This window comes from Burkholderia sp. SR8 (assembly GCF_052851275.1).
The window spans coordinates 1-115343 of sequence record NZ_JAULUC010000019.1; the positions used below are offsets into that span (position 1 = coordinate 1).

General features: G+C 66.6%; 87 protein-coding genes and 3 pseudogenes (1 of these 90 running past the window's edge). 59 read left to right on the forward strand and 31 right to left on the reverse strand.

Annotation, left to right across the window (positions count from 1 at the left end; all coding sequences use genetic code 11):
• Positions 1 to 334 precede the first annotated feature (334 nt).
• The 4 genes from Q3A80_RS22275 to Q3A80_RS22290 all read right to left on the reverse strand — a co-directional run bounded on the left by Q3A80_RS22275 (position 335) and on the right by Q3A80_RS22290 (position 5702).
• Positions 335 to 2245 (reverse strand): sigma-70 family RNA polymerase sigma factor, encoded by a 1911-nt coding sequence (locus Q3A80_RS22275; RefSeq protein ID WP_446331033.1) that lies wholly within the window; start codon positions 2243 to 2245, stop codon positions 335 to 337.
• Positions 2229 to 2546, reverse strand: coding sequence for a high-potential iron-sulfur protein (locus Q3A80_RS22280; protein WP_446331034.1), 318 nt, complete (start codon positions 2544 to 2546; stop codon positions 2229 to 2231). The genes Q3A80_RS22275 and Q3A80_RS22280 overlap by 17 nt, the downstream gene beginning before the upstream one ends.
• A 76-nt stretch (positions 2547 to 2622) precedes the next feature.
• Positions 2623 to 3891 (reverse strand): c-type cytochrome, encoded by a 1269-nt coding sequence (locus Q3A80_RS22285; protein WP_446331035.1) that lies wholly within the window; start codon positions 3889 to 3891, stop codon positions 2623 to 2625.
• Positions 3892 to 3974: 83 nt separating this feature from the next.
• Complete coding sequence (locus tag Q3A80_RS22290) at positions 3975 to 5702, reverse strand: methanol/ethanol family PQQ-dependent dehydrogenase (protein ID WP_446331036.1); 1728 nt, start codon at positions 5700 to 5702, stop codon at positions 3975 to 3977.
• Positions 5703 to 6562: 860 nt separating this feature from the next.
• On the opposite strand from Q3A80_RS22290, the pseudogene Q3A80_RS22295 reads away from it, so the two are divergent.
• Positions 6563 to 6880: pseudogene (locus tag Q3A80_RS22295) on the forward strand (TonB-dependent receptor); the annotation flags it as partial.
• Here the strand turns inward: Q3A80_RS22295 and Q3A80_RS22300 are convergent.
• Positions 6865 to 7857, reverse strand: coding sequence for an alpha/beta fold hydrolase (locus tag Q3A80_RS22300; protein ID WP_446331037.1), 993 nt, complete (start codon positions 7855 to 7857; stop codon positions 6865 to 6867). The pseudogene Q3A80_RS22295 and the gene Q3A80_RS22300 overlap by 16 nt on opposite strands.
• Before the next feature lie 332 nt (positions 7858 to 8189).
• Between Q3A80_RS22300 and Q3A80_RS22305 the strand changes: the two genes are divergently transcribed.
• The 20 genes from Q3A80_RS22305 (at position 8190) to Q3A80_RS22400 (ending at position 30121) form a co-directional block, all read left to right on the forward strand.
• On the forward strand, positions 8190 to 10226 hold the full coding sequence (locus Q3A80_RS22305) for a sigma-54-dependent Fis family transcriptional regulator (RefSeq protein ID WP_446331038.1): 2037 nt from the start codon (positions 8190 to 8192) through the stop codon (positions 10224 to 10226).
• A 292-nt stretch (positions 10227 to 10518) separates the two neighbouring features.
• Positions 10519 to 10593, forward strand: coding sequence for a pyrroloquinoline quinone precursor peptide PqqA (gene pqqA, locus Q3A80_RS22310; RefSeq protein ID WP_006410019.1), 75 nt, complete (start codon positions 10519 to 10521; stop codon positions 10591 to 10593).
• A gap of 64 nt (positions 10594 to 10657) precedes the next feature.
• Entirely contained in the window at positions 10658 to 11581 is a 924-nt protein-coding gene (gene pqqB / locus Q3A80_RS22315; protein WP_446331039.1) for a pyrroloquinoline quinone biosynthesis protein PqqB, read from the forward strand.
• Between the two features lie 3 nt (positions 11582 to 11584).
• Positions 11585 to 12304: a pyrroloquinoline-quinone synthase PqqC gene (gene pqqC, locus Q3A80_RS22320; RefSeq protein ID WP_446331040.1), complete on the forward strand. Its 720-nt coding sequence runs from the start codon at positions 11585 to 11587 to the stop codon at positions 12302 to 12304.
• Positions 12301 to 12582 (forward strand): pyrroloquinoline quinone biosynthesis peptide chaperone PqqD, encoded by a 282-nt coding sequence (pqqD, locus tag Q3A80_RS22325; RefSeq protein WP_446331041.1) that lies wholly within the window; start codon positions 12301 to 12303, stop codon positions 12580 to 12582. Before pqqC ends, pqqD begins: the two co-directional genes overlap by 4 nt.
• A 7-nt stretch (positions 12583 to 12589) precedes the next feature.
• Complete coding sequence (pqqE, locus tag Q3A80_RS22330) at positions 12590 to 13708, forward strand: pyrroloquinoline quinone biosynthesis protein PqqE (protein WP_446331042.1); 1119 nt, start codon at positions 12590 to 12592, stop codon at positions 13706 to 13708.
• Positions 13709 to 14885: 1177 nt separating this feature from the next.
• Positions 14886 to 15857 (forward strand): helix-turn-helix domain-containing protein, encoded by a 972-nt coding sequence (locus Q3A80_RS22335; RefSeq protein ID WP_446331132.1) that lies wholly within the window; start codon positions 14886 to 14888, stop codon positions 15855 to 15857.
• Between the two features lie 772 nt (positions 15858 to 16629).
• The gene (locus Q3A80_RS22340) at positions 16630 to 17691 is read left to right on the forward strand and encodes a sugar transferase (RefSeq protein ID WP_446331043.1); all 1062 of its coding nucleotides are present in this window, start codon (positions 16630 to 16632) and stop codon (positions 17689 to 17691) included.
• 184 nt (positions 17692 to 17875) lie between these two features.
• Positions 17876 to 19051, forward strand: coding sequence for a polysaccharide biosynthesis/export family protein (locus Q3A80_RS22345; RefSeq protein ID WP_446331044.1), 1176 nt, complete (start codon positions 17876 to 17878; stop codon positions 19049 to 19051).
• Positions 19048 to 19482: a low molecular weight protein-tyrosine-phosphatase gene (locus Q3A80_RS22350; RefSeq protein ID WP_446331045.1), complete on the forward strand. Its 435-nt coding sequence runs from the start codon at positions 19048 to 19050 to the stop codon at positions 19480 to 19482. Before Q3A80_RS22345 ends, Q3A80_RS22350 begins: the two co-directional genes overlap by 4 nt.
• A 53-nt stretch (positions 19483 to 19535) precedes the next feature.
• On the forward strand, positions 19536 to 21773 hold the full coding sequence (locus Q3A80_RS22355) for a polysaccharide biosynthesis tyrosine autokinase (protein WP_446331046.1): 2238 nt from the start codon (positions 19536 to 19538) through the stop codon (positions 21771 to 21773).
• Between the two features lie 66 nt (positions 21774 to 21839).
• Positions 21840 to 23072, forward strand: a complete 1233-nt coding sequence (locus Q3A80_RS22360) for a lipopolysaccharide biosynthesis protein (protein WP_446331047.1) — start codon at positions 21840 to 21842, stop codon at positions 23070 to 23072.
• A 28-nt stretch (positions 23073 to 23100) separates the two neighbouring features.
• A complete protein-coding gene (locus Q3A80_RS22365) occupies positions 23101 to 24300 on the forward strand; it encodes a capsular polysaccharide export protein, LipB/KpsS family (protein WP_446331048.1) in 1200 nt (399 codons plus the stop codon).
• Position 24301: 1 nt separating this feature from the next.
• A complete protein-coding gene (locus tag Q3A80_RS22370; RefSeq protein ID WP_446331049.1) occupies positions 24302 to 24832 on the forward strand; it encodes a serine O-acetyltransferase in 531 nt (176 codons plus the stop codon).
• A complete protein-coding gene (locus Q3A80_RS22375) occupies positions 24829 to 25788 on the forward strand; it encodes a glycosyltransferase (protein WP_446331050.1) in 960 nt (319 codons plus the stop codon). The genes Q3A80_RS22370 and Q3A80_RS22375 overlap by 4 nt, the downstream gene beginning before the upstream one ends.
• A gap of 54 nt (positions 25789 to 25842) precedes the next feature.
• Positions 25843 to 26925, forward strand: a complete 1083-nt coding sequence (locus tag Q3A80_RS22380) for a glycosyltransferase (protein ID WP_446331051.1) — start codon at positions 25843 to 25845, stop codon at positions 26923 to 26925.
• Between the two features lie 93 nt (positions 26926 to 27018).
• Positions 27019 to 27864 carry a 3-deoxy-8-phosphooctulonate synthase gene (gene kdsA, locus Q3A80_RS22385; RefSeq protein ID WP_446331052.1) on the forward strand — a complete coding sequence of 282 codons (846 nt, stop codon included), beginning with the start codon at positions 27019 to 27021 and terminating at the stop codon, positions 27862 to 27864.
• Positions 27861 to 28412, forward strand: a complete 552-nt coding sequence (locus Q3A80_RS22390) for a KdsC family phosphatase (RefSeq protein WP_446331053.1) — start codon at positions 27861 to 27863, stop codon at positions 28410 to 28412. The genes kdsA and Q3A80_RS22390 overlap by 4 nt, the downstream gene beginning before the upstream one ends.
• Positions 28396 to 29208 (forward strand): 3-deoxy-manno-octulosonate cytidylyltransferase, encoded by an 813-nt coding sequence (gene kdsB, locus Q3A80_RS22395; protein ID WP_446331054.1) that lies wholly within the window; start codon positions 28396 to 28398, stop codon positions 29206 to 29208. Before Q3A80_RS22390 ends, kdsB begins: the two co-directional genes overlap by 17 nt.
• Positions 29186 to 30121, forward strand: a complete 936-nt coding sequence (locus Q3A80_RS22400; protein WP_446331055.1) for a KpsF/GutQ family sugar-phosphate isomerase — start codon at positions 29186 to 29188, stop codon at positions 30119 to 30121. Before kdsB ends, Q3A80_RS22400 begins: the two co-directional genes overlap by 23 nt.
• Positions 30122 to 30182: 61 nt before the next feature.
• On the opposite strand, the gene Q3A80_RS22405 is transcribed toward Q3A80_RS22400, so the two are convergent.
• From Q3A80_RS22405 to galU, 4 genes are all read right to left on the reverse strand, one after another.
• Positions 30183 to 31385 (reverse strand): sialidase family protein, encoded by a 1203-nt coding sequence (locus Q3A80_RS22405; protein ID WP_446331056.1) that lies wholly within the window; start codon positions 31383 to 31385, stop codon positions 30183 to 30185.
• Positions 31382 to 32575, reverse strand: a complete 1194-nt coding sequence (locus Q3A80_RS22410; protein ID WP_446331057.1) for a hypothetical protein — start codon at positions 32573 to 32575, stop codon at positions 31382 to 31384. The genes Q3A80_RS22405 and Q3A80_RS22410 overlap by 4 nt, the downstream gene beginning before the upstream one ends.
• Positions 32576 to 32896: 321 nt before the next feature.
• The gene (locus Q3A80_RS22415) at positions 32897 to 33484 is read right to left on the reverse strand and encodes a phosphatase PAP2 family protein (RefSeq protein ID WP_446331058.1); all 588 of its coding nucleotides are present in this window, start codon (positions 33482 to 33484) and stop codon (positions 32897 to 32899) included.
• A 25-nt stretch (positions 33485 to 33509) separates the two neighbouring features.
• Positions 33510 to 34394: a UTP--glucose-1-phosphate uridylyltransferase GalU gene (galU, locus tag Q3A80_RS22420; protein WP_446331059.1), complete on the reverse strand. Its 885-nt coding sequence runs from the start codon at positions 34392 to 34394 to the stop codon at positions 33510 to 33512.
• 367 nt (positions 34395 to 34761) lie between these two features.
• Here galU and Q3A80_RS22425 point away from each other — a divergent pair, with 367 nt between their 5' ends.
• Positions 34762 to 34995, forward strand: a complete 234-nt coding sequence (locus Q3A80_RS22425; RefSeq protein ID WP_446331060.1) for a flagellar transcriptional regulator FlhD — start codon at positions 34762 to 34764, stop codon at positions 34993 to 34995.
• Between the two features lie 117 nt (positions 34996 to 35112).
• Positions 35113 to 35421: an H-NS histone family protein gene (locus tag Q3A80_RS22430; protein WP_446331061.1), complete on the forward strand. Its 309-nt coding sequence runs from the start codon at positions 35113 to 35115 to the stop codon at positions 35419 to 35421.
• A gap of 111 nt (positions 35422 to 35532) precedes the next feature.
• Here Q3A80_RS22430 and Q3A80_RS22435 read toward each other — a convergent pair whose 3' ends face one another.
• Positions 35533 to 36597 (reverse strand): DNA topoisomerase IB, encoded by a 1065-nt coding sequence (locus Q3A80_RS22435; RefSeq protein ID WP_446331062.1) that lies wholly within the window; start codon positions 36595 to 36597, stop codon positions 35533 to 35535.
• Between the two features lie 498 nt (positions 36598 to 37095).
• On the opposite strand from Q3A80_RS22435, the gene Q3A80_RS22440 reads away from it, so the two are divergent.
• The 4 genes from Q3A80_RS22440 (at position 37096) to yjfF (ending at position 41786) form a co-directional block, all read left to right on the forward strand.
• Entirely contained in the window at positions 37096 to 38058 is a 963-nt protein-coding gene (locus tag Q3A80_RS22440) for an ABC transporter substrate-binding protein (protein WP_446331063.1), read from the forward strand.
• A gap of 70 nt (positions 38059 to 38128) precedes the next feature.
• A complete protein-coding gene (locus Q3A80_RS22445; RefSeq protein ID WP_446331064.1) occupies positions 38129 to 39643 on the forward strand; it encodes a sugar ABC transporter ATP-binding protein in 1515 nt (504 codons plus the stop codon).
• Positions 39640 to 40680, forward strand: coding sequence for an ABC transporter permease (locus Q3A80_RS22450; RefSeq protein WP_446331065.1), 1041 nt, complete (start codon positions 39640 to 39642; stop codon positions 40678 to 40680). Before Q3A80_RS22445 ends, Q3A80_RS22450 begins: the two co-directional genes overlap by 4 nt.
• Positions 40677 to 41786 carry a galactofuranose ABC transporter, permease protein YjfF gene (yjfF, locus tag Q3A80_RS22455; RefSeq protein ID WP_446331066.1) on the forward strand — a complete coding sequence of 370 codons (1110 nt, stop codon included), beginning with the start codon at positions 40677 to 40679 and terminating at the stop codon, positions 41784 to 41786. The genes Q3A80_RS22450 and yjfF overlap by 4 nt, the downstream gene beginning before the upstream one ends.
• A gap of 224 nt (positions 41787 to 42010) precedes the next feature.
• Here the strand turns inward: yjfF and Q3A80_RS22460 are convergent, their stop codons facing one another.
• Positions 42011 to 44353 (reverse strand): sensor histidine kinase, encoded by a 2343-nt coding sequence (locus Q3A80_RS22460; RefSeq protein WP_446331067.1) that lies wholly within the window; start codon positions 44351 to 44353, stop codon positions 42011 to 42013.
• The gene (locus tag Q3A80_RS22465; RefSeq protein WP_446331068.1) at positions 44346 to 45179 is read right to left on the reverse strand and encodes a response regulator transcription factor; all 834 of its coding nucleotides are present in this window, start codon (positions 45177 to 45179) and stop codon (positions 44346 to 44348) included. The genes Q3A80_RS22460 and Q3A80_RS22465 overlap by 8 nt, the downstream gene beginning before the upstream one ends.
• A gap of 1461 nt (positions 45180 to 46640) precedes the next feature.
• Between Q3A80_RS22465 and Q3A80_RS22470 the strand changes: the two genes are divergently transcribed.
• The 6 genes from Q3A80_RS22470 to uvrA all read left to right on the forward strand — a co-directional run bounded on the left by Q3A80_RS22470 (position 46641) and on the right by uvrA (position 61886).
• Positions 46641 to 50864 (forward strand): YadA-like family protein, encoded by a 4224-nt coding sequence (locus Q3A80_RS22470; protein ID WP_446331069.1) that lies wholly within the window; start codon positions 46641 to 46643, stop codon positions 50862 to 50864.
• Between the two features lie 123 nt (positions 50865 to 50987).
• On the forward strand, positions 50988 to 51650 hold the full coding sequence (locus tag Q3A80_RS22475) for an OmpA family protein (RefSeq protein WP_446331070.1): 663 nt from the start codon (positions 50988 to 50990) through the stop codon (positions 51648 to 51650).
• Between the two features lie 303 nt (positions 51651 to 51953).
• Positions 51954 to 52868 (forward strand): LysR substrate-binding domain-containing protein, encoded by a 915-nt coding sequence (locus Q3A80_RS22480; protein WP_446331071.1) that lies wholly within the window; start codon positions 51954 to 51956, stop codon positions 52866 to 52868.
• Positions 52869 to 53050: 182 nt separating this feature from the next.
• On the forward strand, positions 53051 to 54325 hold the full coding sequence (locus tag Q3A80_RS22485) for a dicarboxylate/amino acid:cation symporter (protein WP_446331072.1): 1275 nt from the start codon (positions 53051 to 53053) through the stop codon (positions 54323 to 54325).
• A complete protein-coding gene (locus Q3A80_RS22490; RefSeq protein ID WP_446331073.1) occupies positions 54322 to 55788 on the forward strand; it encodes an aspartate/glutamate racemase family protein in 1467 nt (488 codons plus the stop codon). Before Q3A80_RS22485 ends, Q3A80_RS22490 begins: the two co-directional genes overlap by 4 nt.
• A gap of 203 nt (positions 55789 to 55991) precedes the next feature.
• Positions 55992 to 61886 (forward strand): excinuclease ABC subunit UvrA, encoded by a 5895-nt coding sequence (gene uvrA / locus Q3A80_RS22495; RefSeq protein WP_446331074.1) that lies wholly within the window; start codon positions 55992 to 55994, stop codon positions 61884 to 61886.
• Positions 61887 to 61966: 80 nt separating this feature from the next.
• Here uvrA and Q3A80_RS22500 read toward each other — a convergent pair whose 3' ends face one another.
• The 3 genes from Q3A80_RS22500 to Q3A80_RS22510 form a co-directional block, all read right to left on the reverse strand.
• Positions 61967 to 62908: an amino acid ABC transporter substrate-binding protein gene (locus Q3A80_RS22500; RefSeq protein ID WP_446331075.1), complete on the reverse strand. Its 942-nt coding sequence runs from the start codon at positions 62906 to 62908 to the stop codon at positions 61967 to 61969.
• Positions 62909 to 62921: 13 nt separating this feature from the next.
• A complete protein-coding gene (locus Q3A80_RS22505) occupies positions 62922 to 64229 on the reverse strand; it encodes a dicarboxylate/amino acid:cation symporter (RefSeq protein ID WP_446331076.1) in 1308 nt (435 codons plus the stop codon).
• Between the two features lie 305 nt (positions 64230 to 64534).
• Positions 64535 to 65452, reverse strand: coding sequence for a LysR family transcriptional regulator (locus Q3A80_RS22510; RefSeq protein WP_446331077.1), 918 nt, complete (start codon positions 65450 to 65452; stop codon positions 64535 to 64537).
• 175 nt (positions 65453 to 65627) lie between these two features.
• Here Q3A80_RS22510 and gltP point away from each other — a divergent pair, with 175 nt between their 5' ends.
• The 5 genes from gltP to Q3A80_RS22535 all read left to right on the forward strand — a co-directional run bounded on the left by gltP (position 65628) and on the right by Q3A80_RS22535 (position 71065).
• Entirely contained in the window at positions 65628 to 66956 is a 1329-nt protein-coding gene (gene gltP / locus Q3A80_RS22515; RefSeq protein ID WP_446331078.1) for a glutamate/aspartate:proton symporter GltP, read from the forward strand.
• A gap of 53 nt (positions 66957 to 67009) precedes the next feature.
• Positions 67010 to 68269 carry an aminotransferase class V-fold PLP-dependent enzyme gene (locus tag Q3A80_RS22520; RefSeq protein ID WP_446331079.1) on the forward strand — a complete coding sequence of 420 codons (1260 nt, stop codon included), beginning with the start codon at positions 67010 to 67012 and terminating at the stop codon, positions 68267 to 68269.
• A 187-nt stretch (positions 68270 to 68456) separates the two neighbouring features.
• Positions 68457 to 69206, forward strand: a complete 750-nt coding sequence (locus Q3A80_RS22525; RefSeq protein WP_175670069.1) for an electron transfer flavoprotein subunit beta/FixA family protein — start codon at positions 68457 to 68459, stop codon at positions 69204 to 69206.
• 16 nt (positions 69207 to 69222) lie between these two features.
• Positions 69223 to 70194 carry an electron transfer flavoprotein subunit alpha/FixB family protein gene (locus tag Q3A80_RS22530; RefSeq protein ID WP_446331080.1) on the forward strand — a complete coding sequence of 324 codons (972 nt, stop codon included), beginning with the start codon at positions 69223 to 69225 and terminating at the stop codon, positions 70192 to 70194.
• Positions 70184 to 71065: an HpcH/HpaI aldolase/citrate lyase family protein gene (locus Q3A80_RS22535; RefSeq protein ID WP_446331081.1), complete on the forward strand. Its 882-nt coding sequence runs from the start codon at positions 70184 to 70186 to the stop codon at positions 71063 to 71065. The genes Q3A80_RS22530 and Q3A80_RS22535 overlap by 11 nt, the downstream gene beginning before the upstream one ends.
• Positions 71066 to 71146: 81 nt before the next feature.
• Here the strand turns inward: Q3A80_RS22535 and Q3A80_RS22540 are convergent, their stop codons facing one another.
• The 5 genes and pseudogenes from Q3A80_RS22540 to Q3A80_RS22560 all read right to left on the reverse strand — a co-directional run.
• Positions 71147 to 71965 (reverse strand): OmpA family protein, encoded by an 819-nt coding sequence (locus Q3A80_RS22540; protein ID WP_446331082.1) that lies wholly within the window; start codon positions 71963 to 71965, stop codon positions 71147 to 71149.
• Between the two features lie 16 nt (positions 71966 to 71981).
• Positions 71982 to 76991 carry a YadA-like family protein gene (locus Q3A80_RS22545; RefSeq protein ID WP_446331083.1) on the reverse strand — a complete coding sequence of 1670 codons (5010 nt, stop codon included), beginning with the start codon at positions 76989 to 76991 and terminating at the stop codon, positions 71982 to 71984.
• A gap of 604 nt (positions 76992 to 77595) precedes the next feature.
• Positions 77596 to 79953 (reverse strand): CHASE2 domain-containing protein, encoded by a 2358-nt coding sequence (locus Q3A80_RS22550; protein ID WP_446331084.1) that lies wholly within the window; start codon positions 79951 to 79953, stop codon positions 77596 to 77598.
• A gap of 42 nt (positions 79954 to 79995) precedes the next feature.
• Positions 79996 to 80781, reverse strand: coding sequence for a response regulator transcription factor (locus Q3A80_RS22555; RefSeq protein WP_446331085.1), 786 nt, complete (start codon positions 80779 to 80781; stop codon positions 79996 to 79998).
• A 776-nt stretch (positions 80782 to 81557) separates the two neighbouring features.
• A pseudogene (locus Q3A80_RS22560) lies at positions 81558 to 82010 on the reverse strand (LysR substrate-binding domain-containing protein); the annotation flags it as partial.
• A gap of 522 nt (positions 82011 to 82532) precedes the next feature.
• Between Q3A80_RS22560 and Q3A80_RS22565 the strand changes: the two are divergent.
• The 7 genes from Q3A80_RS22565 to Q3A80_RS22595 all read left to right on the forward strand — a co-directional run bounded on the left by Q3A80_RS22565 (position 82533) and on the right by Q3A80_RS22595 (position 88777).
• Positions 82533 to 84890: a hypothetical protein gene (locus Q3A80_RS22565; protein ID WP_446331086.1), complete on the forward strand. Its 2358-nt coding sequence runs from the start codon at positions 82533 to 82535 to the stop codon at positions 84888 to 84890.
• Positions 84887 to 86104: a hypothetical protein gene (locus Q3A80_RS22570; RefSeq protein ID WP_446331087.1), complete on the forward strand. Its 1218-nt coding sequence runs from the start codon at positions 84887 to 84889 to the stop codon at positions 86102 to 86104. The genes Q3A80_RS22565 and Q3A80_RS22570 overlap by 4 nt, the downstream gene beginning before the upstream one ends.
• A gap of 43 nt (positions 86105 to 86147) precedes the next feature.
• On the forward strand, positions 86148 to 86810 hold the full coding sequence (locus Q3A80_RS22575) for a DUF1266 domain-containing protein (protein ID WP_446331088.1): 663 nt from the start codon (positions 86148 to 86150) through the stop codon (positions 86808 to 86810).
• A 7-nt stretch (positions 86811 to 86817) separates the two neighbouring features.
• Complete coding sequence (locus tag Q3A80_RS22580; RefSeq protein ID WP_446331089.1) at positions 86818 to 87345, forward strand: DUF6795 domain-containing protein; 528 nt, start codon at positions 86818 to 86820, stop codon at positions 87343 to 87345.
• A 173-nt stretch (positions 87346 to 87518) separates the two neighbouring features.
• Positions 87519 to 88028, forward strand: coding sequence for a hypothetical protein (locus Q3A80_RS22585; protein ID WP_446331090.1), 510 nt, complete (start codon positions 87519 to 87521; stop codon positions 88026 to 88028).
• A gap of 162 nt (positions 88029 to 88190) precedes the next feature.
• Positions 88191 to 88502 carry a hypothetical protein gene (locus tag Q3A80_RS22590; RefSeq protein ID WP_446331091.1) on the forward strand — a complete coding sequence of 104 codons (312 nt, stop codon included), beginning with the start codon at positions 88191 to 88193 and terminating at the stop codon, positions 88500 to 88502.
• Positions 88496 to 88777, forward strand: coding sequence for a hypothetical protein (locus tag Q3A80_RS22595; RefSeq protein ID WP_446331092.1), 282 nt, complete (start codon positions 88496 to 88498; stop codon positions 88775 to 88777). Before Q3A80_RS22590 ends, Q3A80_RS22595 begins: the two co-directional genes overlap by 7 nt.
• A 296-nt stretch (positions 88778 to 89073) precedes the next feature.
• On the opposite strand, the gene Q3A80_RS22600 is transcribed toward Q3A80_RS22595, so the two are convergent.
• Positions 89074 to 89784 (reverse strand): IclR family transcriptional regulator, encoded by a 711-nt coding sequence (locus Q3A80_RS22600; RefSeq protein WP_446331133.1) that lies wholly within the window; start codon positions 89782 to 89784, stop codon positions 89074 to 89076.
• A gap of 165 nt (positions 89785 to 89949) precedes the next feature.
• Here Q3A80_RS22600 and Q3A80_RS22605 point away from each other — a divergent pair, with 165 nt between their 5' ends.
• From Q3A80_RS22605 to Q3A80_RS22650, 10 genes are all read left to right on the forward strand, one after another.
• Complete coding sequence (locus Q3A80_RS22605; RefSeq protein ID WP_446331093.1) at positions 89950 to 90648, forward strand: RraA family protein; 699 nt, start codon at positions 89950 to 89952, stop codon at positions 90646 to 90648.
• Complete coding sequence (locus Q3A80_RS22610) at positions 90648 to 91595, forward strand: NAD(P)-dependent oxidoreductase (RefSeq protein ID WP_446331094.1); 948 nt, start codon at positions 90648 to 90650, stop codon at positions 91593 to 91595. The genes Q3A80_RS22605 and Q3A80_RS22610 overlap by 1 nt, the downstream gene beginning before the upstream one ends.
• A 21-nt stretch (positions 91596 to 91616) precedes the next feature.
• Positions 91617 to 92546, forward strand: coding sequence for an SMP-30/gluconolactonase/LRE family protein (locus tag Q3A80_RS22615; protein ID WP_446331095.1), 930 nt, complete (start codon positions 91617 to 91619; stop codon positions 92544 to 92546).
• A gap of 92 nt (positions 92547 to 92638) precedes the next feature.
• Complete coding sequence (locus tag Q3A80_RS22620; protein WP_446331096.1) at positions 92639 to 94018, forward strand: MFS transporter; 1380 nt, start codon at positions 92639 to 92641, stop codon at positions 94016 to 94018.
• 45 nt (positions 94019 to 94063) lie between these two features.
• On the forward strand, positions 94064 to 95215 hold the full coding sequence (locus tag Q3A80_RS22625) for a porin (RefSeq protein ID WP_446331097.1): 1152 nt from the start codon (positions 94064 to 94066) through the stop codon (positions 95213 to 95215).
• Positions 95216 to 95226: 11 nt separating this feature from the next.
• Complete coding sequence (locus Q3A80_RS22630) at positions 95227 to 96273, forward strand: amidohydrolase family protein (protein WP_446331098.1); 1047 nt, start codon at positions 95227 to 95229, stop codon at positions 96271 to 96273.
• Entirely contained in the window at positions 96270 to 97550 is a 1281-nt protein-coding gene (locus tag Q3A80_RS22635; protein ID WP_446331099.1) for an MFS transporter, read from the forward strand. Before Q3A80_RS22630 ends, Q3A80_RS22635 begins: the two co-directional genes overlap by 4 nt.
• Positions 97547 to 98785, forward strand: a complete 1239-nt coding sequence (locus Q3A80_RS22640) for an MFS transporter (RefSeq protein ID WP_446331100.1) — start codon at positions 97547 to 97549, stop codon at positions 98783 to 98785. Before Q3A80_RS22635 ends, Q3A80_RS22640 begins: the two co-directional genes overlap by 4 nt.
• Positions 98786 to 98796: 11 nt before the next feature.
• Complete coding sequence (locus Q3A80_RS22645) at positions 98797 to 100119, forward strand: MFS transporter (protein WP_446331101.1); 1323 nt, start codon at positions 98797 to 98799, stop codon at positions 100117 to 100119.
• 2 nt (positions 100120 to 100121) lie between these two features.
• Positions 100122 to 101054 (forward strand): amidohydrolase family protein, encoded by a 933-nt coding sequence (locus Q3A80_RS22650; protein WP_446331102.1) that lies wholly within the window; start codon positions 100122 to 100124, stop codon positions 101052 to 101054.
• Positions 101055 to 101123: 69 nt separating this feature from the next.
• Here the strand turns inward: Q3A80_RS22650 and Q3A80_RS22655 are convergent.
• Positions 101124 to 102039, reverse strand: a pseudogene (locus Q3A80_RS22655) (LysR family transcriptional regulator).
• A 117-nt stretch (positions 102040 to 102156) separates the two neighbouring features.
• Between Q3A80_RS22655 and Q3A80_RS22660 the strand changes: the two are divergent.
• Positions 102157 to 102747, forward strand: coding sequence for an NAD(P)H-dependent oxidoreductase (locus Q3A80_RS22660; protein WP_446331103.1), 591 nt, complete (start codon positions 102157 to 102159; stop codon positions 102745 to 102747).
• A 72-nt stretch (positions 102748 to 102819) separates the two neighbouring features.
• On the forward strand, positions 102820 to 103884 hold the full coding sequence (locus Q3A80_RS22665) for an aldo/keto reductase (RefSeq protein ID WP_446331104.1): 1065 nt from the start codon (positions 102820 to 102822) through the stop codon (positions 103882 to 103884).
• Positions 103885 to 103931: 47 nt separating this feature from the next.
• Here Q3A80_RS22665 and Q3A80_RS22670 read toward each other — a convergent pair whose 3' ends face one another.
• The 8 genes from Q3A80_RS22670 to dapA all read right to left on the reverse strand — a co-directional run bounded on the left by Q3A80_RS22670 (position 103932) and on the right by dapA (position 112687).
• Positions 103932 to 104636: an SDR family NAD(P)-dependent oxidoreductase gene (locus Q3A80_RS22670; RefSeq protein ID WP_446331105.1), complete on the reverse strand. Its 705-nt coding sequence runs from the start codon at positions 104634 to 104636 to the stop codon at positions 103932 to 103934.
• Between the two features lie 11 nt (positions 104637 to 104647).
• On the reverse strand, positions 104648 to 105454 hold the full coding sequence (locus Q3A80_RS22675) for a DeoR/GlpR family DNA-binding transcription regulator (protein ID WP_446331106.1): 807 nt from the start codon (positions 105452 to 105454) through the stop codon (positions 104648 to 104650).
• Between the two features lie 104 nt (positions 105455 to 105558).
• Positions 105559 to 106746 (reverse strand): sialidase family protein, encoded by a 1188-nt coding sequence (locus tag Q3A80_RS22680; RefSeq protein ID WP_446331107.1) that lies wholly within the window; start codon positions 106744 to 106746, stop codon positions 105559 to 105561.
• Between the two features lie 23 nt (positions 106747 to 106769).
• Positions 106770 to 108188, reverse strand: coding sequence for a sodium:solute symporter family protein (locus Q3A80_RS22685; RefSeq protein WP_446331108.1), 1419 nt, complete (start codon positions 108186 to 108188; stop codon positions 106770 to 106772).
• Positions 108189 to 108299: 111 nt separating this feature from the next.
• The gene (pdxA, locus tag Q3A80_RS22690; RefSeq protein ID WP_446331109.1) at positions 108300 to 109325 is read right to left on the reverse strand and encodes a 4-hydroxythreonine-4-phosphate dehydrogenase PdxA; all 1026 of its coding nucleotides are present in this window, start codon (positions 109323 to 109325) and stop codon (positions 108300 to 108302) included.
• An 11-nt stretch (positions 109326 to 109336) separates the two neighbouring features.
• Complete coding sequence (locus Q3A80_RS22695; protein ID WP_446331110.1) at positions 109337 to 110614, reverse strand: four-carbon acid sugar kinase family protein; 1278 nt, start codon at positions 110612 to 110614, stop codon at positions 109337 to 109339.
• A complete protein-coding gene (locus Q3A80_RS22700) occupies positions 110611 to 111777 on the reverse strand; it encodes an iron-containing alcohol dehydrogenase (RefSeq protein ID WP_212111349.1) in 1167 nt (388 codons plus the stop codon). Before Q3A80_RS22700 ends, Q3A80_RS22695 begins: the two co-directional genes overlap by 4 nt.
• Before the next feature lie 13 nt (positions 111778 to 111790).
• On the reverse strand, positions 111791 to 112687 hold the full coding sequence (gene dapA / locus Q3A80_RS22705) for a 4-hydroxy-tetrahydrodipicolinate synthase (RefSeq protein WP_446331111.1): 897 nt from the start codon (positions 112685 to 112687) through the stop codon (positions 111791 to 111793).
• 819 nt (positions 112688 to 113506) lie between these two features.
• On the opposite strand from dapA, the gene Q3A80_RS22710 reads away from it, so the two are divergent.
• Together Q3A80_RS22710 and Q3A80_RS22715 are read left to right on the forward strand one after the other, a co-directional pair.
• A complete protein-coding gene (locus Q3A80_RS22710; protein WP_446331112.1) occupies positions 113507 to 114910 on the forward strand; it encodes an L-lactate MFS transporter in 1404 nt (467 codons plus the stop codon).
• An 18-nt stretch (positions 114911 to 114928) separates the two neighbouring features.
• Positions 114929 to 115060: an MFS transporter small subunit gene (locus Q3A80_RS22715; protein WP_446331113.1), complete on the forward strand. Its 132-nt coding sequence runs from the start codon at positions 114929 to 114931 to the stop codon at positions 115058 to 115060.
• A 116-nt stretch (positions 115061 to 115176) separates the two neighbouring features.
• Here Q3A80_RS22715 and Q3A80_RS22720 read toward each other — a convergent pair whose 3' ends face one another.
• Positions 115177 to 115343 carry the 3' end of a Rossmann-like and DUF2520 domain-containing protein gene (locus Q3A80_RS22720; protein ID WP_446331114.1) on the reverse strand. Its footprint extends 664 nt past the window's final position, so only the last 167 of its 831 coding nucleotides appear in the window; the start codon falls outside the window, past its right edge; its stop codon occupies positions 115177 to 115179.

Genomic DNA, 115343 nt, shown 5'->3' on the forward strand with positions numbered 1-115343 from the left:
GGGTCGCGCGCTCGCGCGTGTCGGCCGTCGGTTCGAAGATTCGGCGTTCCTGAAGGATCGATACGAGGGCAGTCAAGGTGTTCTCCATGGAAATCGTGGGGTGTGGCCTGACTGTCGAAACGCAACTTGCATGCCAATCGGGTCCGGATTCGGCAGGAATCTGATGCGGCCGTGTTGTCAAGAGGTTACGCGCCTTCGATACGTACTGCAAAGGATGCAGAAACATCGCGGTTGAGGTTCTGGCGGACCTGCGCGTTGCGCCGAAATGCAGCAGCGGGTGTTGCAGCCGTCAACACGGCGAACGACGGCCGGTGTGCGCGCGTCGTATGCCGTGTTACGCGATGAACGACCGGAGCACGCCGAGCGCATCGGATGCGCGCAGGCGCGCGAGTGCCGATGCCTCGATCTGCCGCACGCGTTCCGCGGACAGGTTCAACTGGCGGCCGACGTCGCGCAGCGAGCAGCCTTCGTCCGTATGCAACCCGTAGCGAAGGCGGAGGACCGTCGCTTCGCGCGACGGCAGCCGGTCGAGCGCGGCCGCGATCGTTCTGCGCAATTGCGTGGCGCCGGCCGCCTCTTCCGGCGACGGCGACGACAGGTCCGGCGCGACGTCGGCGAACGTCATGTCGCCTTCCGGCGAGACCGGTACATCGGCCGACACCGGCTCCTTCACGATCGCCATCAGGTCGCGCACCTTGTCGACCGGTTCGCCCATGTGCGCGGCCAGTTGCGCGGGTGTCGCAGCCGCCCCCGCGCGCTGCCGATGTTCGCGTGCGACCCGTGCAAGCTTGTTGAGTGCGTCGACCGTGTGCGTCGGCACGCGGATCGTGCGGCCGAGATCGGCGAGCGCATGCGTGATCGCCTGCCGGATCCACCACGTTGCGTACGTCGAGAACCGGAAGCCGCGGCGGTAATCGTAGCGCTCGATGGCCTTCAACAGCCCGATGTTGCCTTCCTGGATCAGGTCCGCGAACGGCAGCCCGCGATCGGGATAGCGCTTCGCGATCGACACGACGAGCCGCAGGTTCGCATCGAACAGCCCCGTGCGGGCCGGTTGCATCGCGCGGTCGATCGCAGCGAGGCGCGCATCGAGCGTGGCGGTCGCGTCGGGCGGAAGCGCCGACGCGCGGGCGTCGCGCACGATCGTGTCGCGCGCGTCGACGAATTCGGCGGCACGCCGCGTCAGCATCGGCCCGCAGGCCGGATGCGCGGCGATGCATGACACGAGCCAGCGGGCGTGATCGTCGTCGGCCGCCTGAGCGAACGGCGACGGGATGCCCGCGTCGGCCAGCATGCGCGCGAGCCGGACCCGCAGCATGCGATGCCGGCGTGCGCGGGAGCGCAGCGGTTCGCTCATCCGCTCGAGCGCGCGCGCGGACAGGTGCAGCGTGCCGAGCAACGTCGCGGCGTCGCGGACGAGCGCGCGGTAGGCGGCCGACGCCGTGCCGCCGCACGCGAGCGCCGCCCGCATGCCCGCGGCGAGCGCGTCGAGACGGGCGAGCCGCGCCACGACCGCGTCGCGCCACGTGGAATCGTCTTGCCGTGTGTCCGCGTCGCTGTCACTGTCGTCGTCGCAGGCGGGTTCGGCGATGGCTGCCGGCGAAGCCTTTGTGTCTGCCTCTGCGTTGTCAGACCGCCGATCATCGCCAGCTTCATCGGCGAGAAAGATCACATACGTCGCCGCGGCGGTCCGGCACTCGGCGATCTCCGTGCGGATCGCAATCAGCGCATCGAGTGCATCGGGGTCGCCGCACAGCACCGCGACCGAAGCCGCGCGGCCACGCTCGATCCGCCGCGCATACGCGAATTCCTGCTCGCGCGTGAGGAGCGGCGTCATGCCCATTTCGCGCAGATACAGCCGGACCGGATCGGTGGTGCGCGGCGCGAGCAGGTCGGCCGCGGCGAGCGCGCCGGCGCCGTCGACCCACGCGCGCGCCGGCGGCGCCGGCCGGAAGTAGCGATCGAGCGACCAGCCGCTCGCGGTATCGGCACGGTCGCACACGGCGATGCCCAATTCGCCGAGCACCTCGCCAGCCGCATCGATGCCACTTTCGTTCGCGTCGTCGTCGGGCAGCGCGTCGATGATGTCGCCGCGCGTGACGAAACCGCGCGACAGGCCCGTCGCGATCAGCGCATGCAGATGCGCGACGGCGTGCGGTAGCGCGCCGTCGTCGCCGCCTGCCGTGGGGGCCGGTGCCGAACGCGCCGGCGCCCGGCCGAGCGCCGCGTCACGCGCGCTTCGCATACACGTTGCACCAGCCGTCCGCCGCGACCGACTTGCCGCCGAACATCGGACACGTACCGCTCGCATCCGCCGCTTCGCCCTTGTAGAAGCGGCAGTTCGAGCAGCGCTGGCCGGCCTGGTATTTCGGGAACTGCGCGGCGTCGACGCTCGACGCGCGAGCGCGGTAGCCGAGCGTCTTCGCGGCGGCGTCGTTCTCGTCGACGAGCGGCGGCGCGGCGAATGCGGTACGCGCCGCAGCGAGCGTCGCGCACAGGCCGATGGACTGGATGAGGAAGGTTCTGCGGGAGGTCGGGTGCGTCACGGTCGTTTCCTGGTGAAGATGAAATCGTGGGGAAGGGCGCGGCCCGCGTCGTATCGCGAAGCCGCTTGGCCCGGTGTTACTGGCTCGCGTCCTTGTGTCCGGCCGGGCCGACGACGAGCGGTGCCGTCGACGCGCGCGCGGCATCGGCCGTCAGCTTCGTCTTGCTCGCGACATAGCCGTTCGACGCGAGCAGGAACGCCATCAGGTCCGCGTATTCGTCGTCCTTGAGCTTGCCGGGCTGGTCCGCCGGCATGTTGGTCGCCATGTAGCCGAACACGCCGCCGATCGTCAGGTGCGAATGCGACAGCGGCGCGAACGACGGGCCGCTCAACGCGGGCGCGGTGTTGCCTTCGAGGTCGGCGCCGTGGCATTTCGCGCACGCGGAGCCGTAGATCTGCTTGCCATGCGCGGCTTGTGCGGCATCGAATGCGGGCGCAGCTTCGCCGGCGCCCGCGGCGACCCGGATGAAGCCGCCGCCGGCAGGCAGGTTGCGCGCGTGCAGCAGGCCGCCTGTCGTGCGGCTTCCGGCCGCCATCGCACCGTCGAGGAAGCGTGCCGGCATGCGCGATCCGTGCGACTCGCGCGCTTCGAGCGCGCTGCCGGGCAGCGCCCACTTGCGAGTCAGCGCGGCGAGCCGGCCGTCGTTCTTCATTTGCGTGAGCGCTGCGTCGATACGCTGCTGCAACGCGGCCGAGCGTGGCGCGAACGCGAACGTGAGCTGCCAGTCCGCATACGGCGACGACGTCGCGCCGATGCGGAACGCCTGCTTCGGATGCGCGGCCTGGTACGCGACGACGGCCGGATACCAGACGATCGCGCGATGCGCGCGGCCGCGGGCGACCGCGTCGACCGTTTGCGCGGACGTGTTCTCGAGATCGAAGCGCGCATCCTTCTGCTGGACCGCGATCAGTTGCGCGGGGCTCGCGTAGGTGGCCGCGACGATTTCGCGGCCGGTCGCCGGCGTGCCGGCATCGCGACGCGTGACGCTCACGTAGCCCGAGCGCAGGTAGCCTTGCGAGAACAGCAGCTTCGTATCGGACGCGTCGGCGATGGCCGAGCGCGGAAAGCCGGCGAGCACGTCGCAGTCGCGGTCGAGGATGCCGGCGAGTTCGTGTGCGGACACGCCGTCGTCGTCGCTGCCGCCGGCGTCATGCGCGGAAAAGGTTGCGGCGATGCCGGCCGTGCGGAACACGTCGCGGGCGACGGCCTTGTCGAGCGCGGCCGTCGGCGTACCGGGCAGCGAGCAGACGCGCACCGGCGTCGCGGCCGTGGACAGCGCCGGGGTCAGCGCCGTGCCTGCCGCGAGCGCACAGGCCGCTGCGACGCGGGAATATCGAATGTTCATGATCGGACGCTCGGTTGAAAAAATAATCAGAGGAGGGCGCCCGCGCGGGCGGCGCGGGCGTCGTGCGGCTGGACGGAGAACGATCAGCCGCGGTTGAGGGCGAACACGTACAGCGTGCCGCCGCGCGGCACGTCGTCCGCCGCCTTCGCCATCGGGCCGCCCCAGATCGGGTTCGCACCGCCGTAGCCGGCCAGCACCGCTACGTACTCCTTGCCGTCGACTTCAAACACGGACGGCTGCGCGATGATCCCGCTCGCGAGCTTCGGGCTTTCCCACAGCACCTTGCCGGTCGACACGTCGAACGCGTACAGGTGGCCGTCGAGCGAGCCGCTGAACGCGAGGCCGCTCGCGGTCGTCGCGACGCCGCCGTTCCACGGCAGCTTGCTCCAGTGGCTCCACACCTTCTTGCCGGTGTTCACGTCGATCGCCTGCAGTTCGCCGTAGCCTTCGCTGCCCGGCTCCGGCTTGATCTCGAAGCCTTCGCCGAGATACGGCAGCCCTTCCATGTAGTTGACCGACTTGCCCGACAGGCTCATGCACGCATGCAGCGACGGCACGATCGCGAGATGGCGCTCGGGGTCGTACGACACCGACCACCAGTTCTTGCCGCCGAGGAAGCTCGGGCACGTGTCGATCGTCGTGCCGACCTTCGGATACTTCGCGGGATCCTGGATCGGCGCGCCGTCTTCCGTGTAGCCGGTGACCGACGTCGCCTTCACGAACGGCTCCGCGTAGATCAGCTTGCCGGTGTCGCGGTCGATCGCGTGGAAGTAACCGTTGCGGTCCGCGTGGATGATCGCGTCGTGCTCCTTGCCCTTGTACTTGATCGTCGCGAGCACCGGCGTGTTGACGCCGTCATAGTCCCAGGTGTCGTGCTTCGTGTACTGGTAGTGCCACTTCAGCTCGCCGTTCTTCGGGTCCAGCGCGAGCAGCGAATCGGAGTACAGGTTGTCGCCCGGGCGCAGATCCGCGAGCCACGGCCCCGGGTTGCCGACGCCCCAGTACAGCGTGCGGGTTGCCGCGTCGTAGGTGCCGGTGAGCCACGCCGGTGCGCCGCCGTGCGCCTGCATGCCGTCCGGCCACGTATCGGCGTGCTTCTCGCCCTGGCCGGGGATCGTGAAGCGCTTCCACAGAACCGAGCCGTCATTCGGGCTGAGGGCCGCGATGAAGCCGCGTGCACCGTATTCGCCGCCCGAGCTGCCGACCACGATCGCGCCGTCGATCGCGAGCGGCGCGAGCGAGAACGCGTAGCCGAGCCCCGGCTCGAACATCTGTTTCTTCCACACGAGTGCGCCGGTCTGCGCGTCGAGCGCGGCCACTTCGCCGCTCAGCATCGCGACGTAGACGTTCTTGCCGTACAGCGCGACGCCGCGGTTCACGACGTCGCAGCAGGCCGTCTTGAACGATTCAGCGCCGAGCTTCGGCTCGTACTTCCACAGCTGCGCGCCGGTGGCCGCGTCGAACGCGTACACGTTGTCCTTCGGCGTGGTCACGAACAGGTAGCGGCCGTTGACGATCGGCGTCGCTTCGAAGCCCTGCTTCAGCTCGGCCGGAAACTTGTAGCTCCACGCCTGCGTGAGCTGCTTCACGTTCGACGGGTCGATCTGCTTGAGCGGCGAATGTGCCTGGCCGTTGTACGTGCGGTAGTAGGTGAGCCAGCCCGGATCGCGCTGCGCATCGGTGAGACGCTGGTACGTGACGGCCGGGTAATCCGCGGCAGCATCCACGAGGCCGGGATTCAAGACGACCGCAGCTGCCGCCGCGATGCCGATCATTGCCAGTCGGCTCGTCGAAGCCGAGAGTTTTTTCATGGTTGTCTCCTGAGTCATTGTGGTCGCACCGCGGCCAACATCCGGCCAGGCCGGCTGGGTGGGGTTCCGGGTTCAGTGCGCAGCCAGTTACGCAAATCGCATGCCATTGCGCGGCGAGCGTTGCCGCACAAGGCCGAGCGGCCGATCGAGCGCGTTGCGGCGACGCGCGTGGTACAGCGCCGCTGATCCGCGTGTGTTGCGTTCGGGGACAGCCGTTGCCCGAGTGTTGCGAAACATGACAGTGCGTCGCTGGCGGTGCCGGCGGCGGCGCGTTCGTTTCGGTGTTGTCGGCGCCGGTGCGGGGGGGCTTGTCGGAGCGCGGGTGATTGCCGGCGGCCGGTCGACCGCATTTCGAGCCCTGTGCGCCCGATGTCGCGCCGCGCCGATGTGTGCGTCATCGGTGGCCGGTGTCGCACCGCGACGGCGTGAACACCGCGGCACTGATCCAAATTGACACAGGTGCAACAGCGTTGGCACGAACCGCAACAACGTCGCGTGGTGCTGCGCTGAACTGAGCGGTAGCGGCAGTCAACCTCCGCCGGGCCGGTCGCAGATCGGCATGCTTCTTGCCGATGTCGACGCACGGCGCGACAACACGGTGGACGTTCCGCCGACATCCGATGTTGTCCGCCGACCGAACCGGGTCGATCGATGCAGCAGCGCTTCCGTCGCTGCATCGTTATGGACAACGACATAAATGGAAGGCTGGAGGAGACACGGAGATGATTGGATCCGACGCGCCGAAGCGCTGCTTCGCCGCGCGGCGCGCGGGCGTCACGCTGTGCTTCGGCGGCTTGCTGGGCGGCTGGCTGATGCCGGCGTCGGCGCAGGCGGAGCCAGTCGACGACAGCACGGCGCGGAACGTCGGTACCCACGTCACGTATCGCGGCGGCGTGTTCGCGCGTGGCGACGAGAACAACCGGGACGCGAACGGCAAGGTGCCCGGCTATTCTCTGCTCGCTCTCGACACGACGTGGCAGGCGACGAAGCACCTGCAACTGTTCGCGTCGGTCACGAACCTGCTCGACACGCGCTATGCGAGCTTAGGGATGCTCGGCCGGAACGTGTTCAACGGTCCGCATCATTCATTCGACGGACTCCATCCGGCCGACGAACAGTTCGTCGGCCCCGGCGCGCCGCGCGGCGCGTGGGTCGGCGCGCGCTATGGGTGGGACTGAGCGGGCGACTCGGTGTGCGGCGCAGCGTCGGCTGCCGTGGCGGCGAACAGATTGCGCACTGCCCGCGCGACGCCGCGCGCGAGCGCATTGGCGCTCGCGAGATGCCCGGCCGGCACGCGTTCGACGATCGCGGCCGGCACCGCGCGCGCGAGCCGAGCGACGTTGTCGACCGGGCATACGCGATCGCGCGTGCCGTGCACCGCATGGATCGGCACGCCGGCTTGTGCGGCCTGTCGTGCGAGCGCGAGCAGCCTGCGCTCGCCGAGCCAGCAGTGGTGCTGCAGGTAGTGCGCCTGAATCCGGTATTTGTCGATCAGGCGATCGATCGCAGGTTGCGTCGGCCGCGCACCGCGTGCGGGCCGCCCGGTGAGGATCGCATCTTCATACGCATTCCACGCGAGCGCGATCGCGCGTTGCCGCGCTGCGCCGGCGCCGGGCTGGAGACGCCGCGCGCAACTCGCGATCAGGCGCTGGCCACTCGCCGTGCCGGCGGCAGCGGTCAGGTGCCGCCATTCGCGCGGCGCCCGCGCACGCGCGCCGACGAACAGGCCGCGCACTTCGCGCGACGACGTGAGGAACAAGCCGCGCAGCACGACGCCGGTCACGCGCGACGGATGCTGGCCCGCATACGCGAGCGCGAGCGCCGCACCCCATGACCCGCCGACGACGCCCCAGCGTGCGATGCCGAGTTGCGCGCGCAGCGCATCGAGGTCGCCGACGAGCCGCATCGTGTCGTTGTGACGCAGGCCGCCGCGCGGCGTCGACGCACCCGCACCGCGCTGGTCGACCAGCACGACGCGCATGCGCGTCAGGTCGAACAGATGCAGGACCGCCGGGCGGCTCCCGCTGCCGGGCCCGCCGTGCAGCACGACCACTGGCTCGCCGAGCGGGTTGCCGGCTTCGGTCCATGCGATCGTGCACGCATCGCGGGACAGGCGGCGCGCGAGCAGGGTGGAGCGGCGGGGCGATTGCGTCATGTCGGTCGGGCGTGGTGAGAAAGGCAGCGGCTCCGCGCAATGCGGCCGCCGGCGCAACGAAACGTATGAAGCCAGAACCGCGCCCGCGGTGAAGATAGGGATTCGTCCGGGTGGCGGCACGTGCGCGATTTACGCTATCACGTTCGCCATGCTCGGGCCGCGCAGCGCTGCGCCGCGCGTATCCCGGCGTCATTCTTGCATTTTGCTTTCACGTCGGACCGAGCAGCGCCGTGGCCCAGCAACGCGGAGCGCAGATGATGTCGTGGCCCGATGTTTGCTTGCATCTACGGCAAAGAGTCCGGCACCGACCGGAAGGATCCCCGGAGGAGACAATGCGCGATGACGTTCATCCGACGGCCAACGCACGGGCCACGCATGCGCCCGGCTGGCCGACGCCGACGATCCAGAAGTCCCATGAGCGGTCCGAGACGTTCGGCCTGCAGGCGTCGGCACGGCCCGATTACGACCTGCTGTCCGGCGCCGCGCTGGCGCTCAAGCGCGAACAGAACCGCGTGCTGTGCGTGCACGCGATGCCGGTGATGGAGACGTTGCACGAGCAGATCGTCAACACGCAGAGCATGATCGTGCTGACCGATGCGGAAGGGCTGATCCTGCATTCGATCGGCGACGACGACTTCCTGCGGCGCGCGGAACGCGTCGCGCTGCGCCCCGGCGCGAACTGGGCGGAGAACCGGCAGGGCACCAACGCGATCGGCACCGCGCTCGCGGAGCTGTGCCCGATGGTCGTGCACGGCGACCAGCACTTCCTGGCCGCGAATCATTTCCTGACCTGCTCGAGCGTGCCGATTCTCGATCCGTACGGCGACGCGATCGGCGTGCTCGACGTGACCGGCGACCACCGCAGCTATCACCAGCACACGATGGCGCTCGCGAAGATGTCGGTGCAGATGATCGAGAACCACCTGTTCACGACGACGTTCCAGGAGACGCTGCAGGTGTCGTTCCACGGCCGCCCGGAATTCCTCGGCACGTTGATGGAAGGGATCGTCGCGTTCACGGCCGACGGCCGCTTCCTGTCGGCGAACCGCAGCGCGCAGTTCCAGCTCGGGATGCCGCTTGCCGCGCTGCGCGCGCATACGCTCGCGTCGCTGTTCGACGTGACGAGCGCGCAGCTGATCGACCGGATGCGCGCGAGCACCGAGCCGCACGTGTCGCTGAATCTCGGCAACGGCGCGGTGGTCTGTGCGCGCGTGCAGTTTCGGCGCGCATTACGGGCCGAGGGCAGCCGGCCCGCCGAAGTGCACGACGGCGCCGCGCCGGCCGCGCGTCCGCCCGCGGCGCAGGGCGCGGCGAGTCTGTCGCGGCTCAGCTATCTGGACACCGGCGATCCGCAAGTCGCGGCGGTGATCGCGAAAGTCCGCAAGGTGATCGGCAAGGACATCCCGGTGCTGATCACCGGCGAGACCGGCACCGGCAAGGAGCTGCTCGCGCAGGCGATCCACAACGACTCGCCGCGGCGCGACGGTCCGTTCGTCGCCGTCAACTGCGCGTCGATTCCGGAGACGCTGATCGAATCCGAGCTGTTCGGCTACGAGGAGGGTGCGTTTACCGGGGCACGCCGCAAGGGCGCCACCGGCAAGCTGCTGCAGGCGAACGGCGGCACGCTGTTTCTCGACGAGATCGGCGACATGCCGTATCCGCTGCAGGTGCGGCTGCTGCGCGTGCTGCAGGAGCGCATCGTCAATCCGCTCGGCTCGACGAAGGCGATCGGCGTCGACATCGCGATCATCTGCGCGACGCACCGCGACCTGCGCGACATGATTGCGCAGAACCGTTTCCGCGAGGATCTGTACTACCGGCTAAACGGCCTCGTCGTGCGCCTGCCGCCGCTGCGCGACCGCACGGACCTCGCGGTGGTCGTCCAGAAAATGCTGCAGCGGGAGACGCTGTCGGGGCCCGGCCGCCGGCCGCTGAGCGTCGCGCCCGACGTGATGGCGCTGTTTGAGCGCTGCGCGTGGCCGGGCAACTTCCGGCAGCTCGCGAACCTGCTGCGCACCGCGGCCGCGATGGTCGACGACGACTGCGAGATCCGCTGCGAGCATTTGCCGGACGATTTCTTCGACGACGTGCGACGCGACAGTGCGGAGACGGCGCAGCGCGATTGTGTGTCGCCGGCGCCGGTGCAGGCTGCGGCTGCCGTTGCCGCGGAACCCGCTGCGTTCGCCGCGATGCCGGCCGCTTGCGACGCACGGCTGCAGGACGTGGCGGCGTCCGCGATCGCGGCCGCGCTCGCGCGTCACGGCGGCAACGTGTCGGCTGCCGCGCGCGCGCTCGGCGTGTCGCGCAATACGATCTATCGCAAGATGCCGGCCGCCGGAACGGATCCGCAGGAGCCCGGCGAACAGTGACGGCGGGCGCGAGTGTCACACGGGTGTGTCAGGTTGCAACACCCGGTGTTCACGGATTCAACACTTGCTCAACCAGCGGCGCACGCCGCGCACCATCGCTCGATGGTTTCCGAAATGTATTCGTATTGAAATCGTAAGGATGCCGGGGTCGTGCGCACCCGGCGGCTGCCGCATGCGTGCGCACGCCGCGGCACGACGCAAGACTCTGCCCGGCACGCTCCTTGCTGAATGAGTATCGGCCGCTCGATCGATGCGGTTGTTTCGACTCACCAACTCAACAAGGAGACACATCATGCAGTGGACCACCCCGGCCTATACCGACCTGCGTTTCGGCTTCGAAATCACGATGTACATCGCCAACCGCTGATCGACGCGCGCAGTGCCGCCCGCATCGACGGACACGATGCGGGCGGTACCGGGAGCACACGCAGATGAAGATCAAGATACTCGGCTCGGGCGCCGGCGGCGGGCTGCCGCAATGGAACTGCAACTGCGGCAACTGCCGCCGTGCGCGGGCCGGCACCGACGGCATCGTGCCGCGCACGCAGTCGTCGATCGCGGTCAGCGGCAACGGCATCGACTGGGTGCTGGTGAACGCGTCGCCGGACATCCTCGCGCAGCTGCGCGCCGCGCCCGACCTGCAGCCGGCCCGTGCGATCCGCGACAGCGCGATCGTCGCCGTCGTGCTGTGCGACGCGCAGATCGATCACGTGACGGGCCTGCTGATGCTGCGCGAGCGTACGGTGCCGCTGCCGCTGTATGCGAGCGCGCCGGTGCTCGACGATCTGTCGACCGGCTTGCCGATCGTGCCGCTGCTCGGCCACTACTGCGGTGTCGACGTGCACGCGATCGTGCCGGGCGAACCGTTCGCGATTCCGGGTGCCGCCGGCCTGCGCTTCACCGCCGTGCCGGTCGACAGCAAGCCGCCGCCTTATTCGCCGCGCCGCGATGCAAGCGTGCCCGGCGACAACATCGCACTCCTCATCGAGGATCTGAAAACCGGCCGATATGCGCTCTATGCACCGGGTCTCGCCGATGTGGACGACGGCGTGCGTGCCGCGCTGCGCGACGCCGATCTCGTGCTGGTCGACGGGACGTTCTGGACCGGCACGGAGATGATCGATCTCGGCCTGTCGTCGAAGCATGCGGCCGACATGGGTCATCTCGCGCAGTGCGGCGATGCGGCGCGGCCGGGGATGATCGACCGGCTTCGGCTGTTGCCCGCGCGCACGCGCAAGGTCCTTACGCATATCAACAATACGAATCCGATACTCGACCCGGGCTCCGTGCAACGTGCGAAGTTGCGCGAGCACGGGATCGAGGTCGCCCACGACGGCATGCAATTCGAGGTTTGACCCATGAACGCACCGACTCCCGCCGCGGCGCTGCACGCGACGCCCTGGAGCGCCGAGGAATTCGAGGCGCGCCTGCGCGCGCTCGAATCGCGCTACCACATTCATCATCCGTTCAACCGGCGCCTGAACGCCGGCGCGTGTTCGCCGGCGCAGATCCGCGGCTGGGTCGCGAACCGCTTCTACTATCAGGTCAGCATTCCGCTGAAGGACGCGGCGATCCTGTCCAATTGCCCGGATCGCGACACGCGCCGGTTGTGGGTCGAGCGCATTCTCGACCATGACGGGCACGGCGAGCAGGAAGGCGGAATCGAAGCGTGGGCGCGGCTCGGCGAAGCGGTCGGGATCGAGCGCGCGCAATTGTGGTCGCTCGAGCACGTGCTGCCCGGCGTGCGGTTCGCCGTCGACGCGTACGTCAATTTCGCGCGGCGCGCGCCGTGGCACGAAGCCGTGTGCTCGTCGCTGACCGAGATGTTCGCGCCGCAGATCCACCTCGACCGGCTGGCGGGCTGGCCGTCGCACTATCCGTGGATCGAAGCGGAAGGGCTGCAGTATTTCCGCAGCCGCGTGCCGCTCGCGCAGCGCGACGTCGAGCACGGGCTCGCGGTCACGCTGCGCCACTTCACGACACCGGACGCGCAACGGCGCGCGCTCGACATCCTGTCGTTCAAGCTGGATGTGCTGTGGTCGATCCTCGATGCGATTGAAAAGGCGTACCCCGCATGAACACCAACGACGCCGTCAGCGGCGTGCCGCTGCGCCCCTCGCTGAGGGGCATGTACCGCCTGCAGTGGGAGGCGGCCCAGGATGCATACGTGCTGCTGTATCCGGAGGGGATGGTCCGGCTCAACCCGAGCGCGGGCGAGATCCTCGCGCGCTGCGACGGCACGCGCGAGCTCGACGACATCATCGACGAGCTCGAGCAGCTGTTCAGCACGTCGGATCTGGCGTCGGACGTCTACCGCTTTCTCGATCATGCGCGACTGCGCGGCTGGCTGGACTGACATGGACATGACCCCTCCTCCGAACCGGCCGTCCGCGCCGCTGTGGCTGCTCGCCGAGCTCACGTACCGGTGCCCGCTGCACTGTGCGTTCTGCTACAACCCGGTCGACTTCGCGACGCACGGCCCCGAACTCGATACCGACGCGTGGCGCACGGTGATCAGCGACGCGCGCGCACTCGGCGCTGCGCAGATCGGTTTTTCCGGCGGCGAGCCGCTGCAGCGCGGCGATCTCGAAGTGCTGGTCCAGCATGCGCGGTTGCTCGGCTTCTATACCAACCTGATCACGTCGGGCGTCGGCCTGAATGCGGCGCGCATCGACCGGCTCAAGGCTGCCGGGCTCGATCATATCCAGCTGTCACTGCAGGATTCGACGCGCGAGCTGAACGATTTCCTGACGAGCACGCGCACGTTCGACCTGAAGCGGGGCGTCGGCCGGCTGATCAAGTCGCACGGCTACCCGATGGTGCTGAACTGCGTGCTGCATCGCTACAACCTGCCGCACGTCGCGCAAATCATCGAGATGGCGCTCGATCTCGGCGCCGATTTTCTCGAGCTCGCCAACACGCAGTACTACGGCTGGGCGATGCTCAATCGCGACCAGCTGATGCCGACCGCCGAGCAGTTGCGCGAAGCGGAGGAAACGGTCAACCGCTACCGGAAGCTCGTCGGCGAGCGATGCAAGATCCTGTTCGTCGTGCCCGACTACTTCGAGCAGCGCCCGAAGGCATGCATGAACGGGTGGGGCTCGGTGTTCCTCGGCGTCGCACCGGACGGCACGGCGCTGCCATGCCATGCCGCGCGCTCGCTGCCGGGTCTCGCGTTGCCGAACGTGCGCGACCGGTCGCTCAAGGACATCTGGTACGAAAGCGACGCGTTCAACGCGTTTCGCGGCGACGGCTGGATGCGCGACCCGTGCCGCACCTGCGACGAGCGCCATGCGGATCATGGCGGATGCCGGTGCCAGGCCTACATGCTGGCGGGAGATCCGGCGGAGGCCGATCCGGTCTGCGCGAAGTCGCCGCACCACGGACGGGTCGAGCAGGCGGTGCAGTTTGCCCGGCGGCCGGCGCGGCAGGACGAGCGGCCGCTGGTATTTCGCAGTGTCGCCAATTCGATCGGGCATTGAGCGCCACTGCCGACCGCCTGAAACCGCGTTTCCATTCAAACGTCTGTTCGATATATGCGTGGCGCATCGGGATACCGCGTCGCGCATCTCCGTGTCCGCACCACTTCCCCACTCGACCGAAGCACAACGGTCATGAAAACGATTAGATCGGGATGCGGTTCCGCTTCAGTGCATGCCGCACGCACTCTGCTATGACGAATGCGCGTCCGGCCGTCGGCAAATGACGGCGGATTCGCTGCGCTTACGCGTGCGTTGGTAATCCAGGGTAATGCTGAGTAATCCCGTGTATTCGTTCATGGGTAAGTTCGTTTCGGTACAACGTTTGCGCGGCGCTATATCGGAAAGAATCGGCGATGACACCGGTATTGCATTGTCGATACGAAGCGACACATTGGCCGAATTTCCCATAATGTCCGGCCAAAATTCCCGTATCGGGCGTTTGCCTGAAATCGAAGCGTGTACGATGCAAACAAGGTGTCGCCGATTCGCATTCGGTGATCCGGGATCGCGGTCGCTCAATTCGGTCGACAGCCGGCTGCGTGTGGTTTAAAGCGAGCGGTATTCGGCCTCGAGAAAACATTCAGCCGAAATGCACAGTTGAGCGGCATGGCTGCCCGGTAAGCGCCGGACGGGCGGCCAGCGCGTGTTGCCGCGCGCGTCCTTCATCAGTCGGCGCACTCCAACGAGAGCGGTACCGATCACGAATCCTTGAAATGACACTCGGGCGTGTCCACGCATTGTCGTCGCCATGCTGTCCCTTCGTCCGCTTCGGCAGTGCCAGCCGGAATAGACGGCTCATTCAACCGGGCTCGGCTTCTCTTCATTCCTCTGGAGATAGGCTGCCCGCTTTTATCCCGATTCAAATTGCGGGGTGTTGACGCGCGTCAATTATTTGCAAATCTGCATGAATGTATTTCGCACGAATGTGACGAATCTCAGTAAATAGTGCCATACCATCGGCTTGATGGATTCCGACAACAACACGGCGAAAACAGACATTGGGAAATCGGCGGGCAAGGGTCGCCCCTATGATGCGGCGCAGAAAACAACAAATGTAAGAAATTGTTAAAGGGCCGCAAAGATGCAAACAGTGTCGAATCATTCCTCGACGGGGTTAAGCGTGAATCGTGGTAGAAGCGCCGGCAACGGGCATCAACGAGCAAGCGTAATCGTACTGTTGCTCGAGGGTTTCTCCATCATGCAGATGGGCAAGCTGGCTGCTGTTTTCGAACTCGCGAATCAGCTCGGACGGGCCGATGGCGCCTTCACCGATCGCTACGAATTGCGGTTGTATTCCGTGCATGGCGGCCCCGTCCGTTCGTCGTCGGGTGTCGGCATCTGGACGGAAGCGGCCCGCACACTCGAAGCAAGCACGGTGCATGCGATGTTCGTGCTCAGCGGTCAGGACGGGATCGACGCGCTCGACGAGCAGCTGATCGGCTGGCTCCGGCATGCGCATCAGCGCGCGCGCGTCGTGCGCGGCAGTCAGGGCGGCCGCAAATTGCTGACGCAGATTCGTCTGACCCAGAAGGTGGCAGAAAAAGCGGCGGCGCCGATCGACGTCGGCGGTGTGCCGTCCGACGGCCGCGACGACGACGGGCCGGCCGCCGACGAAGACGACGGGCCGTTTTCCGACGCGTTGTCGATCGTCCGTGTAGACATGGGGTATGAAATCGCGCAGGAAATCGTGATGTGCATGGTGTCCGGTGCGAACCGCAAGCTGACCGACGTGCTGTTCGGCGCACGTGTCGCACGCGCGAGCGCGTTGATCCGGATGGCTGCGCACCATCTGCGCGTGAACAGCGAGAACCGGATTTCGATCGCGGATGCAGCGCAGGCCGCCGCGATGAGCGAACGCAATTTTCTGCGGCGTTTCAAGAACGAGATCGGCGTCACGCCAACCGAGTTCGTGTTGAAAATCCGCCTTGAGAAGGCATGCCGCATGCTGATCGAGACCGACCTTCCGGCGGACAAGGTTGCGCGACGCACGGGCCTCGGCAGCGGCGACCGGATGGCGAAACTGTTTCGTCAGCACCTGCAGACGTCGCCGACCGAATATCGCGCGGCCGCACGCAAGGGCGGCGACGCATCGACGGACCTGCTCTACGGGTCGAATCTTGGCGACTGGATGAGCCGCGCACCATCGTAGACGACGATTGCGATTCGACGCCTGCTGCCATTTGCCGTTGGCCGATGTGGCGCAATCGCATTGCGCGAATTCGAATCGATATTCCTGGTGTCGATGTTTCGTCAGAATGACGATGTCGTTATTCGGGCTTCGATAATTCCGGATATAAATCGTGATTCTTGCGACGAAGGCGGATTCGGCCACAATCGTGGTGCGGTCCGACACAGGCCGCTCCAGACACGCTTCTCCCGATTAAGTTGTCGACTGGCCTTTCGAGGAGGCGGCACCCCGGCACTCCTCGGAATTTTGCCTGCCGTGTTGCCGTGAGCACACCGTGCAGGCCTTTTTATTCATTGAGCGAGCATCCGGCCCGTCGGTCGGCCGATGCTCGCCTGCAGCCTGCCGCTGCGCCGCGCGATGCACCGGCGGCGCGATGCGCGAGCAGCGGCGGGCGCGCCGAGTCGCATGCCGATATGCAGCGACGTGTCGCGTACGCGATTGAAATCCGATCGGAAATCGTCGCTTGTGCTGGTTGTGCGTGCATGAAACGCGCATCGCCAGATTCACGAAATAGATTGAATAATTTTCACGCGAAATCGGGCTTGATGCGTTCCGCCATCAACAAGTCGAATTCGGACGTCGGCGATAAAAGCGCGAGTCGGGACGAATATGATGCGCTGCGGAAACGTTGAAGAAACGGTATCGCAACAAGTCCGCCGCGCGGACCCGCATTGGCGTGATGCACCGCTGCACCGCGACCGGATGTTGGACGATGAATTAGGAGTTCATACCAATGGATTCGTTGATCAATCGAGCGACCGATATCGGGCTGATCGTGCTGGGCGCGTTCATTCCCGCGCTGATCGGTGCCACCGGCGGTGCGCGCGGAACCCTGTTCGACGGAGCGCTCGTCGCGTTTGCCGCCGCGCTCGCACTGTCGGTCTTTCCGGCGTGCGGCATCTACGACGCGGCGCGCACGCGCTCGGCGCTCCACGTGCTCGGCCGCACGGTGCTCGCGTGGATCGTCGTGCAGGGGATGAGCACCGCGCTGCTGTACGTGCTGCATCGCGCGCATGTGCTGTCGAGCGAGTGGTTCGTGTACTGGACGCTTGCGAGCGGGACCGGCCTGATTGCGTTCCGAGCACTGACGCTCGCGATCTTCGGAATGCTCGAGCGGGCTGGCGGCCAGGTGCGCGCGGCGGCCATCGCGCACGCGGATCTGCGCGGCCACCGTACGGTCAGTCGGATCAAGCGAATGGTCAAGCGCAGCTTCGACCTGGTCGGCGCATCGTTGCTGACCGTCATGCTCGCGCCGGTATTGCTGGGCATCGCATGGACCGTGCGGCGCGACGGCGGTCCGGCGATCTTCGGGCACGAGCGCGTCGGCCGCGACGGCCGGCGGTTCAAGTGCCTGAAATTCCGCTCGATGGTGACGAACGCCGATGCGGTGCTCAAGGCGTTGCTCGAACGCGATGCCGATGCCCGCGCGGAATGGGATCGCGAATTCAAGCTGAAGAACGACGTGCGTATCACGCCGATCGGCCGCCTGCTTCGCAAGACGAGTCTCGACGAGCTGCCGCAGCTGCTCAACGTGCTGAAGGGCGACATGAGCCTGGTCGGGCCGCGTCCGATCGTCGAGGCCGAACTCGAGCGCTACGGCACCGACGTGCGCTACTACCTGATGGCGAAACCCGGCATGACGGGCCTCTGGCAGGTCAGCGGCCGCAACGACACCGACTATTCGACACGCGTGGCGCTCGATGTGCGCTACGTGCGCGAATGGTCGCTGCGCCGCGATATCGGGATCCTGTTCCGGACGATCAACGTGGTGGTGCGCGGTTCGGGCGCGTATTAGTCCGCAGCCGCAAGCGAGCACGCCGCAACGTGCGGCGGCAACGCGGGGCGACAGCGGGCAACACGGTGTTCAGCAGCAGGCAGTGGCAGCAAGCATGTCCGGTCTCGACAGGGGTGCTGTACTCGCGGTCGACACGACGCGGGGCGACCGGCGCAATTTCAAATTAAAAAAGTGCGAGGTTGTAATGCAGAGGTTGCGTCAAATGGAGTCGGCGCGCGCGTGCGCGCCGCGTCGACCATCGCGTGTCGGTCCGCTCGTGATGATCCTGCCACTGTGTGCGTTGCTCGGCGCATGCGGCATCGCACCGGGCATGCGCATGCAGCAGCCGGCATCGATTCCGCTGCAAAGCGGCGCCACGCCGGCCGAAAGCGCGGTGCTGCCGGTGCCGGTCACGAACATCGACGTGGCGTTGATCCGGCGCCTGCGCGACACCGAACGCAGTACGCGCGGCGACGCGCGCGATATCGTGTCGGCGCCCGACGCGTACACCATCGGCCGCGGCGACGTGCTGCAGATCACCGTCTGGGACCACCCCGAACTGGCCGCCGCACTCGGCGCACCCGCGCAGGCAGCGCTGCGCGCTGCGGATGCGCCGCCGGGCTTCGTCGTCGATCAGGACGGCACGCTGCAGTTTCCGTTCGCGGGCCGCTTGCCGGTGGCCGGGCTGACGGCCGAGCAGGTGCAGACACAGCTCACGCGCCGTCTCGACAAGACGTTCAGGAATCCGCAAGTGACGGTGCGCATCGCGTCTTTCCGTGCGAAGCAGGTGTATATCGAGGGCGAAGTTCATACGCCGGGCTCGCAATCCGTGAACGACATTCCAATGACGCTGTACGACGCGATCGGGCGGGCCGGCGGCTTTTCCGCGTCGGCCGACCAGAGCCGCATCGTACTGGTGCGCGACGGCGTCGAGCGCCGGATCGACCTGACCGAGATGGCCGAACAGGGGCGCAACCCGTCGAAGATCGTGCTGCGCAATGGCGATCTCGTACGCGTGCTGCCGCGCGACGAGAGCGGCGTGTTCGTGATGGGCGAGGTCAACAAGCCCGTCACCGCGCTGCCGATGCGAAACGGCCGACTGACGTTGAGCGAGGCGATCGCGCAGGCCGGCAGCCTGAACGCGAACACGGCCGATGCCGCGCAGCTGTACGTGGTGCGCGGCATGCAGGACGAGCGGCCGCAGGTCTATCACCTCGATGCGCGCTCGCCGGTCGCAATGGTGCTGGCGAACCAGTTCCAGCTGAAACCGAAGGACGTCGTGTACGTCGACGGCAACGGGCTCGTGCGCTTCAGCCGCGTGCTCAGCCTGTTGCTGCCGGCCATCAACGCCGGCTTGACCGCAGCGATAGCGACCAAATGATGGAATCGATCCTGATCGTCTGCGAGGGCAATATCTGCCGCAGCCCGATGGCCGAAGCGATGCTGCGTCAGGCCATGCCGGGGAGGCGCGTCGCGTCGGCGGGGCTGAACGCGCTGGTTGGCATGCCGGCAGCGCCGTATGCGCGTGAGGTGATGCAGATGCGCGGCTTCGACGTGTCGACACATCGCGCGCAGCAGATCGGCCGCGCGCTGTGTATCGACGCCGACCTGATCCTCGTGATGGACCGTCGCCAGCGCACGTCGCTCGAGAACCAGTTCCCGTTCGTGCGGGGACGCGTGTTCCGTCTCGGCGAGTACACGGATTTCGACGTGCACGACCCTTATCGCCAGCCGCGATTCGTGTTCGAACGCTGCGCGCGCCTGATCGAACTCGGCGTGTCCGAGTGGTCGAAGCGCCTGCGTATCGTCTGACGCGGCCGCAGGTCGATGCCCCACTGGAACCCAATACGCCTCCTACCGTTGCCATGACCCAACCTTCCGCCCCGCCGCAGCAACCCGTCGAAGACGGCAGCGAGACCGACTTCGTCGCGGTCCTCGACATCCTGCTGGAAAGCCGCTGGCTGATTGCGGCCATCACCTGCGTGCTGCTTGCCGCCGGCCTCGCCTATGCGATTCTCGGCAAGCCCGTGTTCGAAGCGAACATCATGGTCCAGGTCGAGGACAGTCCCGATACGTCGGCCGCCAAGTCGTTGCTCGGCGACGTGTCGGCGCTGTTCGACGTCAAGTCTTCGGCTGCGGCCGAACAGCAGATCCTCGCGTCGCGCCTCGTCGTCGAGCGCGCGGTCGACAAGCTCAACCTGTTCATCGACGCGCAGCCGAAGCGCTTTCCGTTGATCGGTGACTGGATCGCACGCCATAGCGACGGGCTGTCCGATCCGGGCCTGGCCGGCTTCGGCGGCTACGCATGGGCCCGCGAGCGCATCGACGTGCCGCGTTTCGACGTGCCGCGCAAGAACGAAGGCGATTCGTTCACGCTGACGAGCCTCGGCGGCAAGCGCTATCGGCTCGAAGGCGGCGATCTCGATGCGCCGGTCGAGGGTACCGTCGGCACGCTCGAGCGTTTCCATTCGCGGCGCGGCCCGATCACGCTGCAGGTTGCGTCGATCACCGCAAAGCCCGGTGCCGCATTCATACTGGTGCGCAGCTCGCGGCTGAAGACGATCGAGGACATCCGCGACCGCCTCAACGTGCAGGAGCGCGTGAAGCAGTCGGACGTCGTCGTCGCCAGCCTGCAGGACACCGATCCGAAATGGGTCAGCGACACGATGAACGAGATCGGCCGTCAGTACGTGCGGCAGAACATCGAGCGGAAATCGGCGGAAGCCGCGCAGTCGCTGGAATTCCTGACTGCGCAACTGCCGCAACTCAAGCAGCAGCTGACCGATTCCGAGGCGCGCCTGACGAAACTGCGCAACGAGCGCGGCACGGTTGATCTGACCGAGGAAGCGAAGCTCGCGCTGGCGCAGACGGCCGACGCGAAGACGCGCCTGCTCGAACTGCAGCAGAAGCGCCAGGAACTGATGTCGCGCTTCACCGAACGGCACCCGAGCGTGGCGGTGATCGACGAGCAGATCGCCGCGCTGAACGGCTATCGGAACACGGCCGAGCAGCAGATCCGACGGCTGCCTGACCTGCAGCAGGAAGCCGTGCGGCTGATGCTCGACGTGAAGGTCAACACCGACCTCTACACCGCGCTGCTGAACAACATGCAGCAGCTGCAGCTCGTGCAGGCCGGCAAGGTCGGCAATGTGCGTCTCGTCGATACCGCGGCGGTGCCGGAAGTGGCGGTGCGGCCGAAGAAGATGCTCGTCGCGCTGGCGTCGCTGCTGCTTGGGCTGCTTGCCGGCTGCGGCACCGCGATCGTCCGCTCGATGCTGTTCCACGGCATCTCGGACCACAACGAGATCGAGCGCCGTCTCGGCCTCGCGGTATACGCGACGGTGCCGATCAGCGACCATCAGCGAGAGCTGGCCGAGGAGGCTGCGCGCAAGCGCGGTCACAAGTCGATCCTGTCGATCGACTTCCCGAACGAGCCTGCGGTCGAATGCCTGCGCAGTTTGCGTACCGCGCTGCAGTTCGCGATGCTCGAGGCCAAGAACAACGTCGTGCTGATTGCAGGGCCTGCGCCCGGCGTCGGCAAGACCTTCCTGTCGTCGAACCTCGCGGTCGTGATGGCGAGCGCCGGCAAGCGCGTGCTGCTGATCGACGGCGACATTCGCAAGGGCCGGCTGCACGACTATCTCGGCGTCCCGCGCGGCCGCGGCTTCACGGAACTGATCGCCGGCGCCGCGCGCGTGGACGACGTGATTCACCGCGAGGTTGTCGACGGTCTCGACTTCATTTCGACCGGCACGATGCCGAAGAACCCCGCCGAATTGCTGCTGAACCGCAATCTCGCAACGCTGGTCGCCGATCTGTCGTCGCGTTACGACATCGTCGTGATCGACTCGGCGCCGGTGCTGGCCGTGCCCGATACCGGCATTCTCGGCGCGTTCGCCGGCACCGCGCTGCTAGTCACGATGGCGGGCAAGACGAAGCTCGGCGAGATCGGCGAATCCGCGAAGCGCTTCGCACAGAACGGTGTTCGTCTGAACGGCGTGATCTTCAACGGCGTCAATCCGCGGCTCGGACAGTATGGGTACGGGTCGAAGTACGGCGGTTATCGCTACGTCGCGTACGAATACGGAGCGCAGGATGCGTGATGCGCGCAGCGCCGCCACCAGCGGGCCGGCCCGCGCATCCGGTCGCCCACCGCGCGCGGAGGCGAGATGATCAACCCGCGGGATTCGATCGTGTCGCTCGCCGGTGTCGTGGTCGGGCAGATTGCGCTGTTCGTGTGCATCTTTGTGATCGGACGGCGGTTCGGCCCGGAGTCGCTCGGCCACTTCAATTATCTGCTCGCGCTCGCGACCTTCGCCGGTACGCTGCTCGCGTTTCGCTACGAACTCGCGTGCGTCGACGATGCGCCGGCCGAGTCGTTCAACGCGTTCGTCAACGTGACCGCGCTGAGCATGGTCGTCGTCTCCGGCTTCGCGGCGCTTCTCGCAATCGTGGGTCGCGGCGACCTGCATCTCGTCGCCGTGTATGCGCTGGCAACGTTCGTGCAACTGGCCGCCGGGGCGTATCTGAACAGTCTCCGGCGCTACGGGTGGATCGCGCTGTCGCGCGTGGTGGTCAACGGCGCGTTCCTCACGGGCCTCGTGCTGTCGCTTGCGTGCGCCGTGTGCGCACAGGTCGACGTGTTCGCGTTGTACACATGGGCGACCGCGGCGGTGTCGTTCGCGATGGCGATGGCGATCCTGGCTTCAGGATACCGGGCCGGGTATCCGTTCCGGCTGTCGTACGGATTTTTCGTCAGGAACCGCCGTTTCGCGCTGTATATCCTGCCGTCGACGCTGTGCGCGTCGGTGCTGACCTACGCGCTGTCGATCGCGATTCCGCATTGGTTCGATGCGCAGAGCGCCGGTTACTTCGCGGCCGCGTACCGGCTCGGATTCTTTCCGGTGTCGCTGATCGCACAGAGCGTCGGCGGCGTGTTCCGTCGCGATGCGATCGGTGCGATGGCGCGATCGGATGCGGGCACGATGGTGCCGCGCGTATACCGGACCTACGCCCGCGCGCTGACGGTGCTCGCGGCCGTCTACCTGGCTGGCGGAGTGGTGCTGTTCGCGCCGCTCGTCGACCTGTTCTTCGGGGAAAGCTGGCGCGGCTCGGTCGGGTTCTATCACAGCCTGATGCCGCTATTCGCGCTGCAGCTGATCTACGTGCCGCTGTCGCAAATCTTCCTGGCCACGCGCGCGCAGCGCATCGACTTCCTGTTTCAGCTGACCTGCGGTGCATGTCTTGCCGGCGCGCTCGGCATCGCGCGGCTGACGAACCTGTCGGCCGCGACGAGCGTGCAGGTGTTTTCGCTGACCGGCGCAGTGCTGATGGCGGGCGGCATCGCCCTCACGTATCGGGTCCTCCGCACGAGCGTGTCCCGATACAGGGCGCTCGCATGAGATCGCCGATACGACGAACGAGTACACCATGATCCTGATAGTCATCGACTCCCTCGAGCGCTACTACTTCGCCAAACGCCTCGTGAACGCCGTGCGCCACGAATACGAGTTCGCGTTCCTGACGAGCGAACCGGTTGCGCATCTCGGCCTGCTGTTGAACGGCTATCGGTCGGTGTATCTGAACCGCCTGATGCCGATCGACGTGGCCGACGGCCAGGCGGTCGACTGCACGCCGTACCACCTGTCGATCGAAGTGCTGAACGGGCAGATGACCGACGCGCGGGCGAAGCGCGAGTCGGCGGCGATTTTCCATATCGCGTCGGAAGTGCTACGGGACCTGCGGGTCGAGGAGTGCGTGATGTGGAACGGGCAGCAGCTGGTGTGTCGCGCGGTACGGCAGGCGTGCACGGTGCGTGGCGTCGCGACTCGTTTCATCGAAATCTCGAACCTGCCGGGCAAGCTGTTCGTCGATCCGCTGGGCGTCAATGCGTTGTCGACGATCAGCCGCAACCCCGAAGTCATCGACCGGCTTGCGCTGCCCGACGAGGACACGCATGCGCGCTGGCTGTCCGCGTATGAACGCTACAAGCAGATGCCGCTGCCGCAGGCGCGCACGTCAATGGCACGCAAGGCCATGTCCGCCACGAACTACGTGCTGAAGGCGCTCAGCCGCGGCGTCGCGCGCCGGCGTGTGACGAGTGTGCGCGCGCGCAACGGGATGCCGGCACCGCGCGAGGCCACCTGCATGTCGGCCGACACGCTGGCGACCTGTCGCTATGTATTCCTGCCGCTGCAGGTGTCCGGCGATACGCAGATCAAGCTGCACTCGGACGTTGGCAATCTCGACGCGATCCGTCACGCGTTCGAGTTCGCAGCGAACGAGAGCGCCGACCTGTTCGTGAAACTGCATCCGGCCGAGACTGATGCAGCGGAGATCGATGCGATCGTGCGCCTGCAGCAGTCGTATCACTTCGAGATCGTTACGTCGCCGACCACCGACCTGCTGCGGCACGCGTATGCGGTCGTGACGATCAACTCGACCGTCGGGCTCGAGGCGATGCTGTACGGCAAGCGCGTGGTGTCGCTCGGCCGCTGCTTTTACAGGGAATTCGACCGCGAGCGGCTGCTGAAGTACATCCATTCGTTCCTCGTCGACGGCATCGATTATTTCGGCGCTGCGCGCATCCCCGCCGATGCCGCTCGGCGCGTGTTCGCGAGACGGCACTGACATGGCCGTGTCGTTGCGACAGACCGCCGAGGCGATCGCCGAAGACTGCCGCCGCAATGCGTTCTTCAAGACGCGCTGCGTGGTGATCTTCTATCGCGTCGTGCATTACCTGGCGTGCCGGAGCCGGTTCACATTGCTGGCCGGCGCGCCGCTGATCGCGCTCTACATCGTGCTGTGCGACTGGCTGATGGGTATCGAGATTCCGGTCAAGACGAAGATCGGCAAGGGCCTCGCGCTTTATCACGGCACCGGGCTCGTGATCAACGGGTACGCGGTGATCGGCGACTATTGCACGCTGCGGCACGGCGTGACCATCGGCAACACGATCCTGAAGGACGGCACGATCGGCGGCGTGCCGACGATCGGCGATCACGTGGAGTTCGGCGTGCACAGCGTCGTGCTCGGCGCGGTGCGCGTCGGCGACCGCGCGCGGATCGGCGCGGGGGCGGTGGTGCTGCGCGACGTACCGGACGGTCGTGTGGCCGTGGGCGTGCCGGCGCGCATTCTCGACATTGGACAGGGACCGACATGAAGGTATTCATTCTGCATCCCGGCAAGGCGAACTATCCGGAGATCGCCGCGTACGGCCGGCGCCTGAGAACGCACGGGTTCGAGGTGTTCGACGGCGATCTCGACGCGTACGAACGTTTTCCGGATCGGGACGTTTGCATCCTGTGGTGCATCATGGGTTGCTATCGCGCGTTGCCGCCCGCACGCTTCATGATTCACGACTATCGGTCGCTGTCGGTCGGCCGGCTCGCGTCGATCAAGGACCGCGTGAAGCGCGTGCTGAACGTGCGGCCCGATCTGCGCATCTTCCAGAATGAGCGGATGCGCGATGCGATGGCGTTTCGCGACGGCGTGCGTTCGCTGCTGCTGCCGATGGGTGTGCCGGACTGGATCTTCGAACCGGCTGACGCTGACGCCGATACCGTTGCGACCGCGAAAACTGCGTCCGGACGGTTCTGCTATATCGGCGAGATGAGCCGCGAGCGCGGCTTTCACAAGGTGCTGGCTGCCTATCGCGATTCGCAGCGAGACGAAGCGGACACGCTCGTGCTGGTCGGCAACCCGGAGCCCGAGATCCGTGCGGCGTTCGCCGATACGCCGGGCATCCGCTTCGTCGGTCGCGTGCCGCAGCGCGACGCGCTGCGGATCGTCCGCGACAGCGAATACGCGGTGTGCTTCTTTCCCTATCATCGGCCGCATTGCTTCCAGACACCGACGAAACTGCTCGAGTACGCGTCGCTGGGCAAGAAGATCGTGTGCAACGATGCGCCATCGAACGTGCGTACCGCGCATGAGCTCGGCATCCAGTGTCACGTCACCGGCGCGACGATCTTCGACGAGCTATTTCCGCTGTCGCGGATTCGGGCGACCAGTCCCGATCCGGCCGCGATGAAATCGCTCGAATGGGGGCGTGTGATCGAGCGCTCGGGTGTGCTCGCGTATATCGATGCGGTTGCGGGGCGCGGGCCTGGTGTTTGACGACGCTCTTCGCCGTCGATATGCGGCGACTCATTCTTCATGGAACAGACTCCGATGAAAATCGTCCATATAGTCGAATCCAGCGCGACGGGCACATTGTCGATGGTATGCCTGATAGCGAACCGCCTGGCTCGCGACGGGCACGACGTGCATGTCGTCTATTCGGTGCGGCCGGACACGCCGCAGGGCCTCGCCGCGATGTTCGACGCCCGCGTGTCGCTGCGCCACGTCCAGATGAAAGGCACGGGCCTGCTGCGGACCGTCGGCCAGTTGCGTGCGACGCTCAACGAGATCGGTCCCGACGTCGTGCATCTGCATTCGTCGTTCGCCGGTTTCCTCGGGCGACTGTCGACGCTGTTTGCGTTGCCGAAGACGGCGTTCTTCTACAGTCCGCACTGCATTTCGTTCATGCGCCGCGATATTTCGGTCATGAAGCGCCTGGCGTTCGTCGCCCTGGAGTGGATCGCGTCCGTGCGCAAATGTCTGTACGTCGCGTGTTCGGAAAGCGAAGGACGCGCGATTCGTGCATGGCTTCGTCAACCGGTGGTGGTGGTCGAGAATGCGGTGAGTGAGGTTTCGTTGTCCGCGCGCACCGGCGGCACCGAGACGCCACAGGATGGTCCCCGATGCGTGGTGACTGTCGGCGGCGTCCGTGCGCAAAAGAACCCCGAACTGTTCGCCCGGATCGCGCAAGATATGCGTGCGCGCGGCGTGCACTTCGTATGGATCGGCGATGGCGACGACGCATTGAAGTCGACGCTGGCCGAAGCCGGCGTCGAAGTCACCGGATGGTTGCCGCGCGACGAGGTCGTGCGCCGGCTCGAACGCGCGGACCTGTATCTGTCGACATCGTCGTGGGAGGGGATGCCGGTGTCGGTCATCGAGGCGATGCTGGCCGGGCGGCCCGTCGTCGTGTCCGACTGTGCCGGCAACGTGGACGTCGTGCGCCATTTGCAGACGGGCGTCATCTACGCGACGGCGGCCGACGCGGTCGCGTGGCTGACGCGCGTGACCGGCGACGCCGCGCTGCGCCGGGAGCTCGGCCGCCGGGCGAGCAGCGAGGCGCGGCAACGCTTCGGCGAGGAGCGCTTGTTTGCAGAACTCGCGCCGCTCTATGCTGCACGCGTGGCTCGTTGACAACGCGAAGCGACCGTCGTTGATCGGCACGCGCGTGCGGCGCCCGCGGCGTTGCAACACGCGCAACGCCGCCCCAATTTCGTGGAGAACCGTATGAATGTAACCATCACCCCGGACGTCATCGTCGGGAACGACCAGCCGTTCGTGCTCTTCGGCGGCCTCAACGTGCTCGAAAGCCTCGAGTTCACGCTCGACGTGTGCGGCACGTTCGTCGACGTCACGCGTCGTCTCGGCATCCCGCTGGTGTTCAAGGCGTCGTTCGACAAGGCGAACCGCTCGTCGATCCACTCGTATCGCGGCGTGGGGTTCGACGACGGGCTCAGGATCTTCGACGAAGTCAAACGCCGGTTCGGCGTACCCGTGATCACCGACGTCCATGAAGTGTGGCAAGCCGAACCGGTCTCTCACGTCGTCGACGTGCTGCAGGTACCGGCGTTCCTTGCACGCCAGACGGATCTCGTCGTCGCGATCGCGCAGACAGGCAATGCGATCAACGTCAAGAAGCCGCAGTTCATGAGCCCAACACAGATCGAGCACGTCGTATCGAAGTGCCGCGAGGCTGGCAATGACAACGTGATTCTGTGCGAACGCGGATCGTCGTTCGGCTACGACAACCTCGTCGTCGACATGCTCGGCTTCCGCCAGATGCGCGACGCGACGGGCGACTGCCCGGTGATCTTCGACGTCACGCACAGCCTGCAGATGCGCGAGCCGCACGGCGCCGCGTCCGGGGGCCGGCGGCGCCAGGTGCTCGATCTCGCTCGCGCCGGGATGGCGGTCGGACTGGCCGGTCTGTTCCTCGAAGCCCATCCGGATCCCGATCGCGCTCGCTGCGACGGCCCGAGCGCGCTGCCGCTCGCGCTGCTCGACCCGTTCCTGCAGCAGATGAAGGCGGTCGACGACCTGGTCAAGCGGCTGCCACCGCTCGAGATCCGATGAGCGGCGCGATGTATCGCGGGCCCGTGCGTCTGGTGTTGTTCGACGTCGACGGCGTGCTGACCGACGGTCTGCTCCACGTCACGGCCGATGGCGAGTTCATCAAGAGCTTTCACGCACAGGACGGCGTCGCGTTCGCATTGTTGCGCGCGCACGGGATCCGAACCGGCATCCTGTCGGGCAAGCACAGCGGCGCGTTGGCCTGGCGCGCGGAACAACTCGGCGTCGACGTGCTGGTGACCGGTTGCGGCGACAAGGCTGCCGGTTATGCAGACATCAAGACGCGACAGCGACTCGACGACCGCGAGATCGCATATGTTGGCGACGACGTGAACGATCTCGCGGTCATAGAGCGCGTCGGCGTGTCGTATGCACCTGCCGATGCGCATCATCTTGTCCGCGCGCGAGTTGACCGCGTCGTGAACACGGCCGGTGGCCGCGGCGTCGCGCGCGAGGTGGCCGAGCACTTGCTGGCCGGTAGCGGACTGTCGCTCGACGACGTGTACCGACCGCTGCTCGAACAATGGAGCCGTCATGACGTCGTCCAATAACGTGCGGCCGGTGCACGTCGTGATTCCGGCCCGGTACGGTTCGTCGCGGCTGCCGGGAAAGCCGCTCGTCGACCTGGATGGCAAGCCGATGATCGTTCGCGTGCATGAGCGCGTGCGCCGTGCGCTGCCCGGTGCCGACATCGTCGTCGCGATCGACGACGAACGCATCGCCGACGTGCTCGATGCGCGAGGCATCCGCTTCGCCATGACCGATGTCGATCATGCGTCGGGCACCGATCGCGCGGCGGAAGTCGCACGCGTGCTGGGCTGGGCCGACACCGATGCGGTGCTCAACGTGCAGGGCGACGAACCGCTCGTACCGGCCCCGCTGTTGCAAGCATTCGCGGGCTTCTGTGGTGCCGCGCCGGACCTCGGTGTCGCGACGGTCGCGTGCCCGGTCGGCGATGCCGCGCTGCTCGACGAGCCGGCCATCGTCAAGCTCGTCGTCGATCGCCGCGGCCGGGCGCTGTATTTCTCCCGCGCGGCTATCCCGTTCTGTCGCGACGGTCGGCCGGCGGACGCGACCCGGGAAAACGAGCGTGGTGACGGGTTCCTGCGCCACATCGGCCTCTACGGCTACGGGAATGCGAGCTTGCAGGCACTGGCAGGTGCGGCGCCGTGCGAACTCGAGCAACTGGAAAAGCTCGAGCAGTTGCGCGCACTCTGGCTCGGCATGCCGATCGACGTGATGCACTGGCCCGATGCGCCGCCGGCCGGCATCGATACGCCCGACGACGTCGATCGCGTCGTCTCCCTTCTCCAACGGCAAACCCATGATGCGACAGAACCATACTGAATCGGCGCGGCAGGTCTTCGAGATCGAGTCGCTTGCTTTGGCCGGCGTGGCCGCGCGGCTCGACACGAATTTCGATGCGGCGATCGAAATCATTCTGGCTTCGAGCGGGCGTGTCGTCGTGTGCGGAATGGGCAAGTCCGGGATCGTCGGCAGGAAGATCGCCGCGACGCTGTCGAGCACCGGCACGCCCGCGTTCTTCATGCATCCGGGCGAGGCCTATCACGGCGACCTCGGCATGGTGACGCCGGACGACACGTTTCTCGCGATTTCGAATTCCGGCGAAACGGACGAAGTGATCAAGCTGATTCCGTTCCTGCGCAGCAACGGCAACGACCTGATCGCACTCACCGGCAATCCGGCGTCGACCCTCGCGCGGGCCGCGCGCGCCCATCTCGACATCGGCGTCGAGCGTGAAGCGTGTCCGCTGCAACTCGCGCCGACCGCATCGACGACGGCGACGCTTGCGATGGGCGATGCGCTGGCGGTCACGCTGATGCGCGCACGCGGCTTCCAGCCGGAACACTTTGCGCGCTTTCACCCGGGCGGCTCGCTTGGCCGCCGGCTGCTGTCCACCGTCGACGACGAAATGACACGCGCAAACCTGCCGTTCGTGACGGAGGACATGTCGGCGCTCGATGTGCTGGACGCAATGACGCGCGGGCGGCTCGGGCTCGCGATCGTGAAGCGGCGCGCCGGTTGGGGCATCGTGACCGACGGCGACATCCGTCGCGCGATCGAACGGCACGGCGACGGCGTATTGCGCCGCACGGCGGCCGACATGATGTCGATCGAGCCGTCGACGGTCAGGCCCGGTACGCGGGTAGAGGATGCGTTGCAGCTGATGCAGCAGCGGCGGATCGGCGCGCTGCTGGTCGTCGATGACGGTGAGGTCGTCGGCGTGTTCAAGAAGTGAGTGAAGGATCCCGCCTCGCCGCCTCGTGCGGCCCGCGGGGAGCATCGGTGCCGGCGTGGAGCTACTGCAGGCTTTGTGTCAGTGCATTGGATGACGCGTCCTGACGGAACCGGCGCACGCGCAGGAACGTGATGAAATTCGAATCGTGCTGGCTCGCCGCGCCGCCGTCCGGGTCGTCGAACGCGACGCGCAGCACCGCGATGATGTCGCTGCCGTCGAATTGCCAATCGACGTACTGAAAGCCGTGCCGTTTCGCGTCGGCATGTCGTAGCAGGACGTGCCGCGCGGTCCACTGGCGCAGATCGGGCGACGACAGCAGCACCAGCGTGTTGCGCATACGCTCGAGGTTCATCCTGCCGACCGTCTTCGGCACCGCGTTCGTGATCGTCCAGTACTGCCTCGACGCCGGGTCGAAGCGAATCGTGAACTTCTTTCCGCCGCCCGGCAGATCGACGAAATCGCGTGCCGGGTCGAACGACAGCGTACGGCCGTCGTCGCCGGTTGCTACCAGCGCGGCCTTTTCCGGGCCGTTCGCGGTGTTCACGCGCAGCATGACGGCGGGTGGCGCATCTTGCCTGTCGACTGCGTTGCCTTCTTCCCACGACTGGAATCTGCCGTCGAGCCAGCGTTTGTCCGACGGCAGATGCGCGGACGCGCGCCAGTTGCGGGTGTCGAGCAGGTCGCGATCGACCGGCGCCGACATCACGAGCGCGCGCAGGTCGCCGTCTTCCACGCTTTCATACGCGCGCCACACGCGCCCGCGGCTGACGAGCACCGGCACCGGCCCGGTGATGAAGCGTCCCGGATACGCGAACAGCCCGGTCGATTCGTCGACCGGCGTGGTCCACGATGCGCCGCCGTCGTCGGACCGGCGGATCGACGGCGTGCCCATTGAGCGGTTGGTGCCCATCAGGTACAGCGCGCCGTTCTCCACGAACAACGACGACCAGTACTGGTCCGGCACGTCGCCAAGCCGGGACCACGTTGCACCCTTGTCGTGCGACGTGAAGACGGATACGCGGTTTTGCACCGCCCCGGCGCCGAACGTGTCGAAGCTCGCGACATAGTCGCCGTTCGGCAGCACGGCCAGCGACGGCGAGCCGAGATACACGCGCGTGGCGGCCCGGCTGTGCGCGATAACGTCACCGGGCGGCGCCGGTACGGGTTGCGCCGGTGCTGCCGTCGCGGTGCAGCTCGCGCACAGCGACGCGATCAGCAATCGCTTTATCGCGTGCAACGGCGGTGCAGGTCGGGGTGATGTCATGTGAGGTGCGCGAGCGGCTTGCCGCGGGATACGTCCGGAAATCGACGGGCGACCGTCCGCCGGTTCGGCGCGTCCTGACCGGCCAGCACGACGAACAGCAGGATCGTGAGCCAGAGCATGCCATAGAGCACGTGGTACTTGAACAGCAGGATCGGCAGCAGGTAGAGCAGATATTTGCGGCGGCCCTTGCGGCGGAACAGCGTCACGAGGGTCCCGAAGAACACGACGAAGCCGGCGACACCCGCCGCGAACAGGAGATAGATGTAGAACGAGCTGTCCCGGACCTGGTAGCCGCGCAAGTGGGTTTTCCCGACGTTGTTGCGCTCGTCCCAGAACAGGCCGCCGCCGAACACGCCCGCGACGAGGTCGCGTTCGGTCAGCTCGGTCAGCACGAGCGTCCGGCTGCCGACCGCATCGTAGTCGGCCGACTGGTTCACCCGCTGATCGTACACGGTGTAGAGCCACGGCACGCACGCGAGCGCGACCACGACGACGGCGATCCGGGTCCGCAACCGGCCGCGCCCGGCGAGCATATGCAGCGCGCACAGTACCGCGCAGACGACCATCGACGCGACCGAGAAGCTCAGTAGCGCGGTGGCGAATCCGACGACGGGCGCGAGCGTGATGCGCCGCTGCGACAGCAGCAGGATCACCGAACTCGGGACGACCGTCATCGCGTAAAACGACGGTTCGGAATACAACCCCAGTGCGCGGATCGAGATCAGGCTGTCGGTCAGCGCCTTGGTCGCGTAGAGCGCTTCGGAATCGGCTTCCCGTACGTAACTGTCGAAGTCGATGAACGTGCCGGTTCCGAGGTAGTAGACGAGCTGGAACGTGAAGAACGCGGCGTGGACGTAGATGAGCGTCTTGCACGCGGTATCGAGCGATTCACGCGTGAGCGCGCCGCCGGCGAACATCCAGTAGCTCAGCGCGATATACGTCTGGATCAGCACGAACTTGATGAAGAAGTTCACGTAGAAGTCGCCAAACGCGGACAGGATGAACGCGAGGCAGGTGCTGATCAGCCAGTATGTGCAGACCGGAAACAGGTATCGCTGCCGGTTCATCAGCGTCGGCGCGCGGAGAAACGCGAGCGCGCAGAGCAGGAAATACGCGGCGAAGGTCGCCCGCACGCTGAATGCGTTGAGCGAAAAGAACAGTACGCTGGCTGAGAAGAGCAAGGTCGACATGCGTGCGCCCGATCGTAGACTCCGGATTCGCTGCGTGCCGGCTGTGCGGCGCCGCGCGGCGGGATGCCGTGCGACGCGGGGCAAGATGCCTGTCGGGCTGGGCTGGCTTGCGCGCCGGTTCGCACGCGGAACGCGCGTCCGTCGTTCGGGACGAAGCGATTCCGGCGATCAAGCATAAGCGCTCGAGCGGCCGCGTGCGGCGCGGTGTCCGATTCGGCCGGCATGCTGTCTTTTTCCGGCGAGACCGGTGGAGCGGAGGCGTGCCGGACGGTGCCGTTCGCATCGCGCAGTGCGACCGCGTGGCCGGCCGCGGCGGAACCGTCACGGCTGCAGCGCGAACCGCCCGCACCAAAACGGCGAATACAACTCGATTGCCGCCTGAATCGGCGCATGCCGGCCGTAGGCGACGGCCGACACGACCAGCAGCGACCCGGCAACGAGTGCGCGATACCGCGCATCGATACGCGGCGCGCCATGCCGCCGCGCGAACGCCAGCGCGACCGCCGAGCCCACGAACCAGCCGGTGACGACTTCCGACGGCGTATGCGCGTCGTCGAACACGCGCGCGACGCCGATCAGTGCACCGAGCGCGAGCCCGGCCAGCAGCGGCGTGCTCGTGCGCCGCTGCGCGCGCCCGCTCGACACCAGCACGCACGCCATCGGCCACACCGCCGACGCGAGCATCGTGTGTCCGCTGATCACGCGGAAATCGATTGCGCGGATCTGGATTCCACAACCGGCATACAGCATCTTCGTGACGCCGACGAGCGCCATGCCGGCCGCGAGCATCAGCGCCCATGACGCTGCCTGACGCAGCCCGGCTGTCGACCGTGTGAGCCAGCCGATGCACCAGAGCGCGAGCGGCAACGTCATCGCCGCGTCGCCGAGATCGCTGACTGCCGCCCACATGACCGGGGATGCGACGCCCACCTGGTCAGGCGACCAGCAGCGCCGACATGCGCGTGGCCAGATAGCTTTCGAAATCCGCGGCCACTTCCGGATGCCGCAACGCGAACTCGACCGTCGCCTTCAGATACCCGAGCTTGCTGCCGCAATCGAAGCGCGTGCCGTCGTAGCGATGGGCGAGCACCTGCTCGTCGGACAGCAGCGACTGGATCGCGTCGGTCAGCTGCAGTTCGCCGCCCGCGCCCGGCCGCAGCGCGCGTAGATGCTCGAACACCTTCGGCTTCAGCACGTACCGGCCGACCACGCCGAAATTCGACGGCGCATTCACCGGCTCGGGCTTCTCGACGATCCCGGACAGCTTGAACAGGTTGTCCTCCCAGCGCTTGCCGTCGATCACGCCGTACGACTTCGATGCGTCGGGCGCAATCTCCTCCACACCGATCACCGACGCATGATAGTGATCGAACACATCGATCATCTGGCGCAGTACGGGCTTCGGGCCGTCGAGCAGGTCGTCAGCGAGGATCACCGCGAACGGCTGGTTTCCGACCAGTTTTTCAGCGCACAGCACCGCATGACCGAGTCCCAGCGCTTCGGCCTGGCGCACATAGAAGCAGTCGACGTAACTCGGCTTGATGCTGCGCACCAACGACAGCAGCTTCTCCTTGCCGCGCGCTTCGAGCTCGGCTTCGATTTCGTAGGACTTGTCGAAGTGGTCTTCGATCGCGCGCTTGCTGCGGCCCGTCACGAAAATCATCTCGGTGATGCCTGCCTGGATCGCTTCTTCGACCGCGTATTGAATCAGCGGCTTGTCCACGACCGGCAGCATTTCCTTCGGACTGGCTTTGGTCGCAGGCAGAAATCGCGTGCCGAGACCGGCGACCGGAAATACGGCTTTCGTCACTTTCAACATGATTGTCGGAATCCGTCCGTTCTGGATCAGTCATTGATCAGGCATCGAGGATGCCGGGGAAAGGCGGCGATGCGCGCAAGCAATCATCGCTCACCGGTGCCGGGCCGCGTGCGCTAATGGATTCGCGCGCCGTTCGAAAATCGTATGGGCGTTCCGGTTCCGGATGGTGACCGAATCTAGGCTGAATCCGACGGCGATGAATTGCGAACCGCGAATTGCAAACCTCGAGTTCATGAATGTCGGATGCCATCTAGGAATTGTCGGCACGACGGCGATTGCATGACATAGATTCAGGCATCCATTCCCGGACGGCCAGTCGCGGCGCCGCGCGCGCGGGCCGCAGGACGCCGTCGGCACAGGAGCAATCATGACCGGACAGGGTGACATCTTCGATGCAATCGCGGAATTCAACCGCGCGTATCTCGTGCTCGCGCAACGCATATTGCGCAGCGACTACGAGCAAGGCAGGCAGCAATTGGGTATCTCGGACGAAATTGCAGCGTCGATTGTCGCGTTGACACCGGATCAAATCGATGAGATCGCGGCCGGCGGCGAGCTGGTGTGTGAATTTCGCGCGGAAAACGCGCCGGGCCGCGCGTGATCGGCATTTCGGTTTACCCGAATGGGCGTTCGACTCACGGCCTTCAAGTGGATTGCATCGTGGCAATCCCGCGTCCATTCGGCCTTTTATCACGCCATGTAAATGTGGAGGAATCGCATGTCCGGTTATCGCGAATTGAAGGCGCAAGCCGATGAATTGATGAAGCGCGTCGAGGAAGCCCGCCTCGCCGAACTGGACGCCGTCATTCAGGAGATTCGCACGCGGGTCGCGGAATACGGCCTGACTGCCGGCCAGATCTTCGGTCGCCGCGGCGGCACCGCGAGAACGGCGCCGCGCAAGAGCGGATCGGCACCCCGCTATCGCGATCCCAAGACCGGCGCGACCTGGAGCGGGCGCGGTCGCGAGCCGCGCTGGATCAAGGGGGGCCGTCGCGAGCGGTTTCTGATCGAGCGCAATCCCGGGTGAATGCGCCGCGGCGCAGCGAGAGCCGGGTGGTGCCGTTGGGGTGCCGCGAACGGGTGGCACACGATGCTCGCGCTCGCCGAGCGTCGATGAGCATCCGATCCCGGCGCCGGATCATCGACGCGTGCGCCGCCGACCGCGCCGCGCAACCTGCTCGAGCAACGCCACGAACGCCGCTTCGTCCGCGCGCAGCCCTCTCGGCTTGCGTACGACCTCGAGCGTGTCGAGCTCCCCGGCCTCGAACGTATCGAGCACCACCGGATGGATGTAGCAGCGCCTGCATACGGCCGGCGTGTTGCGCAGGATCTCGGCGACGGTCCGCACCGTTTCGACGATCTGCTTGCGTGCATGCGTGACGCCCTGATGCGGAATGCGCCTCAACAGCGCAAGCGCCTGCACGCTGCCTGCCCACGTCCGGTAGTCCTTCGCCGTGAATTCCGCGCCCGCTGCGTCGCGCAGGTAGTCGTTGACGTCGGACGAGCCGACCGAATGGCGCGTGCCGTCGTCGTCGACATACTGGAACAGCTCGTGCCCCGGCAACTCCGCGCAACGCCGCACGATGCGGCCGACGCGCGGATCCTCGACGGTCACGTCGTGCTCGATCCCGCTCTTGCCGGTGAAGCGCAGGCGCACCTGCCCCGGGCGTATCGTCACGTGGCGCTTGCGCAGCGTCGTCAGCCCGTACGATGCGTTCTCGCGTGCGTACTCGGCATTGCCGATCCGCGCGAGCGTCGTGTCGAGCAGCCGGACGATCGTCGCGACGATCTTGTCGCGCGGCATCCCGGGCAACGCCAGATCGCGCGCGACGCGCGCGCGGATGCGCGGCAGCGCCCGCGCGAATGCCGCCATCCGCGCGTACTTGTTCGCGTCGCGCGTCTCGCGCCAGAGCGCGTGATAGCGATACTGCTTGCGCCCGCGCGCATCGCGGCCGGTCGCCTGCAGATGGCCGCGCGGGTCCGTGCAAATCCACACATCGGTGTACGCAGGGGGAATCGCGAGCGCGTTGATACGGGCAATTTCGTCCGCATCGCGGATCCGCACGCCGTCCTGCGTGTAATACGCGAAGCCGTTGCGCAGCCGCCGGCGCGTGTAGCCGGGGCGCCGGTCGTCGACATGACGCAGCGATGCAGCGACCGCGCACGCGTTTGCCGGCGCGGTGAACGAAGCGCGCTTTTTCATGCTGCGCCGCACCGGTCGACCGCGGCATTCATCTGCCGCATGCTGCGTTCACGCACGGCGGGCATCGTTGTTCTCCTTGTTGGTGGCGGCCCGTCGCGACGCGCGGGCGGGGGCTGACGACGCGGCAGCAAGATTCGTGCGCCGTCGACGGGGCGTGCCCGACGAATCGCGTTGAACGCGGAGAGACACGGCGCGGCCCGACGCGGCACGACACCACACCACACGAACACCACACGGCCCGCCAAGCGCGGCGCCCGGCCCGTCCGAGGCTTAGGTGTTTATACGTATGCCGATACCGATATCGCTTCAATCCAATATTTCATTGGAAGGTTATCGGACTTGTTCCTAGACTGATCCGGGGGTACATATCCGGCCGGCCGCGAGCGCGGGCCTGCAGCGCCCCGATCCGCGTGCGCGCCATGCAGAACCACAACAGCACAGCCCGGCATCGCGCCAGGCAGGCGCCGCGGCATACAACGACACCATCGGAGACGAACCATGACATTCATCAGGAAGCTGGCGGCCGGCGCGATCGTCGCGGCGGCGACGGTGCTGGCCACCGGCGCGCACGCGCAGCAAAAGCCGATCACGCTCGGGTTCTCGCAGGTCGGCGCGGAAAGCGCGTGGCGCACGGCGAACACCGTGTCGGTGAAGAGCGCGGCGAAGGACGCCGGCATCAACCTGAAATTCTCGGACGCGCAGCAGAAGCAGGAGAACCAGATTCGCGCGATCCGCTCGTTCATCGCGCAGAAGGTCGACGTGATCGCGTTTTCCCCGGTGGTCGAGTCGGGCTGGGAGCCGGTGCTGACCGAAGCGAAGGCGGCCCATATCCCGGTGATCCTGACCGACCGCGGCGTCGACGTGAAGGATCCTTCGCTGTACGTGACGATGATCGGCTCCGACTTCCTCGAGGAAGGGCGGCGCGCCGGCCACTGGCTCGAGGAGCGCTACAAGAACGACGCGGGCCCGATCAACATCGTCGAGCTGCAGGGCACGGTCGGCTCCGCACCGGCCAACGATCGCCGCGCGGGCCTGCTCGAAGTGATCAAGAACAATCCGAAGTTCAAGGTGATCGCATCGCAAAGCGGCGACTTCACGCTCGCCGGCGGCAAGCAGGTGATGGAAGCGTTCGCGAAAACCTACGGCAAGCAGATCAACGTCGTCTACGCGCACAACGACGACATGGCGCTCGGTGCGATCCAGGCGATGGAAGAGGCCGGCATCAAGCCCGGCAAGGACGTGAGCGTCGTGTCGTTCGATGCGACGAAGGGCGGCTTCCAGGCGATGGTGGCCGGCAAGATCAACGTCGACGTCGAATGCAGCCCGCTGCTCGGCCCGCAGCTGATGACCGCGGTGAAGGACGTGGTCGCCGGCAAGCAGCTGCCGAAGCGGATCGTCACGAACGAGACGGTGTTCCCGATGAACGTCGCCGCGCAAGTTCTGCCGACCCGCAAGTACTGAGCACGGCTGACGGTTCGGGCGGCGGCGCGACGGCCGCCGTCCGGCAACCCCATCGAATCGAGGGCGATCCATGACGAATGCGCCGGTGGTCGAGATGACCGGCATCGACAAGGCGTTTCCGGGTGTCCGTGCGCTGCAGCGCGTGAACTTCCGGCTGTTTCCGGGCGAGATTCATGCGCTGATGGGCCAGAACGGCGCCGGGAAGTCGACGCTGATCAACGTGCTCACCGGCGTGCATGCGCATGACGCGGGCGAGATTCGCGTCGGCGGCGCGCCGGTGAATTTCGCCGCGCCGCGCGAAGCCGAGGCGGCCGGCATCCAGACGCTGTATCAGGAAGTGAACCTGTGCGCGAACCTGTCGGTCGCGGAGAACATCTTCGCGGGCCGGCAGCCGCTGCGGCGCGGCGCGATCGACTGGAAGACGATCCATGCACGGGCGCGCGACGCGCTCGCCGAACTGGACCTGTCGCTCGACGTCACGCGTTCGCTCGACGCGTATCCGATCGCGGTGCAGCAAATGGTCGCGATCGCGCGGGCCGTGTCGGTCGACGCGCGCGTGCTGATTCTCGACGAGCCGACGTCGAGCCTCGACGACGGCGAAGTCGCGCGGCTCTTCGACGTGCTGCGCCGGCTGAAGGCGTCGGGCATCGCGATCCTGTTCGTCACGCACTTCCTCGAACAGACCTATGCGGTGTCCGACCGGATCACCGTGATGCGCAACGGCGAGCGCGAAGGCGAGTACCTCGCGCGCGACCTGCCGGTCGACATGCTGGTGGCGAAGATGACCGGCCGCGAACCGATGTCGGGCACGCTGCAGGCAGGCGCGGCAGCGGTGTCGCCCGATGCCGGCGCGGCCGCGCCGTTCCTGTCGATGCAGCAGGTCGGCCGGCGCGGCATGATGAGCCCGCTCGACCTCGACGTGCGGCCCGGCGAAATCGTCGGGCTGGCCGGGCTGCTCGGCTCGGGACGCACGGAAACCGCGCGGCTCGCGTTCGCGGCCGAGCGCACCGACACCGGCGCGATCGAGATCGACGGTGCGCGCAAGCGGCTGTCGTCGCCGCACGACGCGGTGCGCAACGGCATCGCGTATTGCCCGGAGGATCGCAAGAAGGAAGGAATCGTCGCCGCGCTGTCGATCCGCGAGAACATCGTGCTCGCGCTGCAGGCGCGGCGCGGCTGGTGGCGGCTGATCGGCCGCGCGCGCCAGCGCGAGCTCGCCGACACCTACATCGCGCGGCTCGGCATCAAGGCGCGCGACGCCGAGCAGCCGATCGGCCTGCTGTCGGGCGGCAACCAGCAGAAGGTGCTGCTCGCGCGCTGGCTCGCGACGGAACCGAAGCTGCTGATCCTCGACGAACCGACGCGCGGCATCGACGTCGCCGCGAAATTCGACATCATGGAGCGCGTGCTCGCCCTGTGCGCGCAGGGGCTCGCGATCCTGTTCATCTCGTCCGAAATCAGCGAAGTCGTGCGCGTGAGCCACCGGATCGCGGTGCTGCGCGATCGCCGCAAGGTCGCCGAATTGTCCGGCGCCGACGCATCGGAGGAACACGTGTACCACCTGATCGCGGGAGGCCGGTCATGATGCGCCTTCGTACGCTGCTGCGTCATCCGCTCGTATGGCCGGTGCTGACGCTCGCGCTGCTGTTCGCGCTCGACGTTGCGCATCGGCCGGGCTTCCTGTCGATCTCGCTGCTCGACGGGCACCTGTTCGGCGCGCCGATCGACATCCTGAACCGCGCGGCGCCGCTTGTGATCGTGTCGCTCGGGATGACGCTCGTGATCGCGACGCGCGGGATCGACATCTCGGTCGGCGCGATCGTCGCGATTGCGGGCGCTGCCGCGGCGATCGTGCTCGACGGCGATCCGACGCGGGTCGGTACGGCGCTCGCCGCCGCGCTCGGCGTCGGGCTGCTTGCGGGCGCGTGGAACGGCGTGCTCGTAGCGTTCGTCGGGATGCAGCCGATCATCGCGACGCTGATCCTGATGGTTGCCGGACGCGGCATCGCGCAACTGCTGACCGGCGGACAGATCATTCCGATCGGCGCGCCCGGCTATCTCGAACTCGGCGGCGGCTATCTCGCGGCCGTGCCGTGCTCGGTGTGGATCGCGATCGCGACGATCGCGGCGACCGCGCTGCTGGTGAACCGCACCGCGCTGGGCCTGTTCATCCGCGCGATCGGCGTCAATCCGGTCGCGACGCGGCTCGTGGGCTTGCGCGCGGGCGCGGTCGTGTTCGGCGTGTACTTGTGTTCGGGCGTGATGTCGGCGCTCGCGGGCATCCTCGCGAGCTCGAACGTGCGCAGCGCGGACGGCAACAATGCGGGGCTGCTGCTCGAACTCGATGCGATCCTCGCGGTGACGCTCGGCGGTACGTCGCTGCTCGGCGGCCGCTTCAGCCTGGCCGGCTCCGTGCTGGGCGCGCTGATCATCCAGACGCTGACCTACACGACCTATTCGATCGGCGTGCCGCCGGAAGCGACGCTCGTCGTGAAGGCGATCGTCGTGATCGTCGTGACGCTGATCCAGTCGGACGCGGCGCGCGCGCTGGCGGTCCGGCACGCGTCCCGGCTGCTGCCTTTTGCGCGTTCGCGCGCCACCACCGGAGCGACGCCGCGATGAACCGATTTCTCGCACGGCTTGCCGACCCGCGCACGCTGCCGATCGTCGTGACGATCGTGCTGTTCGCCGCGCTGTTCGGCTTCGGATCCGTGATGTATACGGGTTTCTTCTCGATGCAGGTGCTGACCGGCCTGCTCGTCGACAACGCGTTCCTGCTGATCGTCGCGATAGGGATGACGTTCGTGATCGTGTCGGGCGGCATCGACCTGTCGGTCGGCTCGGTCGTTGCGCTGACAACGATCCTGTGCGCGGTCGGCGCCGAGCGGCTGCACTGGCCGGTGTGGGCGATCGTGCCGCTCGTGCTCGTGTTCGGCGCGCTGTACGGCGCCGCGATGGGCGCGCTGATCCATTACTTCCGGCTGCAGCCGTTCATCGTCACGCTGGCCGGGATGTTCCTCGCGCGCGGCGCGTGCTTCCTGATCACGACGCAGTCGATCACGATCAACGAGCCGACGTTCCATGCGCTCGCCGGCATCAGCGTGCCGCTCGGCGGCGGGACGCTGAGCGCGGGCGCGCTGATCGCGCTCGCGACGCTGGCTGCCGCGATCTACGTCGCGCATTTCACGCGCTTCGGCCGCAACGTGTACGCGATCGGCGGCAACGAGCGCTCGGCGCTGCTGATGGGGCTGCCGGTCGCGCGCACGAAGGTCGGCGTGTATGCGTTGAGCGGTTTCTGTTCGGCGCTGGGCGGTGTGGTGTTCACGCTGTACGTGCTGTCCGGCTACGGGCTGCAGGCGCAGGGGATGGAACTCGATGCGATCGCCGCGACCGTGATCGGCGGCACGCTGCTGACGGGCGGCGTGGGCTACGTGATCGGCTCGGTGTTCGGCGTCGGCATCCTCGGCACGATCCAGGTGCTGATCACGTTCGACGGCACGTTGAGTTCGTGGTGGACGCGCATCGTGATCGGCGCGCTGCTGTGCGTGTTCTGTCTGCTGCAGCGGGTCATCGAGCGGCACGCGGCACGGCGGCGCAGCGGCGGCACCGGGCTCGATCCGAAACGCACGAAGCGCGACGCCGCAGACGTGACGCCCGCTGCGTCCGGCGACGACGCGGCGCTGGTGTCGACGATGCGCCAGCTGTCGGGTTTTCAGCGTTCCGCGTGAGATTGTGCGCGCCGTCCGTGGATTGCGCGGACGGCCGTCCGCCGTGTCGCCGACCGTGTCGACGACCAGATGGGCTTCGTAGCGGGCCTTCCGCGCGTCGAGTGCCTGGAAGGTCACGCACACCCCGGTGCGCCCCGCTGTCCGCTTGTTGCTGCCGAACGGATGCGCGTCTCGGCTAACCGTTCAGTGAATCCGTGCCATACGGCGGCGCGCGCCGGTTGCGATCACGCCGGCCCGGCCATGTCCGCTTCCGCATTGAACGACGGATCGGCGATGCCCGTGCGCTTCAGCGATTCGGCCAGCCGTTCGATTGCGTGCAGGTCCAGCACGTCGAGGCGCTCCCGCATCGCGTGCACGAACGCCGCATGCCGCGGCGCGTGCGCATGCTGCCCGAGCCATTCCTCGATATCGGTGAGACGGCCTTCGCTCGCGAGCGCGCTCAGTTCGTCGAGCGCGTCGGTGGGCGGGCAGTGCATCGCATGCGCGTCGGGTACGGGCTCGGCAGGTCCGGCGGGATGTACCGTCCGCGCCAGCGCCGATGCCGGAATCAGCGCCCGGCCGAGCGCCGGCGCGACGATCTGGAACGTGAACGTCGTGCCGACGCCCGGCTGGCTCGATACGGCGAGTTCGCCGTGCATCGCGCCGACGATCCGCTGCGCGATGAACAGGCCGAGCCCCGTGCCGCCGTTCACCGCCTGCACCTGCTGGTACGCGCGGAAGATGTCGGTGGTCTTGCCGATGTCGATGCCGATTCCCGTATCGGCGACTTCGAACACGATCCGCCACGCATCGTCGTGCGGATACGCGCCGACCGATAACGTGACCGTGCCGTCGCGCGTGAACTTCGACGCGTTCGACAGCAGGTTGAGCAGGACCTGCTGCAGCCGGATCGCGTCGATCGACAGCTTGCGCGGCAACGGCGTCAGCGGCCGGTAGTCGAACCGGTTGTTCTGCTGCGAACACAGCGCGACCGCATAGTCGCCGATGTCGTTCAGCAGGCCGGGCAGGTCGGTCGCATCCGGCGAAATGCCGAGCGGCTGCAGTTCGGCCTTCGTGTATTGCAGCAACTCGTCGATCAGCGCGAGCTGGTAGCGGATGCTTCGATCGATCGAGCGGATCAGCCGCGCCTGACTGCGCGTCGCGCTTTGCAGCAGCAGCTTCGCGTAGCCGTTGATCGTCGACAACGGTGCGCGCAGGTCGTGGCTCACATAGCCGAGCGTCTCGATCTTCTGCTGCATGTGCGTTCTCGCCTGGTGCAGCGCGTCGTTGAGCGCGAGCGTGCGCTTCGCGACCTCGTCGCGCAGGCGATCCTGCTCGGTGAGCTGCCAGTGTTCGAGGCGCTTGCGCGCTTCGGTGCGTTGACGGCCCACGTGGTGGATCCAGGCGGCCAGCACCAGCAGATGCGTGGCGAGACCGATGATCGCGATCACCGGGTTCGGATAGATGTCGGACTTCAGCCAGAACAGCCATGGCGGCACCGCGCTCATGCCGTCGAGCACGCGCATCAGGAAGTTGAAGCTCGCAAAGGTGACCGCGATCAGCATCACGCGGCCGGTGGGCGTCCTGCGAATCGCGAGCGTGAGCGCGATGCCGATGTTCACGACCGACAGCACGGTGTTCAGCCGCAGGCAGAACCACGTGAAGGTCAGCAGGTCGCCGAATGCGGCGCCGACGAGGCCCGCGCATTCGAGGCCCAGGATCGTCAGGTAGACGGCGCGCAGCGGTATCCGGGCCTTTTCACGGTGCGCGACCATCAGGATGAACGCGATGAAGAGCGCCACCGACAGGTACACGAAGATGATCTCGCCGCGCGCAGACCATTCGCGTGCGCCCGGCCCCAGTATCAGTGCGGTATAGCCACGGTACGTCGCCTCGAACAGCGCGGTGCACAACGCGATGCCGGCCAGCACGTGGAATACGCCGCTGCGCGAGAAGAAGCCGATCAGCAGCGCGCACCACACGAGCGCCAGCAGCCCGCCCAGAAAGCCGAAGTCCCACATCGCGGCGCGCATTTCCTCCGCGTCCCACGCGTCACGCGTGAAGGCGGCCGGCGCGAGCCGCAGTTCCTTGCGCGACGTCACGCGGATCAGCACGGGCACGTGCTCGCCCGCACGGAGCGTCACGTCGAGGACGGGGTATCGGGCGTGCTTGCGGACCGCGCCGCCGGCGGCATCCGCTTCGGACGGAAAGCGACCGACGAGCGTCCACGTGCCGCCGCGCTCGGCGTAGAAGTCCGCGCGGTCGATGCGTGCGTCGCGAATCGCGAGCACCAGCGGACGCTCGACGCCATCCGGGTTTGCCAGCGTCGCGCCGACCCACCATGCCGAGCGCGAGAATTCGATATTGAACGACGGCTGCGCCGGCGCGGCCGCGCGGTGCTGCGGATCGGCGAGCTGCGCCGCGGCCTGGTCGGCGGACAGCGTCCTGCCCGGATCCTCGAGCAACGAGACGGCTTCGATGCGTGCGGGGTCGGCCGCCGCGTCGGCGCCGGGCGCGGCGAACGTGGCCATCAGCGCCAGCGCGACGAGCAGCATCGCGTGCCAGGCCGATGCGCGCGACCTATGCATCGCGTGGGCGCTCATGCGACGCGGGGGGGGCATCGACCGCAGGACGCTGGCGCCGCCAGTCGGACGGCGTGATGCCGAACCGTTCGCGAAACGCGGTCGCGAAATTGCCCGGCGTCGAAAAGCCGATTTCTTCCGCGATGTCGCCGATCCCCATCGATGTTTCAGCGAGAAAGTGCTTCGCGGCGCGCAGCCGCGTGTCGCGCAGGTATTCGAATACGGTCTGGCCGAGATGGTCGCGGAACACGCGCGACAGTCTCTTCTCATGCGTGCCGACCTGCCGCGCGAGCTCCTCGAGCGTCGGCGGATTGCGCAGTTCGCGCAGCAGGACCTCGCTTGCCGCGCGCACCAGCGCGGCATCGGGATGGTCGGGCAGTTCGGGCAGGTGCGCGAACGGCTGGCTGCGCCGGGCGCGTTTCAGGTGATTGCGGATTCGCGCGATGACCTCGACCGGCTCGAACGGCTTCACGATGTAGTCGAGTGCACCGGTCTCGAGCCCGGCGATGCGATCGTCGAGATCGCTCGCGGCGGTCAGGATGATCACGGGAATGTTCTGCGTCGACGGGGTCGATGCCAGCAGCCGGCACGCGGCGAAGCCATCCATCCGCGGCATCCGCACATCCATCAGGATCAGGTCGGGCGCGATCGCCTGCGCGCGGTGATAGGCCTGCAGCCCGTCGAACGCGACGCTGATCCGGCACCGCGCGGTGCGCAGGATCTCCGTCAGGAGCCGCAGATCGTTCGGCCGGTCGTCTACGACAAGAATATGGGCGCCAACGAGATCCGGCGTGGCACGGAGCGACGCCGGACTGGACGAGCGGGATGACATGGTTGCGAACGCGTAGGGAGGGTAGGCCGGTCAGAATCGATGCATTGATGTGCATGATTGTTGCGAAAAATTATATGCCGACAACACCGTCGCCGGTGGGGTTTCCGTGCGGCGCGTATGGAAATGTCTGACACATCGGCCCGGTTGCGCCGCGACCGGGATCCCGCCGAAAAAATGCGGCGGAAAAAAATTCCGGATGCAATAAGGAATATCGGTCGCCATTGCCGGAGGAAATTCGATAACCGGCGCTGGCCCGGGCGATGAATTTGAGCGGAATGTATCGAGAGAACCGCAGATCGCTGTGCGGATGGCGTTCTTCAATTCAATGTCCCCGTGATTAAGATTTTATTTATCGTCGGTTGAAAATACTTTCATATTCATGCCGATTGCCATGTCGGTGTGTATGAATGTAAATATCGTCCGCTCGGGAAAACAATTTGTCCGCCCGAGAAAAGATTTGATCCGATGAATCCCGGCACACTAGGCCCGACGCGGCTTGGATCGGTTCTTCGACGGAACCGGATTCCTTGCAAAATTATTTTTCGCGGTGCCCTGTTTCGGTGCGCAATATTCAATGTGACATTGCGTGCTGGCAATCTCATATTTGGGGACTGCGGGGTCGCGGCGAAGACGGGCACGAGGGTAATGCGAATTTCATCATCCTTCGCATGAATTGATATACAAGCTGAATGGAAGGATTTTGAAGTTTCTGAGAGTTTGACATACAAGGCGACAATAAATAGTCAAAGAAAGTCAGTTGAATAATGCGATGCAGGGGTCATCCGGCCAATCGTCGGTTTTCCGGAAATCCGGAATCGTCGGTGTACGCCTGGATGGAAAGGGGCGAGCAAATTCGCGTCGACCGCCGGGGCAGTCCGATTCCCCGGCCGGCGGTCGCGCGCAACGCGCTCTCGAATCAGGCGGCACGACAAACATGAACATGAAAAGCGTGGCAGATCAACGCACCGGTTCGTTCGAACCGGCGCCGGCTGTCGGCGGTCGCGGTCCGGCGGCGCGTGCTTCTGCGCCGGGGTGCGCACCACGTCATCCTCCCCCCGAATGAAACACGGCCGCCGGCCTGCGCATCGGGCCGGCACGTGCCGAACCCGCGTCTGAACGACGCTTTCTCGTGAGATTCGACGTCGCTGCCGGTCCGGCGCGAGGCGTCCGCGCGTGTTGGCGCCGCGCTGCGTGTCGTGCCGTCGACGGGTTCGCGACGTCGGCTTCCGTGAATCGATGATTTCGGTCGTCACTGCGCAGCGCGTCCGACGGACGCGCGTGCGGCGCTCGCTCGCGTGTTCGCAACGTGTGTCGCGCGTGTCGTGCAGGGACATTCGGCAGTTCAGTTAGTAGTACGTAGTGAGCAGCGAGGCGTCGCGGGACGGGTAGCACGCAGACGATCTGCAACCGGCCGCGTTCGAGGTTGCGTCATCCGGCATATGTGAACCGAGGGAAAACAAGATGAACAAGACGTTCAAGTCGATCTGGAACGAAGCACTGGGGGCGTGGGTCGCGGCGTCCGAGCTCGATCGTGCGCGCGGCAAGCGCGTGGCGTCGACGCGCAGTGCGGTCGAGCATGCCGGGGACGCAGGGGATGCGGCGTGCGTCGCGGCGCCGGCGGGGCCGTCGCCCCGGCGAATCGTCATGATGATGGCGGCTGCGTATCTCGGGCTGTTCCAGACAGGCGCCCACGCACAGTACTCGGCGGGCGGCGGCTCCGCGACCGGCGGCGCCAGTTCGATCTCGATCGGCAACGGTTCGATCGCGACGCAGGTGAATGCCACCGCGTTCGGCAACCTGTCGACCGCGGCCGGCGTATCGGCCACTGCGTTGGGCCCCGGCGCGCACGCGATGGCCGACAGTTCGACGGCCATCGGCATCAATGCGCAGGCGACCGGCGTCAATAGCGCGGCGCTCGGCGTGCAGGCAATCGGATCGGGCGCGTACTCGGTCGCCATCGGCAATCTGTCGCAGGCCACGCAAAGCGGCACCGTGTCCATCGGCAGCGGTGCGACCGCGAACGGCCTGGCGGCGGTCGCGCTCGGGAACAACGCATCGGCCTCCGGTCAGTATGCGGGGGCGCTCGGCCTGGGGTCCGTCGCGTCCGGGGCGCAAAGTATTGCGCTCGGCTTTTCGTCCAATGCCACGAATACGGGTTCTGTCGCGCTCGGCAACCAGTCGACGGGTTCGGGCTCGGCTGCCGTCGCCGTGGGTAGCGGTGCACTGGCTTCCGGAAATTCGGCCGTCGCGATGGGCGTGAACAGCGGCGCGAAAGGCACGTCGTCCATCGCCATCGGCTGGGGCGGCACCGCCGGCGTGCCGGGTTCGGGCACGCAGTCGCTCGGCACCAGCTCGATCGCGATGGGTTCCCAAACGTCGGCCGGCGCCGACAATGCGCAGGCGTACGGCTTGAGCGCCAATGCGTCGGGCCTCAGTTCGATCGCGATGGGCGTGCAGGCGACCGCGACGCAGCAGTTCGCCGTTGCGTTCGGCAATCTCGCGCTCGCGACCGGTACGTCGGCGAGCGCGTTCGGCGCCGGCGCGACCGCGTCGGCCGTGAACGCCACCGCGGTCGGCATCAACAGCGTCGCGGCCGCGACGTCGACCGTGGCGATCGGCGACAGCAACTCGGTTGCCGCTACCGCCGGCGCCGGTTCGATCGCCGGCGGCAACTTGTCGAAGGTGCTGGGCGGCACCGGCGCCGTCGCGCTCGGCTTCGGCCAGACCGTGAGCGGCAACGGCGCGGTCGCTATCGGCGATCCGAGCACCGCGATCGGCACCGGCGCGGTGACGATGGGGTCGAACAACACCGCGAACGGCGACGGTGCGGTTGCGATCGGCAATACGAACAATGCGCAGGGCACCGGTTCGGTCGCGCTCGGCAACACGTCGACGGCGGCAGCGGCGGGCGCGGTGGCATTCGGCGCGTCGGCGGTCGCAAACAACGCAAACGATGTCGCACTCGGCTCCGGCTCGGTGACGGCCGCGCCGAATCCGACCGCGACCGCGACGATCGGCGGCGTCACGTACAGCTTCAAGGGTATCAATCCGACGAGCGTCGTCAGCGTGGGGAACGTCGGCACCGAGCGTCAGATCACCAACGTCGCGGCCGGGCGCATCAGTTCGTCGAGCACGGACGCGATCAACGGTTCGCAGCTCGATGCGACGAACCAGGCGGTGACGTCGCTGTCGACGTCGACGCTGTCGAGCATCACGTCGTTGTCGACGTCGACTTCGACGGCCATCGGCTCGTTGTCGACGGGTCTCAGCTCGACCAACAGCGCGGTGACGTCGCTGTCGACGTCGACCTCCACCGGTCTGTCGTCGGCCAATAGCTCGATCGCATCGCTGTCGACGTCAACGTCGACGGGCATCAGTTCGTTGTCGACCGGGCTGAGTTCGACCAACAGCTCGGTCACGTCGCTGTCGACGTCCACGTCGACGGCCGTCGGTTCGCTGTCGACCGGCCTGAGTTCCACCAACAGCTCGGTCACGTCGTTGTCGACGTCCACGTCGACGGGCATCAGTTCGTTGTCGACCGGGCTGAGTTCGACCAACAGCTCGGTCACGTCGTTGTCGACGTCCACGTCGACGGCCGTCGGTTCGCTGTCGACCGGCCTGAGTTCGACGAACAGCACGATCGTGTCGCTGTCGACTTCGACGTCGACCGGCATCGGTTCGCTGTCGACCGGCCTGAGCACGACCAACAGCACGATCGTGTCGCTGTCGACTTCGACCTCCACCGGGATCAGTTCGCTGTCCACTGGCTTGAGTTCGACGAACAGCACGATCACGTCGCTGTCCACGTCGACGTCGACGGTCGTCGGCTCGTTGTCCACCGGCTTGAGCGCGACGAACAGCAACCTGACGTCGCTGTCGACCGCAACCTCGACCGGCCTCAGCTCGCTGTCGACCGGCCTCAGCTCGATCGCGAACAACAACACGAACCTCGGCAACAGCACGGCCGGCGCGATCGGCGGCGGCGCGACCTACGATCCGGCGACCGGCACGATCTCGGCACCGTCGTACGTCACGTACAACAGCGATGGCTCGACGACGATCAACAACAGCGTCGGCTCGGCGATCGACAACATCAACGCGAACGGCATCAAGTACTTCCACGCGAATTCGACCGCGCCCGACAGCCAGGCGCTCGGGCTGGACAGCGTCGCGATCGGGCCGAACGCGATCTCTCGCGTGGACGGCAGCATCGCGCTCGGCTCGGGCTCGGTGGCCGATCGCCCCGTGGTGCCGTCGTCGGGCATCCTGCGCAACGGCAGCGCGTCGATCCCGTTCGACACGACCGACGAGCGGCTGCTCGGCGCGGTATCGGTCGGCGATGCGACGGGCAAGACGTATCGCCAGATCACGAACGTCGCGGACGGCACCGGCCAGACGGATGCGGTGACGGTGCGCCAGCTGGCGCGCTCGCTGCAGTCGTTCGCGGTCACGGGTCAGATGTACTTCCACGCGAATTCGACCGCGGCGGATTCGCTGGCCGTCGGCGCGGAATCGATCGCGGTCGGGCCGACGACGGTCGTCAACGGCGACAACGGCGTGGGCATCGGCAACGGCGCGATCGTCGACCAGACCGCGCCAGGCGGCATCGCGATCGGGCAAGCGGCCAGCTCCGCGCAAGCCGACGCGATCGCGCTGGGCAGCGGCGCGACGGCGACCGGTGCGCAATCGGTGGCACAGGGCGCGAACGCGGTTGCGGTCAGCGTCGGCAGCGTCGCGCTCGGCTCGGGTGCGCGCAGCAGCGCGACCGACGCGCTCGCACTCGGCGCCGGTGCGTCGGCGACGTTCGCGAACAGTGTCGCGCTCGGCGCCGGCTCGCTGACCACCGTCGGCGCACTGACGAACTACGTCGCGTACGGCCTGAGCAGTCCGCAGTCGTCGGCCGGCGAAGTGAACGTCGGCAATCGCCAGATCACCGGCCTCGCCGCCGGCAAGAACGGCACGGACGCAGTGAACGTATCGCAGCTCGATTCCGTTGCGAACCAGCTGACGACGCTGATCGACCAGCGCACGACCAATCTCGGCGGGCAGTACACGTCGAATCCGACCGGTGGCAACGTGCCGCCGGGCGCGAGCGGTTCCAACTCGTCGGCGGGCGGCTCGGGTTCGGTCGCGTCGGGCTCGAACAGCACGGCGGTCGGCAACAGCTCGACGGCGTCCGGCAACGGCTCGACCGCGATCGGCGTCGGTTCGACCGCATCGGGCAGCAACTCGACGGCGCTCGGGGCGGGCAGCAACGACGGCGGGCGGTCGAACGTCGTCGCGGTCGGCTCCGCGGATTCGGCGCGCCAGGTCGTGAACGTCGCGGCGGGTACGCAAGGCACCGACGCGGTGAACGTGAACCAGCTGAACGCGGTATCGAACCAGTTCACGCAGTCGCTGAACACGGTCAACAACCAGCTGACGCAGATGCAGCAGCAGATCCAGCAGACCGATTCGATGGCGCGCGAAGGTATCGCGGCAACGGCCGCGATGGCATCGATTCCGCACATGGATCGCGATTCGAACTTCGCGATGGGCGTCGGCACGGCAACGTTCCAGGGCCAGAAGGCCATGGCGGTCGGCGTGCAGGCGCGCATCACGGAGAACCTGAAGGCGACGCTGAACGGCGGTTTCGCCGGCAGCCAGCGCGTCGTCGGCGCGGGCATGCTGTATCAGTGGAAGTGATCGCGCGCAGCGGTTCGTTCCGGCACGCGTGGCCGGAGCGGACCGCGCCGAACGCAAACGCACGCGCGTGCGGGCGCGCCATCGCGTCGCGCGCTGCGCCCATCGCATTCTCGGAGTCATCAATTGAAAAACATTCATCTTGCACTGCTGGCGTCCGTGGTTTCCCTCGCTGCCTGCTCGAGCGCGTCGGGGCCGACCTTCAACGCCTATGAACTGCAGCCGCGCGACGGCATCCGCACGTTCCGCGTCGACTGCCACGGCATCCTGTCGAGCGTCAACACCTGCATGAAGGTCGCGACGCGCATGTGCGGCAACGAGCCCGTGCGCCGCATCGATTCGACCACGCCTTACCGCGACGGCGCCGATCCGCATTCGCTCGTGTTCCAGTGCGGCGCGGCGCCTGCGCCGGCGGCTGCGACGGTTGCGCCGGCGCCTGCTCCGGTCGAGAAAGTGAGCCTGACCGGCGATGCGTACTTCGCGACCGATTCCGCGGTGCTGACGCCCGCGGCCAGCGCCGCACTCGACAAGCTGCTGAGCCGGCAGGGCGACAAGCATTTCGCGCGCGTGGAAGTGGACGGCTATACGGACGCAACCGGCTCCGATGCGCACAACCGGGCGCTGTCGAAGCGCCGGGCCGATGCGGTCGCCGCGTACTTGCGCGAACACGGGCTGAAGGCGGATGCGTTTGCCGCGACCGGACATGGAGAAGCGAATCCGGCCGCGTCGAATGACACGGCCGAAGGGCGCGCGCGCAATCGCCGCGTGGAAATCTCGCTGCAGAAGTAATCCGTAGCGGGCAGTTGCCGCACGCGCGGCCGACGGAACCGCCCGGCCGGCGCGCTTGCGGCAACGGCAGCCGAGAAGGCGGACGTTCGACGAAGCGAGCGGCAACGCCCCGCGCGGCAAGCGTGTGCGATATCGCGGTTGCGTCACCGCGAATGAAGCCGCAGCGCCGCAGGAGGCCGCGGGCCGAATGCCGGCCCGACGAGCCGGACGCAGCACATACAATGTGAGCGTCCGTCGGCGCGCCCGCGTCGCCATCGCGTTGGTGACGCGCGGGCCGACCCACCCGCGACCTCCAGGGCCATCATGGAAATCAAATGGATCGAGGATTTCCTCGCGCTCGCTCAGTATCAAAGCTTTTCCCGGGCGGCCGAATTTCGCAACGTCACGCAATCGGGCTTCAGCCGCCGCATCCAGTCGCTCGAGCAGTGGATCGGCGCCGAGCTGATCGACCGCAGCAGTTTCCCGCCCGTGCTGACGCCGGCCGGGCGCCTGTTTCGCGAGACGGCCGAAGACGTGCTGAGCCGTCTGTACGACACGCGCGCGATCATCCGCACCGAACAGCGGATCGCCGGCAAGGGCCTGCAGATCGCCGCCGGCCACACGATCGCACTGAGTTTCCTGCCGGCGTGGCTCAAGGCGCTGGCCCCGCATTTCGGCGAAGTGCGCGCGCGGGTCATTCCGACCAACGTCCATGATTCGATCCTGATGCTCGTCAACGGCAACTGCGAGCTGATGTTTGCGTATCACCATCCGGCGCTGCCGCTTCATCTCGATCCGGCGAAATACGAGCACCTGACCGTGGGTCTCGATACGTTGATGCCGGCGTGCCGGCCGAACCGTCGTTCGGCGCCCGCGTTTCGCCTTCCCGGAACGAAGCAGCATCCGCTGCCGCTGATTTCGTACACGGAAACGAGCTACTTCGGACGTTGTCTCGCGCTGCTGCTCGGTCGTTCCGCGGATGCGCCGGCGCTGCAGCTGCACTACGAGTCCGACATGGCCGAGGTACTGAAAAAGCTCGTGATGGAAGGCGAGGGCGTCGCGTGGCTGCCGCGCAGCGCGATCGCCGCCGAGCTGGCGGCCGGCGACCTCGTGCCGGCCGGGCCCACGGCTTGGAACCTCGACGTCGAACTGCGCGTGTATCGCGACGTGTCCAATCGCAGCGAATTCCTCGACACGCTGTGGCAGCATCTGCGCGCGGAGCGTTCGCGGCTCGGCTGAGTCGGGGTTTTCCCGCGTTATGCGGGGCTCGCATACCGCCATGTCGGACCGGCATCACGGCTTCAGAGGCGGTCCCTACCATTCGTTCCAACGGCAAATGCGACGCATCAAAAGCGTCGCGCGGCCTTCCCATAGCGCTCACCGCGTTCAGGCGGCCGGGCGCCACCCAAGGACGAATGGACATGAAGAATCGCCTTACCTTGAGCATCGCAGTCGGCATGATCGTCGGCGTCGTCGCCGGTTACGCGTGCCACACGAACATCGCGGACCCGGCCACGCTGAAGGCGGTGGCCGGCTATTTCTCGATCGTCACCGACATCTTCCTGCGCCTGATCAAGATGATCATCGCGCCGCTGGTGTTCGTCACGCTCGTGTCCGGGCTGGCCGGCATGGACAGCGGCGAGGACGTCGGCCGCATCGGCCTGCGCTCGATCGGCTGGTTCGTCTGCGCATCGCTGATTTCGCTGGGCCTCGGCCTCGTGATGGCGAATGCGCTGCAGCCGGGCGTCGGCCTGAATCTCGCGGAGACTGCCGGCGACGTCGATACCGGGCTGAACACCGCCGCCCTGAACGCGCGCGACGTGATCACGCACGCGTTCCCCACCAGCCTGCTCGACGCGATGGCGCGCAACGACATCCTGCAGATCCTGGTGTTCTCGCTATTTCTCGGCATCGCGCTGAGCGCGTTGAAGCACGACCGGCGCGTCGGCGTCGTGATTCAGTCGATCGACGGGATGGTGCCGGTGATGCTGCGCCTGACCAACTACGTGATGCGCGCGGCGCCGCTCGGCGTGTTCGGTGCGATCGCGTCGTCGGTCACGCTGCGCGGGCTCGACGTGATCTACACGTACGGCAAGCTGATCGGTTCGTTCTATCTCGGCTTGCTCGTGCTGTGGGCCATTCTGATCGGTGCCGGCTACGTGTTTCTCGGGCGGCGCGTCGGGAGCCTGCTGAAGGCCGTGCGCGAACCGGCGCTGATCGCATTTTCGACGGCCAGCAGCGAGGCCGCGTATCCGCGCCTGACCGAGCAGCTCGAGAAATACGGTGTCGACAAGAAGGTCGTCGGTTTCACGCTGCCGCTCGGCTATGCGTTCAACCTCGACGGTTCGATGATGTATCAGGCGTTCGCCGCGATCTTCATCGCGCAGGCGTTCGGCGTGCACATGCCGCTGTCGGAGCAGGTCTTCATGTTGCTGGTGCTGATGCTGAGCAGCAAGGGCATGGCGAGCGTGCCGCGCGGTTCGGTGGTCGTGGTCGCGGCGGTCGCGCCGATGTTCCATCTGCCGGCGGCCGGCGTCGCGATGGTGCTCGCGATCGACCAGATCCTCGACATGGGCCGCACGATGACGAACGTGATCGGCAACAGCGTGGCGACGGCGGTGATCGCGAAATGGGAGAGCCGGCGTGCCGCGAAGTCGCAACGCGCGGCGTTCGACCGGCCGGAGCTGAAGGCATGACGCGCACCGATAGCGCGAACGCCCGGCGGAAATTCGGCGTGGTCGGCGGCCTGGGGCCACTCGCCAGCGCGGACGTGTTCTTCAAGATGGTGAAGGCGACGCCCGCGTCGTCGGACGACGAGCACGTCGACGTGGTGTTCGAACAATACCCGTTCAAGGGCTCGGGGTCCGGGAGCGCGGCCACGATCGAACGCAAGCTGTACGTGTTCGACATGATCCGGCAGTTCGAGAAGCGCGGCGTGACGACCATCGTGCTGCCGTGTTTCCTGAGCCACACGTTCATCGGCGAACTGAAGGCGAATACCCGCCTGCCGATCGTGGATATCGTCGACGCGGTGCGCAGCCACGTACGGCGGCGGTATCCCGACGCGACGCGCATCGGCGTGCTGGCTTCCGACTACGTGCGCGACAAGCGGTTGTTCGATGCGTATTTTTCAGCGCCGGCGTTCGAGATCGTCCATCCGCGGCCGCACGACGGGATCGACCTCGTGACCGACGCGATCTACGGCGCCGACGGCATCAAGCGCGGCAACCTGCGCGGCCGGCCGGTCGAGTTGTTGCGGCGCGCATGCGACGACCTGATCGATCAAGGTGTGCAGGTGATCGTCCCGGGCCTGACCGAGATTGCGCTGGTCCTGGATGAAATCGGCCCGCAATCCGTGCCGCTCGTGGATTCGAATCTCGCATATGCGCAGTACGCGGTGACCGGACAGCCGCATGTGCGCGCGGCCGCATTCAAGATCGGCGTGGTCGGCGGTGTCGGGCCGGCGGCGACGGTCGACTTTCTGGACAAGATCGTGCGCAACACGCCGGCGTCGCGCGATCAGGACCATGTCAAGCTGCTGGTCGAGCAGAATCCGCAGATTCCCGACCGGACCGAGAACCTGGTGGGTACCGGCGCGGATCCGACAATCTCGTTGTACGCGACCTGCAAGAAGCTGGAAGACGGCGACGCCGACGTCATCGCGATTCCATGCAATACCGCGCATGCGTTCGTCGAGCGGATTCAGCCGTATCTCGGCATTCCGATCGTCAACATGCTGACCGTCACGGCCGCCTACCTGCGCGATACCTATCCGGCGCTGCGCGAGATCGGCGTGCTCGCGACATCCGGCACGATCGAGAGCGGAGTGTATGAAAAGGCGCTGGCGTCGCAAGGGCTCCGGCAAGTGGCGCCGAGCGCGGCGCTGCAGGCGCGCGTGATGGACGCGATCTACGGCGAGCACGGCGTGAAGGCCGGCTTCACGACCGGACGCTGCGTCGACGATCTCGGCGCCGCGATCGACGCGCTGATCGCGCAGGGCGTGCGCGTGATCGTGCTCGGCTGCACCGAGCTGCCGATCCTGCTTCCGGGCGGCGAATATGTCGCGCGAACCGGGGAGCGCGTCACGCTCGTCGATCCGACCGACGTGCTCGCGCGTGCGTGCATCGCGCAGGCGACGGCGGCGCCCGCCCGCGGCTGAACCCAACGTTGCGGGCCGCCGGCGCCCGTGGATCGGGGCGCTCGGGATGCCCGTGGAAAACTGTATGAATATACAGTATAGTATCCGTCGAACTCGCGCGGCCCGGGCATGACCCTGGCCGCACGCGCGCCGCGCCTGCGGGCATCCGCCGCAGCGTTCCGGCACCGTGAATTCCGGCTAACTCATTCAGACGGGCAGGCAAATTGTCATCCAGCAATCTGATCCGCATTCGCGGAGCACGTCAGCACAACCTCAAGAACCTCGATCTCGACCTGCGCACCGGCGAAATGACGGTCGTCACCGGCCCGTCGGGCTCCGGCAAGTCGAGTCTCGTGTTCGACACGCTGTACGCGGAAGGCCAGCGGCGCTACGTCGAGACGTTCAGCGCGTATGCGCGGCAGTTCCTCGACCGGATGGACCGCCCGCAGGTCGAGCGTGTCGACGGCGTGCCGCCCGCGATCGCGATCGACCAGACCAACCCGGTCCGCAGCTCGCGCTCGACGGTCGGCACGATGACCGAGCTCAACGACCACCTGAAGCTGCTGTACGCGCGCGCGGCCGAGCTGTTCGACCGCCAAACCGCGCGGCAGGTGCGGCATGACACGCCGGAGACGATCTACGCGGAACTCGTCGAGCGCACGCGCGCCGACGATCCGCGCGTCGTCGTCACGTTCCCCGTCGAGCTGCCGGAAAGCGCGTCCGAGGAAGAGGTCGCGCAGTGGCTGTCCGCGAGCGGCTACACGCGCGTGCAGGCGCAGCGCGAAGTCGCGTCGCCCACCGGCCCGCGCAAGCTGCTCGACGTGGTCGCCGACCGCTTCCGCGTGCAACAGGCCGACAAGGTGCGCGTGGTCGAGGCGATCGAAGCGTCGCTGAAGCGCGGCGGCGGCCGCGTGAACGTCTACGTGCTCGGCGCCGAAGCGGAGAACGCGCTCGCCGAGCCGCAGATCTGGCGCTTCTCCACCGGGCTGCACGATCCCGACAGCGACCTGCGCTACGCTGAGCCGCAGGCGGCGCTGTTCTCGTTCAATTCGGCGTATGGCGCATGCGAGACGTGCCGCGGCTTCGGCCGCGTGATCGGCGTCGATCTCGGCCTCGTGATCCCCGATGCGCGCAAGACGCTGCGCGGCGGCGCGATCAAGCCGATGCAGACGCCCGCATGGAAGGAGTGCCAGGACGACCTGATGCGCTACGCGGCGAAGGCGGACATTCGCCGCGACACGCCGTGGTCCGACCTGACCGACGCCGAGCGCGACTGGGTGATCAACGGCTCGCCGGACTGGAACGGCAAGTGGCAGAGCCAGTGGTACGGCGTGAAACGCTTCTTCGGCTACCTCGAATCGAAAGCGTACAAGATGCATATCCGCGTGCTGCTGTCGAAGTACCGCAGCTACACGCCGTGCGACGTGTGCGGCGGCGCGCGCCTGAAGACGGAATCGCTGCAGTGGCGGCTCGGCTCGAAGGCGAACGCCGACGCGGTGCTCGCGCCGGCCGATCGCTTCATGCCGCGCGGCGTCGACTGGACGCGCGCGCAGCTCGAAGCGCTGCCGGGCCTGACGGTGCACGACCTGATGCTGCTGCCGATCGAGCGCATCCGCCGCTTCTTCGACGAAGTGAGCTTGCCGAGCGCGCTGCTCGACGATGCGCTGAAGCTGCTGCTCGCCGAAGTGCGCACGCGGCTGAAATACCTGTGCGACGTCGGGCTCGGCTATCTGACGCCCGATCGGCAGAGCCGCACGCTGTCGGGCGGCGAGGTGCAGCGGATCAACCTGACCACCGCGCTCGGCACGTCGCTGACCAAAACCTTGTTCGTGCTCGACGAACCGAGCATCGGGCTGCATCCGCGCGACCTCACGCGGATCGTCGAGGCGATGCAGCGGCTGCGCGACGCGGGCAATACGCTGGTCGTCGTCGAGCACGATCCGTCGGTGATGCTCGCGGCCGACCGGCTGATCGACATGGGCCCGGGGCCCGGCGAGCGCGGCGGCACGATCGTCTACGACGGCACGCCGGCCGACATCCGCGCCGCGCACACGCTGACGGGCGAGTATCTCGGCGGGCGCAAGCACGTCGCGCATGCGTCGAACTGGGCACGCCGTCCGGTCGACGCGAACACGCCGCGCATCGTGCTCGAAGGCGCGACCGAGCACAACCTGCGCGACGTGACGGTCGAGATTCCGCTGCAGCGGCTCGTGTGCGTCACCGGCGTGTCGGGTTCCGGCAAGTCGACGCTGCTGCAGGACGTGCTGTATCCGGCGATGGCGCGCCACCACGGCAAGGCGACCGAGTCGCCGGGCGCGTTCCGCAGCCTGACGGGCGCCGACCAGGTCGGCGACGTCGTGTTCGTCGACCAGTCGCCGATCGGCAAGACCACGCGGTCGAACCCGGCCAGCTACGTCGGCGCGTTCGACGAGATCCGCAAGCTGTTCGCGAAGGCGCCGCTCGCGCTGCAACGCGGCTACGGCGCCGGCACGTTCAGCTTCAACTCGGGCGACGGCCGCTGCCCGACCTGCGGCGGCTCGGGCTTCGAGCACATCGAGATGCAGTTCCTGAGCGACGTCTACCTGCGCTGCCCGGACTGCGACGGCAGCCGCTACCGCGCGGAGATTCTCGAAGTGCGGATCGAGCGCGACGGCCGCGCATTGAACATCGCCGACGTGCTCGACCTGACCGTCAGCGAAGCGGCGGCGTTCTTCGCGACGGACGCCGACGTGCTGCGCGTGCTGCAGCCGATCGTCGACGTCGGCCTCGAATACGTGAAGCTCGGCCAGCCGGTGCCGACGCTGTCGGGCGGCGAAGCGCAGCGGCTGAAGCTGGCCGGTTTCCTCGCCGAATCGGCGGCGGCCGCCGGCGGGCGTCGCGTCGTCAGCGAGGAGGCGCGCATCGCGCGCGCGAAGCTGTTCATGTTCGACGAACCGACCACCGGGCTGCACTTCGACGACATCGCGAAGCTGATGCAGGCGTTCGGCAAGCTGCTCGCGGCCGGCCACTCGCTGATCGTGATCGAGCACAACCTCGACGTGATCCGCGCGGCCGACTGGCTGATCGATCTCGGTCCGGAAGGCGGCGACGGCGGCGGCCGCGTGCTGTGCGCGGGCACGCCCGACGACGTGAAGGCGTGCGCGCAATCGCATACGGGCGTCGCGCTGCTGCAGTACGACCGCGCGATGGACGGCGAAGCCGCGCTCGCCGACGAAGGCGTGCCGCTGCAGGCGGTGCTGAACGCCGCGCGCGAGCGGCGCGCGATCGAGGGCGAGGACGTCGTGCGGATCGTCAATGCACGCGAGCACAACCTGAAGGCGCTCGACGTCGACATCCCGCACGGCAAGTTCAACGTGATCACCGGCGTGTCGGGCTCCGGCAAGTCGACGCTCGCGTTCGACATCCTGTTCCACGAAGGCCAGCGCCGCTACCTCGAATCGCTGAACGCGTATGCGCGTTCGATCGTGCAGCCGGCCGGGCGGCCGGAGGTGGACGCCGTATACGGCATTCCGCCGACCGTTGCGATCGAGCAGCGGCTGTCGCGCGGCGGCCGCAAGAGCACGGTTGCGACCACGTCCGAAGTGTGGCACTTCCTGCGGCTGCTGTACGTGAAGCTCGGGCTGCAGCACTGCATTCACGACGGCACGCCGGTCACGTCGCAAACCGTCGAATCGATCGCCGCGCAGTTGCTGCGCGACCATCGCGGCGAGCACGTCGGCTTCCTCGCGCCGCTCGTCGTGAACCGCAAGGGCGTCTATACCGATCTCGCGAAGTGGGCGAAGGCGCGCGGCAGCACGCACCTGCGCGTGGACGGCGAGTTCGTCCCCGTCGATCCGTGGCCGAAGCTCGACCGCTTCCGCGAACATACGATCGAGCTGCCGGTCGCCGATATCGTCGTGTCGCCGGACAACGAGGCCGAGCTGCGGCGTCGGCTCGACGAGACGCTCGAGCTCGGCAAGGGCGTGATGCACCTGCTCGCACCGCTCGACGGGTTGCACCACGCGATGCAGAACGATCATTCGACCGCGCGCGTCGGCGAGGTCAAGGTGCTGTCGGTCAAGCGCGCGTGTCCTGTGTGCGGCACGAGCTACCCGGAACTCGATCCGCGGATGTTCTCGTACAACAGCAAGCACGGCTGGTGCACGACCTGCGTCGGCACCGGCGTCACGCTCACGCGCGAACAGCGCGCCGCGTACGACGACACGGTGCTCGCCGGCGACGATCGCGGCCGCGAGCAAACCTTGCCGTCGGACGAGCAGGAGCCGGAAGGCGTCGGCAACGAGCCGTGCCCGGATTGCCACGGCACGCGCTTGAACCCGTCTGCGCGTGCGGTCACGTTCGACGCGCATCCGATCGTCGAGGTCGCGCAGTGGACGGTGTCCGATACGCGCCGCTGGATCGATACGCTGGAGCTGACCGGCCGCGACGCGCAGATCGCGCGCGACATCGTCAGCGAGATCGGCAGCCGCCTCGCGTTTCTCGAGGAGGTCGGCCTCGGCTATCTGAGCCTCGATCGTGCGGCGCCGAGCCTGTCGGGCGGCGAAGCGCAGCGGATCCGGCTCGCCGCGCAGCTCGGTAGCAACCTGCAGGGCGTGTGCTACGTGCTCGACGAACCGACGATCGGCCTGCATCCGCGCGACAACCAGATCCTGCTCGACGCGCTGCGCAAGCTTGGCGACAAGGGCAACACGCTCGTCGTCGTCGAGCATGACGAGGACACGATCCGCCGCGCGGATCACATCATCGATGTCGGCCCGGGCGCCGGCAAGCGCGGCGGCACGCTGGTCGCGGAGGGCGCGGTCGCCGATCTGGCCGCGCAGCCGGATTCGGTCACGGGCCGTTTGCTCGCGCAGCCGATGACGCATCCGCTGCAGCCGCGCCGTGCGGTGAGCCTGCCGGACAAGAGGGGCGCGCCGGCGGTGCCGGAGGGCTGGCTGACGGTCCATCGCGCGACGCTGCACAACCTGCGCGACGTCACCGTCGGCATTCCGCTCGCGCGCCTCGTCGCGGTGACGGGCGTCAGCGGCTCGGGCAAGTCGACGCTCGCGCGCGACGTGCTGATGACGAACCTGCTCGATGCGGTCGGCCGCTCGGTGCTGTCGTCGCCGGCCACGCGCCGCGCGCGCAAGGCCGCGCAGCAGGATGCGCCGGCCGCGAACCGCCGCTCGAGCGTGCTCGCGCGCAGCGCGCCGCGGCCGTCGCTCAACGTCACGCATGCGTGGCAGGGCTGCGAATCGCTGAGCGGCTGGGAGCAGATCGACCGCGTGCTCGAAGTCGACCAGACGCCGATCGGCAAGACGCCGCGCTCGTGCCCGGCCACCTATATCGGCGTGTGGGACACGATCCGCAAGCTGTTTGCCGATACGCTCGAAGCGCGGGCGCGCGGCTACACGGCGTCGCGCTTCTCGTTCAACACCGGCGACGGGCGGTGCCCGGCCTGCGAAGGGCAAGGCGTGCGCACCATCGGGATGAGCTTCCTGCCCGACGTGAAGGTGCCGTGCGACGTGTGCCACGGGCAGCGCTTCAACCCGGAGACGCTCGCCGTCACGTGGCGCGGCCGGAACATCGGCGACGTGCTGACGATGGAGATCGACGAAGCGGTCGAGTTCTTTGCGCCGATTTCGAACATCGCGCATCCGCTGCAGCTGATGAAGGACGTCGGCCTCGGCTACCTGACGCTCGGTCAGCCGTCGCCGACGCTGTCCGGCGGCGAGGCGCAGCGGATCAAGCTCGTCACCGAGCTCACGAAGGTGCGCGACGACATCACGCGGCGCGGGCAGAAGGCGCCGCACACGCTGTACGTGCTCGACGAGCCGACGGTCGGCCTGCACATGGCCGACGTCGCGAAGCTGATCCGCGTGCTGCATCGGCTGGTCGACGGCGGGCACAGCGTGGTCGTGATCGAGCACGATCTCGACGTGATCGCGGAAGCCGACTGGATCATCGATCTCGGCCCGGAAGGCGGCGTGGGCGGCGGCACGATCGTCGCGGCAGCGCCGCCGGAAGGGCTCGTGCAGGTGAAGGCGAGCCATACGGGGCAGGCGCTGAAGCCGGTGCTGGCACGAACGGCCAGCGACGGCGGCGAAGCGCAGCAGCACGGCGCAGCGCGGGTCGGCTGAACGCGTCGCGTCCGGTGAACGGCCCCGATGCCTGGTGAGGCACCGGGGCCGTTCCCGTTTCGTCATTCATGTCGGCGCGTTCATTCTCCCTTGACGCCGATCGTCTCGATGATGGTCTCCAGTTGCGGGCTCATCGGCAGGTTGAGGCTCAGGCCCGACGGAAGCGGACGCAGGAACCAGCGCTTGTACTGACGCGCGATCTCGCCGTCGGCGGCCAGCTCCTGGAACGTGCTTTTCACGACCTGCGCGAGCTGCGGGTCGTCCTTGCGGAACATGATTCCGTACGGGTCGTAGGACAGGAAATCGCCTACCACATCGTACTGGCCGCCCTTGGCCGCATTCTCGGCAATCAGGCCGTACAGCAGCACGTCGTCGGTCGCGAACGCGTCGGCGCCGCCGTTCGCGACGAGCGCGAAGCCCTGCGCATGGTCCGGCACCACCTGTAGCTGCATTCCGAGCCTGAACCGTTCGTTCAGGTCGTGCAGCGCCTTCTCGTTGGTCGTGCCAGCCGTCACCGCGACCTTCTTGCCCGCGAGATCGCGGAACGAGCGGACCGGCGAGCCCCGCTTCACCATCACCTTCGTGCCGGCCACGAAGATGATCGGCGAGAACGCGACGCGCTGCTGGCGCTCCAGGTTGCTCGTCGTCGAGCCGCATTCGAGATCGACCTTCCCGCTGACCACAGCGTCGATGCGGTTGTCCGACGTGACCGGCACCCAGCGGATCGTCAGGCTCCGGTTGATCGCATCCTCGATCGACGACACGAGCGCCTTGCACAGCTCGATCGAATAGCCGATCGGCTGGTTGCGCGCGTTCAGGTACGAGAACGGTATCGACGCATCGCGATAGCCGAGCGCGATCGTCCCGCTGCTGCGCACTTTCGCGAGCGTGCCGGTCAGCTGGGCCGGCGCGAACGGCTCGACGCGCGGCAGCGTCGACGGCGCATCTTCCGCGCGCGCGCTCGCGCCCGTGGCAAGCAGGCCCGCGAGCGCGAGCGCACGCCAGAATCGCTGCATCTTCATCGCCGGGCCTCCGTCAGACTTCGGTCGGATGTGCGATCGTCGCTTCCTGTTCCGCTTCGATGCGCGCCGCATTGGCTTCGGCTTCCGCTTCCGACAGGAGCTGGCCTTCCCACTTCGCGACCACCGCGCTCGCGATCGAGTTGCCCACCGCGTTGGTGGCCGAGCGGCCCATGTCGAGGAACGTGTCGACGCCGAGGATCAGCAGCAGCCCGGCCTCCGGCAGCCCGAACTGGTGCAGCGTCGCGGCGATCACGACGAGCGACGCACGCGGCACGCCGGCCATTCCCTTCGACGTGAGCATCAGCACCAGCAGCATCGTGATCTGCGTGCCGAGCGACAGGTGGATGTTGTACGCCTGCGCGATGAACAGCGACGCGAACGTGCAGTACATCATCGACCCGTCGAGGTTGAACGAATAGCCCATCGGCATCACGAAGCTCGAAATCCGGCGCCGCACGCCGAACCGGTCGAGCGCATCGAGGATCTTCGGGTATGCGGCTTCGGAGCTGGCCGTCGCGAACGACAGCATGAACGCTTCCTTGATCAGCACCAGCAGCTTGAACACCCGCCGCCCGAGGAACAGCAACCCGGCACAGACGAGCAAGGTCCACAGCAGGAACAGGCTCACGTAGAAGTCGCCCATGAACACCGCGAACTTCAGCAGCACCGACAGCCCGTTGACCGCGACGGTGGCGGCCATTGCGGCCATCACCGCGAGCGGCGCGAGTTTCATCACGTAGCCGGTGATCTTCAGCATCACGTGCGACAGCTGGTCGATCGCGGCGAGGAGGATCTTGCCGCGCTCGCCGAGCGCGGCGAGTGCGACGCCGAAGAACATCGAGAACACGACGATCTGCAGGATTTCGTTGTTGCTCATCGCCTCGGCGAACGACCTCGGCACCATGTGGCCGACGAAATCCTTCAGCGTGAACTTGGACGTCGCGAGATTCGCCGATGCGCCGATGTCCGGCAGTGGCAAGCCGAGATTGTCGCCGGGCCGCAGCAGGTTCGCCATGAACAGCCCGAGCAGCAGCGACACCAGCGACGCGGTGACGAACCAGCCGATCGATTTCGCGAACACGCGTCCGACCGAGGCCGCGTCGCCCATGTGCGCGATGCCGACGACGAGCGTGGAGAACACGAGCGGCCCGATCACCATCTTGATCAGGCGCAGGAACACGTCGGAGACGAGCGAGATGTACCCGGCGACTTCGGCGGCGGCTTTCTTGTCGGGAAAGCTCGTGAAGATCATGTAGCCGATCACGATGCCTGCCACCATCGCGATCAGGATCCAGACGGCTGCAGCATTCTTTTTTCGCATCGTGAGCCTCCCATGCACCGGTTTCGCGATCGGGGATGGAAGGACGATACAGGACCAGAATCGCGATGAACAGTGCAACCGGGTCCGGGTTTGCGCTAGCGCCGGGTCGCGGCCGCTCGGGCGACGGCGATTGCGCCGGTGGCGCCGCGTGACCGGCGCCGGCGCAACCCGCTACCGGTTTGTGCGGAGCAGCACAGCGGCGGTTCGCAGGCCGCCCGATTGCGATGACCGGCGGCGCCTCGCCGTTCGCCATTCGCGCTGCGCCAGCCGGCCGGCCGGCGATGTTGCGTTGCCGGAATGCGGCCTTAGTCGTGCGCCCGCGGATCGAGCAGGCTCGTGCTGAAATCGCACGCCTGCGCCGCGAGCCGGACGAGCTCGGCGGTCAGCGACTGCGCGCGTTCCGCGCGATGCAGCGCGACGTAGCGAACCGGCGGCAGTGCCGGCCGCGTGCGCACGATCTGCAGCGCGTCGCACGCGACGAGGTGCGCGACGCACGCCTTCGGCAGATAGCTGATGCCGAGGCCCGACAGCGTCAGGCCGATCTGCGCGAGCAGGCTGTTGCTCGACAGCACGCGCTGGATCGCGATGCCGTGTTCCTGCAGAAAGCGCGTGTACAGGTGGCCGGTGCCCGACAGGTTCCCCTGCAGGATCAGCGGAAACCGCGCGAGGTCTGTCAACGCAATGGCGGCGCGGGTCTTCGGCATGAATCCGGCCGCGCACATCCATGCGTTGTCGACTTCGCCGACCACCGTCGCCGTGAACGCGTCCGTCGCATGAATCTGCGGGACCACGATCAGGTCGATCGTGTCGGCCGCGAGCCGGTCGCGCAGCGTCGCGGTCAGGTCGACCTCGGCCTCCACGCGCACGCGCGGATACGCGGCCTGGATCGCCGCGATCAGGCGCGGCAGCCACGTCAGCGCGGTCAGTTCGGTCACGCCGATCCGGACATGGCGCACCAGCGCTTCCTTCGAACTCATCCGCTCGACCACGCGGTCGCGCTGCTCGAGCAATTCCTTCGCGTGATCGAACAGCTCCGCGCCCTTGTCGGTGAGCCGTGCGCTGCGATGCGCGCGATCGAACACGGTCAGGTCGAACGCGCGTTCGAGTTCCTGGATCCGCTTCGAGACGGCCGACTGCGTCGTGTTCAGGCGTGTCGCGGCCGCATCGAACGAACCGAGCTGCACGATCCAGTACAGCGCTTCCATCTGCTTGAACGTCAGCATCGCGTGTCACTCGACGAATGAATAAAAGCGATATGTTCTCATACCAAAAAATCGCTTTTTTTACATATTTCGGCTGTTTAAGGTTCTCCCGTTGCGTCGCCCGGCGAGCGCATTCACCAGAAAACACGCCGCATCGCGCGCAGCGTTCAATCGAACCCCCGTTTTTGGAGACAGCATGGACACCGTCATCGATTCCCCGCCCGTCGCCGGCGCGGCCCGCAAGCCGCGCATCGGTCTCGCGTGGCAGATCGTCATCGGCCTCGCGATCGGCATCGCGACCGGCCTCGTGCTGCACCGGTTTCCGCAATTGCGCGACACGGCCGTATCCGGGCTGCTGCAGCCCGCCGGCGACATCTTCATCAAGCTGGTGCGGATGATCGTCGTGCCGATCGTGTTCACGAGCATGGTGATCGGCATCGCCGGCGTCGGCGACGGCAAGTCGCTCGGCCGCCTCGGCATCAAGACGCTGCTCTATTTCGAGGTGGTCACGACGATCGCGATCGTGCTCGGGCTCGTGATCGGCAACGTGCTGCAGCCGGGCGTCGGCACCGACATGTCGCAACTGGGGCACACCGACATTTCCCGTTACCAGCAGGCCACGCAACAGGTGCAGCAGGCGCACCACGGGCTGATGGCGCTGGTGCTCGGCATCATCCCGGACAACATCGTCGCGTCGATGGCGAAGGGCGACCTGCTGCCGGTGATCTTTTTCTCGCTGCTGTTCGGGCTCGGGCTGCAGTCGGTGCCGCAAGAGCATCGCAAGCCCGTGCTCGCGATGCTCAGGGGCGTCGCCGACGCGATGTTCAAGGTGACGAACATGGTGATGCGCTATGCGCCGATCGGCGTGTGCGCGCTGATCGCGGTGACCGTCGCGAGCTTCGGCTTCGGATCGCTGCTGCCGCTGCTGAAGCTGGTCGCCGTCACCTACGTCGCGATCCTGCTGTTCGCGATCGCCGTGCTCGGCGTGACCGCGCGGCTGTTCGGGTTCCGCATCCTGACGCTGCTGCGCGTGATCAAGGACGAATTGATCATCGCGTTTTCGACCTGCAGTTCGGCGACCGTGCTGCCGCAGCTGATGAAGAAGATGGAGGACTACGGCGTGCCGAAGAGCATCACGACCTTCGTGGTGCCGACCGGCTACACGTTCAACCTCGACGGCGCATCGATCTATCTCGGCATCGGCACGCTGTTCGTCGCGCAGCTCTATGGCGTGCACCTCGGCTGGCAGCAGCAGGTGCTGCTGACGCTGACCATGGTCGTCACGTCGAAGGGCGCGGCGGGCGTGCCGGGCTTCATGTTCGTGATCATGCTCGCGACGCTCGCGAGCGCCGGGCTGCCGCTCGAAGGATTGGCGTTCATCGCCGGTGTCGACCGGACCATGGACATGGGCCGCACCGCGCTGAACGTCGTCGGCAACGCGCTCGCGCCGCTCGTCATCGCGAAATGGGAAGGCCAGTACGACGCGGAAAAGGGCCGCGCGTACGTCGAATCGCTGCGCGGTTGAGCGCCGCCATGCACGCATCGCACCACATTCCGAAGCAAACAGGAGCATTGAAGATGAGCAGTCCCCGTGGAGCACTTTTTCCCGACGCGTTGATGCAGCAGATCAAGTCGCGCTTTCATCACGTCGATCGCGACATCGACGGCCGCGAGCGGCTGTTCTTCGACAACGCGGGCGGGTCGTTCCGGTTGAAGGCTGCCGTCGACGCTTACGCACGGATCGATGGGCTGCCCGATTGCCCGGAGCGCATCCACGCGCGCGCGCTCGATCTGCAGGCGATCCAGTCGCGCGGCGAGGACGACGTTCGCACGATCCTGAACGCGCGCGGCGGCACCGTGTATGCGTCGCTGACCGCGTCGGGCGCGATGTTCGACATGGTGCGCGCGATCATGGAGAACGTGCCGGGCACCAACGCGGTGACGACCGTGCTCGAGCATCCGTCGTCCTACGATGCGATGACGTATTACGCGGAACGGACCGGCAAGACGCTGCGCATCGCGCCGAGCAATCCGGCGACCGGCGGCGTGGACGTCGACGCGATCGTGTCGCTGGTCGACGCGGATACCGCGCTGTTGAGTGTGATGTTTGCATCGAATATCTCCGGCGCGAAATTCGACGTCGACACGATCGTTGCGCGCGCCCGCGAGAAGAAGCCCGATCTGTTCATCGTCGTCGACGCGGTCCAGCATGCGCCGCACGGGATCATCGACCTGCAGCGCACGCCGGTCGACGGGATCAACTTCGCACCGTACAAGTTCTTCGGGTGCCGCGGCTCGGGCATGTCGTGGCTGTCGCCGCGTGCGGCCGCGTTGCCGCATCACCGGCTCGCCGCGAAGGAGAACGGCGTATGGGAACTCGGCAGCCCGGCGCCTGCGCAGTTTGCGGTCGTGTCGGCGATCGTCGATTACGTGTCCTGGATCGGCCGGTATTTCATCGATTCGGACGAGCGGCGCACGCTGTTCGTCGAGGGCATGCACCGGATCGAACTGCATGAACGCGCGCTGCTCGCTGCGTTGCTCGATGGTTTGCGCGCGATCGACGGCGTCGACGTCTACTGGGATCACGACGACCTGACGAAGCGCGACCTGATCGTCGGGATCGGCTTCGCGAATCTCGAACCGACGCAGGCGGTGCGGGAGTACGAGAAGCACGGCGTGATCGTTTATGAGCGCGTCGCATCGAGCCTGTATTCGGGCCGGATGCTGAAATCGTTCGGGCTCGCCGGCGCGGTACGGGTTTCGCCGCTCCATTGTCATGCGCCGGACGACATCGCGCGATTCCTCGAGATCACCGAAGCGCTCGCTGCGCAACGCTGAACGACGACAGGGCCCGGATCATCCGGGCCCTGTCGCATCCCGCGCCGGAGAACGGGCTGCGCAATAGGCTGCGGCTATGACCGGCAGAGTCAATCGATAGTTGTCGCCGCACCGGATTGCGCGTGTAATGGCCTGCGCAATCGGGCGATTGCGGACGGTTGCCAACGAGTCGATGGAGGAGCAGCGCGTGAAGATCGTGGTCGCAGTGAAAAGAGTGGTCGATTACAACGTGAAGGTCCGCGTGAAGTCGGACAACACGGGCGTCGACATCGCGAACGTGAAGATGTCGATGAACCCGTTCGACGAAATCGCGGTGGAAGAAGCGGTGCGCCTGAAGGAAGCGGGCGTCGCGACCGAAGTGATCGCGGTGTCGGTCGGCGTCACGCAAGCGCAGGAAACGCTGCGCACGGCGCTGGCGATCGGCGCGGATCGCGCGATCCTCGTCGAATCGAACGACAGCGTCGAGCCGCTGGCCGTCGCGAAGATCCTGAAGGCGCTGGTCGACAAGGAACAGCCGCAACTGGTGATCCTCGGCAAGCAGGCGATCGACGACGATTCGAACCAGACGGGCCAGATGCTGGCTGCGCTCGCAGGGCTGCCGCAAGCGACGTTCGCATCGAAGGTCACGATCGCCGACGGCAAGGCTACGGTTGCACGCGAAGTCGACGGCGGCGCGGAAACGCTGTCGCTGACGCTGCCGGCCGTGGTCACGACCGACCTGCGCCTGAACGAGCCGCGCTACGTGACGCTGCCGAACATCATGAAGGCGAAGAAGAAGCCGCTGGAAACGGTGAAGCCGGAAGACCTGGGCGTGGACGTCGCGCCGCGTCTGAAGACGCTGAAGGTGGCCGAGCCGCCGAAGCGCGCGGCCGGCGTGAAGGTGCCGGACGTGAAGACGCTGGTCGAGAAGCTGAAGACCGAAGCCAAGGTGCTGTAAGAGGGAGCGCAAAGAAATGACGATTCTGGTGATTGCAGAGTGCGACGCACCGAAGGAAGCCCCCTTGGGGGGCAACGCGTCGATCAAGGCCGCGACGCTGAACACGGTGGCGGCGGCTGCCGAAGTTGGCAAATTCGTCGGCGGTGACATCCACGTGCTGGTCGCGGGCCACAACGCGCAAGCGGCCGCCGATGCGGCCGCAAAGATCGCAGGTGTTTCGAAGGTGCTGCTCGCCGACGCGCCGCAACTGGCCGAAGGCCTCGCGGAAAACGTCGAGGTAACCGTGCTGACGATCGCGTCGAACTACTCGCACATCCTCGCGCCGGCGACGGCCTACGGAAAGAACGTTGCACCGCGTATCGCCGCGAAGCTGGACGTCGCGCAGATCTCGGACATCACCGCGGTCGATTCGGCCGATACGTTCGAGCGCCCGATCTACGCAGGCAACGCGATCGCGACGGTGCAGTCGAGCGACCCGATCAAGGTCATCACGGTGCGTGCAACGGGTTTCGATCCGGTTGCAGCCGAAGGCGGCAGCGCGTCGGTCGACAAGATCGAAGCGGCGGCAGACGCAGGCAAGTCGCAGTTCGTGAGCCGTGAAGTGACGAAGCTGGACCGTCCGGAACTGACCAGCGCGAGCATCATCGTGTCGGGTGGCCGCGGTCTGGGCAGCGGCGAGAACTTCGCGTTGGTGCTGGAGCCGCTGGCGGACAAGTTGCAGGCAGCGCTGGGCGCATCGCGCGCGGCAGTCGACGCGGGCTACGTGCCGAACGATTATCAAGTGGGCCAGACCGGCAAGATCGTCGCACCGCAGCTATACATCGCGGTCGGCATCTCGGGTGCGATCCAGCACCTGGCCGGCATGAAGGATTCGAAGGTGATCGTCGCGATCAACAAGGATCCGGAAGCGCCGATCTTCAGCGTGGCCGACTATGGCCTCGTCGGCGATTTGTTCGAACGGGTTCCGGAGATGGTCGATGCTGTCTGATCCCGCGGTGCGCACCGGTGCCGGCGTCGCGCCCTCGATGCTTGCGCAGTCCTACCTGTTCGTGCCGGGGAACCAGCCGGATCGCTTCGACAAGGCGCTTGCGAGCGGCGCCGATGCGGTCATCGTCGATCTCGAAGATGCCGTCGAGCCGGACGCGAAACCGGCCGCGCGCGATGCGATCGCACAGTGGGTTTCGCCGGAGCGTCCGGTGCTCGTGCGGATCAACGCGCGGCACACGCCGTGGTTCGAGGCCGACGCCGCGCTGGGCGCGTTGAAGGGCGTGGCCGGTATCGTGCTGCCGAAAGCCGAGCGCGCCGACGACGTGTGCGCCGTCGTGGCGCTCGCCCGGCGTCGCGTGCCGGTCTATCCGCTGATCGAAAGCGCGCACGGCATGTGGAACGCGCTCGACGTCGCGAAGGCGCCGTACGTCGAGCGGCTGATGTTCGGCACGCTCGATTTCATCGCGGACATGGGCATGTCGGACGACGGCGTTTCGCTCAATCATTTCCGGTCGCAACTGGCGTTGATTTCGCGGGTCGCCGGTATCGGATCGCCGGTCGACGGGGTGACGCCGGACATTCACGACGGGGAGCGGATCCGGCGCGATGCGATCAACGGCAAGCAATTGGGCTTCGGCGCGAAGCTGTGCATCCATCCGAAACAGATCGCGTTCGTGCACACGTGCTTTCGGCCGAGCGACGAAGAAGCGGGCTGGGCGCGAAGGGTGCTCGATGCGATGCGTGATGCGAATGGCGGCGTGGTGACGGTCGACGGGAAGATGGTCGACCGGCCCGTGTTGTTGCGCGCCCAGCGGATTGCCGCGCTTGCCGCGTCGGTCGGCAGCGCAGCGGAGCCGGCGGGGCATACATGATTTGGAGTCCCGCGCGTCGGAGGACCGTCGGCAACGACACCTGCCATACTCGGCGGCACCGCGGTCCGCAGTAGCGCGAATTCAGCGCTGCCCGTACACCGTAATGGTCACCCGCCGATCTTTCTGCAGGCACGCAATGACGGCCGGCGTTTCGCCGGGCGGACAACGTGACACCGATTGCGACGAGCCGACGCCATCGGCGCGAATGCGTGCAGCGTCGATTCCGCGCGCCGCGAGATAGCGTTTCACGGTTTCGGCCCGCGCCAGCGAAAGCGCATGGTTGCTTTCGTCCGAACCGATGCGATCGGTGTGGCCGACGACGTCGACGTTCGTCATGCCGGTTTCGGTGCGGATCTTTGCAATCGCCGCGTCCAGCTCCGCGCGACCGCCCGGCAGCATCGAATCGAGGCTCGACTTCGCGAACGGAAACAGCGCCTCCCCCTCGAACGTGAACTGTTCGAGAGGCGCTGGCGCGGCGGCGGCCGCCGTCGAGGTATCAGAGACAAAGTCCGCACACTGCGGATCGCGCCAGTACGTCGCGCTCACGCGCATGTTCCCGTCGAACTGCACCTGATACTGACAGGACACCACCTTGTCGCCGCGACGGAAGTCGAACAGGTAGTTCCACACGTGATTGCCCACGAACCATTCGTGAAAATGCGGCGGCCCGATGAGATCGTAGAGCTGATCCTTGTTGAGGCCCGTACTCACGTTGCGCAGATTGGCGACGTTGACGAACGTGCCTCCCGCGGGAGACGCGGAAGCGACATCCGGAAATCGCGGCGGCGTGTGGGGCACTGCACATCCCGCCATCGCGACGGCGGTCGCGACGCACGCCGCGAGCAGCACAGTCTGTTGAGTTTTCATGGTTCGCTTGTTGTTCCGTTTGATGTTTCGCATCGAATCGCTCGTACGCCTACCACTGATAGCCGGCGCCGACCACGGCGCCGTACGTGCCGCGCGTGTTGGTCGACACGGCCGCCTTGTAGATCCAGTGGTTGTTCTCGGAAATGGTCGAGATGCCGAGTGCCTGGCCCGACTGGCCGCGGTACACGCTGCCCGCGATCGCGACCATGCTCTTGCCGGGGCCGGACGGCTGCGGCAGGCCGGCCACGGCCATCGCCGTCGCGACGCCGCCGTCCGCGTCGCGGCGGTAGGTGTCGAGGCTGTTGCGCAGACCGGCGACCTGGCCGTCCGTGTAGCTGTTCGCTTGCGACACCGCGGTGCCAACGCTCGCGTTCAACTGGTTGACGTTGACCGCGTCGGTGCCTTGCGTGCCCGCCGCGACGTTCACGACCTGCCGCGCCGAATCCGCGGAGCCGACCGCGACGACGTTCGACCGCCCGCCGTCGTTGCTGCCCGCGCCGAGCGCCGTCGAGTTGCTGCCCGACGCGTTCGCGCCGACGCCGATTGCCGTCGAGCCGTTGCCGGACGCCGTCGAGCTGTTGCCGACTGCCGTGCTGTTCGACCCCGACGCGACTGCCCCCGAACCGCCCGCCGACGAGTTCGAACCGCTCGCGCCCGGCGGCACATTGCCGCCCGGCGGGTTCGTCGTGTACTGGCCGCCGAGGTTGGTCGTGCGCTGGTCGATCAGCGTCGTCAGCTGGTTCGCAACGGAATCGAGCTGCGATACGTTCACTGCGTCCGTGCCGTTCTTGCCGGCGGCGAGGCCGGTGATCTGGCGATTGCCGACGTTCACTTCGCCGGCGGACGACTGCGGGCTGCTCAGGCCGTACGCAACGTAGTTCGTCAGTGCGCCGACGGTGGTCAGCGAGCCGGCGCCGAGCGCGACGCTGTTCGCGAACGTCGCCGACGCACCGGCGCCGAGTGCGAGTGCATCGGTCGCGCTGCTGCGCGCGCCCGAGCCGAGCGCGACGCTGCCGACGCTGACCGCAACCGCGTTCGCGCCCTGTGCCACCGATTGCGCACCGGTCGCCGTCGCGCCGCTGCCCAGCGCGATCGCGTCGGCTTGCGCGGAACTCGACGCCTGCCCGATCGCGATGCCGCCGGGCGCGGTCTGGTCGACGATCGCACCGTTGCCGATGCCCACGCCGTTGTCGCCGTTGACCACCGTCGTCGGCCCCACCGCGACCGATTCCGCGCCGACGGCCAGCGAATCCGCCGCCGTCGAGTTCGCGTGGAAGTACATCTGACCCGTGACCGCGAACGACTGCAGCGAGCGCGCCAGCTGGCGCACCGTCACCGCATCCGTCTGGCCGGTGCCGTCGGCGACGTTGGTGATCTGGCGGTAGGTCTTGTTCGTCGCATCGCCGACCGATACCGCGCCGAGCAGCCGCTCGTCGGTCGTGTCGAACGGGATCGACGCGCTGCCGTTGCGCATGATGCCCGACGACGGCACCACGGGGCGGTCGGCCACCGAGCCCGAGCCGAGCGCGATGCTGCCGTCCACGCGAGAGATCGCGTTCGGCCCGATCGCGACGCTGTCCAGCCCGAGCGCCTGGCTGTCGGGCGCGGTCGAATTCGCGTGGAAGTACTTGATGCCGTTCGCGTTGATGTTGTCGATCGCCGAGCCGACGTTGTTGTTGATCGTCGTCGAACCGTCGCTGTTGTACGTGACGTACGACGGTGACGAGATCGTGCCGGTCGCCGGATCGTAGGTCGCGCCGCCGCCGATCGCGCCGGCCGTGCTGTTGCCGAGGTTCGTGTTGTTGTTCGCGATCGAGCTGAGGCCGGTCGACAGCGAGCTGATGCCGGTCGAGGTTGCCGTCGATAGCGACGTCAGGTTGCTTTCCGTGCTCGACAAGCCGGTCGACAGCGAGCCGATGCTGGTCGATGTCGCGGTCGACAGCGACGTGATCGAGCTGTTGGTCGAACTCAAGCCGGTGGACAACGAACCGACGCTGGTCGACGTGGCGGTCGACAGCGACGTCACGCTGCTGTTGGTCGTGCTCAGGCCGGTCGACAACGAGCCGATACCGGTGGACAGCGAGCCGACGACGGTCGACGTCGAGGTCGACAACGACGTGATCGAGCTGTTGGTCGAACTCAGTCCGGTCGACAGCGATCCGATGCCCGTCGACGTCGAGGTCGACAGCGACGCAATGCTCGACAACGTCGACGTCGACAGCGAAGTCACCGCCAGGTTCGTTGCATTGAGTTGCGAGCCGTTAATCGCGTCCGTGCTCGACGAACTGATCTGCCCGGCCGCGACGTTGGTGACCTGGCGCTCGCGGCCCGCTGCACCGACGCTGACGACGTCGCCTGCCGCGGGCGCACCACCCGCGAACGTGTAGGTGGTGCCTCCGATGACGGCGTTCGGCGTTGGCACGGCGGCCGACACCGTCGACGCATTGCCGAGCACGACCGCGCCGTCGAGGCCCGTCGGTACGGATACGCCGCTGCCGACGACGAACACGTTGTTCGAGTTGACCGTGTTGTTGTTGCCGAGCGAATACGAACCCGAACCCGTGACGGTACTCGGATCGCCGATCGCGGCCGAATTCGCGCCGCTGACGACGTTGCCCGTGCCGATGCTCAGGCTGTTGGCGCCGGTTACTTGCGCGCCGGTGCCGATCGCGATCGCGTCGTCCGCGTTCGCGCCGGCTGCGTCGCCGAGTGCGATCGCCGACATGCCGCCCGCGGTCGACCCGACACCGATGGCCGTCGCATGACTACCCGACGCGTTCGCCAGGAGGCCGTTCGCGGTCGACCACGTGCCCGTTGCGGCGCTGCCGACGCCAATGGCCGTGCTGCCCTGGCCCGTCGCGTTCGCGGAATTGCCGATGGCGACTGCTTCGAACGACGTGCCGCCGTTCGGCAGCGCGACGCCTGACGCGCCGCTCGCATTCGCCGATGCGCCAATCGCCACTGGTGAACCGCCGGTACCGCTTATCACGGCCTGCGCGGCGTTCCCGATCGCGATGGCGCTGCCGCCGACACTCCCGCCGCCCGCGGCCGCGCTATATCCGATCGCCGTCGCGGCGCCGAACCCGGCGTTCGCGAGATTGCCGATCGCCGTCGAATTGTTGCCGGTCGCCGTTGCGCCGACGCCGGCGGCTAGCGCATTGATGCCCGTCGCGCCGTCGTTGTTGTAGTTCGCGCCTGCGGCGCCGCCGTCGTTCACGCTGTAGTAGTGCACGGCCGCACCCGCGATCGCGGCCGACAGGGCCTGGTTCGTCGCGTACAACTGGCTGCCGTTGATCGCATCGGTCGAACCCGCATTGATCTGGCCGGCAGCGACGTTCTGGATCTGCCGCGGCGCGGCCGCGGAGCCGACGCTCACGACGTCGCCTGCGCCCGGCGTACCGCCCGCGAAGTTGTACTGCGTGCCGCCGAGCACGATGCTCGGGGTCTGCACGGCGGCCGACACCGTCGACGCATTGCCGAGCACGACCGCGCCGTCGAGACCGGCGGGCACCGACACGCCGTTGCCGACGACGAACGCGTTGTTCGAGTTGATCGTGTTGTTGTTGCCGAGCGAATACGAGCCCGAGCCGGTGATGGTGCTGGGATCGCCGATCGCACCCGAGTTCGCGCCGCTGACGACGTTGCCCGTGCCGATGCTCAGCGTGTTCGCGCCGGTCGCCTGCGCGCCCGCACCCATCGCGATGGCATTCGTGCCGGAGGCCTTGGCGTTCAGGCCGACCGACGTGGTGCCGCTTGCCGTGACGCCGATGCCGGCGTTGGTGCCGATCGCGATGTTGTCGTTGCCCGCTACGAGGTCGCCGGACGATGCGCTGAGCGTGCCGTCGTACGCGACGGTACCGTCGCCGCTACCCATCGCGACGTTGCGCGCGCCGGTGACGCCCGAGCCCGCGCCGCGCATCGCGCTCGCGATGCCGCTGCCGATTGCGGTGTTCTGCGCGCCGCTCACGAGCGTGCCGGTCGCGACACCGACCGCGACCGACCCGGTGTTGGCGGTGGTCGAGCCGGCGCCGGCACCCTGGCCTGCGGCAACCGTGCCGTCGCCGCTCGCGATGGCCTGCCCGCCGATCGCGAGCGACGTGTTGCCGCTTGCCTTCGCGCCGTTGCCGACCGCGGTGGCAGCCGCATTCGTTGCCTGCGCGTTCGGGCCGAAAGCGACGGCGTTGGCTGCCGTCGCTTGCGAACCGATGCCCATCGCAATACCGTAAAACCCGGTCGCGATGGACTGCCAACCGAGCGCAATCGCGTACTGGTTGCCCGCACTGGCCGCCGTGCCCAGTGCGATCGCGCCTTGCTGGTTAGCCGTCGCGCCTGCACCGGCGGCAAACGCGTCCTGCGCCGAAGCGATCGAGTTTCCACCCAGTGCGATCGCCTGCAGCGCGGTGGCGGACGACGAGTCGCCGATCGCGATCGCCTGACCCGAGCCATGCGTGGCGGCTCCCGCGCCACCCGTTGCAACGGCGCTCGGGCCGATCGCGATGTTGTTCGTGTCGTTGGTCGCGGTCGAGCCTGCCGTGGCCACGCCGACGGCCACCGAGCCCGCACTGACCGCGTTCGCGAAACCCCCGAGCGCGGTGCTGGTCGAACCCTGCGCCTTGGCGCCCGGCCCAAGCGCCGCGGAATTGACGCCGCTCGCGTTTGCCGACGTACCGAACGCCGATGCACCTTGGGCGGTGGCCTGCGAGAAGATGCCGACCGCCGTCCCATTGACGCCGCTCGCCGTGACGTTCGCGCCGATCGCGATCGCACCGCTCGTCGTCGCGGCATTTGCGGTACAGCCGATCGCGATACCGTTGTTCGTGCTCGCGGTTGCCGTACCGGGGCAATTCGTGCCCGAAATGGCCACCTGCGCGACCGCGCCGCCGGACCACATCGCCATGCTGCCGAGTACGGCGAGCGTCACGGATTTCAGCGCGACCGACGTGCCGGTGCCGCGCGCGCCGGCCCCCGCTTTACCCTTGCCGTTGGCCCGATCGAGTTCGGATACCGCGACGATTGCGCCGCGTGCCGCGTTCCACACAGTGCGGTAAGTTCTATTCATGGATTTCTGCCGGTAAGCGGCGCGCGCCATTCACGCACGGGGCCAGCCAGGAATGCCCGGGTGCGCGCAATGTCCGACGAGCCGTATGAAAACTGTATTTATCGGGAAGCGGGGTCTTGCGGTAAGGCGATTTCGATCAACCAATCGCACTCGACAGGTGAAAAATCGGTAATTAATTCAGTCGAATTATTTATGCCATTTATTGGCAAATTTGATTAATCGAAACGGGCAAGAACCCGCTGGTCCATAGAATAAGGGAAGGCATTCCAGGGCAAGCGGGAGCAAATCTGAACAATTGTGAGCGAAATGTGAACAAAGCAAACGTCAGCCCGCAAGCGGCCGCATGGCGTGGTCTTGAGGCATGACGCCGGGCGGTTTCGCACACTGCTCTGGACGGTCGGCGATGGTTTTTAACAACAAAAGCCATGCATTTTTTGCGGACCCGGATAACCGCCGCCATGCGATAAAAAAACCGTAAGTTCTTTAAATCGACGAAATGCAGGTGCCGCGGCGTAGCGTGGTCATGTTGTGGACCTGCTTTCGCACGGATGTGGGAATACGGAAAACTGCGGCGTGCGTTGCGCGCGAGGCAGTGCGCCTGATTTCAACGATCGCGCGGTGCGCCGTTTCGACGCAGCAGCAGCGTGAAGACCGTGCCGCGGCCGACGGTGCTGTCGACGCGAATTTCGCCGCCGAGCGCATCGATCACCTGCTTGACGAACGCGAGCCCGAGACCGTGTCCGGCGGTCGCACCGTGCGCGTCGATGCGGAAAAACTCGGTGAACAGGTTCGGCAATTGATGTTCCGGTATGCCGGCGCCCGTATCGGCGATCGTCACGCGCCAGCGTCCTTCGCTTTCGTCGGCCGCCACGGTCACGGTTGCGCCGTCCGGGCTGAACCGGATCGCATTGTCGATCAGGTTCGCAAATGCGCGACGCAGCAGCAACGCATCGGCGACGACGAGCATACCCGGTTCCGCGACCAGGCGGATCCTGATCCGCTTCGCGCTCGCATGTGCCCACAGGTCGTCGGCCGCATCGCCGAGCAGCGGCACGAGATCGACTTCCGTTGCTTTCGGCGACCGGGCTTGCGCGCGCGCGAGCAGCAGGAACTGATCGGCGAGCGTGAGGGTCGTCCGTGCGTAGTGACCGACGAGATCCGTGAACTTCGCTTCGGGCAATTCGGCCGGCGCGTCGCGGCGCTGTTCGATCAGCGCGAGTATCGCGGCTTGCGGCGAACGCATGTCATGCGACAGGAAGCGGAGTGCGGTATCGCGCTGGCGTTCGGCCGCACGCATCGGCGTGACATCGGCCACGTGAAAGATCAGCATCGCGTCGCCCGCTTCGTGCGCGGGCACGATTGCGCATTTCACCAGCAGCGAGCGCTGCTTCGCGTCGACGATCTCGAGGCCCTCCATCGGCGCGAGAGGTTCGCTCGCGGTCGTGATGCCGTTGCGTTCGGCCAGCATCTGCAGCGCGCGCTGCACGTAGTGCGCCGCGTCGTTCGACGCGGTCATTTCGCGCAGCACGTGCGCCGCGTGGCGGCCGGCGGCCGGCGGTGAACTGTGCTGCGGCGTGTCCGTCTCGTACAGCCTGAGTGCCCTGCGGTTCGCGAGCATCACGGCACCGGAAGCGGATGCGACGAGCGTGGCTTCGGGCAGGCTGTTCATCCACTCGGAAATCAGGTGCGCGGAACGCCGCAGCCGCGCGATCATCGCGCTCATCACGATGACCCGCCGGCGGAACGGATCGATCGCGTTCGTGTAAGCGGGAAGGTCGCCGGACAGGCACGGATCGGCGATCGCGCGTTCGGCTTCGCGGGTCAGATAGCGCAGCAACGTTTCCTGCCTCCGCCACGCACTGAGCGCATACGCCAGCAGACACGCGGTCACCGCGGTGGCCGGGAAGCAGAACAGATGAATCGTCTTCAGCGCCAGCAGCGACGTGGCGCATGCGGCAATCGCGATAGCGGCGGAGGCGAGCAGGGCGGCGCGCGGGCCCAGCGCGCACAGCGCCGCGCAAAGCCACGGCAGCACGGACAGGCTGAACAGCAACTGCCCGCCCCACGATGCGCTGCGCACGAGCGACCCGCTTGCGAGCGCGTAAGTCGCTTGTGCGACGAACTCGACGCCGGCGCGCGACGGCGGCCCCCAGCCCGGCGTGACGAAGTGCGTGTCCGCGGTGCTCGCGGTCGGGCCGACGAGTACGATCGCATCCTTGAACAAGCCGGGATCGGCGCGGTCTTCGAGCGCGTCCAGGAAAGAGATGGTGCGATACGACGGGGCGAAACCGTGCGGCACGTAGCGGCGGCATGCGCTGGTCCAGCGGATCGCGCGATGTGCGGGCGGCTCGTCGCATTCGGCGAACGGCACGCCGCTCGCGCGGAGCAGCGATGCGCTCATGTGCTCGTAGTCGAGATTCGGCGGTCCCTCGCGCAGATAGAAGCTGCGCGCCACGCCATCCGCATTCGGCGTGGCGTTGACCTGGGCGATCGCGTATGCGCCGCGCGCGATCGAATCGAGCGGCGGCACCGCGGTCGGCAGCCCGTCGCCGTCGTCGTCGGCCACTACGACCGGCAACACCACGCGGCCATTGCGCTCGATCGCGCTGGCCAGCCACGCGTCGCCCGCGGGCAGGATTCTCCCGGGATGCGTCATCGCGACGTCAAGCCCGACGGCGGACGCGCCGGCCGCGGTCAGTCTGTCGATCAGCGTCGCGTAATCGGCGCGTTTGACGGGCCATCCGCCAAGCGCCTTCGCGCTCGCGCCGTCGATCGCGATCAGCACGATCTTCTGCGGCGACGGCCGCTGCAGCAGCGGCTGCACGATGTCGAAGAAGAACAGGTCCGCGCGACGCAGTACGCCCGAGGCCGTCAGCGACACGCACAGCAGCAGCACGAACGCACCCGTCACGATGCATTCGCGCATGAAACCGGCGGCGATACGCGCATCGTCGGCCAGCATCACAGGTGGCTCATCGCGCAAGCGCGCGCGTCGGCAGCGGGCTCAGTCACACTCGAACCCGGCGGGCGTCGTCAGCGGACGCAGCGACACCGGCCGCGCGGCCGGTCGGTGAAGTACTGACGTGCCGCCGTGGTCGTGGTCCGTCGACACGGGTTCGAGCCGATAGCCGTGCGTGTACACGGAACCGAGCCGCAACCCGTTTTCGGGGCCGAGCTGCAGCTTTTGCCTTATCCGGTAGATGTGGGTGTCGAGCGTGCGCGACTCGGGATCCAGCTCGCGCCCCCACGTGCTGATACAGACCAGCTTGCGCGACAGCAGCTTGCCGATGTTGCTGAAGAAGAGTTCAGCCAGGTCGAACTCCTTCGGCGTGAGCCTGATCGGCTCGCCGCGCAACCGGATCGTGCGCTCGCGCGGATTCAGCACGTAGTCGCCCGCACTGATCAGGCCGCGACGATCGGTATCGCGTGTCGAACGCATCAACAGCGCATTCACGCGGCTCGCGAGCTCCGCGACGCGGAACGGCTTCGCGATGTAGTCATTGGCGCCGGCGTCCATGGCCAGCACGATGTCGTCTTCGAGTGTCTTGCTCGTCACGAACAGCACCGCGGGCGACGTGCCGAGCGTGCGGCGAATCCAGTACAGCACTTCGAAACCGCTCATTCTGGGCAGCAGCCAGTCCAGCATCACGAGGTCGAACGGTTCGGCGCGCAACAGCGCCTGCGCCGACTCGCCGTCGCGCACTTCAACCACTTCGTGTCCGAGGGGTTCCACGACCCGCGCAGCGGCTTTCGCATGAACCGGATCATCTTCGACTATCAGCACACGCATCAGGGGCATCCTCGTCATCGGCACGTGGGCGATACGGCCCGCGTCGTCACTTCGCGTTCGGGTGCGGGTTCGCCCTGCGGGCGGCCGATGCACGAGCCGAGCCGCGATACACACGCCGGTTGCGCGCGGACATCGCAAGACCGTGGGGCACGGCGTCGGCGGTCTGCCGGACGCGGCAGCGGAACTGGCGCGCCACGCCTCCTTCGCACCATGTGAGGGAACATCAGACTGCGGGAATCGACGCGCGTACGATTTCGGAACGCGCGTGCGGCGACTGCGGTGCGCGGTCACGGCCACTTGCGGCGGGGCTTCGCGGTGTGGGCCCGGCGTGGGGCGACGCCGGAGCAGGCAGCGCATGAAAGCGCCAATCGATGTACGTTATGTGCATGTTTAAGGGCGTTCTGCCGAGGTCTCAGCAGCGGAATGCTCATGGTGCCATGCCCTCGTCAGGCGGCAGTCGATTCGGTTGTGCTCAAGTTTGGTCGGTTGGCCCAGACCGGTCCCGCAACGCATATCGATTCTCTGTCCGGAAATTTCGCGAGCAATTATTCCCGATTCGACGAGACAATCCACAGCGGCGGAGGCTGTAACAATTGGTAAGCCAAACGTTTGGCGGATTTTCGCACAAGGGTTCGGGTTTGTCATGCGACGACAGACGTTGAAGCGTCGCAACGGCAATTGCGGAATTTTTTACCGTGCCGTGCTCATGTCCGACCGCACCGAGCCGATCCGATCATCGCGGTCGCCGGGCCGTCGGTGGGGCGCAGTTTCGTTCATCAGCACGGCCACCAGTCCATGCACACACGCAGTTTCGCGCTGACGTGCCGGTTCTGCGGATACGCGATGTAAAGCGGCATCGGATCGAGCCGCCAGTCCCCGAACCGCGCGACGCGTTCGCCGCGCTCCGGATGCGCGTTCGCGATGTAACGCGGTAGGCACATGATGTCGAGGCCCGGCGCGCCGGCCGCGAGACAGGCCTCGCCGCCGTCGACCGCGTAGCGGCTTTGCATGTTCACGGTTTCGGCGTCGCGATGCATCGCGAGCGGATAGGGATTGCCTGCGCGTCCCCACGAGAATCCGACGATGCGGTGATGCGAGTTTTCGCGTTCCGCGGGATGCGCGGGCGTGCCTGCCGACGCGAGATAGCCGGGCGACGCAAACACGCCGAGCGACAGGGACGCCACACGCCGCGCGACCATCGATCGGTCGGTCGGCTCGCCGCCGCGCGCGGCGCAATCGGTGGCTTGCGGACATAAACCACTATTTCGGGATGCAGAGCTTGTCGTTCACTCCCGGGACGATCGCTCGCATGTCGTGGACCGAACGGATGTCCCGCTTCAGCACGAGCGCGTTGTCACCCAACTCGGGCTTCACACGCTCGAACACGAATCATCGCGAGCTGTGACCGGGATCGGGGCGCCTTCTGTTCCGTAATGAACCGCTTCGCGGTGGCAAGATCGACTCTCAATCGCGGTTTTGCACCTTTCCCGGCGAGATATTCGGTAGGAAGTATGGAAAGCGTATTTTGCCGGCGAGTACCCACGATCCGAAACCTGTCGAGCACAATCGCGGCGCCATTCGGAAGCGAATCCAATCGCTTTTATCCGGGAGCCGGACGTTCCAACGTGTGCCGGATGGAAGCCCGGTTCGCGCGCATAGCCGTCCATCCGGTTTCATCACGATGACTCGATTCAATTTCACCATTTATCGCTGGTAATCTATTGCCTCCCAAAGGAATCACGGAGAACTGAATGACTCCGAGTCCCGATGTCGTCACGGGCCGACAACTGGATCAATTTCTGGATGAAATTGAAAGCGATCTGGAAGAAAGGGGGCGAGACGAAGCTGACGGTCTGCTTGCGAGGTTGCGCGCCCAACCGTTGCGCGCGCATTCGATCGATGCGATTGCGCGGCTGCATGCGCTGTGGATGCGCGCCGGCGAAACGGCCGCAGCCCGGGCCGTGCTCGATACCGACGGCGCGAGCGTGCTGGCGAGCGCTGCGCCCGACGCACGTCCCGATATCCGCATGTCGCTCGCGCTGTACCGGCTGCAGGTCGGCATCTTCGTGCGGGAGGACGACGCCATCGCGGACGCGCTCGCCGACATGCGCAAGGTCATTGCTGAAGAGCCGGGTCTTCAGGCGGACCGCTATCGCCGCTGGGGCGGCCTCGACAACATCGAGCAGCGTCATCCAGCGCATGCACTGACGGCCATCGAGCTACGCCATGCGCTGTGCGCGGCGATTCCCGAGCGCGCGACGCTGCGCGCCGTGGACGAGGCCGACCGGCAGCGCCGCCGCGCATGGGCATTCAAGCGGACGGGTTCGGACGCCGATGCGGTACGGGCGGCCGACATCGCATTCGCCGCGCTCGCCGATGCGGCGCCGGACCAGGCCATCGACCAACAGGACTGGCTGCATCTCGGCCATTCGCTGATCGAGATCGCGCCGCATGGTTATCCGGTCGTCGAGCGTGCCGTCGCTGCGCTTACGTCCGGCTGGCCGCTGCCGCGGCGGCGCGAACAGGAGATACGCCTGGCGCGTGTCGCCGCGCGGGCCGCGTACGCGCGGGATGGTGTCGCGGCGGCGCTCGCGGCCTGCGAGCTTGCCCGTCACAGCCTGTCGGCGGACGGAACCGACGATTTCATCGAATACGAGTTGCCGTGGCTGATCGAAGCCGGACGGCTCGACGACGCGGGGCGACGTGCGTTCTTTCACATGTATGAATGTGAAGAACAGACTTGGGCACGGATGTCGAGCATCGTCCACGAGCGCCTTGCCGACGATCGCGACGCGTCGGTGTGGTGGCCGCTGTGCGTGATGCTGGCCTGCGATACGCCGCGTTTGCTCGAACGACTGACTGCGACCGGTCGGGCTGCCGGCACCGATTTGAAACTGCGCTCCGCCACGCATGGCGAACTTTTTGCCGCAGTTGACGAGTCGCGCGGTGACGTCCATCGCGAAGCCGTTTATACAGCCGCCCGCGCGCTCGCGGAGCGGCGTGCGCCCGGACATCCGTGGATCGGCCGCCTCACCGCGCAGCACGACGGCCGCGCCGGGCTGATCGATCCGGCGACGCAAGCCGATCGCCTGCTTGCCGCGATCCAGCAAGGCGGCATGAACGACGACCGATCGCACTACGCACTATTCATCGCGCGCGAGCAATCTCTGGGGCTCGCCGCCGCGATCGGTTTTCCGGCACCTGAGCTCGCGAGCGGCAGGGATTGCTACCGGTATGCGGCCGGACTCGACGAAGACGACGGCGCGTTGCTGGAAAGCGTGCCGGCACAGTCGCGCGCCGACGTGCGCGCCGATCTGCAGCGGCTGAAGATCGCCGTGTACGAGCGCGGTCGCGCCTGCATGGACCGGTTTTTCGAAACGGGATCGGGGCACCCGCACGACGGCTGTGCGTATCTCTACTCGATGCTTTGCAACAATCTCGGCATCTGCTATACGGACGTCGAACGCCATGCGGACGCTATCGAACTGCATCGGCGCGGCATCGACGCGAGTCCGTTCGCCGACCACTACGCAAGCTTGATGAACGCACTGAGAGCGAGCGGCGACCACGCGGCAGCAGTCGAAACGGCCGAGCAGCTTTGGCATTTTTCGACCAAGCACGGGTTCGGCGATTACTCGCCGAACTGGTACGTGCGCGATGTCGTCAGGTCGCTTTCGAAGCTCGCACGCGAAGACGAAATCCTGATCTGGCTCGAACGGCTCGTGACCTGGCAACGGAAAAGCGCGCGTGTCGACGATGCGCAACTGCCGCGAGAAGCGCTCGGTGCACGTCTGATCGTCGCGCTGGAGCTGGCCGCGCGGCGGCCGGACGAAGCGACGTCGTTGTGGGAAAGCCTGCGGTCTCAGGTCGACGCGAGCGACGACATCAGGATCGTCTGGAACGGGGCGTCGACGCTGTATGACTTGCGGCGCTACGGCGAGGCTCGCACATGGTACGAGCGCGTGTTGAGCATGAATGCCGCACGGCCGGAGCACGAACGCATCGACACCCGAAATATCGAAGAGCTTCTCGCGTCATACCCTGACGAAAGCGTCGAACCCGGGCACGGTGAACGCGCGCGCAAGCGTGGATGGAGGTTCTGGCGTTGAATACCCCGACCGTCAGGCTCGGCTACGCGCCGCGCAATGCGCTGAATGCCGACGAATTGAAAGCGGGCATCGCCGCGCGCAGCCGCGCACGCGGCGACGGCGACGACATCCGTGCGTGGCTGCTCAATCATTTCTACCGTCACGTCGTTGCCAACTTCGTGCCGGCACGCGTGATCGCATCGCTCGACGATGCGCGGCGCGCGCTCGCCCCGGCACCGGTGCCGGCGTGGGTCGTCGCACGCTTCGGCGCCGTGGCCGACTCACGCGGCGCTCAACCGGCCGCGGAACTCGCCCCCGTCGTGTGGGTCGATCCGGCCGAACCGTCACTGTTCGCGCTCGAAGCCCGCGTCGTCGAGTTTCTCGAATCGCGCGTAGGGACGTCGCTTGCCGGCAAGCTCGATCGCATCAATTGCCCGCAGGCGCTGGCCCTGTGGGAGGAAGAGCATGCGCGGATCGCGGCGCGCGTCGAGCGCGGCTGGCGCGAAAGCCGGCCCGAGGCGGTCCGTACGCTGCTCGAGCTGCCGGGCGGCCGGTTCGTCGAGTTCCGTCACGACAGCCCGTTGCTGCGCGCCGAGATGGCCTACGAGAGTTACGCAATGCGCCATTGTCTCGGGCAGTTCGAGGATCGTCGTGCGCTCGACGGCGGTTACGGCGAGCGATACGCGGAGGCGATCGAAGCGCAGCGCATGCGCCTGGTCAGCTTTCGCGATGCGGGCGGGCAGCCGCACGTCACGATCAGCGTGATCGTGCACGAGGACGGCTCGCTCGAGATCGAGCAGGTAAAAGGCAAACAGAATCGGCCGCCCGTCGCGCGCTACACGAACGAAGTCGTGGCTTGCCTCAATGCGCTTGGCACGAATGACGCGATGCCCGCCGACTGCATCGCGATCGGTGTCGTACGCACGCAGGCAGGCTGGATGCATATCGACGACGTTGAGGATACGGCCGTGCAGGCGTGTCTCGTCGCGCGCCACCCGACGCTGTTCTCGCAGCTTCGTGCGCCGACGCCGGCAGTCGAATGGTTCGTGGCCGCCCGCGGGCCGCATTTGCTGCAAGCGCGTGCGCCGCGCGCAGCCGCGGTCCGCTACGCGGTGCGCAGGCTCGATGGTGCGCACGCGGCCGAAAGCGCGTCGTTCGTGACAGAAGGCATTGAATGGCCGGGATTCGACGTAGCCGACGTCGATCGAATGCACGCACCCCGGCCCACCGAATGAGGATGCCCTGACGATGTCGCAGCCATGGTGGTTCAACCTTTCCGTGATCGTGTTTGCCGGCTGGTGGATGGTTCGCTTTGCCCTGCAAATGCGTCCCGAACCGTTGCCTGCGAGACGGCGATGGGCGCTCGCATTGGCGCAGCCGTTTGCCGCTGCAACGCGATTCGGCACCTTCTACGTGTCGGCCGACCTGGTGCTGACCGATGCGATGCGCGCTCGGTTCCGGCCGCAGTTGCTGCACCAGATGGGCCTGCGCACGGACGCGAGCGGCGACGATGCGCGCGCGCATCTTGCCGGCACGCTCGAGGCCCACTGGTTCCGTGCCGACCTGCATGAACTGTTGCCGACCGACGACCCGCGCGCCGCGCTCGCATTCGCGTGTGCGCGCACGGCCTTTCTGGTGCGCATGACGATGTTGATGGGATGGGTCGAGCCGCAGGTCGCATGGCGCGTGTTGCTGCTGAACGCGCAGCGCGCGCAGGATTGCTTTGCCAGTTGGGAGGATTTCGGGCGCGCGTTCATCGAAGGGCGGCGTCAATGGGTTGCGGCGTTTCGTGCCGATCCGTTCGGCAAGCCTTTCGACGAGCAGGCGCTCGATGGATGGCTTACGTCGCGCAATCGCGGCTGGCGCAGCCTGCCTTGGCCGGGGCACGCCGCGTTCAGTCCGGTTCCTGGCGCGGCCGGGACGCGTGAGCGCGTTCGGTAGCGGTTGAATGGACAACCCGAGGGCGAACCAACGGCCGCGCGTAGTCCGCTTGCGGGCATGCGCGCTTCGTGCAAGCGCTGCGGGGCTGCTGGCGCTCGCGGCATTCGTTTTTGCGTTACCCAAAGGATGGGCCGTGGGCGTATTCGATCCTCTGATTCTCTGTTCCGAAGTGCACGGTACCGTGTTGAAGGACGGCAAGCCGGTCGCGGGCGCCGAACTCGTCCAGCGGGTCGTGTGGTCCGACGACGTGAACGAAATTCCGCCGCAACGCACGGTGACCGACGGAGCAGGCACGTTTTCGTTTCCAACGATCCAACGCAAGGCGGGATTGCTGCGGCTGATCCCGGCGCAGCCAATCGTGCAGCAGACCATCAAGATCCACTTCGAGGGCAGGGAATACATCGCGTGGATGCATGGCAAGACCAGCTATGACGCCAACACGGAACTCGAAGGCCGGCCGATCAAGCTGGTCTGCGAGTTGACGCGTGAGGCCGATTACGAAGGGAGGCATTACGGGATTTGCAGGGCTGGCTGAGTCGTGGTGGTCGCGGGCTTGTCGCTTACGGACCTTGTACGTTGGATCGCCGCGATTGTGTGCGTTGGTCGGCGTCGATGACGGTGCGCTGGCATGGTCGAAGCCGCGGTTGGTGGTAGCAGTGAAGAGTCGGCAACCGTCTACGTTACTGCCAGTGGACTCCGATTCGGAAAGTGCTGCGCCATCGTGACCTGATCGACGACTATCGAAAAAAGGCGATGAATTTCACATCAGACTTTCTTTCCCTCGTGACGCAATGCGGGACTTCCGCCCGATACTACGCGATTTGCGCGGAGCATCCTTTGCGCCTCGAAGAGCCTCTGTCGCCGGTGCGAGCCACCGCAATCGTCACGGCAGCAAGCGGCAGAATGAATCTTTCCAGGCTACCCGGACCCGGAACGGTTTGGCAATTGAACGGGCTCTTGCCTGGGGTGATGCTCCGTTTCATCCTTCAGGGGCGACGCAGCGTTGAAACCGACTTCAGCATTGAATCCGGTGCCGGGATCGAACGAGGAACGCTTGCCGTCCTTTCGCATGCGGTTGCATTGTATTCGGGTGCCGGGCTACATCGGCCGCCATATCCGCGTCCCGAATTTCATTCCATAGAAGAACTCCTTGTCATTTTCGAGAAATTGGGAAATCTCGTGAACGACATCGGAAAACTTCAAAAGATCCGCGGGTAGCGGCTGGCTCGTGTTCCTGCGGGCCGGCCATGCTCCGCGAGTCTGTTGCCTGACGGCAGGCGCGCTTGCTGCCCCACTGCCGTCGCGACGAACGTTGATGTCCAATCAACGCTCACGATTGTCCACCGCAGGACTCCGCCAACATCGAACAGAGGCAACCGAATGAAATTACGCGCTGGCTATGATCGCAGGTTTCATTACATTGGCCGCAATGCGCGAAGGCTTGCATACGATGTCGGCTTTCACGTGTATCAACTTGCCGACGGAACGTTCATACTCGGCTACGAAGTCGTGCAAGAGACCACCAACTGCCGATTTGGAAGTGGGGCCAGCCGGCTTGACTTTGAGGGGACGCTCGAAGAAGCCGAATCGCATGCGCGCGTATTGCTGGAAAAGATGATCGATGATCTGCCGGGTCGAGACAGCATCATGCGAACCAGCGAGCGCGCCGGCTATCGGATCGTCGAATGGTAAGCCCCATCGTTGAAGCGGTATCTCGGCTTCCGATGCCGGGATTTGACGAATGGTATGTGTACGACACACGCGTCCGCTTCGAGCCTCACGCAAACTTCGTGAATCGGCTCGGCTTCAGTGCGTTCAACATCGACGACGAATACACGGACGCATTCTGGCGGCAGGTTGTCACGCTGGCGCCGCTGCACGTGCTCGGTTCGGGTACATCCGGCTTGTTCCTGGCCACACGAGATCACGCGCTTTTCGACGCAGCATTGCGAGCCGTCAAGCCGTGACTGACAGGTAGCCGCTCGATACGCGCCCGTACCGCGCAGTCCCCCAGCGCACCGCTTTCTGCCGCCGCATGTCGAACGGTCGCGATGGTCTTCTTGCGCGAGCACGGCACGCTGCTGCATCGCAGGATGCCCACGCGTTTTATCAGAAATGGGACAGCGTATGAGCTGCATCGGCTCGCACATGCCTGCATGCTGTTGCAGTCGGTCGATACGGGCATCCATCGCCGCAGCCGCCGATCCGCGACGAATCCGCAGAGAATCGACGGCGAGTGCCGGACGTGCACTCGTCCAGCCACTCAGCCCCCGTAGAACTTCTCGCAGAACGCCGCGCTGGCCCCCAGCTTCCTGGACAGATCGGCAGCCGCATCCAGTTGCACACGATCGAGCTCGCCCGTTTCATGTGCAGGACTGAGGCGCGATGCCGGCCCTGAAAGCGTGAGGGCCGCCATGAACTTGTCGCCGACGCCGAAGATCGGGATCGCGAATGCCGCGGTGTGAACGTCGCGGGCACCGGCGGTGAAGAGCGGCAGTGCGGGCGGCTCGTCGTAGATCGCTTCGCCGAGTCCCCAATACCGGATCACCTGGCTGATGGCCGTGTCGTCGAGCGGGAAGGTCGTTCCGGCGACGCGCGTCTCGCGCAACCCTTCCGATGGTTCCGCGCGGAACAGGCAAAGCCGCTGCCCGTTGTCGTGCACGTAGTACGATGCGCTTTCCTTCGTCTGCGCGGCGAGCGCGTGCAATGCGGGCTCGACGACCGACGACAGGTGGAACGACTGCTCGAACAGCTTGCCCAGATACAGCACGCGATGCCCGAGCGAGTAATTCCCCGCCTGAGAGCGCACGACATACCCCTTCCGTTCCAGCGAGTTCATCAGTCGATAGACCGTCGTCTTGTGCATCCCGGATGCCTGCGACAGCATCGCGAGCGACTGCGATTCGGCGCCTGGCTTGAAGCAGTCCAGCAGCGAAAGCGCTTTCTCCACGGCCACCACGCCGTCATTTCCCATTCTTGGTCTCCCATCGTCATGTGCGAGAGATTGTACACAGTAAAACAGTGGTTTATCACGTAAAAGGGTAAACGCCAGTGCCATGGGTCGCATCGTCTGGGTATAGTGATTTCACCATGTACACCAGTGTTGTACAGAGTACAACGACTAACCCGAGGTCGAATCATGAGCAAGCCATCCGTCAGCATTTCTCCGATCAATCGCGACATCGAGCGCGTGTCACCCGAACTCGTGCAGGCCGCCGCGCGCTATCAAGCTGCGATCCTGGCCGACGTCGCCGGTCGCCGCGGCACGGTGCACGGTCGCGTGCGGCCGCTGTCGCCGACGATGAAGGTCGCCGGCCCCGCGATCACGGTTGAAGTCCGCGCGGGCGACAACCTCGCGATCCACGCGGCGCTCGCCGTTGCGAAGCCGGGCGACGTCATCGTGGTCGACGGCAAGGGTGACATCTCCTGCGCGCTGCTCGGCGAAATCATGGCGACGCAGGCGAAGGCGAGCGGCATCGCCGGCCTCGTCATCGACGGCGCGGTGCGCGACGCACACGAACTGGCCAATGGCGACTATCCCGTCTTCTCCGCCGGCCTCAATCCGTGCGGCCCGACCAAAAGTGTCGCTGGGCTAGTGAATGCGCCGATTTCGCTGGGCGGCACGGCGGTCAATCCGGGCGATCTGGTGGTCGGCGACGCCGACGGCGTCGTCGTCATTCCGCGCGCCGACGTCGCGCGCATCGTCGATCTCGCGCAGAAAAAGCTCGACGCGGAGACGGCGCGTATCGCAGCGATCCACAAGGGCGACGTGCGTCCGGGCTGGATCGAGAAGGAGTTGCGCGCGGCCGGCATGCTGGCCGAAGGCGAGGCACTGTGATGCAGACCGCTTCGCACAAGCCCGTGGTCCTCGTGACCGCCGCCGACCTGGCGCCGCAAGCGCTGGAGATGCTTGCGCAGTTCGACGTCGTGTTCGCCGGCAAGCAACCGACCGAAGACGACATCGTGGCGCTCTGCATCCAGCACAAGCCGGTCGCGATCGTGGTCCGGTACGGCAAGATCAACGCCCGCATCATGGATGCGGCCGAGAATCTGCAGGTGATTTCGAAACACGGCAGCGGCATCGACGTGATCGATCAGGACGCTGCTGCGGCACGCGGCATCGCGGTGTGCGCCGCGGTCGGCGCAAATGCGGCCGCCGTGGCCGAGCATGCATGGGCGCTGATGCTCGCGTGTGCGAAGTCGGTTCCGCAACTCGATATCCGCATGCGCGAAGGGCATTGGGACAAGGCAACGCACAAGTCCGTCGAACTCGACGGGCGCACGCTCGGCCTCGTCGGCCTCGGCGCGATCGGCCGGCGCGTGGCCGCGATCGGCGCGGCGTTCGGCATGAAGGTACTCGCGTTCGATCCGTTCGCGACGGAGCCGCCTGCCGGTGTGAAGCTGGTGCCGCTCGACACGCTGTACGCGGAGTCGGACATCGTGTCGATGCATTGTCCGTTGACGGCCGACAATCGGCGGATGCTCAACCGCGACACGCTCGCGCGTTTCAAGCGCGGGGCGATTCTCGTCAATACCGCACGCGGCGGTTTGATCGACGAAGCGGCGCTCGCCGACGCACTCGCAAGTGGCCAATTGCGCGCGGCCGGGCTCGACAGCTTCGACGTCGAGCCGATGACGGCGCCGCACCCGTTCCAGCACATCCCCAATGTCATTCTGTCTCCGCATATCGGCGGCGTGAGCGATGCCGCATACGTGAACATGGGGAAGGGCGCCGCCGCGAACATCCTCGCGGTGCTCGACGAACGCGCGCATAGCGCAGCTTGAACCCTGAACATCGAGGCACGCATGTTTTATCTGACGAGTCCCGAAGTGCGCGAAGCCGAGGTGTTCACGCGCATGCCGGAGAAGTTTCGCAAGCCGGACGTCCGCACGGAATGGGCGCGCGCGAACCGCGGCGGCATGGTCACGGATTCCTTTCTCGAAGGGCCCGTCTGGGATCCGAGCGGTCATCTGTTCGTCACCGATATTCCGCACGGGCGCATCTTCCGCATTTCGCCGTCGGGCGACTGGGATCTCGTCGTCGAATACGACGGCGAACCCAACGGGATGAAGCGCTTCGACGAATCGCACCTGATCATCACCGACTACCGGAACGGCCTGATGCTGCTCGATATCGAGCGCGGCGAAGTTCGTCCTTATCTCGAGCGCCGCAACACGGAGCGCTTCAAGGGTGTGAACGACCTGACGTTCGACTCGGCCGGCACCATCTATTTCACCGACCAGGGGCAGACCGGGCTGCACGATCCGACGGGCCGCGTGTATCGGCTGTCGCCCGACGGCAAGCTCGACATGCTGCTCGGCACCTGCCCGAGCCCGAACGGACTGGTTCTGTCACGCGACGAGAAAGTGCTGTTCGTCGCGATGACGCGCGGCAATGCCGTCTGGCGCATGCCGCTGCAGGCCGACGGGTCGGTCAGCAAGGTCAGCCAGTTCTTCACGTCATACGGACCGAGCGGCCCCGACGGCCTCACCGTCGATCTCGAAGGACGCCTGTTCGTCGCGAATCCGGGGCTCGGCCGCGTGTGGGTGCTCAATCACTGCGCGGAGCCCGTCGAGATACTGACCGGACCGAAAGGGGCGTCGCTCACGAGCGTGTGCTTCGGCGGCGCGGACATGAAGACGCTTTTCATCACCGAATCGACGTCCGGTTCCGTGCTGAAAGCGGACATGGCCATAGCCGGTCCGCTGCCGAAACAGGCAGCGAAGAAGGACTGAGACCCGCGAGCCGAGCCGGGAAGCCGCGAGGTCGGCTTCCCGCCCGTATGCCGAAAGATCGCGCCGCCAGCCGCGCGACGAAGGAGACAAGCATGACCATTTCGCACACGCTGCGCGTCGGCGATGACGCATCGCGCGCCGACGCGCGATCCGCAGAGCGCCTTGCCGACGACGATTACGCGGCCAGCGAGCGCACGCTCGCCAAGGCGTTCCGGCGCATTCTGCCGTTCATCTTCGCCTGCTACGTGATCAGTTATCTCGACAGGACCAACGTCGGTTTTGCCGCGCTCACGATGAACAAGGACCTCGGCCTCACGGCCGAGCAGTTCGGTGTCGGTGCGGGCCTGTTTTTCATCGGCTACTTCCTGTTCGAGATTCCGAGCAACCTGATCATGCAGAAAGTCGGGGCGCGCGTATGGATCGCGAGAATCATGATCACGTGGGGCCTGTTGTCGATGGCGACTGCGTTCGTCGTCGGACCCAGGAGCTTTGCGGCCGCTCGCTTTCTGCTCGGGCTCGCCGAGGCGGGTTTCACGCCCGGCATCTATCTGTATTTCACGCACTGGTTTCCCGGCAAGTGGCGCGCGAAGGTGACGGCCGCATTCCTCGTCGGCATTCCCGTCGCGAACATGATCGGCTCGCCGATTTCCGGCGCGCTGCTGGAACTCGGCGGACTGCACGGGCTGCGCAGCTGGCAGTGGCTGCTGCTGATCGAGGGCGTGCCGGCCGTGATGCTCGGCATCGCGTGCCTGTTCGTGCTTGCCGATCGTCCAGAGAAAGCCGCGTGGCTCAGTGACGCAGAGAAGGCGTCGCTCGCGAAGCGCGTCGCATTCGAGCAGCGCGACATCGGCGCGAAGCATGGCAGCAACCTGCGCGACGCCATGACGAACTGGCGCGTGTTCGTGCTCGCGTTCATCAACTTCTGCGGGATCGTCGGCTCGCTCGGCGTCGGCTTGTGGATGCCGCAGATCATCAGGCAGTTCGGCGTCGAACATGCTGTGGTCGGCTGGCTGACGGCCATTCCGTATGCGATCGGTGCCGGCGTGATGCTCTGGTGGGCGCGCATCGCCAATCGTGCGGCCAACCGCATTCCGTATGTCGCGGGCGCACTGGCCGTCGCCGCCGTCGCGTTGTGCGCGAGCGCGTTCATTGATGCGCCGGTTCTCAAGCTGATCGCATTGTGCGTCACGGTGAGCGGGATCCTCGCGTTCCAGGCGACGTACTGGGCCATCCCGTCAGGATTCCTCACCGGGCGGGCCGCCGCGGGCGGACTCGCGCTGATCGTGTCGGTCGGCAATCTCGGCGGCTTCGTCGGGCCGTCGATGATCGGCGCGCTCAAGCAATTCTCCGGCGGCTTTACCGTGCCACTCATCGCCGTGTCGGGTGTGCTGCTGCTCGGTGCGTTGACCATCGGATGGCTCGGCGATCCGGGCTCGGGCGCCGGCGAAGCATCGGCAGCCCGCCAGTCGTGATTTTTCCGTTGTCCGACCCACTCATAAAACCAGTTTGGAGACTCCATGTTGTCGAACAAGGCCAGCCAGAATGTCTGCCCGAAATCCCGCGTCGCGATCGGCGCCATCACCGTCGCGAGCGCAACCTTGTGGTGCGGTGCCGCGCACGCGCAAAGCAGCGTCACGCTGTACGGTATTGCCGACGTCGGTATCGAGCACATCAACAATACAAGTGCTGGCGGCGCGCAGACGCGTGAAGTGTCGGGCAACCTGTCCGGCTCGCGCTGGGGGCTGAAGGGCGTCGAGGATATCGGCGGCGGCATGAAGGCCATCTTCCAGCTGGAAAGCGGCTTCAACGTCAATGACGGCACGACTGCGCAGTCGACGAAAGGCCTCGGTTCGAACGCCGCCACGACATCGCGGATTTTTGGCCGGCAGGCCTGGGTCGGGCTGTCGTACCGCGGTCAGCAGTTGACCTTCGGCCGCCAGAACTCGCTCTTCTACGAACAGGCCGTGGCCTTCGACCCGATGGGCGCGTCGTCGCGATACTCGGTGCTGTCGCTCGACTACGCGGCCGCCGCGCGCATCGACAATTCGGCGAAGTACACCGGCGTGTTCGGTCCGCTGACGGCGCAGGCGATGTACAGCACCCGCTACGACACGGGGTACGGCGCCGAAGTGCCGGGCGCGCAACTCACCGGCCGCTTCTTCAGCGGCGCGTTGAATTTCGCGCAAGGACCATTCGCCGCGAGCGTGTCGTACGAGCAGCGCAACGGCAACACCGTCGCGACGAACACGGGCACCGAGCGGCGCGCCACGGCCGCCGCGTCGTATGCGATCGGACCGGTGAAGGGGTTCGCCGGCTATCGTTATCTTCATGCGTCGAACGCGTTCCTGCCGGCGAACCCGATCCGTATCGCGAACGGCTCCGAAGCGAGCGCGGCGCATCTGTACTGGGCCGGCGCGCAATACGCGGTGTCGCCGGCGTTCGTCGTCACGGCAACGGCCTACTTCCAGGACGTGCAGTCGACCAGCGCCGATCCGTGGCTCGCCGTGCTCTGTGCGGACTATCTGCTGTCCAAGCGCACCGATATCTACGCAACCGCGGGTTTCGCGCGCAACAAGGGCGGCTCCGCGCTCGGCGTGAACGGCTATGGCACGGTCGCACCCGGCCACGACCAGACGGGCGTGGTGATCGGCATGCGCCAGAAGTTCTAAAGGCTAGCGCGATGCAGACCGTTCACGCGCCCCATCTGCCCGTCAGGCCGGCGTGGCTCGCATTGCGCGACGAGCCGGTGCTCGACCCCGCGCTGGCCATCGTCGACGCTCATCATCACCTGTGGGACCGCCAGACCGGACGCTATCTCGCGGACGAGTTCGGCGCGGACGTGTGCAGCGGGCATCGCGTCGTGTCGACGGTCTACGTACAGTGTCGCTCGATGTTGCGCGCAAGCGGGCCGGATGCGTTCAAGCCGGTTGGCGAAGTGGAGTTCGCCAGCGGCATCGCTGCGATGTTCGAAAGCGGCGCATACGGCACTGCCCGGTGCTGCGAGGCCATCGTCGGCGGTGCCGATCTGTCGCTCGCCGCGGAGCTCGATGCGGTGCTCGACACGATGTTGCAGGTTTCCGGCGGGCGACTGCGCGGAATCCGCAACCCGCTCGCCTGGCATGCCAGTGCCGACGTGCGATCGAGCCCGGTTACGCCGCCGCGCGACCGGATGTCGGATCCCGCCTTCCGGCAGGGCGTGCGGACGCTCGGCCGCTACGGGCTGTCGCTCGACGCGTGGGTTTATCACACGCAACTCGACGACCTGTACGAACTCGCGCGCACATGCGAGGACGTCACCGTCGTCATCGACCATTTCGGCGGTCCGCTCGGCGTGGGCCCGCATGCGGGAAGGCGTGCGGAAGTCCACGCGCAATGGAAACGGCAACTCGCGCGTCTCGCTGCGCTGCCGAACACGCGCATGAAGCTGGGCGGGGCCGGGATGACCGTGTTCGGCTTCGAGTTCGCCGCGCGCGACCTGCCGCCGTCGTCGCGGGAACTGGCGGCGGCGTGGCGGCCGCATTTCGACACCTGCGTCGAACTCTTTGGCGTCAAGCGCTGCATGTTCGAAAGCAACTTCCCCGTCGACAAGGGGATGTTCAGCTATCGCGTGCTATGGAACGCGTTCAAACGACTCGCGTTCGCGATGTCGGCCGATGAAAAGGCCGCGCTGTTCAGTGGGACGGCTGCATCGACGTATCGCATCGCGATTCCCGGAGACAACCCATGAAGACGAGTGCAACCGTAGCGACGCAGAACATGGAGTCCGCAGTCGCGGAACAAGGCTTCACGCGTATTACCGGTATCGAGTGGCGCTCGCTGTCGCTCGCGGGCCTCGGCTGGATGTTCGAGAGCTACGACTCGTTCCTGCTTTCGCTGCTGCTGCCGACGCTCGCGCTGCAGTTCGGGCTGAGCAAGGCGCAGCTCGGCGTTTTCACGAGCGTCACCGCGGCCGGACAGATCGTCGGCGGCATTCTGTTCGGCTTCGTGTCGGACCGGATCGGGCGCGTGCGCACCGCGCTGCTCTGCGTCGGCATCTACTCGCTGTTCTCCGGCCTGATCGCATTGGCGCCCGACGCGCACTGGTTCGCCGCGTTGCGCTTTTTCGGCGCGCTCGGCATGGGCGGAACCTGGACCGCCGGCGCGGCGCTCGTCGCGGAGACCTGGCACCCGAGCCGGCGCGGCAAGGGCGGCGCGCTGATGCAGATGGGCTTGCCGATCGGCGCGATTCTCGCGATCGTGATCTCTGGCATCGTCGGTGCCGCGCATGGCGGCTTGGTTGGCGACGGCTGGCGTCTGCTGTTCCTGATCGGTGCGTCGCCGTTCTTCATTCTGTTCCGGGTCGCGCGCAAGACGCCGGAATCGCCGATCTGGCTCGAACGCCGGCACGCGAAGTCGCAGGCCCGCAAGCCCGACGCGGCCAGTCACGAGAAACTGAACGTGCGCGGCCTGTTCACCGCCTTCGGCTTCATCTTCTTTCTGCAGTACCTGTACTGGGGCGTATTCACGTGGACGCCGACGTTCCTCGTCACGGTGAAGCATCTCGACTTCGTGCATAGCCTGAAGTTCGTGCTGGCGCTGCAATTCGGCGCGATCACCGGGTTTCTGCTGTTCTCGGCGTGGGTAGACCGGCTCGGCCGGCGGCCGATGTTCCTGGCCTACCTGCTGGTCGGTGCGATGGCCGTCGGCGTGTATATCGTGTCGGCGAATCCGTTGCTGCTGATGACCGCGATCTTTCTGACCGGCTTCAGCGTGAACGGCATCTTCGCGGGTGCCGGCCCGTTCCTCGCGGAGATCATCGGCAACACGGCCTCGCGCGGGTTCTTCATGGGCCTCGCGTACAACGGCGGCCGCCTCGGCGGCTTCATCGCCCCGTTGATCATCGGTGCGCTGGCGTCGACGTCGGGCGGCTTCGTGCTCGGACTCGCGACGACGATCGTCGCGTTCATCGCCGCGGCCGTGGTCGTGCTGTTCGCGCCCGAAACCCGCGGGAAGGCGCTGTCATGAACGTGGCAACGCAAGCGGGGTGGGTGAACAGGCTGTTTCCCGCGCTGTCGGAGGCCTCGCTGCGGCGCTATCTGAGCGGGCAGGTCGCGTCGGTGCTCGGCAGCTGGACGCAGAACGTCACGCTGAATCTGCTGATCTATCACTTGTCCGGCTCTGCGGCGATCCTCGCGCTGCTCAACTTCCTGCTGTACGGGCCGCAACTGATCGTTGCGCCGGTGGCAGGCTCCCGCATCGGCTCGGCCAACGCGCGCCGCGTGACGCTATGCGTGCTGATGACATCGCTGCTGCTGACGGGCAGCCTCTTCACGTTGTCGCTGCTCGGCCTGCTCGGCGTGAAGCTGATCCTCGCGCATGCGCTGGCGATCGGCGTGTCGAGCGCGGTGGAAACGCCGGCGCGGCAGGTGCTGCTGCTGACGAGCCTGCAGGATCCGACGCATACCTCCAACGCGGTCGCGATGAACACGATGGTCTACAACGTCGGGCGCATGGTCGGCCCGACCATCGCCGGATTCGTCTATCCGGCGCTCGGGCCCAGGACGTCGTTTGCGATCTATGCGCTCGCGCTGTGTTTCATGGCGGCGTGCGTGCGGTCGATCCGGACTGCGTCGGTGGACCGCCCGCCGCGCGCGGAAAGCGGCCTGCGCGACGCGGTCGGCTACGTGCTGTCCGATGCGTTCTCGGCCCGCTATCTGCCGATTCTCGCGTGCATCGGCTTGTTCGCCGGCAGCTACCAGACGCTCGTGCCGCTGCTCGCGGACCAGGCGTTTCACGACGCGGCGCGCTTTACCGGCGTGTTCTTCGCATGCGCCGGTGCAGGCTCGTTGAGCGCGGCGGTGCTGCTCTCGTCGGCATTCGGGCCGCGCGCGTCGCGCCGGTTGATCGCTTACGCACCGTGGACGGCAGTCGGCGCGCTGGCGGTGCTGGCCGCGACGACCGATGCGGCGGGATCGGTTCCCGCGTTCTATGCGCTCGGCTTCAGCCTCACGTTCGCGGCCACGTCGACGAACGCAACCATTCAACGTCAGTGTCCGGAGCACGTGCGCGGCGGGCTCGTCGGGATGTACGGCATGGCCTACAACGGCACGATGCCGTTCGGTTACCTGCTGGTCGGAAGCGCATCCGAGGCACTCGGCGTGCGCCACACATTCGCGGCGATGGCCGTCGTGCTCGCGTGCGGCGTGATTGCGATCATCGCGTGGCAACGGTTCACGGGTTCGCGCTTAGGCGCACAATAAATGGAGACAACATGCAAAGCAGTTTCATGGAAGCGTCCGCGATCGAGCGCCGGACCATACGAAAGGTCGTCTGGCGACTCATTCCCTTTTTGATGCTCTGCTACCTGCTTGCCTTTATCGACCGGGGCAACGTGGGGATGGCGTCGCTGCAGATGAATCAGGACCTCGGGATGTCCGCGAAAGTCTTCGGTTTCGGCAGCAGCCTGTTCTTCATTTCGTATTTCTTTTGCGAAGTGCCGAGCAACCTCGCGCTGCAGAAATACGGCGCGCGGATCTGGATCGCCCGGATCATGATCACGTGGGGCATCGTGTCGGCGGCGACTGCGCTCGTGCACAACGCGACGAGCTTCTACGTGCTGCGTTTCCTGCTGGGCGCGGCCGAAGCCGGCTTCTTTCCCGGCGTGCTGCTTTATTTGTCGTACTGGATTCCCGTGCAGTATCGTGCGCGGATCGTCGCGACGTTCATGGTCGCGATCCCGGCCGCGAGCTTCATCGGCTCGCCGATCTCCGCACTGCTGTTGCAGATGGACGGCGTCTGGGGCCTGCGTGGATGGCACTGGCTGTTCATCCTCGAAGGCATTCCCACCGTGCTGCTCGGCATCGCGTGCCTGTTCATGCTGACGAACAAGCCGGAAAACGCGAGGTGGCTCGACGACGACGAGCGCGCGTGGCTGTCGAGCGCGCTTGCCGCTGGCCACAAGACGCCCAAGAAGGTGCCGTCGCTGCCGCTCACGCAGCTGTTCCGCAACCGCTACGTGCTGTGCCTCGCGCTCGTCGACACGTGCGCTTCCGCGGCAGGCAGCACGCTGTCCGTGTGGCAGCCGCAGTTGCTCAAGTCGTTCGGCCTGACCGTCATGCAGACCGGCCTGCTGAATTCGGTGCCGTATGCGGGGGCCTCGATCCTGATGGTCTACTGGGGCCGGCGCTCGGACCGCGTCGGCGAACGGCGCTGGCACACGGTCGTGCCGATGCTGCTGATCGGCGTGGGCCTGTTCGCGACGTCGCTGAGCGGATCGCTGCTGCCGACGGTCTGCATGCTCTGTGCAGTGCTGGTGGGCGCGTATTCGTTCAAGGGCCCGTTCTGGGCGCTGGCGACCGACATGCTGTCCAACAGCACCGTGGCGGCCGGGCTCGCGACGGTCAATGCGATCGCGAACCTGCTCGGCGGCGGGCTGATGGTGAACGTGTACGGGTGGGTGAAGGCGGCGACGGGCAGCTACGCGCTCGCGTTGATGCCGCTCGCGGTCCTCACGCTCGTGAGCGTCGCGACGCTGCTGCTGCTCACGCGCAATCATTCGGCCGGCAAGCTGGTCGGCAAGACGGGGACGATCTGAACATGGCGCGCATCGCGAGACGCGGGTTCCTTCGAATCGCCGGTGCGACGCTGGCTTCGGCGGCATTGCCGAGGCCGGCCGCTGCCGACGAAACGTGGTCGGGCGGCATCGAGCGGCCGGCGTTCCGGCTGTCCGAAGGGGCGATCGACTGCCACATGCATATCTACGATGACCGGTTTCCGGTTGCGCCGGGCACGACGCTACGGCCGCCGAATGCGACCGTCGCGCAATACCGGAACCTGCAGGCGCGTATCGGTGTGAAACGCAACGTGGTCGTGACGCCGTCGACGTACGGAACGGACAATCGCTGCACGCTGGCGGCGATCGCGCAGTTCGGCGACAACGCGCGTGGCGTGGCCGTCGTCGACGGCACCGTGAGCGAAGACGAACTTCGGGCGCTCGATCGCGGCGGCATCCGTGCGATCCGGTTCAACCTGAGCTATCCGGGCGCGACGACGCTGGACATGCTGTCGCCGCTGGCCGCGCGTGTCGCGAATCTCGGATGGCACATCGAGCTGGTGGTTCAGGGCGCGCGATTGCCGGCGCTGGAGCGTCATCTTTCGGCGCTGCCTTGTCCGCTCGTCATCGACCATATCGCGCATGTGCCGCAGCCCGGCGGGCTGGCGTCGGCCGCGTTTCGTACCGCGCAACGCCTCGTCGAAAAGGGCAATACGTGGATCACGTTGTCAGGCCCGTACGTCGACAGCAAGACGGGTGCGCCTGCGTACGATGACGTCGCACCGGTCGCGAAGGCGCTGATCGACATGGCGCCGGAGCGCATGCTCTGGGGCACCGACTGGCCCCATCCGACACAGAAGACGGACAAGCCCGATGATGCAGGCATGCTGGACGTGATTGCCGGCTGGATCGGGCGTCCGGACTGGCAGCGGCTGATATTCGTCGACAATCCGGCGAAGCTGTACCGGTTCGCGTAGCAGGGCGCGGGTGCCGCGCGGCGCCCGTGGCGTTCAAGCGCCGGCCGCGCGTGTGATCCGCCACTCCCCTCAATCAAAATACGGCGCCAACACCCCCTCGATCCAGTCCATGAACGCCCGCACCCGTGGCGACAGATTGCGCCGATGAGCGACGACGAGCGACGCCGAGCGACGCCGCCAGCGGTTGCGGCCGCAGATCCGGCAGCACCTCCACCAGCGCGCCGCTTTGGATATGACTCGCGACCCCCGAGTACCCGGCCTGGATCAGCCCGAGACCGGCAAGCCCCGCCGCATGATAGGTCTGCACGTTGTTGACCTGCATCGCGCTCGGCAACGGGAGCGTCGCATAACCATCACCGGCCGGATATTCCCACCCGGGATGCCGCGCGCCGAGCGTCAGCGTGTAGTGGATCATCCGGTGTCCCTGGCCGACCAGATCGTCGAGCGTATGCGGCACACCGTACCGCGCGAGATACGCAGGACTTGCCGCATTGATCATGCGCAGCCGGCCCAGCGGCCGCGCAATCAGCGTCTCGTCCACGATCGGCCCCAGACGAATCACGCAATCGAATCCTTCCTGCACGAGATCGACCCGTCGATCGGTGCTCGACAATTCCAGCTCGAGCTCCGGATGCGCGGCCATCAGCTGCGGCAGTGCCGGAACCACGACGCTGCGTGCCAGCTCGGTCGGCATGTCGACACGCAATCGTCCGCGCAGCCGCGTGCCGTTGCCGGAGAACATCGATTGCAGTTCCTGCACCTCGGCCAGCAGATCGCGGGCGCGCGAATAGAACGCGCGGCCGTCTTCGGTCAGCTGCACGCTGCGCGTCGTCCGATGCAGCAGCGCAACGCCGACGTCGCGTTCGAGGCTGCGCACGACCATCGACACACGGCCTTTCTGGATGCCGAGGCTTTCGGCCGCCCGCGTGAAGCTCGACATTTCGGCGACGCGGGCAAAGATCAACAGCGCATCGAGATTTTGCATTGTTCACTCGTGGAGTAACAGTACGTTCAATCGGTCGTCATTTATAACTCAGTTGTGACTCAGTAGAGTGCGTTTCGATGTCGTCGCCCGACGACACCTGAACGAAAGGACGCCACCATGACGCAACACACCCCGCCGGTTAAGACGGCCGTCGTCTACCACTCCGGCTATGGGCATACCGAACGGATGGCCGCAGAGGTCGCCGAAGGCGCCGGCGCCGTACTCGTCGCGATCGACGCAGACGGCAACGTTGCAGAACACGCGTGGGACACGCTTGCCGGCGCCGATGCCATCCTGTTCGGCTCGCCGACGTACATGGGCGGCCCGAGCTGGCAGTTCAAGAAATTCGCCGATGCATCGTCGAAGGCGTGGTTCGAAGGCGCGTGGCGCAACAAGATCTTCGGCGGCTTTACGAACAGCGCGAGCATCAACGGCGACAAGCTGAACACGCTCGAGTACTTCGTGCTGCTCGCCGGCCAGCACGGCGGCATCTGGGTCAGCATGGACATCAAGCCCGCGAACCTGAAGGCGTCGCTGCGCGACGACCTGAACCGCATGGGTGCCTACATCGGGCCGATGGCGCAGACGCCGGCCGATGCGTCGCCGGACGAAATGTCGCCGGGCGACCTCGAAACCGCCCGCCGCTATGGCGCGCGCGTCGCGACGATCGCCGCACAGTTTCGGGCGGCGCATGGCCGCCTTGACTGAGCTCCTCGCGTGCGCGGCGTGCCGGGGCGGACGCCGCCGCATCCTTCCCATCCGATCCAGAGGGACACGATCATGAAATACAAGCAACTCGGCCGCACCGGCCTGTACGTGTCGGAACTGTGCCTCGGCACGATGACACTGGGCGGCAATGCCGACGCCGGCATGTGGGCGGCGATCGGTTCAGTCGGCCAGGCCGACGCGACCCGACTCATCGCCCGCGCGCTCGCCGCCGGAATCAACTTCATCGACACGGCCGACATTTACTCGTTCGGCGAATCCGAGCGCGTCGTCGGGCAGGCGCTGCGCGACATCGGCGTCCCGCGCAGCGAGATCGTGCTCGCGACGAAGACGGCCGGCGCGATGGGCCCGAAGCCCAACGATCAGGGCGCATCGCGCGGGCACATCATGGATTCGGTACGAAGAAGCCTGGAACGGCTGCAGGTCGACCACATCGACCTTTACCAGATCCACGCGAACGATTCCGTCACGCCGATCGAAGAGACACTGCGGGCGCTCGACGACCTGTCGCGTCAGGGGCTGGTTCGCTACGTCGGCGTGTCGAACTGGCGCGCCGGCAGGATCGGCAAGGCGCTCGGGCTCAGCCAGGCGCTCCATGCGACGCGCTTCGAGACGCTGCAGGCCTACTATTCGATCGCGGGGCGCGACGTGGAACGCGAACTGGTGCCGCTCGCGATCGAAGAGCAGCTTGGGTTGCTCGTGTGGTCGCCGCTCGCCGGCGGATTGCTGTCGGGCAAGTTCGGTCCCGGCGCAGCCACCGACGACGGTTCGCGGCGCAGCCATTTCGACTTTCCGCCGGTCGACCTCGAACGTGCGTGGCCATGCGTGGCCGCGATGCGTGCCATTGCGGACGCGCGACAGGTGTCGGTTGCCCGGATCGCGCTCGCGTGGTTGCTCGCGAAGCCGCATGTCACGAGCGTCATCATCGGCGCGAAGCGGGTCGAACAGCTGGACGACAATCTCGGTGCGGTGGACGTCGTGCTGACCGGCGACGAGCTTGCGCGTCTGGATGCCGCGAGTGCGTTACCGCCGAGCTATCCCGGCTGGATGATCGATCGTCAGGAGGCGGGCAGGCGGCCGCAGCCTTTCACGGGCGCCGCGCCGATACAGGCGCGGTGATGTCGCGCCACACGCGCTCGCGATTCGAAACGCGGCAGCACGTGGCGTCAAAGCGATGCGCCGCCGCACATGACGATCTGCTGCCCGGTGATCGCGCTCGCATCCGCGCTCAGCAGGAACGCAGTCAGCGCGGCGACCTCGTCGGGCGTGATGAATCGCCCGATCGGCGGCAGCTTCGGCGGTGTGGCCGCACGCGCCGGATCGCGCAGGAACGGCGTGTCGGTCGCGCCCGGCGCGACGACATTCACGGTGATGCCCTGCGGCGCGAGTTCCGCGGCCCACGATCGCGCGAGGCCGACCAGCGCGGATTTGGTCGCCGCATACTGGCTGCGCGTGGCCGCGCCGTTCGCGGTGCGGCTGCCCAGCAGCACGATCCGTCCGCCGGCCGGCATCCGCGGCACCAGGCGATCGGCGAGAAACGTCGCGGCTTCGACGTGCAGCCGCCACATCGCCGCGCCGTCGTCGTGCGACAGCTGGCCGAGCGGCGCGGTGCGCATGAAGCCGGCCGCATGCACGAACGCGTCGACCGCGCCCAGCGCGTCGCACACGGGCGCGAGCGCCGCAAAGTCGGTGACGTCGACCGGCACGATCGTCAGCGAATCGTGCGCCGTTTCGACGTGCGACCGGCATAGTCCGGTGACGCGCCAGCCGTCGGCGAGCAGACGCTCGACGATCGCGCGGCCGATCCCCGACGACGCGCCGGTGACGACGGCATGACGTGACACCGAACCCGGCTGCTCTCGTTGCGCCACGATCTCTCCCGTTACGTTTGAACCTGCGGCGAACTGCCGGAGGCGGTCGCCGGCTTCGTGCCGACTGCATGAACCGTGACCCGCGCCTGCGCATGAAAGGGTTCGAGCTGCTCGTGCAGCGCGCCGTCGTCCGTCACGAGCGTCCAGTCGCGTTCGAGCGGCGTCCAGTGCTGCTGGCTCGCGCGCCCGAGCTTGTCCGCGGTCACGAGCACGAACACCTCGGCGGCCTGCCGGATCACGCATTCCTTCAGATACGACTGCTCGCTGCTCGCCTCGCACAATCCCAGCTCGGCGACCACGCCGTCGGCGCCGAGGAATGCCTTGTCGACGCTCAGCCGGCTCAGCGCGATCTGCGCGAGCGGGCCGAGCGTGCTCATGCTGGACGAGCGCACGTCGCCGCCGATCACAGTCACGTGCACACCGGACGCCACGAGCGGGCTCACGACGAGCAGGTTGTTGGTGACCACGTGCACGTCCGTCCGGCCGGCGAGAAGACGTGCGAGTGCCGCCGTCGTGGTGCCGCCGTCGAGGAACACGGTGTCGCCGTCCTCGACGAACGCGCCCGCCGCGTGCGCGATCGCTTCCTTCTGCTCCTGCGAACTGACGCGCCGTTCCTCGAGCGACGGTTCCGGCTCGTGGCCGCCGACCGCGGCGGCACCGCCGTACGTGCGCAGGATGCGGCGGTCGCTCGCCAGCGCACGCAGGTCGCGGCGCACCGTCGCCTCGGACATCCCGAAGTGCTCGCACAACGTCGCAACGTCCGTCATGCCGCCGAGCACGGCCTGCAGCATCGCCTCCCGGCGCCTGGTCACTTTCATGTGCGTGATTTCCTGGTCTGATCGAATGGGCGCGCAACGGCGCGCAGCTCGACCGACAAGTTTATCGAATTGCCGCACCGGCCGGCCAGTTGCCGCGGCGAGCGTCATCGGCCGCGAACCCACGCTTCGTCGACGCGCACGTACTTGATCTTCTGGCGAAACCACGTGAACGCGATGTGCAACGCACCGTCCTGCGACTGCACGATCGACGGATACGAGTATTCGCGGTTGCGCTGGTCCGCCGAGTTGTTCGTCATGCAGTAGCCGTCGCCGATTTCGAGGTTGCGGCGGCGCCGCCACGTCCTGCCGCCGTCCTCCGAGATGGCCAGCGACATCGGCGCGCGCGGCGCGCCCCAGAATGCGGTGCCGCGCACGGATGCCTTCTGGTCGCGCAGCTCGCCGCTGTCCTCCGAATCCTCGATGTCGTCGTACAGCGACGCACGGCGCTCCTTGCTGTGCGACGCGTCGCTTTCGTTGAACACGAGCGCGAGGTGGCCGTTCTGCAGCACCGTGAACTGGATCGACGAATTGTTGTTCGGCACGTCGGTGCGCTCGGGCGCGCTCCACGTGCGGCCGTCCGTCGAGCGGCTCGCGTAGACGAAGTCGGCCCAGCGGCTGCGGTAGAGCGCCAGCAGCGTCCCGTCGTGCAGCACGTGAACGTTCATGTGCACGCACCCGACGCTGTCCGGCACCTCGTGCAGCGTCCACGTGCGACCCTGGTCGTCGGACACCATGACCGCGCTGACGTCGTCGTTGCCGACCCAGCGCTCGCCGGGTTCCGTGCGGCACAGGAAGATCGGGCAGATCCACGTGCCGCCGTCGAGCGCGACGATCGGCTGGCGCACGAACGTCCCCGGCCGGTCGAACAGCGTTTCGACGGGGCCCCACGTGACGCCGCCGTCCGTCGACACGCGGCGGCGCACGATCGCGGTGTTCTGATGGCCGGACAACTGCGCGGTGTAGATCAGCCACAGGCGGCCGTCGGGTGCGGTGAACAGCACCGGGTTCTGTTCGGAGCGGGTCGGGTCGTCCGACAGCTTGCGCGGCGCCGACCATTCGTTGGTTCCGGCCGCAAGCCGCGACAGGTAGATCGACACGTCCGGAATGCCTTCCTGCGTACCGCCGAACCACACGCACAGCAGGTCGCCGTTGGCGAGGCAGTGCAGGTTGGCCGCGTGGTTCTGCACGCACGCGGTGGGCAGAAACGCTTCTTGCCGTTCCGCGTCGGCATAGGCCGTGCGAACGCAATGGTCCGGCGCGGCGCTCGCCGCTTCAACGAGGTGGGTGCTCATGAAATCTCTCTGGGTAGGCGGCGTCAGTGCGATTCGCGATGCGTGAGCGGCTTGTCGCGAAGGTTCGCGCCGTCGCCATGAAACAGAAGCTTGCCGATCACCAGCACGACGGCCGGCGTCACGAGTGCGACGTACATGTTGTCGATGCCGAACGGGTTGCCGAGCAGATACCACAACGTCGTCGCGAGCGTCGCGACGATCAGCGCCGACACGGCGCCGCGCTTGCCGCTGAAGAACGGCAGATAGATGCCGATCAGCGCGACGACCGACACGGACAGCCGCAGCGCGCGGCTGAAGAACGACAGCGCGAGGATCTGCGGAACGAACAGCACGAAGATCAGCGGCAGGAAGCCGACGATCAGCGAGATCCAGCGCGTCATCCTCAGTTCGACGTCGGGCGTCGGATTGAAACGCGGTACATAGAAGTCCTTGACGATCAGCGACGCGATCGCGAGCGCGACGGTGCACACGCTGACGAAGATCGACGCAACGAGCGACGTCGTGACGATGCCGGCCAGGATCGGATTCATGTGCTGCAGGAACACAGGCAGCGCGTACAGGCTCTTGACGCCGGGATACAGGTACTTGGCCGCGACGCCGATGAAGCCGAGCGCGAGCGCGATCGGCACGCACAGGAACGCGGCGATCAGCGACGATGCGCGTGCACCCTCGGGGCTGCGGGTGGCCGAGATCGCCTGGATGATGAACTGCGTCGAGAAGATCGCGCCGGCGGTGCCGATGATCCATGCGCCGATCGTGCCGCCCGACAACGCGCCCGTCCACGTGAAGTAGTGCGCGGGCATGCTTTGCGCCATCGGCGCGATGCCGCCCGACAGCTTCCATGCGACGCCGACCAGGATGGCGATGCCGAGCAGCTTCACCGCGCTGTGCACGACCGTCAGGTACGCGACGCTCTTGAGGCCGCCCCACACGAAATAGATGGTGCTGACGATCGCGGTGATGACGGCGGCCGTCGGCAGGTCGATGCGCATGACCGTCGAGATCGCCGCCGCACCGCTCACGTAGTTGCCGACGTTCACGACGAACAGCGCGTAGATCATGATCGCGGAGACCGCGAGCTTCGCGCCGTGCCCGTATCGCTGCGCGATGAATCCGGAGATGGTGAATTCACCGGATGCATACAGGCGCTTGGCCATGAAGAGGCCGAAGAGGAGAAAGCCGATGGCGGCCGCGAGCACCGACCACGATGCGGCGATGCCGGCCGAGAATGCTTCCTGCGACGTGCCGACGGTCGATTTCGCGCCGATGAATTCCGACATCAGCAGGATCGCGACCACCAGCGCGGGCATCGAACGCCCGGCCACCATGAACTGCTCGGAATTGCGGCTGCGCAGGCGAATGCTGATCAGGCTGGTTATCACGATGTAGACGACAACCATCCCGATGATGGTGGCTGTGTCCCAATAACTGAAGGTGGCCATCGCTTGTCTCCACGTTACCTTCGGTTGATGTAGGTTCGGTGCGTCGAGCGATCCGGCATGTACCTGCCGGTATCGCCCGCCGGTGCTGCGTGTCGTTGCGTACGGGGCCGCTTACGCGGCGCTGGCGACCGGCGACGGCTCGTTGCGTCGCGTCGCGAGATCCACGGCCTGGCGGAACGCTTCCAGCAGGCTGCGTTCGTCGGCGATGCCCTTGCCGGCGATGTCGAATGCGGTGCCGTGATCGACGGACGTGCGGATCACGGGCAGGCCGACCGTCACGTTCACGCCGGCTTCGAGGCCCATCACCTTCACCGGCCCGTGCCCCTGGTCGTGATACATCGCGACGACCACGTCGAAATCGCCGCGGCCCGCGCGGAAGAACAGCGTATCGGCCGGCAGCGGGCCTTCGACGTCCCAGCCGCGCGCCTGCAGCACTTCGACCGCCGGCACGATCTTCTCTTCCTCCTCGCCGTAGCCGAACAGGCCGTTCTCGCCGGCATGCGGGTTGATCCCGCAGACGCCGATGCGCGGATTCGCGATACCGGCGCGCACCAGCGTGTCGTGGGCGCGCTCGATCGTGCGTTGCACGAGGCCCGGCTCGATCTTGCGGATCGCATCGAGCAGGCCGATGTGCGTCGTCACGTGGATCACGCGAAGATTAGGCGCGACGAGCATCATCGACACTTCGTCGATGCCGGTCAGATGCGCGAGCATTTCGGTGTGGCCGGGGAAGATATGGCCGCCGGCATGCAGCGCTTCCTTGTTCAGCGGCGCGGTGCAGATCGCGTCGAGCTCGCCGGCCGACGTCAGCTCGACGGTGCGCGCGATGTATCGATACGCGGCGTCTCCGGCGATCGGCGACAGCTTTCCATAGGGCAGGTCGGCCGGAATCAGCGCGAGGTCGATACAATCGACGACGCCCACGCGGAACGCGCCTTCGGACGGCCGGTCGATCGCGCGCACCTCGAGATCGACACCGGCCCGGCGGCCGGCATCGCGCAGGCGCGCGGCGTCGCCGACGACCACGGGGCGGCACTGCTCGTATACGGATGCATGGGCGAGGCTCTTCATGATGATTTCCGGTCCGACGCCGGCCGCGTCGCCCATGGTGATGCCGATGATGGGACGGTTGTCCATGGCAATTCCCTTCACAGATTGGTTTGAGCCGTATCGGCCGGTTTGCCTGCGTTCGCAAGCCGGCGCCAGGCGTGATAGATCGAATCGGGGCGGCCGAAACCGCCGGCCTTGGTCACGACGGGCAGTGTGTTCCCGTGCAATCGGCATTCGAGCAGCGGCATGCCGTCCTCGATTTCGTCGACGACGTGCAGCGCGCTCGCGCCGGCCGCGGTGAGCAGCGCGCGCGCCGTTTCGCCGCCGGTCGCGATGATGCCGCCGGCGTGGCACACGACGGGCGCGAGCAGCGCGGCAAGACGCGTGCAGAACCGCAGTCCGTCGTTCACGTCGCCGCGCTGCGTCTGGCTCAGCGACACGACGACATGCCGGCCGCGACGCAGCGCGTCGCCGACCACGGTCGTGACGTCGCTTTGCGGGTCGTCCAGCGCGGCGACGGCGACGTCGAGTGCAACGAGACGCGTGCCGGCATGTGCGTTGAGACAGTCCAGCTGCGCATGCGAGACGCTCGACATGCTGCCCACCACCGTCAGCACGGGGCCTTGCGGATGCGGAGCGCGGGCCGCCGGGCCGCTGACGCTGCGCGGCAGGTCCAGTGCGTCGATGACGGCGGGCGCCAGGCCGGCCGAACCGACCCAGAATACGTGGTCGAGCGTCGCGGAGGCGCGCGCGATGCGTTGCAGATCGTCGTCGCATTCCGCGTCGCACACGACCGCTTGCACGCGTTCGGATTGCAGCTCGCGCAGCTGCGCGGCGAGTGCATCCGCATTGCCGCGCACCGTGCCGATCGCCGCGTATCCGACACGCAGATGCTCGGCCGACAGCAAGGCAACGAGGTCGGCCTGGCCCGCGATGTGGTCGTTGCGCCAGTATTCGCTTGCTTCTACCGGCACGCCGCGCACCCATTGGCGTCCGTCCATGGTCGTGCGTCCGGAAGCCGGGTAGGCCGGGCACACGATCGCCATGCCGACGCGAGAGGCCAGCGCGGCGACTTCCGCCGCGAAGTTGCCGCGCAGCGTCGAGTCCACCTTCTTGTAGACGCGCGTGCCGGTGCCCGACAGCGACGCGACGGCATCGACGGTGCGCCGGGCGGCCGCGTCCTTCGGCGCGCGGCGCGAGTCCACGTCGATCGACAGGATGTCGACGCCCTGCGGCGGCGTGGCCGCGTGCGCGGCGTCGAGCACGACCATTGCCGTCAGGCCGTGACGCAACCCGGCGACCGCGCAGTCGGCCGCGCCCGACAGGTCGTCGGCGACGATCAGGAGCCGCGTCGCGGGCTGTGCGGGCGCGTTCACGGCAGCAGGCGCCGGTAGATGGACTTCATGTCGTCGAGCGTCAGCGCCTTCGGGTTGTTGCCGAGCAGGCGCTTGACCTTCGACGCGGCGACCGCGAGCGCATCGAGATGCGCTTCGGACACGCCGAACTTGCGCAGGTCCTGCGGAATGTCGACGGCCGCGGTCCATTCCTCCATCTTGTCGATCAGCTTGCGGGCCGCGTCGGCATCGGCGTCGGCTTGCGACGCGAGATCGAGTGCGCGCGCGACGTTCGACAGCCGGCCTTCGATCGCATCGAGATTGAACGCCATCACGTGCGGCAGCAGCATCGCGTTCGCGACGCCGTGCGTGACGTTGAACATCCCGCCGAGCGGGTATGCGAGCGCGTGCACGGCCGCGGTGCCGGCCGCGGTGAGCGCGAGGCCGCCGTACATCGAGCCGAGCATCATCGCTTCGCGCGCCTTCAGCGACCGGCCGTTTTCATAGGCTTCGACGATGTGTGCGCCGATCAGCCGCATCGATTCCATCGCGTACATGTCGCTGATCGGGTTCGCCTTCGTCGAGATGTACGATTCGAGCGCGTGCACGAACGCATCCATGCCGGTCGCGGCCGTGATCGGCTTCGGCAGGCCGAGCGTCAGCTCCGCATCGAGAATGACGATTTGCGGCAGCAGGTGACGGCTGACGATCCCGACTTTCAGCGATTCGTCCGGCAGCGTCACGATCGCGTTCGGCGTGACCTCGGAGCCGGTACCGGCTGTCGTCGGCACCAGGATCATCGGCACGCCGGGGCGCTTGATCAGGTCGATGCCGAGCCAGTTCCGCAGCGGCTCGTCGTTGGTCAGACGGACTGCGAACAGTTTCGCCGCATCGAGCACGCTGCCGCCGCCGATCGACAGGATCGCGTGCGGCGCGAACGGCTCGATCTGCTCGTTGAACACCGTCTCGACGTTGCCGATGGTCGGCTCCGGCTCGACGCCGCGAATGATGCGCACGTCGACGTCCTTCGCGTTGAGCGATTCGATCACGCGATCGACGATGCCGAGCGCTTCCATCGACGGTTGTGTGATCAGCGCGATACGCTCGACCGGCGTATCGAGCAGTGCCAGCTTGTCGGGCAGCGTCGCGAGGCTGCCGGCGCCGTGAACGATGTGCTTGACTGTCTGGAAGTGGTGAGTCGTCATGCTGGGACCTGTTTCAGTGACCGCGCGCGGCGTCGCGGTAGACGGAGAGTGCTTGCGCGAGGCGCTCGCGGGCGTGGTCGTCGAGCGGCTGCGCAGGCGCGCGCGCGGGGCCGGCCGGCATCCCGAGCATCTGCGCGGCGGTTTTCAGCACGACGGGCATCGTGCCCAGTGCGAACGCGTCGCGCAGCGCGCGCAGCGATTCCTGCGCGGCGCGCGCGCCGGCGATATCGCCCGCGTGGAACTTGTTCCAGATCGACATCACGACATCCGGGACGGCGTTGGTCGTCGCGGCGACCGCGCCGTCGCCGCCGGCGATCAGCGTCCACAGGATCATCGAGTCGGTGCCGGTGAACACCGCGAAGTCGTCGCGCCGCAGGTTGATCAGTTGCAGCAAACGGTCGAAGTCGCCGCCGCTGTCCTTGATGCCGCGGATGTTCGGAATCTCGGCAAGACGGCGCACCGTATCGACGGTCAGCGTGATGCCGGCTTTCGCGGGAATCGTGTACAGCATGACCGGCAGCGGCGTCGCGCCGGCGATCTTCTTGTAGTGCGCGTAGAGCTCCGGCTGCGTCACGCCGTTGAAATACGGCGTGATGACCGACACCGCGTCGACGCCGGCATCGGCCATCTTGCGGTTCAGGTCGATCACGTCACGCGTTGCATACGCACCGGTGCCCGCGATGACCGGGACGCGCGAACGCGCCTGGCTGACCGCGATCCGCGCGATGCGCAGCTTCTCTTCTTCATTCAGCGCGATGAATTCACCATTGGTGCCGAGCACGAACAGCCCGTGCACGCCGGCCTCGATCAGCCGCTCGACCAGCGCGCGCAGGCCGTCTTCATCGACGTTCTCGTCAGCCGTCATCGGCGTGATCAGCGCGGGAACGATTCCCTTGAACGAAATTGACATGCAGGCTCCATCGCGGAAGGGACGGCGGACGGAATCGCCGTCTCCTGGGTTGTGTGTCGTGTCGATAGCGGCGCAGAGCGCGCGCTTGCGGTCGCGACCGCGCCGGTCCGTACGCCAGCCGACGCAACTCGTATGACGAAACGGGGCGGCCGGTACGTTCTCCGGTGCGCTTGCTCGTTTCGATCAATCGGATTGCTCGATGTGTGCATTCTAGCCGATATGATGATCGAATCAGTCAATGAAAACCCTTATATGACTGAATCGATCATTTTCCGTGACGGCGGCGCCAGAAATGCGCGAACGGCTCAGTTTCGGCCGCCGGCGCTGTCTAGTGCACGCAAGCGGCCGGCGCGGCGGTGGCCCGGCGGTTGGGCCGCATGGCGGCGGGTTACGGCGGGGTGGCGTGTCGACGTGCCAGTGCGCAGCAGCCGGCGGCCTGCTGCCGAGCGCCACGAACACGATTTAGAGGGGCACACCGAGAATGACTGCGCGACGCACCGTTTTGCGTCCGGTACGCTCGCCCGGCTCGGGACCGGCGTCCGCGCGGGGCCGCGAAGCCCTTTGAGACGGGTCGCAACGGTCAGCGTCGCGACGTCATCCTGAATAGGATAAAAAATAGCATATTGAATATGAGATGCTCATGAACTAATTTCCTCAAAGCCGATACCAAAGCGGCTGGCAAATCGACCCGAACGGACCGATGCATATGATCTTCCACTTCATATGGCGCGGCACCGGTCGGACAGGCGATCACAGCGCCCCGTCGACACGCCGACATACAAAATGGATCGACCACGATCCCCAACGGAGACACCACTGATGAGCAGCGTTATCGATCCCGGCGCCCGCGCAGGCGCCGCGTCTTTCTTTTCGAAGGAAGCGACCATCGCGCAACCGGGTTTTTCGCGATGGATGGTCCCGCCGGCCGCGCTGGCCGTGCATCTGTGCATCGGCCAGGCCTATGCGTTCTCGGTCTTCAACGGCCCGCTCACGAAAGTGATCGGCATCACCGAATCCACCCCTGACGATTGGTCGCTCACGACGCTCGGCTGGATCTTCTCGTTGTCGATCTTCTTCCTCGGGCTGTCCGCGGCGTTCGCCGGCAAATGGCTCGAGCGCGTCGGCCCGCGCCGCACGATGTTCACGGCCGCGTGCTGCTTCGGCGGCGGCTTCCTGATTTCCGCGCTCGGCGTGAAGCTGCACCAGATCATGCTGCTGTACCTCGGCTACGGCGTGGTCGGCGGCATCGGACTCGGGCTCGGCTACGTGTCGCCGGTGTCGACGCTGATCCGCTGGTTCCCCGACCGCCGCGGGATGGCGACCGGGATGGCGATCATGGGCTTCGGCGGCGGCGCGATGATCGCCGCGCCGCTGTCGGTCGCGCTGATGAATCATTTCAAGAGCGCGACGAGCGTCGGCGTCGCCGAGACGTTCGTCGTGCTCGGCATCGCGTACTTCATCTCGATGTCGATCGGCGCGCTCGCGATCCGCGTGCCGCCGGCCGGCTGGAAACCGGCAGGCTGGACGCCGCCCGCGGTGACGAAGCACAAGATGATCACGTCGAATCACGTGCACATCGACCAGGCACTGAAGACGCCGCAGTTCTATCTGATCTGGCTCGTGCTGTTCCTGAACGTGACCGCCGGGATCGGCATCATCGGGCAGGCGTCGGTGATGATCCAGGAGAGCTTCAAGGGGGCGGTCAGCGCCGCGGCCGCAGCCGGCTTCGTCGGCCTGCTGTCGCTGTTCAACATGGGCGGGCGCTTCGTGTGGGCGTCGGCGTCCGACTGGGTCGGGCGCAAGAACACGTACTTCATCTTCTTCGCGCTGGGCGCGGTGCTGTACTTCTGCGTGCCGCTGTTCGCCGCGTCCGGGCAGATCGCGCTGTTCGTGCTGACGTTCTGCGTGATCCTGTCGATGTACGGCGGCGGGTTTTCGACGGTGCCCGCGTATCTCGCGGACATGTTCGGCACCGCGTACGTCGGCGGCATCCATGGCCGGCTGCTCACCGCCTGGGCTGCGGCCGGTATCGCCGGGCCGGTGCTCGTCAACTACATCCGCGCATATGAAGTCGCGCACGGCGTGGTGAAGGCCGATGCGTACACGATGACGGTTCACATCATGGCGTCGCTGCTCGTGGTCGGATTCATCTGCAACCTGTTCGTCAAGCGCGTCGATGAGCGCCATCACATGACCGATGCGCAGCTCGATGCGGGCAAGTAAATTCTGGAGACGCGAAAAATGAATGAAACGGTTGCTTCGGTTCGCCCGACCAACAAGGCGGTGCTTGCCGTGTTCTGGCTGTATGTGCTGGTTCCGCTCGCGTGGGGCGTCGTGAATACGCTCACGACCGCGATGAAGCTGTTCGGCTGAAGGCGGGAACGGTGCGCGTGCCGCAGCGCGGTGCGCGCACGATGAAGACGGCGGGCGCGGGCAGCGGCATTTTCGCTGCCGCGCCGGTCGAACAGGCGGTGCGCCGCACCGGTTGCTTACGCGCGCACCTTGCCGTTTTGGGCGAGGCGCGCGGCAAGTATGGACAACGCGTGATACGCGTCTCGCGCAGCAGGATCCCACGCGCCGATCGCACGAACGTGTGCGTTCACGACCTCGGTATCGCCGCGCGCGGCGGGGCCCGTGAGCGCTTCGCGCGGGCCGA

Coding starts and splice junctions, on each gene's coding strand:
- Q3A80_RS22640 (WP_446331100.1), top strand. CDS start 97,547: ATGAACGTGGCAACGCAAGCGGGGTGGGTGAACAGGCTGTTTCCCGCG.
- pqqE (WP_446331042.1), top strand. CDS start 12,590: ATGACCCCTCCTCCGAACCGGCCGTCCGCGCCGCTGTGGCTGCTCGCC.
- Q3A80_RS22505 (WP_446331076.1), bottom strand. CDS start 64,229: ATGCGAAAAAAGAATGCTGCAGCCGTCTGGATCCTGATCGCGATGGTG.
- Q3A80_RS22665 (WP_446331104.1), top strand. CDS start 102,820: ATGAAATACAAGCAACTCGGCCGCACCGGCCTGTACGTGTCGGAACTG.
- Q3A80_RS22595 (WP_446331092.1), top strand. CDS start 88,496: ATGGTAAGCCCCATCGTTGAAGCGGTATCTCGGCTTCCGATGCCGGGA.
- Q3A80_RS22380 (WP_446331051.1), top strand. CDS start 25,843: ATGAAAATCGTCCATATAGTCGAATCCAGCGCGACGGGCACATTGTCG.
- Q3A80_RS22450 (WP_446331065.1), top strand. CDS start 39,640: ATGATGCGCCTTCGTACGCTGCTGCGTCATCCGCTCGTATGGCCGGTG.
- Q3A80_RS22545 (WP_446331083.1), bottom strand. CDS start 76,991: ATGAATAGAACTTACCGCACTGTGTGGAACGCGGCACGCGGCGCAATC.
- yjfF (WP_446331066.1), top strand. CDS start 40,677: ATGAACCGATTTCTCGCACGGCTTGCCGACCCGCGCACGCTGCCGATC.
- Q3A80_RS22400 (WP_446331055.1), top strand. CDS start 29,186: ATGATGCGACAGAACCATACTGAATCGGCGCGGCAGGTCTTCGAGATC.
- Q3A80_RS22610 (WP_446331094.1), top strand. CDS start 90,648: ATGCAGACCGCTTCGCACAAGCCCGTGGTCCTCGTGACCGCCGCCGAC.
- Q3A80_RS22510 (WP_446331077.1), bottom strand. CDS start 65,452: ATGCTGACGTTCAAGCAGATGGAAGCGCTGTACTGGATCGTGCAGCTC.
- Q3A80_RS22550 (WP_446331084.1), bottom strand. CDS start 79,953: ATGCTGGCCGACGATGCGCGTATCGCCGCCGGTTTCATGCGCGAATGC.
- Q3A80_RS22480 (WP_446331071.1), top strand. CDS start 51,954: ATGGAAATCAAATGGATCGAGGATTTCCTCGCGCTCGCTCAGTATCAA.
- Q3A80_RS22645 (WP_446331101.1), top strand. CDS start 98,797: ATGCAAAGCAGTTTCATGGAAGCGTCCGCGATCGAGCGCCGGACCATA.
- Q3A80_RS22565 (WP_446331086.1), top strand. CDS start 82,533: ATGACTCCGAGTCCCGATGTCGTCACGGGCCGACAACTGGATCAATTT.
- kdsA (WP_446331052.1), top strand. CDS start 27,019: ATGAATGTAACCATCACCCCGGACGTCATCGTCGGGAACGACCAGCCG.
- Q3A80_RS22305 (WP_446331038.1), top strand. CDS start 8,190: ATGCGCGATGACGTTCATCCGACGGCCAACGCACGGGCCACGCATGCG.
- Q3A80_RS22615 (WP_446331095.1), top strand. CDS start 91,617: ATGTTTTATCTGACGAGTCCCGAAGTGCGCGAAGCCGAGGTGTTCACG.
- Q3A80_RS22375 (WP_446331050.1), top strand. CDS start 24,829: ATGAAGGTATTCATTCTGCATCCCGGCAAGGCGAACTATCCGGAGATC.
- Q3A80_RS22430 (WP_446331061.1), top strand. CDS start 35,113: ATGTCCGGTTATCGCGAATTGAAGGCGCAAGCCGATGAATTGATGAAG.
- Q3A80_RS22365 (WP_446331048.1), top strand. CDS start 23,101: ATGATCCTGATAGTCATCGACTCCCTCGAGCGCTACTACTTCGCCAAA.
- pdxA (WP_446331109.1), bottom strand. CDS start 109,325: ATGGACAACCGTCCCATCATCGGCATCACCATGGGCGACGCGGCCGGC.
- pqqB (WP_446331039.1), top strand. CDS start 10,658: ATGAAGATCAAGATACTCGGCTCGGGCGCCGGCGGCGGGCTGCCGCAA.
- Q3A80_RS22635 (WP_446331099.1), top strand. CDS start 96,270: ATGAAGACGAGTGCAACCGTAGCGACGCAGAACATGGAGTCCGCAGTC.
- Q3A80_RS22440 (WP_446331063.1), top strand. CDS start 37,096: ATGACATTCATCAGGAAGCTGGCGGCCGGCGCGATCGTCGCGGCGGCG.
- Q3A80_RS22350 (WP_446331045.1), top strand. CDS start 19,048: ATGATGGAATCGATCCTGATCGTCTGCGAGGGCAATATCTGCCGCAGC.
- Q3A80_RS22590 (WP_446331091.1), top strand. CDS start 88,191: ATGAAATTACGCGCTGGCTATGATCGCAGGTTTCATTACATTGGCCGC.
- Q3A80_RS22425 (WP_446331060.1), top strand. CDS start 34,762: ATGACCGGACAGGGTGACATCTTCGATGCAATCGCGGAATTCAACCGC.
- Q3A80_RS22410 (WP_446331057.1), bottom strand. CDS start 32,575: ATGTCGACCTTGCTCTTCTCAGCCAGCGTACTGTTCTTTTCGCTCAAC.
- Q3A80_RS22275 (WP_446331033.1), bottom strand. CDS start 2,245: ATGCGAAGCGCGCGTGACGCGGCGCTCGGCCGGGCGCCGGCGCGTTCG.
- Q3A80_RS22685 (WP_446331108.1), bottom strand. CDS start 108,188: ATGGCCACCTTCAGTTATTGGGACACAGCCACCATCATCGGGATGGTT.
- Q3A80_RS22520 (WP_446331079.1), top strand. CDS start 67,010: ATGAGCAGTCCCCGTGGAGCACTTTTTCCCGACGCGTTGATGCAGCAG.
- Q3A80_RS22605 (WP_446331093.1), top strand. CDS start 89,950: ATGAGCAAGCCATCCGTCAGCATTTCTCCGATCAATCGCGACATCGAG.
- Q3A80_RS22460 (WP_446331067.1), bottom strand. CDS start 44,353: ATGCATAGGTCGCGCGCATCGGCCTGGCACGCGATGCTGCTCGTCGCG.
- Q3A80_RS22360 (WP_446331047.1), top strand. CDS start 21,840: ATGATCAACCCGCGGGATTCGATCGTGTCGCTCGCCGGTGTCGTGGTC.
- Q3A80_RS22445 (WP_446331064.1), top strand. CDS start 38,129: ATGACGAATGCGCCGGTGGTCGAGATGACCGGCATCGACAAGGCGTTT.
- Q3A80_RS22500 (WP_446331075.1), bottom strand. CDS start 62,908: ATGAAGATGCAGCGATTCTGGCGTGCGCTCGCGCTCGCGGGCCTGCTT.
- Q3A80_RS22285 (WP_446331035.1), bottom strand. CDS start 3,891: ATGAACATTCGATATTCCCGCGTCGCAGCGGCCTGTGCGCTCGCGGCA.
- gltP (WP_446331078.1), top strand. CDS start 65,628: ATGGACACCGTCATCGATTCCCCGCCCGTCGCCGGCGCGGCCCGCAAG.
- Q3A80_RS22370 (WP_446331049.1), top strand. CDS start 24,302: ATGGCCGTGTCGTTGCGACAGACCGCCGAGGCGATCGCCGAAGACTGC.
- Q3A80_RS22710 (WP_446331112.1), top strand. CDS start 113,507: ATGAGCAGCGTTATCGATCCCGGCGCCCGCGCAGGCGCCGCGTCTTTC.
- Q3A80_RS22680 (WP_446331107.1), bottom strand. CDS start 106,746: ATGAGCACCCACCTCGTTGAAGCGGCGAGCGCCGCGCCGGACCATTGC.
- Q3A80_RS22530 (WP_446331080.1), top strand. CDS start 69,223: ATGACGATTCTGGTGATTGCAGAGTGCGACGCACCGAAGGAAGCCCCC.
- Q3A80_RS22470 (WP_446331069.1), top strand. CDS start 46,641: ATGAACAAGACGTTCAAGTCGATCTGGAACGAAGCACTGGGGGCGTGG.
- Q3A80_RS22660 (WP_446331103.1), top strand. CDS start 102,157: ATGACGCAACACACCCCGCCGGTTAAGACGGCCGTCGTCTACCACTCC.
- Q3A80_RS22465 (WP_446331068.1), bottom strand. CDS start 45,179: ATGTCATCCCGCTCGTCCAGTCCGGCGTCGCTCCGTGCCACGCCGGAT.
- Q3A80_RS22675 (WP_446331106.1), bottom strand. CDS start 105,454: ATGAAAGTGACCAGGCGCCGGGAGGCGATGCTGCAGGCCGTGCTCGGC.
- Q3A80_RS22620 (WP_446331096.1), top strand. CDS start 92,639: ATGACCATTTCGCACACGCTGCGCGTCGGCGATGACGCATCGCGCGCC.
- Q3A80_RS22355 (WP_446331046.1), top strand. CDS start 19,536: ATGACCCAACCTTCCGCCCCGCCGCAGCAACCCGTCGAAGACGGCAGC.
- Q3A80_RS22535 (WP_446331081.1), top strand. CDS start 70,184: ATGCTGTCTGATCCCGCGGTGCGCACCGGTGCCGGCGTCGCGCCCTCG.
- Q3A80_RS22345 (WP_446331044.1), top strand. CDS start 17,876: ATGCAGAGGTTGCGTCAAATGGAGTCGGCGCGCGCGTGCGCGCCGCGT.
- Q3A80_RS22600 (WP_446331133.1), bottom strand. CDS start 89,784: ATGGGAAATGACGGCGTGGTGGCCGTGGAGAAAGCGCTTTCGCTGCTG.
- Q3A80_RS22340 (WP_446331043.1), top strand. CDS start 16,630: ATGGATTCGTTGATCAATCGAGCGACCGATATCGGGCTGATCGTGCTG.
- kdsB (WP_446331054.1), top strand. CDS start 28,396: ATGACGTCGTCCAATAACGTGCGGCCGGTGCACGTCGTGATTCCGGCC.
- pqqC (WP_446331040.1), top strand. CDS start 11,585: ATGAACGCACCGACTCCCGCCGCGGCGCTGCACGCGACGCCCTGGAGC.
- Q3A80_RS22715 (WP_446331113.1), top strand. CDS start 114,929: ATGAATGAAACGGTTGCTTCGGTTCGCCCGACCAACAAGGCGGTGCTT.
- Q3A80_RS22435 (WP_446331062.1), bottom strand. CDS start 36,597: ATGAAAAAGCGCGCTTCGTTCACCGCGCCGGCAAACGCGTGCGCGGTC.
- Q3A80_RS22290 (WP_446331036.1), bottom strand. CDS start 5,702: ATGAAAAAACTCTCGGCTTCGACGAGCCGACTGGCAATGATCGGCATC.
- Q3A80_RS22580 (WP_446331089.1), top strand. CDS start 86,818: ATGGACAACCCGAGGGCGAACCAACGGCCGCGCGTAGTCCGCTTGCGG.
- Q3A80_RS22650 (WP_446331102.1), top strand. CDS start 100,122: ATGGCGCGCATCGCGAGACGCGGGTTCCTTCGAATCGCCGGTGCGACG.
- dapA (WP_446331111.1), bottom strand. CDS start 112,687: ATGTCAATTTCGTTCAAGGGAATCGTTCCCGCGCTGATCACGCCGATG.
- Q3A80_RS22390 (WP_446331053.1), top strand. CDS start 27,861: ATGAGCGGCGCGATGTATCGCGGGCCCGTGCGTCTGGTGTTGTTCGAC.
- Q3A80_RS22415 (WP_446331058.1), bottom strand. CDS start 33,484: ATGTGGGCGGCAGTCAGCGATCTCGGCGACGCGGCGATGACGTTGCCG.
- Q3A80_RS22490 (WP_446331073.1), top strand. CDS start 54,322: ATGACGCGCACCGATAGCGCGAACGCCCGGCGGAAATTCGGCGTGGTC.
- Q3A80_RS22405 (WP_446331056.1), bottom strand. CDS start 31,385: ATGACATCACCCCGACCTGCACCGCCGTTGCACGCGATAAAGCGATTG.
- Q3A80_RS22555 (WP_446331085.1), bottom strand. CDS start 80,781: ATGCGTGTGCTGATAGTCGAAGATGATCCGGTTCATGCGAAAGCCGCT.
- Q3A80_RS22700 (WP_212111349.1), bottom strand. CDS start 111,777: ATGACGACTCACCACTTCCAGACAGTCAAGCACATCGTTCACGGCGCC.
- pqqD (WP_446331041.1), top strand. CDS start 12,301: ATGAACACCAACGACGCCGTCAGCGGCGTGCCGCTGCGCCCCTCGCTG.
- galU (WP_446331059.1), bottom strand. CDS start 34,394: ATGTTGAAAGTGACGAAAGCCGTATTTCCGGTCGCCGGTCTCGGCACG.
- Q3A80_RS22630 (WP_446331098.1), top strand. CDS start 95,227: ATGCAGACCGTTCACGCGCCCCATCTGCCCGTCAGGCCGGCGTGGCTC.
- Q3A80_RS22540 (WP_446331082.1), bottom strand. CDS start 71,965: ATGCGAAACATCAAACGGAACAACAAGCGAACCATGAAAACTCAACAG.
- Q3A80_RS22300 (WP_446331037.1), bottom strand. CDS start 7,857: ATGACGCAATCGCCCCGCCGCTCCACCCTGCTCGCGCGCCGCCTGTCC.
- Q3A80_RS22485 (WP_446331072.1), top strand. CDS start 53,051: ATGAAGAATCGCCTTACCTTGAGCATCGCAGTCGGCATGATCGTCGGC.
- Q3A80_RS22625 (WP_446331097.1), top strand. CDS start 94,064: ATGTTGTCGAACAAGGCCAGCCAGAATGTCTGCCCGAAATCCCGCGTC.